The 115,343-nt window shown below is 68.7% G+C and carries 94 protein-coding genes, 1 tRNA gene, 3 rRNA genes and 4 pseudogenes (2 of these 102 running past the window's edge); 67 read left to right on the forward strand and 35 right to left on the reverse strand.

The window, feature by feature from the left end; translation table 11 throughout:
• From C3B71_RS06405 to C3B71_RS06480, 16 genes are all read left to right on the forward strand, one after another.
• On the forward strand, positions 1 to 1,124 hold the 3' portion of the coding sequence (locus C3B71_RS06405; RefSeq protein WP_073328150.1) for an NAD-dependent malic enzyme. Its footprint begins 262 nt before the window's first position; only the last 1,124 of its 1,386 coding nucleotides appear in the window; its start codon lies beyond the left edge, outside the window; its stop codon occupies positions 1,122 to 1,124.
• A 496-nt stretch (positions 1,125 to 1,620) separates the two neighbouring features.
• Positions 1,621 to 3,187: ribosomal RNA gene (locus C3B71_RS06410) — 16S ribosomal RNA — on the forward strand.
• A 375-nt stretch (positions 3,188 to 3,562) separates the two neighbouring features.
• Positions 3,563 to 6,762: ribosomal RNA gene (locus C3B71_RS06415) — 23S ribosomal RNA — on the forward strand.
• A 360-nt stretch (positions 6,763 to 7,122) separates the two neighbouring features.
• Positions 7,123 to 7,244, forward strand: a 5S ribosomal RNA gene (gene rrf / locus C3B71_RS06420).
• The 16S, 23S and 5S rRNA genes sit together here, the layout of an rRNA operon.
• Positions 7,245 to 7,862: 618 nt before the next feature.
• Positions 7,863 to 8,639: a hypothetical protein gene (locus tag C3B71_RS06425; RefSeq protein WP_234416153.1), complete on the forward strand. Its 777-nt coding sequence runs from the start codon at positions 7,863 to 7,865 to the stop codon at positions 8,637 to 8,639.
• A 1-nt stretch (position 8,640) separates the two neighbouring features.
• The gene (locus C3B71_RS06430; protein ID WP_108966867.1) at positions 8,641 to 9,726 is read left to right on the forward strand and encodes an HAD-IIA family hydrolase; all 1,086 of its coding nucleotides are present in this window, start codon (positions 8,641 to 8,643) and stop codon (positions 9,724 to 9,726) included.
• A 37-nt stretch (positions 9,727 to 9,763) separates the two neighbouring features.
• Positions 9,764 to 9,946, forward strand: a complete 183-nt coding sequence (locus C3B71_RS06435; RefSeq protein WP_073332686.1) for a hypothetical protein — start codon at positions 9,764 to 9,766, stop codon at positions 9,944 to 9,946.
• A gap of 23 nt (positions 9,947 to 9,969) precedes the next feature.
• Positions 9,970 to 10,845, forward strand: coding sequence for a TlyA family RNA methyltransferase (locus C3B71_RS06440; protein WP_108966869.1), 876 nt, complete (start codon positions 9,970 to 9,972; stop codon positions 10,843 to 10,845).
• A gap of 170 nt (positions 10,846 to 11,015) precedes the next feature.
• The gene (locus C3B71_RS06445) at positions 11,016 to 11,900 is read left to right on the forward strand and encodes an NAD kinase (RefSeq protein WP_073332762.1); all 885 of its coding nucleotides are present in this window, start codon (positions 11,016 to 11,018) and stop codon (positions 11,898 to 11,900) included.
• On the forward strand, positions 11,897 to 13,717 hold the full coding sequence (recN, locus tag C3B71_RS06450) for a DNA repair protein RecN (RefSeq protein ID WP_108966871.1): 1,821 nt from the start codon (positions 11,897 to 11,899) through the stop codon (positions 13,715 to 13,717). Before C3B71_RS06445 ends, recN begins: the two co-directional genes overlap by 4 nt.
• A 56-nt stretch (positions 13,718 to 13,773) precedes the next feature.
• On the forward strand, positions 13,774 to 15,015 hold the full coding sequence (steA, locus tag C3B71_RS06455; protein ID WP_073332678.1) for a putative cytokinetic ring protein SteA: 1,242 nt from the start codon (positions 13,774 to 13,776) through the stop codon (positions 15,013 to 15,015).
• 18 nt (positions 15,016 to 15,033) lie between these two features.
• Positions 15,034 to 15,957: a copper transporter gene (locus tag C3B71_RS06460; RefSeq protein ID WP_073332676.1), complete on the forward strand. Its 924-nt coding sequence runs from the start codon at positions 15,034 to 15,036 to the stop codon at positions 15,955 to 15,957.
• A gap of 20 nt (positions 15,958 to 15,977) precedes the next feature.
• Positions 15,978 to 16,901, forward strand: a complete 924-nt coding sequence (locus C3B71_RS06465) for a hypothetical protein (protein WP_108966873.1) — start codon at positions 15,978 to 15,980, stop codon at positions 16,899 to 16,901.
• Positions 16,898 to 18,577, forward strand: a complete 1,680-nt coding sequence (gene murJ / locus C3B71_RS06470; protein WP_234416155.1) for a murein biosynthesis integral membrane protein MurJ — start codon at positions 16,898 to 16,900, stop codon at positions 18,575 to 18,577. Before C3B71_RS06465 ends, murJ begins: the two co-directional genes overlap by 4 nt.
• Positions 18,574 to 19,740: a glycosyltransferase family 4 protein gene (locus tag C3B71_RS06475; RefSeq protein WP_108966875.1), complete on the forward strand. Its 1,167-nt coding sequence runs from the start codon at positions 18,574 to 18,576 to the stop codon at positions 19,738 to 19,740. Before murJ ends, C3B71_RS06475 begins: the two co-directional genes overlap by 4 nt.
• Before the next feature lie 26 nt (positions 19,741 to 19,766).
• A complete protein-coding gene (locus C3B71_RS06480; protein WP_073332669.1) occupies positions 19,767 to 20,435 on the forward strand; it encodes an NUDIX domain-containing protein in 669 nt (222 codons plus the stop codon).
• Positions 20,436 to 20,579: 144 nt separating this feature from the next.
• Here the strand turns inward: C3B71_RS06480 and C3B71_RS06485 are convergent, their stop codons facing one another.
• From C3B71_RS06485 to C3B71_RS06490, 3 genes are all read right to left on the reverse strand, one after another.
• Positions 20,580 to 22,661 (reverse strand): DUF6571 family protein, encoded by a 2,082-nt coding sequence (locus C3B71_RS06485; protein WP_111820353.1) that lies wholly within the window; start codon positions 22,659 to 22,661, stop codon positions 20,580 to 20,582.
• 53 nt (positions 22,662 to 22,714) lie between these two features.
• Positions 22,715 to 23,035, reverse strand: a complete 321-nt coding sequence (locus C3B71_RS15865; RefSeq protein WP_146750914.1) for a hypothetical protein — start codon at positions 23,033 to 23,035, stop codon at positions 22,715 to 22,717.
• A gap of 66 nt (positions 23,036 to 23,101) precedes the next feature.
• A complete protein-coding gene (locus C3B71_RS06490) occupies positions 23,102 to 23,977 on the reverse strand; it encodes a hypothetical protein (protein WP_234416213.1) in 876 nt (291 codons plus the stop codon).
• Positions 23,978 to 24,178: 201 nt separating this feature from the next.
• On the opposite strand from C3B71_RS06490, the gene C3B71_RS06495 reads away from it, so the two are divergent.
• Positions 24,179 to 25,750, forward strand: coding sequence for an IS1634 family transposase (locus tag C3B71_RS06495; RefSeq protein WP_108966879.1), 1,572 nt, complete (start codon positions 24,179 to 24,181; stop codon positions 25,748 to 25,750).
• Between the two features lie 11 nt (positions 25,751 to 25,761).
• Here C3B71_RS06495 and C3B71_RS06500 read toward each other — a convergent pair whose 3' ends face one another.
• The 5 genes from C3B71_RS06500 to C3B71_RS06520 all read right to left on the reverse strand — a co-directional run bounded on the left by C3B71_RS06500 (position 25,762) and on the right by C3B71_RS06520 (position 29,507).
• The gene (locus tag C3B71_RS06500; RefSeq protein ID WP_108966881.1) at positions 25,762 to 26,178 is read right to left on the reverse strand and encodes a hypothetical protein; all 417 of its coding nucleotides are present in this window, start codon (positions 26,176 to 26,178) and stop codon (positions 25,762 to 25,764) included.
• A gap of 159 nt (positions 26,179 to 26,337) precedes the next feature.
• Complete coding sequence (locus C3B71_RS06505) at positions 26,338 to 26,913, reverse strand: hypothetical protein (RefSeq protein WP_146752452.1); 576 nt, start codon at positions 26,911 to 26,913, stop codon at positions 26,338 to 26,340.
• 318 nt (positions 26,914 to 27,231) lie between these two features.
• A complete protein-coding gene (locus tag C3B71_RS16405; protein ID WP_073332665.1) occupies positions 27,232 to 28,128 on the reverse strand; it encodes a hypothetical protein in 897 nt (298 codons plus the stop codon).
• A gap of 173 nt (positions 28,129 to 28,301) precedes the next feature.
• Entirely contained in the window at positions 28,302 to 28,877 is a 576-nt protein-coding gene (locus C3B71_RS06515; RefSeq protein ID WP_146750913.1) for a hypothetical protein, read from the reverse strand.
• 324 nt (positions 28,878 to 29,201) lie between these two features.
• Positions 29,202 to 29,507, reverse strand: coding sequence for a hypothetical protein (locus tag C3B71_RS06520; RefSeq protein ID WP_073332661.1), 306 nt, complete (start codon positions 29,505 to 29,507; stop codon positions 29,202 to 29,204).
• Between the two features lie 552 nt (positions 29,508 to 30,059).
• On the opposite strand from C3B71_RS06520, the pseudogene C3B71_RS16410 reads away from it, so the two are divergent.
• From C3B71_RS16410 to C3B71_RS16420, 13 genes and pseudogenes are all read left to right on the forward strand, one after another.
• Positions 30,060 to 30,179 (forward strand): annotated as a pseudogene (locus C3B71_RS16410) (hypothetical protein); the annotation flags it as partial.
• A gap of 137 nt (positions 30,180 to 30,316) precedes the next feature.
• Positions 30,317 to 30,553, forward strand: coding sequence for a hypothetical protein (locus C3B71_RS16415; RefSeq protein WP_234416335.1), 237 nt, complete (start codon positions 30,317 to 30,319; stop codon positions 30,551 to 30,553).
• Positions 30,553 to 31,302, forward strand: a complete 750-nt coding sequence (locus tag C3B71_RS06530) for a hypothetical protein (protein ID WP_073332657.1) — start codon at positions 30,553 to 30,555, stop codon at positions 31,300 to 31,302. The genes C3B71_RS16415 and C3B71_RS06530 overlap by 1 nt, the downstream gene beginning before the upstream one ends.
• Positions 31,299 to 32,612: a CpaF family protein gene (locus C3B71_RS06535; RefSeq protein ID WP_108966887.1), complete on the forward strand. Its 1,314-nt coding sequence runs from the start codon at positions 31,299 to 31,301 to the stop codon at positions 32,610 to 32,612. The genes C3B71_RS06530 and C3B71_RS06535 overlap by 4 nt, the downstream gene beginning before the upstream one ends.
• A complete protein-coding gene (locus C3B71_RS06540) occupies positions 32,612 to 33,481 on the forward strand; it encodes a type II secretion system F family protein (RefSeq protein ID WP_108966889.1) in 870 nt (289 codons plus the stop codon). Before C3B71_RS06535 ends, C3B71_RS06540 begins: the two co-directional genes overlap by 1 nt.
• The gene (locus C3B71_RS06545; RefSeq protein ID WP_108966891.1) at positions 33,478 to 34,401 is read left to right on the forward strand and encodes a type II secretion system F family protein; all 924 of its coding nucleotides are present in this window, start codon (positions 33,478 to 33,480) and stop codon (positions 34,399 to 34,401) included. The genes C3B71_RS06540 and C3B71_RS06545 overlap by 4 nt, the downstream gene beginning before the upstream one ends.
• A 55-nt stretch (positions 34,402 to 34,456) precedes the next feature.
• On the forward strand, positions 34,457 to 34,699 hold the full coding sequence (locus tag C3B71_RS06550) for a hypothetical protein (RefSeq protein ID WP_108966893.1): 243 nt from the start codon (positions 34,457 to 34,459) through the stop codon (positions 34,697 to 34,699).
• Between the two features lie 2 nt (positions 34,700 to 34,701).
• Entirely contained in the window at positions 34,702 to 35,112 is a 411-nt protein-coding gene (locus C3B71_RS06555) for a TadE/TadG family type IV pilus assembly protein (RefSeq protein WP_073332643.1), read from the forward strand.
• The gene (locus C3B71_RS06560; RefSeq protein WP_073332640.1) at positions 35,109 to 35,558 is read left to right on the forward strand and encodes a TadE family protein; all 450 of its coding nucleotides are present in this window, start codon (positions 35,109 to 35,111) and stop codon (positions 35,556 to 35,558) included. Before C3B71_RS06555 ends, C3B71_RS06560 begins: the two co-directional genes overlap by 4 nt.
• Entirely contained in the window at positions 35,555 to 35,983 is a 429-nt protein-coding gene (locus tag C3B71_RS06565; protein WP_073332637.1) for a TadE/TadG family type IV pilus assembly protein, read from the forward strand. The genes C3B71_RS06560 and C3B71_RS06565 overlap by 4 nt, the downstream gene beginning before the upstream one ends.
• Positions 35,980 to 38,700: a hypothetical protein gene (locus C3B71_RS06570; protein WP_108966895.1), complete on the forward strand. Its 2,721-nt coding sequence runs from the start codon at positions 35,980 to 35,982 to the stop codon at positions 38,698 to 38,700. The genes C3B71_RS06565 and C3B71_RS06570 overlap by 4 nt, the downstream gene beginning before the upstream one ends.
• Before the next feature lie 11 nt (positions 38,701 to 38,711).
• Complete coding sequence (locus C3B71_RS06575; RefSeq protein WP_234416157.1) at positions 38,712 to 41,927, forward strand: FtsK/SpoIIIE domain-containing protein; 3,216 nt, start codon at positions 38,712 to 38,714, stop codon at positions 41,925 to 41,927.
• Positions 41,927 to 43,387 carry an FtsK/SpoIIIE domain-containing protein gene (locus tag C3B71_RS16420; protein ID WP_234416214.1) on the forward strand — a complete coding sequence of 487 codons (1,461 nt, stop codon included), beginning with the start codon at positions 41,927 to 41,929 and terminating at the stop codon, positions 43,385 to 43,387. The genes C3B71_RS06575 and C3B71_RS16420 overlap by 1 nt, the downstream gene beginning before the upstream one ends.
• A gap of 18 nt (positions 43,388 to 43,405) precedes the next feature.
• Here the strand turns inward: C3B71_RS16420 and C3B71_RS06580 are convergent, their stop codons facing one another.
• From C3B71_RS06580 to C3B71_RS15870, 5 genes are all read right to left on the reverse strand, one after another.
• Positions 43,406 to 44,140 carry a hypothetical protein gene (locus C3B71_RS06580; protein ID WP_146752428.1) on the reverse strand — a complete coding sequence of 245 codons (735 nt, stop codon included), beginning with the start codon at positions 44,138 to 44,140 and terminating at the stop codon, positions 43,406 to 43,408.
• Complete coding sequence (locus C3B71_RS06585) at positions 44,137 to 45,924, reverse strand: hypothetical protein (protein ID WP_108966899.1); 1,788 nt, start codon at positions 45,922 to 45,924, stop codon at positions 44,137 to 44,139. Before C3B71_RS06585 ends, C3B71_RS06580 begins: the two co-directional genes overlap by 4 nt.
• Before the next feature lie 179 nt (positions 45,925 to 46,103).
• On the reverse strand, positions 46,104 to 46,562 hold the full coding sequence (locus C3B71_RS06590; protein ID WP_159097654.1) for a hypothetical protein: 459 nt from the start codon (positions 46,560 to 46,562) through the stop codon (positions 46,104 to 46,106).
• A gap of 272 nt (positions 46,563 to 46,834) precedes the next feature.
• On the reverse strand, positions 46,835 to 48,871 hold the full coding sequence (locus C3B71_RS06595; RefSeq protein WP_108966903.1) for a hypothetical protein: 2,037 nt from the start codon (positions 48,869 to 48,871) through the stop codon (positions 46,835 to 46,837).
• Between the two features lie 61 nt (positions 48,872 to 48,932).
• On the reverse strand, positions 48,933 to 49,109 hold the full coding sequence (locus C3B71_RS15870; protein WP_159097655.1) for a hypothetical protein: 177 nt from the start codon (positions 49,107 to 49,109) through the stop codon (positions 48,933 to 48,935).
• Positions 49,110 to 49,309: 200 nt separating this feature from the next.
• Between C3B71_RS15870 and C3B71_RS06600 the strand changes: the two genes are divergently transcribed.
• Positions 49,310 to 49,996 (forward strand): hypothetical protein, encoded by a 687-nt coding sequence (locus tag C3B71_RS06600; RefSeq protein WP_146752430.1) that lies wholly within the window; start codon positions 49,310 to 49,312, stop codon positions 49,994 to 49,996.
• A 91-nt stretch (positions 49,997 to 50,087) separates the two neighbouring features.
• Here C3B71_RS06600 and C3B71_RS15875 read toward each other — a convergent pair whose 3' ends face one another.
• Positions 50,088 to 50,342 (reverse strand): hypothetical protein, encoded by a 255-nt coding sequence (locus tag C3B71_RS15875; protein ID WP_146752431.1) that lies wholly within the window; start codon positions 50,340 to 50,342, stop codon positions 50,088 to 50,090.
• Here C3B71_RS15875 and C3B71_RS06605 point away from each other — a divergent pair.
• The gene (locus tag C3B71_RS06605; RefSeq protein WP_146752432.1) at positions 50,332 to 51,015 is read left to right on the forward strand and encodes a hypothetical protein; all 684 of its coding nucleotides are present in this window, start codon (positions 50,332 to 50,334) and stop codon (positions 51,013 to 51,015) included. The two genes, C3B71_RS15875 and C3B71_RS06605, sit on opposite strands and share 11 nt — an antisense overlap.
• A gap of 43 nt (positions 51,016 to 51,058) precedes the next feature.
• Here the strand turns inward: C3B71_RS06605 and C3B71_RS06610 are convergent, their stop codons facing one another.
• Positions 51,059 to 53,602 carry a DNA gyrase/topoisomerase IV subunit A gene (locus tag C3B71_RS06610; protein ID WP_108966909.1) on the reverse strand — a complete coding sequence of 848 codons (2,544 nt, stop codon included), beginning with the start codon at positions 53,600 to 53,602 and terminating at the stop codon, positions 51,059 to 51,061.
• 81 nt (positions 53,603 to 53,683) lie between these two features.
• Between C3B71_RS06610 and C3B71_RS06615 the strand changes: the two genes are divergently transcribed.
• Both C3B71_RS06615 and C3B71_RS06620 read left to right on the forward strand, forming a co-directional pair.
• Positions 53,684 to 54,286: a DUF5998 family protein gene (locus C3B71_RS06615; protein ID WP_073332615.1), complete on the forward strand. Its 603-nt coding sequence runs from the start codon at positions 53,684 to 53,686 to the stop codon at positions 54,284 to 54,286.
• Positions 54,283 to 55,521, forward strand: coding sequence for an alkaline phosphatase family protein (locus C3B71_RS06620; RefSeq protein WP_108966911.1), 1,239 nt, complete (start codon positions 54,283 to 54,285; stop codon positions 55,519 to 55,521). Before C3B71_RS06615 ends, C3B71_RS06620 begins: the two co-directional genes overlap by 4 nt.
• A 51-nt stretch (positions 55,522 to 55,572) precedes the next feature.
• Here C3B71_RS06620 and sepH read toward each other — a convergent pair whose 3' ends face one another.
• Positions 55,573 to 56,625, reverse strand: a complete 1,053-nt coding sequence (gene sepH / locus C3B71_RS06625; RefSeq protein WP_073332610.1) for a septation protein SepH — start codon at positions 56,623 to 56,625, stop codon at positions 55,573 to 55,575.
• 101 nt (positions 56,626 to 56,726) lie between these two features.
• Between sepH and C3B71_RS15880 the strand changes: the two genes are divergently transcribed.
• Genes C3B71_RS15880 through C3B71_RS06645 form a run of 5 tightly spaced genes read left to right on the forward strand, consistent with a single transcriptional unit; the run spans position 56,727 to position 59,019 of the window.
• Positions 56,727 to 56,900 carry a hypothetical protein gene (locus C3B71_RS15880; RefSeq protein WP_159097656.1) on the forward strand — a complete coding sequence of 58 codons (174 nt, stop codon included), beginning with the start codon at positions 56,727 to 56,729 and terminating at the stop codon, positions 56,898 to 56,900.
• Between the two features lie 33 nt (positions 56,901 to 56,933).
• Positions 56,934 to 57,239 (forward strand): DUF4193 domain-containing protein, encoded by a 306-nt coding sequence (locus tag C3B71_RS06630; protein ID WP_073332607.1) that lies wholly within the window; start codon positions 56,934 to 56,936, stop codon positions 57,237 to 57,239.
• A gap of 12 nt (positions 57,240 to 57,251) precedes the next feature.
• The gene (locus C3B71_RS06635; RefSeq protein WP_073332604.1) at positions 57,252 to 57,950 is read left to right on the forward strand and encodes a DUF3710 domain-containing protein; all 699 of its coding nucleotides are present in this window, start codon (positions 57,252 to 57,254) and stop codon (positions 57,948 to 57,950) included.
• On the forward strand, positions 57,947 to 58,336 hold the full coding sequence (locus C3B71_RS06640; protein WP_210580714.1) for an OB-fold nucleic acid binding domain-containing protein: 390 nt from the start codon (positions 57,947 to 57,949) through the stop codon (positions 58,334 to 58,336). Before C3B71_RS06635 ends, C3B71_RS06640 begins: the two co-directional genes overlap by 4 nt.
• Positions 58,333 to 59,019: a DUF3159 domain-containing protein gene (locus C3B71_RS06645; protein ID WP_108966913.1), complete on the forward strand. Its 687-nt coding sequence runs from the start codon at positions 58,333 to 58,335 to the stop codon at positions 59,017 to 59,019. Before C3B71_RS06640 ends, C3B71_RS06645 begins: the two co-directional genes overlap by 4 nt.
• Here the strand turns inward: C3B71_RS06645 and C3B71_RS06650 are convergent.
• Positions 58,985 to 59,710, reverse strand: a complete 726-nt coding sequence (locus C3B71_RS06650) for a potassium channel family protein (protein ID WP_083565900.1) — start codon at positions 59,708 to 59,710, stop codon at positions 58,985 to 58,987. The two genes, C3B71_RS06645 and C3B71_RS06650, sit on opposite strands and share 35 nt — an antisense overlap.
• A gap of 2 nt (positions 59,711 to 59,712) precedes the next feature.
• Complete coding sequence (locus tag C3B71_RS06655) at positions 59,713 to 60,378, reverse strand: potassium channel family protein (RefSeq protein ID WP_073332599.1); 666 nt, start codon at positions 60,376 to 60,378, stop codon at positions 59,713 to 59,715.
• 83 nt (positions 60,379 to 60,461) lie between these two features.
• Here C3B71_RS06655 and C3B71_RS06660 point away from each other — a divergent pair, with 83 nt between their 5' ends.
• The 7 genes from C3B71_RS06660 to C3B71_RS06690 all read left to right on the forward strand — a co-directional run bounded on the left by C3B71_RS06660 (position 60,462) and on the right by C3B71_RS06690 (position 72,130).
• Positions 60,462 to 62,558 (forward strand): APC family permease, encoded by a 2,097-nt coding sequence (locus C3B71_RS06660; RefSeq protein WP_108966915.1) that lies wholly within the window; start codon positions 60,462 to 60,464, stop codon positions 62,556 to 62,558.
• The gene (locus C3B71_RS06665) at positions 62,555 to 64,009 is read left to right on the forward strand and encodes a class I SAM-dependent RNA methyltransferase (protein WP_108966917.1); all 1,455 of its coding nucleotides are present in this window, start codon (positions 62,555 to 62,557) and stop codon (positions 64,007 to 64,009) included. The genes C3B71_RS06660 and C3B71_RS06665 overlap by 4 nt, the downstream gene beginning before the upstream one ends.
• Before the next feature lie 202 nt (positions 64,010 to 64,211).
• The gene (gene acnA, locus C3B71_RS06670) at positions 64,212 to 66,908 is read left to right on the forward strand and encodes an aconitate hydratase AcnA (protein ID WP_108966919.1); all 2,697 of its coding nucleotides are present in this window, start codon (positions 64,212 to 64,214) and stop codon (positions 66,906 to 66,908) included.
• 566 nt (positions 66,909 to 67,474) lie between these two features.
• Positions 67,475 to 68,107, forward strand: a complete 633-nt coding sequence (locus C3B71_RS06675) for a 2-oxoacid:acceptor oxidoreductase family protein (RefSeq protein WP_073332590.1) — start codon at positions 67,475 to 67,477, stop codon at positions 68,105 to 68,107.
• Positions 68,097 to 69,305 (forward strand): pyruvate ferredoxin oxidoreductase, encoded by a 1,209-nt coding sequence (gene porA / locus C3B71_RS06680; protein WP_073332587.1) that lies wholly within the window; start codon positions 68,097 to 68,099, stop codon positions 69,303 to 69,305. Before C3B71_RS06675 ends, porA begins: the two co-directional genes overlap by 11 nt.
• Complete coding sequence (locus tag C3B71_RS06685) at positions 69,302 to 70,354, forward strand: thiamine pyrophosphate-dependent enzyme (protein ID WP_234416158.1); 1,053 nt, start codon at positions 69,302 to 69,304, stop codon at positions 70,352 to 70,354. The genes porA and C3B71_RS06685 overlap by 4 nt, the downstream gene beginning before the upstream one ends.
• A gap of 75 nt (positions 70,355 to 70,429) precedes the next feature.
• Entirely contained in the window at positions 70,430 to 72,130 is a 1,701-nt protein-coding gene (locus C3B71_RS06690) for an NAD(P)-binding protein (protein WP_073332584.1), read from the forward strand.
• Between the two features lie 51 nt (positions 72,131 to 72,181).
• Here C3B71_RS06690 and C3B71_RS06695 read toward each other — a convergent pair whose 3' ends face one another.
• The 3 genes and pseudogenes from C3B71_RS06695 to C3B71_RS06705 all read right to left on the reverse strand — a co-directional run bounded on the left by C3B71_RS06695 (position 72,182) and on the right by C3B71_RS06705 (position 75,368).
• Positions 72,182 to 72,979: a D-glucuronyl C5-epimerase family protein gene (locus tag C3B71_RS06695; protein ID WP_159097657.1), complete on the reverse strand. Its 798-nt coding sequence runs from the start codon at positions 72,977 to 72,979 to the stop codon at positions 72,182 to 72,184.
• Positions 72,980 to 73,108: 129 nt separating this feature from the next.
• Positions 73,109 to 74,316, reverse strand: a pseudogene (locus C3B71_RS06700) (IS110 family transposase).
• A 461-nt stretch (positions 74,317 to 74,777) separates the two neighbouring features.
• Entirely contained in the window at positions 74,778 to 75,368 is a 591-nt protein-coding gene (locus tag C3B71_RS06705) for a YbaK/EbsC family protein (RefSeq protein WP_073332579.1), read from the reverse strand.
• A 237-nt stretch (positions 75,369 to 75,605) separates the two neighbouring features.
• On the opposite strand from C3B71_RS06705, the gene C3B71_RS06710 reads away from it, so the two are divergent.
• Positions 75,606 to 77,063: a dihydrolipoyl dehydrogenase family protein gene (locus C3B71_RS06710; protein ID WP_108966923.1), complete on the forward strand. Its 1,458-nt coding sequence runs from the start codon at positions 75,606 to 75,608 to the stop codon at positions 77,061 to 77,063.
• 32 nt (positions 77,064 to 77,095) lie between these two features.
• Here C3B71_RS06710 and C3B71_RS06715 read toward each other — a convergent pair whose 3' ends face one another.
• Genes C3B71_RS06715 through C3B71_RS06725 form a run of 3 tightly spaced genes read right to left on the reverse strand, consistent with a single transcriptional unit; the run spans position 77,096 to position 80,240 of the window.
• Positions 77,096 to 77,917 (reverse strand): hypothetical protein, encoded by an 822-nt coding sequence (locus C3B71_RS06715; protein ID WP_073332574.1) that lies wholly within the window; start codon positions 77,915 to 77,917, stop codon positions 77,096 to 77,098.
• A complete protein-coding gene (locus tag C3B71_RS06720; RefSeq protein WP_108966925.1) occupies positions 77,914 to 78,864 on the reverse strand; it encodes a PfkB family carbohydrate kinase in 951 nt (316 codons plus the stop codon). Before C3B71_RS06720 ends, C3B71_RS06715 begins: the two co-directional genes overlap by 4 nt.
• The gene (locus C3B71_RS06725) at positions 78,861 to 80,240 is read right to left on the reverse strand and encodes an MFS transporter (protein ID WP_073332569.1); all 1,380 of its coding nucleotides are present in this window, start codon (positions 80,238 to 80,240) and stop codon (positions 78,861 to 78,863) included. The genes C3B71_RS06720 and C3B71_RS06725 overlap by 4 nt, the downstream gene beginning before the upstream one ends.
• A 95-nt stretch (positions 80,241 to 80,335) precedes the next feature.
• On the opposite strand from C3B71_RS06725, the gene C3B71_RS06730 reads away from it, so the two are divergent.
• Entirely contained in the window at positions 80,336 to 80,794 is a 459-nt protein-coding gene (locus tag C3B71_RS06730) for a tRNA (cytidine(34)-2'-O)-methyltransferase (protein ID WP_108966927.1), read from the forward strand.
• Positions 80,795 to 80,824: 30 nt separating this feature from the next.
• Here C3B71_RS06730 and C3B71_RS06735 read toward each other — a convergent pair whose 3' ends face one another.
• On the reverse strand, positions 80,825 to 81,400 hold the full coding sequence (locus C3B71_RS06735; RefSeq protein ID WP_108966929.1) for a YbhB/YbcL family Raf kinase inhibitor-like protein: 576 nt from the start codon (positions 81,398 to 81,400) through the stop codon (positions 80,825 to 80,827).
• A gap of 164 nt (positions 81,401 to 81,564) precedes the next feature.
• Between C3B71_RS06735 and C3B71_RS06740 the strand changes: the two genes are divergently transcribed.
• Together C3B71_RS06740 and C3B71_RS06745 are read left to right on the forward strand one after the other, a co-directional pair.
• Positions 81,565 to 82,518 (forward strand): hypothetical protein, encoded by a 954-nt coding sequence (locus C3B71_RS06740; RefSeq protein WP_108966932.1) that lies wholly within the window; start codon positions 81,565 to 81,567, stop codon positions 82,516 to 82,518.
• A complete protein-coding gene (locus C3B71_RS06745) occupies positions 82,515 to 84,248 on the forward strand; it encodes a DNA polymerase Y family protein (RefSeq protein ID WP_108966934.1) in 1,734 nt (577 codons plus the stop codon). The genes C3B71_RS06740 and C3B71_RS06745 overlap by 4 nt, the downstream gene beginning before the upstream one ends.
• Here the strand turns inward: C3B71_RS06745 and C3B71_RS06750 are convergent.
• Positions 84,239 to 84,904, reverse strand: a complete 666-nt coding sequence (locus C3B71_RS06750) for a phosphatase PAP2 family protein (RefSeq protein WP_159097658.1) — start codon at positions 84,902 to 84,904, stop codon at positions 84,239 to 84,241. The genes C3B71_RS06745 and C3B71_RS06750 overlap by 10 nt on opposite strands.
• Before the next feature lie 184 nt (positions 84,905 to 85,088).
• Here C3B71_RS06750 and C3B71_RS06755 point away from each other — a divergent pair, with 184 nt between their 5' ends.
• From C3B71_RS06755 to C3B71_RS06775, 5 genes are all read left to right on the forward strand, one after another.
• Positions 85,089 to 85,712, forward strand: a complete 624-nt coding sequence (locus C3B71_RS06755; protein WP_073332556.1) for a thymidine kinase — start codon at positions 85,089 to 85,091, stop codon at positions 85,710 to 85,712.
• 120 nt (positions 85,713 to 85,832) lie between these two features.
• Positions 85,833 to 86,543 carry a SatD family protein gene (locus C3B71_RS06760; RefSeq protein ID WP_108966939.1) on the forward strand — a complete coding sequence of 237 codons (711 nt, stop codon included), beginning with the start codon at positions 85,833 to 85,835 and terminating at the stop codon, positions 86,541 to 86,543.
• Positions 86,540 to 87,226: a hypothetical protein gene (locus C3B71_RS06765; RefSeq protein WP_108966941.1), complete on the forward strand. Its 687-nt coding sequence runs from the start codon at positions 86,540 to 86,542 to the stop codon at positions 87,224 to 87,226. Before C3B71_RS06760 ends, C3B71_RS06765 begins: the two co-directional genes overlap by 4 nt.
• A 372-nt stretch (positions 87,227 to 87,598) precedes the next feature.
• Positions 87,599 to 90,109 carry an HNH endonuclease signature motif containing protein gene (locus C3B71_RS06770; RefSeq protein WP_108966943.1) on the forward strand — a complete coding sequence of 837 codons (2,511 nt, stop codon included), beginning with the start codon at positions 87,599 to 87,601 and terminating at the stop codon, positions 90,107 to 90,109.
• Positions 90,110 to 90,341: 232 nt separating this feature from the next.
• Positions 90,342 to 93,647: an error-prone DNA polymerase gene (locus C3B71_RS06775; RefSeq protein ID WP_108969652.1), complete on the forward strand. Its 3,306-nt coding sequence runs from the start codon at positions 90,342 to 90,344 to the stop codon at positions 93,645 to 93,647.
• 34 nt (positions 93,648 to 93,681) lie between these two features.
• On the opposite strand, the gene C3B71_RS06780 is transcribed toward C3B71_RS06775, so the two are convergent.
• Positions 93,682 to 95,058, reverse strand: a complete 1,377-nt coding sequence (locus C3B71_RS06780; RefSeq protein ID WP_073332547.1) for an AI-2E family transporter — start codon at positions 95,056 to 95,058, stop codon at positions 93,682 to 93,684.
• 1 nt (position 95,059) lies between these two features.
• The gene (locus tag C3B71_RS06785; RefSeq protein ID WP_108966945.1) at positions 95,060 to 95,764 is read right to left on the reverse strand and encodes an HAD hydrolase-like protein; all 705 of its coding nucleotides are present in this window, start codon (positions 95,762 to 95,764) and stop codon (positions 95,060 to 95,062) included.
• Between the two features lie 57 nt (positions 95,765 to 95,821).
• Here C3B71_RS06785 and C3B71_RS06790 point away from each other — a divergent pair, with 57 nt between their 5' ends.
• The 5 genes from C3B71_RS06790 (at position 95,822) to C3B71_RS06810 (ending at position 100,632) form a co-directional block, all read left to right on the forward strand.
• Positions 95,822 to 96,694, forward strand: coding sequence for a D-hexose-6-phosphate mutarotase (locus C3B71_RS06790; protein ID WP_073332542.1), 873 nt, complete (start codon positions 95,822 to 95,824; stop codon positions 96,692 to 96,694).
• Between the two features lie 96 nt (positions 96,695 to 96,790).
• Positions 96,791 to 96,878, forward strand: a tRNA-Leu gene (locus C3B71_RS06795).
• Positions 96,879 to 96,951: 73 nt separating this feature from the next.
• Positions 96,952 to 98,103, forward strand: a complete 1,152-nt coding sequence (locus C3B71_RS06800) for a bifunctional GNAT family N-acetyltransferase/nucleoside triphosphate pyrophosphohydrolase family protein (RefSeq protein ID WP_073332540.1) — start codon at positions 96,952 to 96,954, stop codon at positions 98,101 to 98,103.
• Positions 98,104 to 98,166: 63 nt separating this feature from the next.
• A complete protein-coding gene (locus C3B71_RS06805; RefSeq protein ID WP_108966948.1) occupies positions 98,167 to 100,239 on the forward strand; it encodes a M3 family metallopeptidase in 2,073 nt (690 codons plus the stop codon).
• Between the two features lie 54 nt (positions 100,240 to 100,293).
• A complete protein-coding gene (locus C3B71_RS06810) occupies positions 100,294 to 100,632 on the forward strand; it encodes a DNA primase (protein WP_108966950.1) in 339 nt (112 codons plus the stop codon).
• Here C3B71_RS06810 and C3B71_RS06815 read toward each other — a convergent pair whose 3' ends face one another.
• From C3B71_RS06815 to C3B71_RS06835, 5 genes and pseudogenes are all read right to left on the reverse strand, one after another.
• Positions 100,633 to 101,610, reverse strand: a complete 978-nt coding sequence (locus tag C3B71_RS06815) for an aldo/keto reductase (RefSeq protein WP_108966952.1) — start codon at positions 101,608 to 101,610, stop codon at positions 100,633 to 100,635.
• A gap of 110 nt (positions 101,611 to 101,720) precedes the next feature.
• Positions 101,721 to 101,942 carry a sulfurtransferase TusA family protein gene (locus C3B71_RS06820; protein WP_073332517.1) on the reverse strand — a complete coding sequence of 74 codons (222 nt, stop codon included), beginning with the start codon at positions 101,940 to 101,942 and terminating at the stop codon, positions 101,721 to 101,723.
• A gap of 63 nt (positions 101,943 to 102,005) precedes the next feature.
• A pseudogene (locus C3B71_RS06825) lies at positions 102,006 to 103,213 on the reverse strand (IS110 family transposase).
• A gap of 257 nt (positions 103,214 to 103,470) precedes the next feature.
• Entirely contained in the window at positions 103,471 to 104,589 is a 1,119-nt protein-coding gene (locus C3B71_RS06830; RefSeq protein WP_108966954.1) for a YeeE/YedE family protein, read from the reverse strand.
• A 469-nt stretch (positions 104,590 to 105,058) separates the two neighbouring features.
• Complete coding sequence (locus tag C3B71_RS06835; protein ID WP_073332747.1) at positions 105,059 to 105,880, reverse strand: RecB family exonuclease; 822 nt, start codon at positions 105,878 to 105,880, stop codon at positions 105,059 to 105,061.
• Positions 105,881 to 106,157: 277 nt separating this feature from the next.
• On the opposite strand from C3B71_RS06835, the gene C3B71_RS06840 reads away from it, so the two are divergent.
• Entirely contained in the window at positions 106,158 to 107,273 is a 1,116-nt protein-coding gene (locus tag C3B71_RS06840) for a site-2 protease family protein (protein WP_108966956.1), read from the forward strand.
• A 41-nt stretch (positions 107,274 to 107,314) separates the two neighbouring features.
• On the opposite strand, the gene C3B71_RS06845 is transcribed toward C3B71_RS06840, so the two are convergent.
• On the reverse strand, positions 107,315 to 107,785 hold the full coding sequence (locus C3B71_RS06845; protein ID WP_108966959.1) for a YjdF family protein: 471 nt from the start codon (positions 107,783 to 107,785) through the stop codon (positions 107,315 to 107,317).
• Between the two features lie 326 nt (positions 107,786 to 108,111).
• Positions 108,112 to 108,498: a hypothetical protein gene (locus C3B71_RS06850; RefSeq protein WP_108966962.1), complete on the reverse strand. Its 387-nt coding sequence runs from the start codon at positions 108,496 to 108,498 to the stop codon at positions 108,112 to 108,114.
• Positions 108,499 to 108,656: 158 nt separating this feature from the next.
• Here C3B71_RS06850 and C3B71_RS06855 point away from each other — a divergent pair.
• The 6 genes and pseudogenes from C3B71_RS06855 to C3B71_RS06880 form a co-directional block, all read left to right on the forward strand.
• Positions 108,657 to 109,723: pseudogene (locus C3B71_RS06855) on the forward strand (tRNA (adenine-N1)-methyltransferase).
• A complete protein-coding gene (arc, locus tag C3B71_RS06860) occupies positions 109,716 to 111,377 on the forward strand; it encodes a proteasome ATPase (RefSeq protein ID WP_108966964.1) in 1,662 nt (553 codons plus the stop codon). The pseudogene C3B71_RS06855 and the gene arc overlap by 8 nt, the downstream one beginning before the upstream one ends.
• The gene (gene dop / locus C3B71_RS06865) at positions 111,374 to 113,110 is read left to right on the forward strand and encodes a depupylase/deamidase Dop (RefSeq protein WP_108966967.1); all 1,737 of its coding nucleotides are present in this window, start codon (positions 111,374 to 111,376) and stop codon (positions 113,108 to 113,110) included. The genes arc and dop overlap by 4 nt, the downstream gene beginning before the upstream one ends.
• Positions 113,107 to 113,289, forward strand: a complete 183-nt coding sequence (locus C3B71_RS06870) for a ubiquitin-like protein Pup (RefSeq protein WP_108966969.1) — start codon at positions 113,107 to 113,109, stop codon at positions 113,287 to 113,289. The genes dop and C3B71_RS06870 overlap by 4 nt, the downstream gene beginning before the upstream one ends.
• Positions 113,286 to 114,752, forward strand: coding sequence for a Pup--protein ligase (gene pafA, locus C3B71_RS06875; protein ID WP_234416162.1), 1,467 nt, complete (start codon positions 113,286 to 113,288; stop codon positions 114,750 to 114,752). Before C3B71_RS06870 ends, pafA begins: the two co-directional genes overlap by 4 nt.
• Positions 114,749 to 115,343 carry the 5' portion of a hypothetical protein gene (locus tag C3B71_RS06880; protein ID WP_108966974.1) on the forward strand. It continues 722 nt past the right edge of the window, so 595 of the gene's 1,317 nt are visible here — the first part of the coding sequence; its start codon is at positions 114,749 to 114,751; its stop codon lies off the right edge, out of view. Before pafA ends, C3B71_RS06880 begins: the two co-directional genes overlap by 4 nt.

Here is a 115,343-nt window from a genome sequence, read left to right on the forward strand (position 1 = left end):
TCGCCCACGTGGGAGGCAAGGTAGAGGTCACGCCGCGTACCCCCATCCACAACCGGCGCGATCTCGCCCGCGTATACACCCCCGGTGTAGCCCGTGTGTGCAAGGCCATCCACGACCACCCCGAGCGCGCCCGCCAGCTGACCATCAAGAAGAACACGGTGGCGGTCGTCACCGACGGGACCGCCGTGCTCGGCCTGGGGGACATTGGCCCGGAGGCCGCCATGCCGGTGATGGAGGGCAAGGCGGTGCTGTTCAAGCAGTTTGGCGACGTCGACGCCTGGCCGGTGGCACTGGACACTAAGGATCCCGAGGAGATCATCAAGATCGTCAAGGCGATCGCCCCCGCCTACGGCGGCATCAACCTTGAGGACATCGCCGCGCCCAAGTGTTTCGACATCGAGGCGCGCCTGCGCGAGGAACTCGACATTCCCGTCTTCCATGATGACCAGCACGGCACCGCCATCGTCACTCTGGCGGCGCTGATCAACGCACTGAAGGTCGTTGGCAAGAAGATCGAGGACGTGCGTATCGTGCTCTCCGGCGTCGGCGCGGCGGGCTCCGCCATCGCCAAGCTGCTCATGGCGCATGGTGCTACGGACATCGTCGGCTACGGCCGCTCGGGCGCACTCAACAGCGAGCACACCGAGGGCATGAACGAGCACCGCAAGTGGCTGGCGGAGAACACCAACCCGCGGCACGTCTCCGGCACCCTCAAGGAGGGCCTGAAGGGGGCCGACGTATTCATCGGTGTGTCGAGTGGAAACTTGCTCGAGCCCAAGGACCTGGCGGTCATGAACGAGAACGCGATCGTCTTCGCCATGGCCAACCCCACCCCGGAGGTCGACCCCGTGGGTGCGGCCGACTACGCCGCCGTGGTCGCCACCGGGCGCAGCGACTTCCCGAACCAGATCAACAACGTGCTGGCCTTCCCCGGCCTGTTCCGGGGTCTGCTTGACACAGGCATCACCGAGATCTCCGTGGAGCTGCTGCGCGCTGCGGCCACGGGCATCGCCGGTGTGATCGCCGATGAGGAACTGAGCCCGGTCTACATCATTCCCGGTGCCTTCGACAAGCGTGTTGCGGCAGCGGTCGCCAAGGCGGTGCGCAAGTTCGCCACCGTCTGATGCACGGGAACCCGTAACGCGGGCGCCGTGACAACTGGATCGGCGGATGACTCCGGCGGCTCGGCCGGCGACCGCAGGGAAGCGTGGGCTGTTGGCTCGACCTCGAACTCGGGGGAGCCAGCAGCCCATCTCCGCATCTGCCGTGCGCGATGGATCGGCGTCGCGCCGCGTGGTCCAGTTCATAGCGGCGGGATTTGACGTCGCCCCGCGCCGTGGCGATAAAGTACAGCCCGCTGCGTCGGACGCGGTTCCCGAACCGGGAACGGGCCGCGCGGCCACGCATCCGCGAGGAGCCGGCTGTGATCGGGGAGATGCTCCCCGGCCTTGACGCCGATCAAGTTTCCTCATAAGATTGCGGATGCTGCTCGCCGGAGTGAAGGGCCGATCGGAAGACCGCCCGGAGCTTCGACTGGGTGTGTTGTTTGGGATCTCGATAGTGTGTCGTGTTTGTTTGTTTTGTTGGTTTTTTGTTGGTTTCTTTGTTTGGTTTTTGTTTTGTTTGGAGAGTTTGATCCTGGCTCAGGACGAACGCTGGCGGCGTGCTTAACACATGCAAGTCGAACGGGCTGGCTCTGGTTTTTTGCTGGGGTTGGTTAGTGGCGAACGGGTGAGTAACACGTGAGTAACCTGCCCTCTTCTCCTGGATAACTGCTTGAAAGGGCGGCTAATACGGGGTGGTCTGGCCTGCCTGCATGGGTGGGTTGGTATAGGTTCAACTTTGGTTGTTCTGGTGGGGGATGGGCTCGCGGCTTATCAGCTTGTTGGTGGGGTGATGGCTTACCAAGGCTTTGACGGGTAGCCGGCCTGAGAGGGTGGACGGTCACACTGGGACTGAGATACGGCCCAGACTCCTGCGGGAGGCAGCAGTGGGGAATATTGCACAATGGGCGGAAGCCTGATGCAGCGACGTCGCGTGAGGGATGGAGGCCTTCGGGTTGTGAACCTCTTTTTCCGGTGGTGAAGGCTTGCCTCGTTTGTGGGTGGGTTGACGGTAGCCGGGTTAGGAAGCGCCGGCTAACTACGTGCCAGCAGCCGCGGTAATACGTAGGGCGCGAGCGTTGTCCGGAATTACTGGGCGTAAAGGGCTTGTAGGCGGCTGGTCGCGTCTGCCGTGAAATCCTCTGGCTTAACTGGGGGCTTGCGGTGGGTACGGGCTGGCTTGAGCGCAGTAGGGGAGATTGGAACTCCTGGTGTAGCGGTGGAATGCGCAGATATCAGGAGGAACACCGGTGGCGAAGGCGGGTCTCTGGGCTGTTGCTGACGCTGAGGAGCGAAAGCGTGGGGAGCGAACAGGATTAGATACCCTGGTAGTCCATGCTGTAAACGTTGGGCACTGGGTGTGGGGGCCCTTTTCCGGGGTTTCCGCGCCGTAGCTAACGCGTTAAGTGCCCCGCCTGGGGAGTACGGCCGCAAGGCTAAAACTCAAAGGAATTGACGGGGGCCCGCACAAGCGGCGGAGCATGCGGATTAATTCGATGCAACGCGAAGAACCTTACCAAGGCTTGACATGGGCTGGTTGCTGCCGGAGACGGTGGTTCTCTTGCTGCTTTTTGTGGTTTGGGCTGGTCTGCAGGTGGTGCATGGTTGTCGTCAGCTCGTGTCGTGAGATGTTGGGTTAAGTCCCGCAACGAGCGCAACCCTTGTCTCGTGTTGCCAGCGCGTTATGGCGGGGACTCGCGGGAGACTGCCGGGGTGAACTCGGAGGAAGGTGGGGATGACGTCAAATCATCATGCCCCTTATGTCTTGGGCTTCACGCATGCTACAATGGCCGGTACAGTGGGTTGCGATGCCGTGAGGTGGAGCGAATCCCTTAAAGCCGGTCTCAGTTCGGATCGGTGCCTGCAACTCGGCACCGTGAAGTTGGAGTCGCTAGTAATCGCGGATCAGCAACGCCGCGGTGAATACGTTCTCGGGCCTTGTACACACCGCCCGTCACGTCATGAAAGCCGGTGACGCCCGAAGCCCGTGGCCTTATGGGGAGCGGTCGAAGGCGGGGCTGGTGATTGGGACGAAGTCGTAACAAGGTAGCCGTACCGGAAGGTGCGGCTGGATCACCTCCTTTCTAGGGAGATTGTTTTGCTGGCAGGGCAGGCAGGCACTCTGTTCGTTTCCTTGTGGTTGCGTGTGTTGCGTGGCTGGGGGCGGGCGGGACCCTCTTCTCCTCCTTCCTTCTTTTTGTTGGTTGGTTGGTGGGGTTGGGGGTGGCATGCTGTCGGGTTCCGGGGCTGCGTGTCCTGGGTTGCCTGCTGGCTTTGCTTCTGGCCTTTGGGGTTGGGGGTGGGGTTGGTTGGGTGGGTTGGTTGTGAACTGTATAGCGGACGCGAGCATCAATGATTGTTTGTTCAGCTTGTTTGCTGGTTTGTTGTTGCTTGTGGTTGTTTTGCGTGTTTTGTTGTTGTTTTGCCTGTTTTGCTTGTTTTGTTTTGCTTGTGTTTGTTTGTGTTGTTTTTTGGGCGTTCGGTGGATGCCTTGGCACCAGGAGCCGATGAAGGACGTGGCGGCCTGCGATATGCCTCGGGGAGCTGGCTTGCGGGCTGTGATCCGAGGGTTTCCGAATGGGGGTACCCGGCGCGAGTTGTGTCGCGTCACCTGTCCCTGAATTGATAGGGGGTGGGGGGTTACGCGGGGAAGTGAAACATCTTAGTACCCGTAGGAGAGGATATTCTGTGAGTAGTGGCGAGCGAAAGCGGATTAGGTTAAACCGTGGTCGTGTGATTACTCGGCAGGGGTTGCGGCTGCGGGGTTGTGGGGCGTGCTTGTGGGTTTGCTGCCGTGGGCCCGCACTGTTTGCTGGTGGGTAGCTGGATTCTCTGGGATGGGGAGCCGTAGAGGGTGATAGCCCCGTAGGTTGAACCTGCTGGTGTGGTGTTGAGCATGTTTTTTTTCCCCTTTTGTGCGTGGGGTTCGTGGAGTCTTGCGTGTGTCTGCCAGGACCACCTGGCTGCCTAAATACTTCCTGGTGACCGATAGCGGATTAGTACCGTGAGGGAATGGTGAAAAGTACCCCGGGAGGGGAGTGAAAGAGTACCTGAAACCGGGCGCCTACAAGCCGTCAGAGCCTGCCGGGCTGGTTTTCTGGTCTGTGTGGGTGGTGGCGTGCCTTTTGAAGAATGAGCCTGCGAGTCAGGGCGTGTCGCGAGGTTAACCCGTGTGGGGTAGTCGTAGCGAAAGCGAGTCTGAAGTTTGGGCGTTTTAGTGGCGCGTTCTGGACCCGAAGCGGGGTGATCTACCCATGGCCAGGTTGAGGCACGTGTAAGAGCGTGTGGAGGACCGAACCCACCTCGGTTGAAAACGGGGGGGATGAGCTGTGGGTAGGGGTGAAAGGCCAATCAAACTCCGTGATAGCTGGTTCTCCCCGAAATGCATTTAGGTGCAGCGTTGCGTGTTGCCGTGCGGAGGTAGAGCACTGGTTGGTTGAGGGGCCTTACAGGGTTGCTGATGCCAGTCAAACTCCGAATGCCGTATTGGTTGAGCGTGGCAGTGAGACTGCGGGGGATAAGCTTCGTGGTCGAGAGGGAAACAGCCCGGATCGCCGGCTAAGGCCCCTAAGTGTGCGCTAAGTGGGAAAGGATGTGCGGTCGCGGTGACAGCCAGGAGGTTGGCTTAGAAGCAGCCATCCTTGAAAGAGTGCGTAATAGCTCACTGGTCGAGTGGTCGTGCGCCGACAATGTAGCGGGGCTCAAGCGCACCGCCGAAGCCGCGGACCCCGGCCCTGGTTGGGTTGGGGTGGTAGGGGAGCGTCCTGCGTTGGGTGAAGCCCGGGGGTGACTCTTGGGTGGACGGCGTGGGAGTGAGAATGCAGGCATGAGTAGCGAGACCGGGGTGGGATTCCCCGGCGCCGTATGACTAAGGGTTCCAGGGGCAGGTTCGTCCTCCCTGGGTGAGTCGGGGCCTAAGGCGAGGCCGACAGGCGTAGTCGATGGATGACGGGTTGATATTCCCGTACCGGTGGAGTACCGCCCATGCTGACGTGCGGGTGCTAACCCACGCCGTTGCCGCTGTTTTCCTGTGGTTGGGCTTTCGGGCCTGGCTGTGGGGTGGTGGTGTGGTCTGGGGACCGACCGTGCTGGTAGGCAAGCGTGTTTTAACTGGGGTGACGCACAGAGGTAGCCTCGCGGGGCTTATGGCTTGTCCCGTTCAAGCGTGTGGCCTGGTGCCTAGGTAAATCCGGGTGCCGTGCCCTGCCCTGTTGGGTGGGGTTGGGTGAGGCGTGATGGTGACCCTGCCGGTGTGGTGGGGGATAGTAGGGTGATCCTGTGGTGCCTAGAAAAGCCTCGACGTGAGGTGCTTTACCGCCCGTACCCTAAACCGACACAGGTGGTCGGGCAGAGTATGCCCAGGCGTGCGAGTGAATCATGGTTAAGGAACTCGGCAAAATGCCCCCGTAACTTCGGGAGAAGGGGGGCCTGAGCCTTGAAGCCCCGTTGCGGGCTAGGGGTGAGGGTCGCAGGGACCAGGGAGGAGCGACTGTTTACTAAAAACACAGGTCCGTGCGAAGCCGTAAGGCGATGTATACGGACTGACGCCTGCCCGGTGCTGGAAGGTTAAGAGGATCCGTTAGTCCCACGGTTAGTGTGGGGTGAAGCGGTGAGCCTAAGCCCCAGTAAACGGCGGTGGTAACTATAACCATCCTAAGGTAGCGAAATTCCTTGTCGGGTAAGTTCCGACCTGCACGAATGGCGTAACGACTCCTCTACTGTCTCAACCATGAGCTCGGCGAAATTGCATTACGAGTAAAGATGCTCGTTACGCGCAGAAGGACGGAAAGACCCCGGGACCTTTACTGCAGCTTGGTATTGACGTCCGCCATTGTTTGTGCAGGATAGGTGGGAGACTGTGAAGCGGTCGCGCTAGCGGTTGTGGAGTCGTTGTTGGGATACCACTCTGATGGTGGCGTGCGTCTGAACCTGGGCCCGTGATCCGGGTCAGGGACAGTGCCTGGTGGGTAGTTTAACTGGGGCGGTTGCCTCCTAAAAGGTAACGGAGGCGCTCAAAGGTTCTCTCATCCTGGTCGGTAACCAGGTGTTGAGTGCAAGCGCACAAGAGGGCTTGACTGTGAGACTGACGGGTCGAGCAGGCACGAAAGTGGGAGCTAGTGATCCGGCGATCCCGTGTGGGTGGGTCGTCGCTCAACGGATAAAAGGTACCCCGGGGATAACAGGCTGATCCTGCCCAAGAGTCCATATCGACGGCATGGTTTGGCACCTCGATGTCGGCTCGTCGCATCCTGGGGCTGGAGCAGGTCCCAAGGGTTGGGCTGTTCGCCCATTAAAGCGGTACGCGAGCTGGGTTTAGAACGTCGTGAGACAGTTCGGTCCCTATCCTCTGCGCGCGTTGGAGACTTGAGGAGTGCTGTCCCTAGTACGAGAGGACCAGGACGGACGAACCTCTGGTGTGCCAGTTGTACCGCCAGGTGCATGGCTGGTTGGCTACGTTCGGGTCGGGTAACCGCTGAAAGCATCTAAGCGGGAAACCGTCTCCAAGATAAGGTCTCCGCAACCCCTCCTTGTGGGGGGTTGGTAGGCTCCCAGTTAGACGACTGGGTTGATAGGCCAGGTGTGGAAGCAGGCAGTCCCGTGTGGGGTGAATCCTGTTGCTGAGCTGACTGGTACTAACAATGGCCGACACAACACAACACAACACTCACTGCCCGGGGGGTTCCCGGCCGGGGGCCCCTTAGGTGGTGGGTGGTGGCGAGCGAAACAATTGTTTTTATGGCATGGAATCGGCAGGCACACGCCCCCCGGCCCCTTGTGTTCGGGGTGGGTGCGCGTGGGATGGCTTGACGCGTGGGGCTTCCACAAGCAGCAGTGTTCAGCCGGCAAACAACATGAGTTGGGCAGTTCTTTCAATCAGTTGGTTTGTTTTTTGCGTCCGCTGTACGGTTCACAGGCAACCCACCCCGGGCGGGTGCTGATATGTGAACAGGGTGTGTGGTGCGTGCGCGAGCGTCCGCCTGGCCTGGTTGTTTCTGGGTGGGTGTGGGTTGGTGTGTGTGCCGGTGGTCATAGCGGGGTGGGTCATGCCCGGTCTTTCCTTTCCGAACCCGGAAGCCAAGCCCCCCAGCGCCGATGGTACTGCCCCCGGAAGGCGGGTGGGAGAGTAGGACACTGCCGGCACGCTCACGAACCCACACCCACAACCCGCACCCACCCCCCGGGGCCCTGGCCGGGGGGGGCACACAACACGACCCCACCAGACACCACCGGATGAGCTGGCGCTCATAGAAGCGCGCACCACATTTTCACGGGATCGCCATTGGAGCCGCCCACAGGTAGGGTTGGATCTCACGGCACGAAGCGCTAAGAGCGCCGGCCGACGAACGAGAAAGAAGGACCATGGCGTACGACAGGCGTGAAAACCGTTCCGGCTCCGGGAACCGCCGCGGCAGGGGTGGAGACCGGCACGGTTTCCGCCGTCGGGATGATGATCAACCGCGCGCACGCTCCGATCAGGGGCGTCGGCACGGGGCCGAGCGCCGGGGATCCGGTACGCAAGATGGTGATAGCCGCTATCGCGGCAACGGGCGTGGCCACAGGCATGACGATGGTCGCGGGCGCGGATATGGCGGCGGCGCACGTCGGCATGAAGGCGGCTCCCGTCCGCCGCAGCGTTCGCGTGTACCCGAGCCTCCGGTGCCGTCCGAGGTACTCCCACAGAATCTTGAGGCTTCGGCCCGGCGCGAGCTGCGCTCATTGGGACGCGCAAACGCGGAGAACGTGGCTCGCCATCTGGTGATGGTGCAGCGCCTGCTGGACTCCGATCCCGAACTCGCATACCAGCACGCACGCTACGCGGCATCGCATGCCGGACGCGTGGCGGTGGTGAGGGAGTCAGCGGGTATCGCCGCCTACCTCTCCGGCCACTACAACGAGGCGCTGCGTGAGATCCGTGCCGCCAGGCGGCTTTCCGGTCTGGACCTGCACCGTGCCATCGAGGCCGACTGTGAACGCGCGCTGGGTCGCTACAACCAGGCTCTAAAGGTCGCGCAAGAGGCCGACCCCAGGCAACTCGACGATCTCGAAGAGGCTGAACTCGCCATGGTGGTCTCCGGGGTACGCCATGACATGGGGCAGAGCGAGCTCGGGCTGGTTGTCATCGAAGAGGCGATCATGATGTTCCGCGGTGACCGCGAAACCCTGCGCCGCCTCCACTCCGTGCGCGCCGATCGGCTCGAGGAACTCGGCCGCGGCGACGAAGCGGCCAAGATCCGCAAGCGCATCGGCATTGGAGAAGAGCGCGAGCCAGCCGAAGAGGTCGAGGTCTACGACATCGAGGACGACTACGAAGAGGAGCAGCATGCCGCGACCACGGCCGACGCTCCGCAAGCAAGCGAGGAGCCGTCCGCCGCCCCGGAGCCGTCGGAAACCGCCGAGGTCGCCGAGTCTCGCGAGGCTTCAGACGCCGTCGGCGCCTCTGCCGGCGCTGACGACAGCACGGCACGCACGGATCCCGAGGCAGCCGAACCCGAGGCCGACGGCGCGACTACAGTCGCAGGACCGGCGGAGGACTGAAATGGCCGACGCGAAGAGCACTCTCCACGGGGACGCCTCCCAGTTCCTGCTCGGTAGCAGCCAGCCGCTGGCTACCGTCTACGACGTCGCCCTGCTCGACCTGGATGGTGTCTGCTTCGCCGGAGACGCCCGCGTACCTCACGCGGCCGAGGGTGCCAACGGCGCGCGCAACTACGGGATGCAACTGGTGTTCGTCACCAACAACGCCTCCCGTGCCCCACAGGCCGTGGTTGACAAGCTCGCGCGCAATGACATTACTGCCTTCACCGGCGAGGTCTTCTCCGCCGCCATGGATGCGGCGGCGCTGCTCCACGAGCATCTGCACGACGGCGCCCCGGTCTTCGTCATCGGCGGCGAGGGATTGCGTCAGGCGCTGACCGACGAGGGCTTTACGGTCGTCGCCTCCGCGGACGACCAGCCCGCTGCCGTCGTACAGGGGTGGGACCCCGCGGTCGATTGGGCCATGATGTCCGAAGGCCTGTACGCCATAACCAACGGCGCCATACACGTCGCCACCAATCTGGACGCCACCCTGCCGACCGAGCGCGGCTTCGCCCTCGGCAATGGCAGCCTGGTTGCGGCGGTGGCCAACGCATCCGGGCACCAACCGCTCGCCGGCGGCAAGCCCTTCCCCGGCATCTACCAACGCGCACTGCGCCGTGCGGGAGGCACCCGGCCGCTCGCCGTCGGGGACCGGCTCAACACCGATCATGTCGGCGCCCGGGCGGCGGACATCCCCGGTTTACATGTGCTCACGGGCGTCAGCACGGCCCGCGACGTACTGCTGGCTTCCCCCGAGGAACGGCCGACCTTCTTGCACACCGACCTGCGCGGCCTGCTGCAGCCCCACCCTGATCCCCTTCAGGTCAGTGTCGACGGCGAGACCTGGTGGCAGGTCGGTGACGAGCGATGGCATGTGAACGAGACGGGCATAGAAGGCCAGGCCGCAGGATTCCTTGACGCGGCGTCCGCCACCGTAACCCTCAACGCATACCGTGCGCTCGCCTGCGCGCTCTGGGAACACGCCGACGCCAACGCCGGCCGCACGGATGATGTGAACGTGCCCGAGCTCAGCGTCACCGCCTAAAGCACTGAGCCACAAACCACCTCTTAGGAACAGTCCGATGACTACCACTCCCAAACCGGCCCCGCGCCCCGGCCCCATACACGGTCGGGGACCCGCGCCGGAACTGGACTTGTCGGCTCGACTTGAGGCGGCTGCCGCCCTACCGCTGGCGGAACGTGCCGCCGAGCTCGCCGCCATCAATGAGGCACTCGCCTCCCAACTGCACCAGACCGAGAACTAACCCCAGAACCGACACCCAACCACATGGCACGACTGATCCGCATCGATTCCGAGCTGGTTCGGCGAGGGCTCGCCCGCTCACGCACCCACGCCGCCCGGCTCATCGACGACGGTCACGTCACTCTGGATGGCGTGGTGGTGACCAAACCTGCGCGACAGGTCAACCCCGCACAGGCGATCGAGATCATCGCCCCGGACACAGACGATTACGTCTCCCGGGGCGCCCACAAGTTGGCGGGGGCACTCGACGCGCTCACCGAGCGGGGTCTGGCACCGCGCATCAGGGGACGGCGCTGTCTGGATGCCGGCGCCTCCACCGGCGGTTTCACCGACGTGCTGCTGCGACGCGGCGCCGCACATGTCGTCGCCGTCGACGTCGGCTACGGACAACTCGCCTGGTCATTGCGGAACGACCCGCGTGTGAGTGTGCTTGAGCGCACAAATGTACGCACGCTGCGGCCCGAGGTGGTCGCCCCGGCTCCCGAACTCGTCCTCGGCGACCTCTCCTTCATCTCTCTGACCACCGTGCTGCCGGCGCTGGTTGCCGCGGCCGCTCCGGACGCGGATCTCCTGCTCATGGTCAAACCCCAGTTCGAGGTCGGCAAACAGCGCCTCGGCCACGGGGGAGTGGTTCGCGACCCCGCCCTGCATGTCGAATCCGTGCTGAGCGTATGCGAATGCGCCCACACTCTCGGCCTGGGCATTGATGCGGTCACCGCTTCGCCGCTGCCCGGGCCCGCCGGAAATGTCGAGTATTTTGTGAACATGCATGCCGGACAGGCCGGCTCACCGACGGACCTGCACGGTCCGGCGCTGCGAGACGAGGCGCGCCGCGCCGTGGAGGCAGGGCCAGCCGGACACACGCAGCGTCGACGCCGCACGGAAGGAGGCGGAATATGACCACCGGAATCATCCCCGAGACCGCTCCTCAAGCCACGACCGAAACTCCAACCGAACCAAGTCAGGCCGCCTACACCGGTGCCGCGACTTCACCGGTGGGAGCCGCGGCACCGCCGGCCGTGGCGGCAATCAGCCCGACGCCGCAGTCTCAGCCGCGGCTGCGGCGCGTCATGGTCCTCCAGCGCGACCTGAACGACAAACCGGTCCCGCCGCACCGCAAGGCGGCCCCCACCGCCACGGCCGTCGCCCGGGCGGAGGCGGCACTGCGCTCCCATGGCGTCGAGCCCGTCGAGCCCGGATTCGAGGGCGACGTGGACCTGGTCCTGGTGATGGGCGGTGACGGCACCATCCTGCGTGCCAGCGAGGTCGCCCGCGACCGCGACGTGCCCCTACTGGGCATCAATACCGGCCACGTCGGCTTCCTCGCCGAGGCCGATCCGGACGCCGTGGAGCAGGTCGTCGCCGACCTGGTGGCCGGCCGGTACGTGGTCGACACCCGCATGACCATTGACGTGGAGGTACAGGCCCCCGATGGCTCGGTCACCCGCGACTGGGCGCTGAACGAGGCGGCCCTGGAGAAGCGGGATCGGGCCCGCATGGTCGAGGTCGCGGTCGGCGTGGACGGGCAGGCCGTGTCCTCCTTCGGCTGTGACGGGCTGGTCATGGCCACACCCACCGGCTCCACCGCCTACGCCTACTCCGGTGGCGGCCCCGTCATCTGGCCCGAGGTGGAGGCGCTGCTACTGGTACCCCTGTCCGCACACGCCCTATTCACCCGCCCCCTGGTGGTGGGGCCCGACTCCCGCCTGGAGGTCGTCATCTACCACGCCGGCTTCGGCGGGGCCGAGGTGTGGTGCGACGGGCGCCGTTGCCTGGACGCCCCCACCGGTTCGCGCATCTGCGTCACCCGCGCGCAGCGCCCGGTGCGGCTCGCTCGGCTGAACACCGCCCCCTTCGCCACGCGCCTGGTGCGCAAGTTCGACCTGCCCGTGGAGGGCTGGCGCAGCGCCGACGCGTCCGCCGCACTGCCCGGCCGGGACGGCGACGCGCGGTGATCGAGTCTCTACACATCGAGAACCTCGGGGTGATTGAGCAGGCCGATCTGCTGCTCAGTCCCGGGCTGACCGCCCTGACCGGGGAGACGGGCGCCGGCAAGACCATGGTGCTCACCTCCCTCGGGCTGCTACTGGGACAGCGTGCCGAGGCGACCAGTGTGCGTACCGGCGCCGATCGAGCCCTGGTAGAGGGCGCCTTCGTATTGTCCCCCGCTTCCCGTGCCGCATCCCGCGCGGTCGAAGCCGGAGCCGAGCTCGACGACGACCTGCTGCTGGCCTCGCGCACCGTACCGGCCTCGGGCCGCTCCCGCGCCCACCTGGGAGGCCGCGCCGTACCCTCAGCGGTCCTGGCCGACGTCGGCGCCCGACTCGTATCCGTACACGGGCAGGCCGATCAGTTGCGTCTGCGCTCCGCCTCCGCCCAGCGCGCCGCCCTCGACGGCCTGGGCGGACCGGACCACGCCGCCCTGTGCCGTCGCTACGCCGAGGCCTATCGGGCCAGAACCGACGCCGCCACCGCCTTGGAGCAGTGGCGGGCCGGGGCCGAAGCGCGCCGGGTCGAGGCCACCGACCTGCGGCGTTGGCTCGAGCAACTGGAGGAGCTCGCCGCCCAACCGGGGGAGGACGTTGCCCTGACCGCCGAGGCCGAACGGCTGGACCATGCCGAGGACCTGCGCCGCGCCGCCACCGCCGCTCGCATCGCGCTTGCCGGCGAGGAGGACGGGGCCGCGGCCGACGTCCCGGACGTGGCGGCCCTGATTGCCTCCGCCGACCGTGCTCTGGCGCATGTAGCCGGCGTGGACCCCGCCCTGACCGCCCTGGCCGAGCGCCTGCACCAGCTCGGTATCGACGCGGCGGACCTGTCCGGCGAGCTGGCCGAATACTTGGCCAGACTGGACGCCGACCCCGCCCGCCTCGCCTGGGTGCAGGACCGCCGCGCCGAACTCGCCCGGGCCTGCCGGGAGATCGGGGGCCCTACCGTCGAACTCGACGACGTCGACGCCCTGCTTGCCTGGGGCCAGTCCGCCGCCGCTCGCCTGGATGAGCTCGAAGGTCCCCACGGCACCGCCGAGACTCTGACCGCGCAGCTTGCTGCGGCGGAAGCAGCCCTGGTGAGCCTCGCCGACGAGCTGACGACCGCCCGCCGGGACCTGGCCGAGCGGATGCAGGAGGCGGTCAACGCCGAGCTGGCCGGCTTGGAGATGAAAGGCGCTCGCTTCGTCGTCGACCTGCAGCCGCGCGACGCCCCCGGCCCCACCGGCGCCGAGAACGTCGCCCTGCTGCTGATTTCTCATCCCGGAGCGCCTGCACTGCCCCTGGGCAAGGGGGCCTCCGGGGGTGAACTGTCACGTATCATGCTGGCCTTGGAGGTCGTCCTGGCCGATGCCGCCCCCGGCGGTGCGCCACTCGATGCTGCGGACGGGGCGCCAATACACCACCAGCGCACCTTCGTCTTCGACGAGATCGATGCCGGTGTCGGCGGCCGCGCCGCTCGCGAGATCGGACGGCGCCTGGCGCGACTCGCCCGCCGCTACCAGGTGGTAGTGGTCACGCACCTCGCCCAGGTTGCCGCCTGGGCGGACACCCAGCTGGTCGTGCGCAAGGAGACCGCGCCCGCCAATGCGGGCAACACGGCTGTTTCGCAGCACGCCGGGGAAGACCAACCGACCGTGCGCACCCGCGTCGAAGCCGTAACCGGCTCGGCTCGGGTACGCGAGCTCGCTCGCATGCTCTCGGGCCACGAGGACTCCGAGGCGGCCCTCCGGCATGCCGCTGAGTTGATCGCCGAGGCCCACGTGGCACAATCCCAGTCGTGAGGTTTCCGTTTCCGTTCCGCAAGCAGGCCCCGCTGGCATCTGACCGTCCCAGCGGCATGGTGCGGGTGGACGCGCGCACCAAGAAACTCACCAAACGCCTCCAAACCGGGGACATCGCCGTTATAGACCATGTGGATCTGGACCGGGTGGCGGCGGAGGCACTGGTTGAGTGCAAGCCGATGGCGGTGCTGAATGCGGCCCCCTCCGTCTCCGGCCGCTACCCGAACCTGGGGCCCGGCATCCTGATCGACGCCGGGATTCCACTCGTCGACGACCTCGGCCCCGACGTTATGCGGCTGCACGACGGGCAGCGCGTGACCATCGACCTCGACCCCGAGTCCGAGCACGCCGGGGCCGTGCACGTGCAGGGCCGGGGCACTCACCGCCACCACCGGCTCGATCAGGCGGACGCCGGCGAAACCGAGCCCGATGCGCGTGCCGACTCCACCATCCTCGCCGAGGGCACTATCCAGACCCGCGAGAGCATTGACGCACTCATGGAGTCCGCCAAAGAGGGACTGTCGGTTCAATTGGAGGCCTTCGCCGCCAACACCATGGAGTACATGCGCGGTGAACGCGACCTGCTCCTAAACGGCGTCGGCATGCCGGACATTCGCACTTCCATGTCCGGCAGACACGTGCTGGTCGTGGTGCGCGGCTACTCCTACAAGGAGGACCTCCAGGCCCTCAAGCCCTACATCCGCGACTACAAGCCCGTCATCATCGGCGTCGACGGCGGCGCGGACGCGGTCCTGGAGGCCGGACTCAAGCCGGATATGATCGTCGGGGACATGGACTCGGTGTCCGACAAGGCGCTGACCTCCGGCGCCGAGATCATCGTCCACGCCTACCGCGATGGGCGCGCCCCCGGCCTCAAACGGGTCGAGGACCTCGGCGTGGAACACACTGTTTTCGCCGCCACCGGCACCAGCGAGGACATCGCCATGCTGATCGCCGATGAAGCGGGTGCCGAACTCATCGTCGCCCTGGGCACCCACGCCACCCTGCTGGAGTTCCTCGACAAGGGGCGCGCCGGCATGTCCTCAACCTTCCTGACTCGCCTGAAGGTCGGCGGACGGCTGATCGACGCCAAGGGCGTATCCCGCCTGTACCGCACGCGCATCTCCGGCTGGCAGCTGGGACTGCTGGCGCTGGCGGGCCTGGTCGCCCTGTTCGTCGCCCTCGCCTCCACCCCCGCGGGCCAGACCTTCCTGGGACTGTCCGGCGCCGTATGGGACGATCTGGTCAACTTCTTCCGGTCCCTGGTTGGACTCACTCCGAACACACCCTCCGTCTGAGCAAGTACAGGATCCTTCATGATCGACTTCCGCTACCACCTGGTCTCGCTCATCTCCGTCTTTCTGGCTCTCGCCGTAGGCGTCGTCCTGGGTGCCGGGCCGCTGCAAAACTCCCTCGGTACGGCACTGAACGACCAGGTCAGTTCCTTGCGGGCGGACCGCAACGACCTTCAATCCCGGCTGGAGCAGACCGAGGCGGCGGTCAATGACCGCGACGACTACATCACCTCCGCGGCCGACTCCCTGCTGCCCGGGGCGCTGGACGGGCGCAGCGTCGCCGTCGTCCTCATGCCCGAGGCCGAGGGCGACGACATCGACCAGGTCGTCACCGAAATCGAAACCGCCGGCGCCACCATCACCGGCCGGGTCACCCTGACAAGCGCCTGGGCCGAGACCGCCCGCGAGTCCTTCCGCTCCACCTACTCCGGCCAGTTCGGTCCCTACCTGGACGACGTGGCCGCGGACGGCAACGCCGTCCTCGGGCAGGGGCTGGCCACCGCGCTGACCCAAGAGGGGGAGGACGCCACGGCCCTGATGGAACTACTCACCGCCTCCGACACCCCACTGGTCACCGTCGATGCGCAGCCCTCCGCTCCGGCCGACATGATCGTAGTGATCGGCCCGCGGACCGTTGCCGCCGCGGATGGCAGCGAGCCGACCGCACAGGCCACACCGGAGCAGGACGTCGCCGCCTGGACCTCCGCACTGACCGGTGCCGCGTCGACCGCCACCACCGTGGTGGTCGGCGCCGGCGACGCCGCGGCTGACATCGTGACGGCGCTGCGCAATGCCGAGGCGCCGGTAACCACGGTGGACTCCATCGGGCAGGCCACCGCGGCCGTGTCCACCCCACTGGCGCTGGCCGCCACCGCCACGGGCACGGTGGGCAGCTACGGCTTCGACGACGGCGCGGATGCCGTCATCCCGCCCATCTCCCGCTGACGCCGATTACGCTTGCAGCCATGACGCGACCCACGCCGACGTCGGACGGCTCCTGCTGCGGCCCCGCAATCGTCGCGGCCGCCTCCGCGATCACCACCGCGGCCGTATCCGCCGCCCTGGGACGTGCAGGTTCCCGGTTGCGGCGTCGCCTCGAATGTACGAACTTCCACGGTCGCGCTGTCAGCCTGCGCGGCGGCGTGGGCGCTGCGGCCGGTGCCGCCGCGGCCGGTGCTTGCGCGGGACGCCTCCTGTACGACGCTAACGTGCCCGCCGGCGCCAACGTCGCGATCGCGGCCGTGACCGCGACCACGGCCGCTGGCGCTGCGGGGCTGGTCGATGACCTCGACGCCGGCGCGCACGACGGCGACGCCCCCGCCAAGGGCCTGCGGGGACACCTGGCGGCACTGCGCCGCGGACACGTCACCACCGGCGCCCTCAAGGTTGCGGGGATCGGCGCCGGGGCGTTGGTGGCCGGCGGCCTGATCACTCGCGGGAGAACCCAAGCCGGTGCGCTGACAGCGGTGGCGGACGCCGCCGCCAACGCCGTCGTCATCGCGTCCTGGGCCAACCTGCACAATCTGCTGGACCTGCGCCCCGGCCGCGCCCTGAAGGCGGCCGTGCTGACCGCGGTGCCGCTGCTGGTCGACCGGCGTCCGAGCGCCGCCGCCGGTCGCGCCCTGGCCGCCGGCACCCTCGGGGTAGCCGGGGCGGCCCTGCCGGAGGACCTGGGGGAGACGACCATGCTGGGGGACACCGGCGCCAACGCCGTGGGTGCCCTGGTGGGAACGGCCCTGGCCGCCCACCCCCGTGTCGGCGTGCGGGTGGCGGCAGCTCTGGCCGGGACGGGGCTGGTCCTGGCCAGCGAGCGGGTCTCCTTCACCCGGGTGATCGAGGGCAACCGCTTCCTGTCCGCCGTCGACCGCTGCGGACGCCGGACCTCGTGACCGGCAAGAAGCCGACGACAGTCGTGTCCGCGCAAGCCGCTCCCGCCGTCACCGGCCCCCGGCGGGCGGTCCTGGGGGCAGCCGGCGGCGTCGCCGGACTCACCCTGGTCTCACGTGCGCTCGGCTTCCTCCGCTGGATCGTGCAGGCGACCACGGTGGGAGCCGGCACGGTGGCCGGTGCCTACGCCACCGCCAACCAGGTACCCAACGTGCTGTACGAGGTGGTGGTCGGCGGGGCACTGGCCGCAACGGTGGTCCCGCTGCTGGCCGCCCCGATCAGTGCCGGACGCGATCATGACGTGGCCCGCACCGCCTCCGCACTGCTCACCCTGGTTCTCCTGGTACTGACCCCACTGGCCGTGATCCTGGCTGCTTGTGCGGTCCCGATCGCCGGCTGGTTCCCCGTCTCCCAGGGCGTGGATCCCGGCCTCCAGCGGGACCTGGTGGCGGCGTTCCTGCGCATGTTCGCCGCGCAGATCCCCCTATACGGCATTGGTGTGGTGCTCACCGGCGTGCTGCAGGCCCACGGCCGCTTCACCTGGCCGGCTCTGACTCCGGTCCTGTCCAGCCTGGTGGTGATCGCCACCTACGCGGTCTACGGGACTCTGGCCGACGGCGCGGAGACGGCCTCACCGGTGGCACTGCAGCTACTCGGATGGGGCACCACGCTGGGGGTGGTCGCACTGTCCCTGCCATTGCTGTGGCCCGTACACCGCCTGGGTGTGAGCCTGCGGCCCACCCTGAGCCTGGGGCGCGCCGAAGCGGCCAGGGCACTGCGTCTGGGGGGCGCCGGGGTGTGGACGCTGCTCGCCCAGCAGCTCAGCGTCCTGGCTGTGCTGGCGCTCGCCCGCGCCGGCGGAAACACCGGCACCGTCGCCGTCTACCAGTACACGCAGGCTGTGTACGTGCTGCCCTATGCGGTGCTGGTCGTCCCGGTCGCCACCGTCATCTACCCGCGGTTGGCCGCTGCCTTCACTCGCGTCGACGGCGACGCGCTCCCGCTGACCGCCCGCTCCACCGCGTTGGTTACGGGCGTGGCCGTGGCCGGGGCGGGCATGCTGCTGGCTGCCGCCGACGGCGCCGAACGCTTCTTCGCTTTGTTGGCCGACGTGGGCGGTATGGGGGACTCTCTGGCCCTGCTGGCACCGGGCCTGGTCGGTTACGCCCTCATTTACCAGGTCACTCGGGCGCTGTACGCCGCCGACCGGGCCCGTGGGGCCGCGTGTGCCGCGGCTGCCGGCTGGCTCACGGTCTCGTTGGCGTCCTGGGCGGCAGTGCGGCTGCTGGCTCCGCACGGCGGAGACGGGGTGGCCACGCTCAAGGGCCTGGCCCTGGGCACGACCATCGGCATGTGTGTGGCCGGCATCGGGCTGCTGGCTGCGCTGGCCTGCCGTATGGGGGTGCGGGTGCTGGCCCCGACGGCGCGCGTACTGGCATTGACGCTGCCCGTCGCCGCCGTGGCCGGGTTCGCCTGCAACTGGCTCAGCCGCCAGCCCGAAACCGTCGCCGGCGGTGTGGCCGTGGCGCTGGCCGGAGCCCTGTTCACCGCCGCGGCGACCGGGGCCGCCATATGCGTGGTGGACCGCGAACTGCTGGCCGCTCTGCGCCGCCCCGCGCATCCGGACACCGGCGTTCGCGGCGCAGGTGGAGCACCTGAGTCACAGGAGACGAAATGACCCTGCCTAACGACACCCCATCAACCGCCCCGGATACCTCTCCCGCGGAGTCGGGGGAGGCACGGGCCCGGCTGCGCGTTTTGGAGGTTTCCGGCAGTGCCGCCGGCGGCATGCGCGCCCACGTCGCCGAGTGCGCCAGAATTCTGGCCGGGGCGGGACACGACGTGATTGTGGAGGCACCGGCCGACGTGCTGGATGGCGCCGACTTGGGACAGGCACGGGCCGAGCTGCTGACGATCGGCGCACGTCCCGCACCCGGTGACGGCGTCGTCGTGGCCCGCCTACGTCGACTTGGCCGCCGCGCCGATGTGGTTCACGCCCACGGGCTGCGCGCCGGTGCCCTGGCGGCGCTGGCCCTGGGCGGGCCGCGACGGGGCCGGGCCCGTCTGGTAGTGACCATCCACAACCTCCCCGTCGGGGGGCGCCTAACCACCGTCGTCGGGAACCGGCTGGAGCAGCTGGTGGCCGGGCGCGCCGACCACATACTCGCGGTCAGCCCGGATCTGGCCGAGCGTCAGCGCAGCCGCGGCGCGCAGCGTGTCGAGCTCGCCGTCATCCCCGCGCCTCGGCGCAATACCGAGGGCCTGGCCCCGCGCGCCTCCTCCGTCGAGTCCGCCTGGCGGGGCGCCCCCACGCGGATCCTCACGGTGGCTCGGCTGGCCCCGCAGAAGGGTCTGGACCTGCTGCTGGACACTGCGGCCCTGCTGGCGACGCCCGCCGTATCCGACACCGCGGCAACAGACTTGGTGTGGGCGGTCGCCGGCGAGGGACCGGGACGGGCAGCCGCCGAGGCCCGTATCCACGCCGAGTCATTGCCCGTGAACCTGCTGGGCCGGCGGGAGGACATGCCCGCGCTGATGGAAGCGGCCGACGTCGTCGTGCAGACCAGCCTGTGGGAGGGACAGCCCATCGCGCTGCAAGAGGCCATGCAGGCGGGCGCTGCGATCGTCGCCACCGACGTCGGCGGGACCGCCGCCACCGCCCACGGCGGCGCGATCCTGGTACCGCCGCAGCCGCAGGCCCTGGCCGACGCGATCACCGGGTTGCTAGCCGACGCCGAAGCCCGCGCGCAGGCGCGGGAACGAGCTCGACAGGCGGCCGAACTCCTGCCCGACGAAGCCGATCTGCGGGCACAACTGCAAGCCGTCGTCGCCCACCGCTGAAACGCCGAGAATCGGAGGAGAGAACAGTGAATCGAGAAAGTCTCAGGGACACCCACGATCTGACACGCCGCGTCGTGAGCCACGAGCGCGCCTGGTCGGGGCCGATCTTCGCCGTCGACGATGACTCGGTGATACTGGGTGACGGGCTCGCCCCGGTGCGGCGGCAGACGGTCGCCCACCACGACGCCGTGAACATCGTGGCGCTGCGGGAGGGGAATGACTCGTCGCAGCCGGATGCGGCCGCCGAGATCCTCATGGTGCGCCAGTACCGCCACCCCGTGCGGGCCATGCTGTGGGAGATCCCGGCCGGGTTACTGGATGTGCCGGGGGAGCAGCCGCTGGCCGCGGCGCAGCGCGAACTCGCCGAGGAGACCGACTACGCCGCCGCCCGCTGGGACGTGCTGGTCGACTCCTACGCCTCACCCGGATTCACCACCGAGGGGGCACGGTCCTTCCTCGCGCGTGAACTCACACTACTGCCGGCGGAGGAGCGGATTCCCCGGGAGGCCGAGGAGGCCGAGTTCGAGCCCACCTGGGTGCGTTTCGACGACGCCGTGGACGCGGTCATGCACGGCCTGCTGCACAACCCCTCCACCGTCATCGGGATTCTCGCCGCCGCACGCGTGCGCGACCTCGGTTACACGGGCCTGCGGCCCGCCGACGCCGCCTGGCTGCGGAGCCCGGAGAGTCTGTGAAGGCGCGCAACCGGCGGATGGTGTCATAACGGACTACGACTTTAAGCTGGAGAATGTCCTGGTGTTGGTTCACACGGCCAAGTCGGCCCGCGGAGGGCGAAGCTCGTGTGTCGGTCCTCCGTCCTCGCCATGGGGTAATCACCATTAGTCTTTTTTGATCTCGATCGCACCGGCTTCGCCTTTCGCGCCATCCTCCCCTAAGATCCTGGCTTGCCCTCTGTTAATACCGGTATCGATAGCTGTCTCCGTATCGATGATTATGTTGTCCGGGTCATGATCATCTCGTTTGATGTCAGTGGCCCAGTTGTGGACCTGATCGTTCTGATCGTCGGTCGGGGGCACATCGAGGTTGAAACTGGTGGTGCCATCATCGTTGGTGACACACCACGTGTAGGACTCGTGAGTGTATTCATCCTGGCAGTACTCGGGGTTGAAGGCATCGGGGTCAGTTATGAGTCCTTGGTTGACGGCCTCTGCGTACGCCTGAGTTTCAAGTGTGGTACGAGTGTTGGGGAGAGGGTCGTCGAATTCGGGCAACTCGTCCGAGGCGACCAAGTCGACTAAGGGCTTGGCCACGGTGCTGCCGATTCTGTAAGACCAAGGTGGCTTGGGGCCTCCCACAATGGTGGTTGCCAATGTGAACCCTAAGCCTATTGCCTTCTCGGCGGCCTCATGTTCCGCTGTTGCTGCATCTTCCAGGTCCGTCAGGCGCACGCTGCCAATCGCGTTGAGGTACCCGTATACGGTCCCGGCATCATGATACTTGCTCTTCAGGCTGGAGGCATCTTCGACGTTGGAATGGTCTTCCAATGCGGCGTCGGTGAATGCAGTGTATATGGTGGTGGAGGCGACCTCATTGTCGATGACTCTGTAGATGAGCGTGGTGTACAGGTCGGTGTCCGTATAGTCACGATTCCCGTCGGTATGCAGGTCCAGTCCTTCTGGCGATCCACCATCGGCGATCTTGAGGCCCTGATCAGACGTGTTGGCAATCACTACAGACAAGTTCTCCTTCATAGTATCGGTGTAGTCATCAAAAGGCACGTCGTAGGCGAACTCCATAGATCTAGAGATGACCCAGGTTGCAGCGGCCGCCTTCCCGGAATCTTCACTACCGCGCATGGAGGAGGCGCTTGCCATCGTTGCGGTGAGGACGTTGAGTCCGTTGCTCTGACCCGGATAACGGGTGCTGAGCATTTCCCACCGCGTTTCTGCCTGCTTGCCTGGTTCCCACTGCCCATACTTAATCTCGCCGTCAGCGCTGAGATACATTAAGGCGGCCTCGGGGTTGTTTCCCATTGCGTACAGGACGCCAGATAACGGGTCAAAGGAGTGTCCATCCAAATACGAGCCGAGTCGCTGTCTTGCGTAAGAAGATGCCTCGGCGTCTTGGATGTCACGGGTCGCGGAGACAGATCGGACTGTATTCCAGTCAATTTCCTCAAGGTTATCGGCGAGGGCGTTGAGGAAAGTGCTATTGAACTCAAGGTCGCTTACATGGTCGTCGTCGGCGTCGTGCCCTCCAACGATGGCGTTAAGTACGGTTATGCGACCCCACTCGCCTACGCCGTCAACGGATTCGGCGATGGTTGTGGCCATCGACTCGCACATATCGTCGTCCCATCTGGTGGACGCAGAGGCCAAGAGTACGCCTAGGAGATCAGCGAGTTCGTCGGCGTTGTCTTTGCTGGAAGCAACATGGGTGTTTGAGGCAACATCGAGTGGAAGTTGAGTGAGGTTCTCTGGTCCTATGGCGTTGATCAGCGCGGCAGCGTAGGCGGGATCGTCAGATCGTCCCCGTATGGCTTCTATGATCTGGCTGTACGAACGACCGTTTGATTTGGTCATGTATGGGCCGGTGACAGTTTGCAGATCGTGCGCGTCGATGGTGGCTTGTGACCAAGCGGCCAGGTCGTCGATCGTGTTGATGGTGGTCTCGTCGGGAACCTCGCAGCTGATATCCCCGTGCGCGTTCATACTGCCGACGCCGGACTCGTTTACCGCGACGATCGCGTCTTTGGCATTCTCCAGATCATCTGCCCTGCTTCTGACGCAGTCGATCGCACCTCTGGCGTCGGTCCGAAAATCGGAAAGATCCATAGGATCATGCTCATCCGCGCACTTGTTGTCTATGCTGGTGACGGCGGCGGCGCAGGAGTTTGAGAAATCACGTAGGTCTTGAATCGCGGTTGCCAATTTGTCGGCGTTCAGAATGACTACAGCCATGAGTATGTCGCCCTCTTATTTGTTCTTGGTGTCGGTTGCTTGTTTCGTCATAGCTAGTTGGGCCATTCGGCTGCTGGGTCACTCTCGTCGATGTCCTCGGGCAAAGAGTTCTTTTGCTCGTTAATCGCGTCTAGCAGATTACTGAATATGCTATCGACCGCATCAACATCGAGTTTGGTGTCTTCAGCCGAAGTATCCGCCAATGGGCCGGCCCATGTATCAGGGGCGTTGATGGCGGAGCCGTGCTCCTGCCCCGGTGAGGATGTCCACGGCAACCATGAAGGTGCATTTGTGGAGAATCCCAACTCGGAGTTCTTTCGCGAGACGTGTCCGCTCAGACGTTCAAGCGCCTCACGCTTCGGATTGGTAACCATTATAACTGCCTCCATTTAGAACGGGCGTTGGCTCGAGCTGTTTCATTACGGTTGAGTCCAGAAGGTTCATGGTTGTTTGGTTGGTTGGGTGTTGAGGGTTTGGATTTCAGCGACGGGGATGGTGGTGGTTGTGGATGTGGTGTGGGTGTCCATGGTTCCGGTGGCGCCGTCGGTGGCGGTGTAGGTGATCGCGTAGGACACTTTGATGTCTACCGGGGTGACGCTGTCCTTGAAGTGCGCGCTGGACCGGTTGAACACGATCTTGCAGTCGGTACCCTTGGCGTCGTTCTCCTCAGTCCACGGGATGCCGAAGCCGGTGCACGTGGCGGTGCCGTCCTTGGGCTGGAGGGTCAGCATGGAGGCGGTGGCGGTGATCGTGGCGGTCGTCGACCCCGCGGTGGCGGTCACGGTCACTTCCTTCGGTGTGTCGCCGGTGGCCCAAACCCAGGTATCCATGCCCACGATCGTGGCCCCCACATCCCCGACGCTGGGGTTGTAGCCGATCGTGGCGGTCGGGATCGTCACCGCATCCCACGCCGCCCGCGCCAACGTCGCCCCATCGATCACCGGCTCCGGAGGAACCCCGCCAGCAGGAACCCACATGGCGGAGGCGGTGAGCATCCATATTTGAGTGAATGCTCTGAACTCACCGGGCTTGTCTCCCCGGTAGTACCGGTAGTCGCATGTCGGCGTATACCAGTGGCCGTCGGCGTCACCGGCATGGTCCTCATACCCGTCGTATTTGCGCCCGAGCCACTCTTTCACGAACTGCGAGTCGTAGGAGTCAATCTCCTGCGCCAGATCAGCGCCGGTCTTGTCCTGCTCGTACCAGCACACCGGATGCACCGTAGTAGTCGCCGACTGCGGAGACGCCACACCGCCACCACCGCTGGAGCCGGAACCATCCGCCGCAGCCGACGTGTACTGGGCGGTAACCGTCATAGTCACCGAACCATCCTCGCTAGCGGACACCGAGCCGGAAGACGAACCAGAACCATTGTCTGATCCCTTAAACGCCAATGCGGTAGGAGCTCCAACCTGACTCCTGACAGGTCGCTGGGGTGATTGGGGTTTTTCGTTGGTGTGGTGTGGTTGGGTTGGTGGTTGTGGGGCACTAATCCGGTGGCGGTAGAGTGATGGTGTGTGAGCCCGTATGTTCGTAAGGTGCGTACCGCGTCGGGGGCTACGGCTGTGCAGATCGTGGCTAAGGAGCACGGTGTGCGCCGGGTTGTGGAGCACCTGGGCTCGGCCCACGATGAGGCGGAGCTGGCGGCCCTGATTCAGGCTGGGCGGGAGAAGATCCGGGGAGGCCAGGGGGTGCTGGACCTGGCCGGCCTGACACCTCAGGCTGCCCGCCAGGCCGCCCCGGCGGTAGTCGTCGGGCAGCGCTCTGCCCTGCTGTGGGACGTGCTGTGTGGTGCGTATGAGGCCCTGGGGCTGGATGAAGCGGTGGGTGGGGATGAGGGGTTTATGCAGATGGTGCTGGCCCGTCTGGTCGAGCCCACCAGTAAGGAGCAGGTCCCCGCCGTGCTGGGAGAACTCGGAATTGATGCCCTAACCCCACGCTCCTTGTTCCGGTCCCTGGCCCGCTGCATTACTGGCGACTACCGCTCCCGTATTCAGGCCGCCTGCCTGCGGCACGTGAGTGCCGGCGGGGACCTGTCCCTGTGCCTATACGACGTGACCACCTTGTACTTCGAGGTCGAGAAGGAGGACTCCCTGCGGCGGGTGGGGTACTCCAAGGAGAGGCGGGTCGACCCGCAGGTCATCGTGGGGCTGCTGGTGGATAGGGCCGGCTTCCCCCTACAGATCGGCTGCTGGGAGGGCAACAAGGCCGAGACCAGCACGTTGATCCCCATGGTCGAGGAGTTCCGGAAGGCTTCCAACATTGAGCACCTGGTGGTGGTGGCCGATGCCGGCATGCTCTCCGCGGCCAACCTCGAAGCGCTCGACCAGGCCGGCTTGGGGTTCATCGTCGGGTCCCGCATGACCAAGGCGCCGGCGGACCTGGCCGCCCATTTCCGCTGGCACGGGGACGCCCTGGCCGACGGGCAGGTGATCGATACGATCACCCCACGTCGAGGCACGCGCTCGACCGAGAGGGACGACAAGACGCGTGATGAGCCCGTCTGGAGCCCAGTGGAGTTCCCGGGCTCGTGGCGGGCGATCTGGGCCTATAGCGCGCGCCGGTTCGCTCGGGACAACAAGACCCTGACCGCGCAGGAGAACCGGGCGCGGGCGGTGGTCGCCGGCCACAGGCGCCCCAAGGGCACCCGCTTCGTCACCACCCGCAAGGGCGACCAGGTGCTCGACGAGAAGGCTCTGGCTCGCGCTAAGCGGCTCGCGGGACTGAAAGGCTACGTGACCAACATCCCCGCCACCGTGATGCCCGCCAGTGAAGTGATCGCCTCCTACCACGAGCTGTGGCACGTGGAGCAGTCATTCCGCATGAGCAAGCACGACCTGCGGGCCAGGCCCGTCTTCCACCACACCCACGACGCCATCCAGGCCCACCTCACCATCGTCATGGCATCCCTGGCCGTCGCCCGCCACCTACAAGCCGCCACCGGCATCAGCATCAAACAACTCGTCCGCGAACTGAAGCCACTTCAGGAAGTCACAATCACCATCAACGGACACCAAATAACCGCCCAACCCCAGACCACCCAGACCGCACAGCAAATCCTCAACAACCTGAACGCCACAGGGCACTAAACTGTCAGGACTCAGGCCGCCCGCGCCAACGTCGCCCCATCGATCACCGGCTCCGGAGGAACCCCGCCAGCAGGAACCCACATGGCGGAGGCGGTGAGCATCCATATTTGAGTGAATGCTCTGAACTCACCGGGCTTGTCTCCCCGGTAGTACCGGTAGTCGCATGTCGGCGTATACCAGTGGCCGTCGGCGTCACCGGCATGGTCCTCATACCCGTCGTATTTGCGCCCGAGCCACTCTTTCACGAACTGCGAGTCGTAGGAGTCAATCTCCTGCGCCAGATCAGCGCCGGTCTTGTCCTGCTCGTACCAGCACACCGGATGCACCGTAGTAGTCGCCGACTGCGGAGACGCCACACCGCCACCACCGCTGGAGCCGGAACCATCCGCCGCAGCCGACGTGTACTGGGCGGTAACCGTCATAGTCACCGAACCATCCTCGCTAGCGGACACCGAGCCGGAAGACGAACCAGAACCATTGTCTGATCCCTTAAACGCCAATGCGGTAGGAGCTCCAACGACCGATAGTACAAGAGAAAGTGCGACTGCAACGAAAGCGACCGGCAATCGTGTGTGTGGCATCATGATTTAAGCCACGCATTCATTGTCGGATAGTGTAGACTCCTCCGAGTCTTTCCAAGTTCCGTCTTCGTAGATCATGGTAACCAAGATCTCGTAGCGCCCCTGGAGCGTTTCAGGATTACTGACGTCGTTGCCGTCAGAGTCGTAAGCCGCAAGATCCGACTGATCGGAGCATGTAAGAACCTGCGCTTGGATGGGGCTCAAGGCGAACACCTCCTTAACCGATATGCGCACAGTTCCTTCGATAGTCTGTCCGAGGGAAGATTCGTAGTTGTCTTTGATTACCTGGTAAAGGTCTGCGGTAACTAGGGGTTCGGCGTTTTCGACGCCGGTGCCGGTGAACCAGATGTTCCAGGTCACCTCGTCGTAGTTGACGAAGGCCTTGAGGACCTCGGTCTGCTGCTCATTCAGGCCCTCCGGGATCGACGTGATCACATGCCGCTCGGTTGACAGCGACTCCGCCGTCACCACACCCGCCGCCTCCGCAGAAGCCACAGCCGACGCGGACGCCTCAGCAGCGGCAGCGGACTCAGACGCCTCCGCCGACGCCGCCGCCTCCGGATCGTAGGTCGGGATATTCAAGGGGGTGTCGTCCGAGTCGGAGGAGCATGCGGCGAGGGGTGTGCTTGCTAGCAGCAGGGTCAGCAGGCCTGCTGTTAGGCGGTGGTGGGGCCGGTTAGCCGTGGGAACTTGAGATTGCATGCTGGGTGGTCTTTCTTGGTGGCAGGGTGGCGGTGCTGGTGGTACTTGTCGTCTGGGTTGGTTGCAGTGTCAGTTGGTGGGTGTGGGTGAGGGCAGGGGTGTGGGGTAAGACATCAGTGGTCAGGTCCTTTCAAAGTGTTCGAGCGAAGCAGGCCGGCGGAACGAGGCCCGGCCCACCAACATCAACCATCCTGGGTTTCATGGTTGTTTGGTTGGTTGGGTGTTGAGGGTTTGGATTTCAGCGACGGGGATGGTGGTGGTTGTGGATGTGGTGTGGGTGTCCATGGTTCCGGTGGCTCCGTCGGTGGCGGTGTAGGTGATCGCGTAGGACACTTTGATGTCTACCGGGGTGACGCTGTCCTTGAAGTGCGCGCTGGACCGGTTGAACACGATCTTGCAGTCGGTACCCTTGGCGTCGTTCTCCTCAGTCCAGGGGATGCCGAAGCCGGTGCAGGTGGCGGTGCCGTCCTTGGGCTGGAGGGTCAGCATGGAGGCGGTGGCGGTGATTGTGGCGGTCGTCGACCCCGCGGTGGCGGTCACGGTCACTTCCTTCGGTGTGTCGCCGGTGGCCCACACCCAGGTATCCATGCCCACGATCGTGGCCCCCACATCCCCGACGCTGGGGTTGTAGCCGATCGTGGCGGTCGGGATCGTCACCGCATCCCACGCCGCCCGCGCCAACGTCTCACCATCCACCTCCGGGGCGGGAGCAGACTCGCCTGCGGGAACATACACGGGGCCATTCGAGGTGAATTGCCCGAGAAGCTGCTGGAACTCCTGCGCATCGTCGCCGTTGTAGTACGTCCAATCGCACCACGGCAGGTACCAGTGCCCCTCAGTGTCATCGGCGTAGGAGCCGTAGTCCGGATACATGCCCTTGATGATTTTGTCATTCTCCGGCCGACCGCCATGAACTGAGGCCTGTCTGAGGGCCTCACCCGAATCGAGCCACTCGGCAACCTCCTCACCCGTCCTGTCCTGCCTATACCAGCACACCGGATGCACCGCGGCAGTCACCGACTGCGACGACACCGTCGCGCCACCCGAGCCGGATCCGTCTGCCGCAGCCGACGTGTACTGGGCGGTAACCGTCATAGTCACCGAACCATCCTCGCTAGCGGACACCGAGCCGGAAGACGAACCCGAACCGGCATGGACGTCTTGGATCTCTTTTGCCCAAGCACCCGGGACAAACCCGGCCGACACGGCGAGGAACAATAGCATGACGCAAGCTATCGGCAGCGATCGAGTTCTGAAGTTCGCCATTTTCATGCCACACATTCATTTACGGTCAGAGTTGTTTCATCCGATTCCTTCCAAGTCCCATCATCGTATGTCATGGTGATAACCGTCTCATAACGGCCTTGGAGGGTCTCGGGATTGCTGATGTCGTTCCCGTCCGCATCGTAGGCCACAAGATCCGATTGATCGCCGCAGATCGCGACCTGTGCCCCCACGTAGTCGACAGCGGTGACCACCTTAACCGAAACTCTGACCGTCCCATCGGTATGTCCATCACCGAGTTCCTCGAAGCCGTTCTTGAGCCTCTGGTATGCCTCTGTAGTCATGAGTGGTTCGGCGTTTTCTACGCCGGTGCGGGTGAACCAGATGTTCCAGGTGACCTGGTCGTAGTTGATGAAGGCCTTCAGGACTTCAGTCTGCTGCTCATCCAGATCCTCAGGGATGGAGGTAACCACGTACCGGTCGGTGGACAACGACTCCGCCGTCACCACACCCGCAGCCTCCGCCGAGGCCGCAGCCGACGCAGACGCCTCAGCGGCGGCAGCCGACTCCGACGCCTCCGCCGACGCGGCAGCCTCCGGATCATAAGTAGGGATATTCAAGGGGTTGTCGTCCGACTCAGACGAGCACGCCACCAGGGGTGTGCTTGTGAGCAGCAGGGCCAGCAGGCCTGCCGACAGACGGCGTCGGCGGGGGCGAGTGGTGGGTGATGGCGGCTGTATGTCGGTCCGGCCGATAGTGATGGGGTGGCTTGGCGTCATTGAAAGCCTCTGCAGTGTGAGGGTTGGATCGCAGGCTGTGCGTGGTGCGGACTTCGGAGGACGTGTGTGTTTTGGAATGATGGTCTTAAGAGGCAGGGGCGGTCGGCGTGCCGGATCATGCAACCCGAACGCCGACCGCCCCATGCGTGTCGCTTGCGAGGAGACTCAGCCGTCGTACGAAGCGACGTCAGCGAGATCCGCGGCGTCAGTCACGCCGTTGGCCGCAGCGATGTTGTTGTGGTTGCGCGCCACGTCCGTCGCGGCGTCGGCCAGGACGGCCTCGAAGGCGGTGAGCTTGGGCTTGAACTCGTCCCAGGCGGCGCGGAAGGACTGCGCGTTGGGGCTCTCCCAGTTCGCGTTCTGCAGTGCCGTGTCCGTGTCCGAGTGGATCGAGTGGGCGGAGTCCACATCGGTCTTGAGGGTGTTGTAGAGAGTTTCAAGGGTGTCGAGATCTGCGGTGGTAGTTGCCACTAGTAACTCCTCGAGTTCAGGTTCGGATACATCTCTGTCGCTTGTCTCTGTCGCTTGAGAGATGGGTACGTGATGATGCTCGCGTACCGGGTAACTGTTAGGGTTCCATGCCGAGGATGTCGGCGCAAGCGCTTCGGGTAGAACTACCCATGCGAGGCGTCGGAGGCTTCGAGGTGTCACTTCGAGGATGCGGCTAGTTTCTGCGGATTTGTGCCCTCCGCTGGCCGGAGGTGTTGTCATTGCCTCAAACGTGCTCGCAAAGTTGTCATGGTGTGACCGGGGGACTCGAGGTAACGTACGTCCGTCTCATCCTTTCTCCCAAGCGAGGTATCCAACATGTCTCAGCCCCAGGACGGGCGTGTCCTTCGGCGTCGTGACCGCGATGCCCGTGGTGTGTCGTCCAGCCGTGCTCGGCGTGAGCGGACCGCGTCGCGCCTGCCTGCGGCCCCCGGTGAGAGGCGCCCGTTGTTGGCCGCGCTGGCGGTGCTGCTGATCGTGGGCGGGGCGCTGCTGGCTGGATTGCTTGCTACTCGCGCCGACCATCGAGTCGAGATGCTCGCAGCGGCCCGCACGGTCGCTGCTGGCGCGGTAATCACCGAGGATGACCTCGTCTCGACGCCTGTCTCGTCCACACTCGACACGCTCATCCCCGCCAGCCAAGCTGAGCAGCTGGTCGGGCAGACGGCGCGGACAGAGATCGCCAAGGGCCAGCTGTTCGACACCTCTCAGCTGCTGAACTCGCCATTGCCCGGCGACGGCACCCAGGTGGTCGGTGTCTCGCTTGAGATCGGTAGATTCCCCGCGGGGGCTTGGCTGCGGGTGATGTGGTGGACGTGGTTGACACCGGCAGCGGCGCCGTCACGGTCCGCCATGCGCAGGTGCTCACTGCGGTCTCCACCTCCGGTTCGGACAATGACTGGACTTCCGGTTGCGTGCTGTCCCTGATTGTCGATGAGGCCGACGCCGCCGCGCTCGCCCAGGCCGGCGCGGGCGGGAGCATAGCCGTGGTCCTGACCGCCACCGACCAGCCGATCGGAGAGAGCTGATGCTGATCTCGGTCGCCTCCGCCAAGGGCTCGCCCGGCGCCACCACCGCAGCGCACGTGCTGGCCGCCATCTGGCCGCGTGACGTGCGCCTGGCCGAACTGGACCCGGCCGGCTCGGACCTGATGTACAGGCTGCGTACCCAGTCCGGCCACCCCATCGATTCCTCGCGGGGTCTCGTCTCGCTGGCTGCCGCGGCACGACGCGAGTCTCGGGCTGCTCTGGATGAGCACTTGACCGCCGTCGACGGTGGCCTGAAGGTGCTCGTCGGCCTGGCCCGTCCTGATCAGGCGGCAGCCATAGGCGCCGGCTGGTCGGCCGTCGCCCATAGCCTGCGTGGCACGACCGACGTCATCGCCGACGTCGGGCGACTCACACCGGGCGCCCCCAGCCTGGCCGTAGCGCTTGCCTCCGATCGCCTGCTGCTGGTGAGCCGCCCAGGAGTCGACCAGTACGGGCACCTGCGTGAACGCCTGCGCTGGATCACCGAGGAGACGGCGCACCGAGCCGAGCGGCCCGAACTCGGCGTACTGCTCGTCGCCCGCTGGAAAGAGCGCCACGAGGCGCAGGCCCTTGGCCAGCTGTTGCAATCCGGAGGTTTGGACGTACCGGTGGTTGGCGTTCTCGCGCATGACGATGCGGCGGCGGACGCCCTGTCGGGACGGCGACCCCGCCCGCTGCAGAACACGCTGTTGGTGCGTTCCGCCCGGGAACTCGCCGCCGTTCTGGCGGGATTGGTGGTGCGGCGATGAGTGTGGACCAGAACCTCGTACGCACCATGCGCGAGCAGGTTGCCGACCTACTCGCCAAGCAGCGGCACGACGACGCCACCTCCGGCATTCCGCCCATGACTCCGGAGGACGAGCGCCAGTTCGCCCGGGCCCTGATCGGACGCGTGCTGGAGCAGTACGCGCGCACCGAGATCGCCGCCGGACGCAGCCCCCTGGACGCCCAGGCGGAGGAAGAGGTCTCCCAGGGCATTCATGCCGCCCTGTTCGGCGTCGGGCGGCTTCAGCCTCTCTTGGAGGACCCCGACGTCGAGAATGTCGACATCAACGGCTACGACAACGTCTTCATCCAGTACGCCGATGGGCGGGAGGAACGCGGGGCGCCGGTAGCCGACTCCGACGACGAGCTCGTAGAACTGGTCCAGGTACTCGGCTCCTACTCGGGTCTCGCCTCCCGCCCCTTCGACTCCGCCAACCCACAGCTCGATCTGCGGCTACCGGACGGCTCGCGCCTGTCGGCCGTTATGGACGTGTGCTCCCGCCCCGCCGTCTCGGTACGCCGCGCCCGCCTGGACAAGGTGGGACTGGATGAGCTCGTGGGTCTGGGCACCATCAGCCCCCGGCTGGCCGCCTTCTGCTCGGCCGCGGTGCGCGCCCGCAAGAACATCATGATCGCCGGTGCCACCAACGCCGGCAAGACCACCTTCCTGCGTGCGCTGGCCAATGAGATCCCGCCGTCAGAGCGGCTCATCACCGTTGAGCGTGCGCTCGAGCTCGGCCTCGGAGAATTCTCTGACCTGCACCCCAACGTGGTCGCCTTCGAGGAGCGCCTGCCGAACTCCGAGGGCGCCGGCGCCATCACCATGGCCGACCTGGTGCGGCGCTCGCTGCGCATGAATCCCTCGCGCGTGATCGTCGGTGAGGTACTGGGAGACGAGATCGTCACCATGCTCAACGCCATGAGCCAGGGCAATGACGGCTCCCTGTCCACCATCCACGCCAACTCCTCGGCGGAGGTGTTCAACCGCATCGCCACCTACGCCATCCAGTCCGCCGAGCATCTGCCACAGGACGCCACCAACCTGCTGATCGCGGGCGCCGTCGACTTCGTCATCTTCCTCACCCGTGAGAACCGCTTCAGTGAGGGCGGCTCCATGCGCCGTTATGTGGCCTCCGTGCGTGAGGTCAATGGTGTCGACGGACGGGTGCTGTCCAGCGAGATATTCGCCGACGACGGCTCCGGTCACGCCCAGCCGGCGGCGCCCATCGAATGCATCGCCGATCTGATAGAGGCCGGCTACGACCCGGTTGCCACGTATGCGCGGGGGGCCTGATGCACAACTCGACCGCCATGGCAGCCCTGCTCGCCGGCGCCCTCGTGGGTGCCGGAGCCTTCCTGCTGATCACCTTCATCATGGGCGTCGACCCGCTTCCCGCCCATACCTCGCACACCGAAGCCGGCCGCAAGCCGCTGATCCGGCGGGACCTGCGCCGGATCCTGCTTGCCGCCGGAGTCGCCCTCGCCGTGCTGGTGCTGACCCGCTGGGTCGTGCTCGCTGCGGCGGGCGGTGTGCTCGTGCTGGTGTGGCCACTGCTGTTCGGTGGCGCCCGCCAGGAGCGGGAGGCAGCCGCGAAGGTGGAGGCGCTGGCCGCCTGGGCGGAGTCGCTGCGCGACACGATCGCCGGCGCAGTCGGCCTGGAACAGGCCATCCCCGCCACCGTCTACGCCGCGGCCCCGGCCATCCGCGAGGACCTGGCACTGCTGGCCGACCGGATGCGCGTGCGCGTGCCCATGGGTACCGCCCTGCGGCAGTTCGCCGACGATCTGGACGATCCCACGGCAGACCTGATGGTGTCCGCGCTGATCATGAACTCGCGGTTGCGTGGCCCCGGACTGCGTCAGCTGCTCGGTTCACTGGCCGACACCGCACGCGCCGAACTGGACATGCGCCAGCGAGTTTCGGCCTCCCGCGCCGGCACCCGTCGCTCTGCGCAGATCGTCGTGATCTTCTCCATCGTGGTGATGCTTGCGCTAGCGCTGTTCAACCGAAGCTTCGTGGAGCCGTACTCCAGCGTCCAGGGACAGCTGGTCCTGCTCGTGGTGGTGGGGCTGTTCGCCGTGGGTCTGATGTGGATGCGACGCCTGGCCGGCGTGGTCCTTCCGCGCCGTTTCCTGACCGTCACGAACGGGGGTGCCGCATGAGCATCTGGATTCTGGTCGGCGGTGCCGTCAGCGGGGCCGGCGTGCTGCTGCTGACGCTCATCCTAGTGCCGCCGCGGGTGCAGCCGGCTCCGGCACTGGCTGAGTTGGACACGCAGCGTGATGAGGCTCGGCTGCGCCGCGACGCCCGCCGCCTGAACCCGGCCGAGGGCGCGCTGCCGGATTGGTTGGACACGGTCGGCTTCCGCTCGGCGGCACTGCTAAGGCGCACCGGCATAGGCCTGAGCTCGCTGTCATCCGACCTGGCCATGGTGGGGCGGTCTCTGGAACGGCACCTGGTGATCTCGCTCATGTGCGGGTTGGCTGCATTTGCCGCGCCACTGACCCTGGTCGGGGTGGCTACCGCGCTCGGCAGCATCACCTCCTGGGAGACGCCCGTGCTGGCATGCCTGGTACTCGGCGCGCTCGCGGTCATCCTGCCCACCGTCAGGTTGCGTGGGCAGGCAGATGCGGCGCGCCGGGACTTCCGGCACGTGGTGGGCTCCTACTTGGACCTGGTGTCCATGTCCCTGGCCGCCGGTCGGGGCGTGCCCGAGGCCCTCGACTCCGCCGCGACACTGTCCGACGACCCGGCGATGGTGCGCATCCGGGATGCTCTGGCTGCCGCGCGCCTTCGCGGTGAGACCCCCTGGGCCGCCATGGGACAGCTCGGTGACCAGTTGCGGATTGACGAGCTGCGCGACCTTTCGGCCGCGCTCGCGCTCGTCGCCGAAGACGGCGCCAAGATCCGCGAGTCCCTGTCCGCCCGCGCCACCAGCATGCGGCGGCGTGAGTTGGCCGACGCCGAGGGCAAGGCGGGGGAGAGCTCGGAATCCATGCTGGTAGCACAGCTGATCATCGCGATGGGGTTCATCGTGTTCCTCGTCTATCCGGCCCTCGCCGGAATCATGGGAAGTACCTGACCGGGTACTCCCGCGCCACAAATCACCCAGAAAACCCTGCAGAAAGGAAATCACCATGCTCCGCCTAATGTGCACACTCCAGATCCTCGCCGGTGACCTCGCCGGTACGGTTCGGGGCCGCCTGAACGCCCACGCCGGCGAAAAGGGCGCCTCCACGGTCGAGTGGGTCATCATCACCGGCTTCCTGATTGCCCTGGCCGCCCTGGTCGGACGCGTCGTTTACGGGCTGGTCCAGGACGCGTCCTCCAACCTCGAGGTGCCGACGATCGGCAACAACGGCGGCGGCGACAACGGGTGACCATGTCTGCCTGGATTTGCAAGCGACTGCGGGCGGAGACCGGGGCCTCCTCGGTGGAGCTCCTGGTCTTCTTCCCGCTGTTGATGCTCATCATTCTCATCACCGTGCAGGTCGCGCTGTCCTGGTACGGCCATGAGGTGGCCATCTCCACCGCCCGGGAGACGGTTCGGATAGTGCGCGACGGCGGCACCGCCCCGGCTCAGGTCGCTCAGGCCGAGGCCGACGGCGCCCGCTATGCCACGCGGGTGGGCAGCGGCCGTGCACTGACCGATGTCGACGTGCACGTCGACATAGACGGCGACGAGGCTCGGGTCACCGTGACCGGTGCCTCCATGGATATTGTCGCCGGCCTCGCCCCCGGTATCGAGGCCTCCGTCACCGCGCCGATCGAGACCTTCAGGGAGGACACATGAGGATCGCCGTGCGCACCTATTCCCGACGACGTGCGCGCCGTCGCCCCCGGTGGCGTGGCGAGCGCGGCACCATGTCGGTCGAAATGGTCCTTATCGCGCCCGCTCTGCTCATGGTGGTCATGCTCGTCGTCGCTGCAGGGCGCTGGGTCTCCGCGGAGGGCATGACCCAGGCCGCCGCCCGTGATGCCGCCCGCGCCGCCTCGATGGAACGCTCTGCCGGCACGGCGGCAGCGGCGGCCGCCTCCAGCCTGGCCGTAGCCGACACCGCCGCCGCCGAGTGCAGGTCCGACACGGACGTGTCCGGCTTCTCCCGTGGCGGCTCCGTGAAGGTGACCGTCAGCTGCCAGGTGCGGCTGGCCGACCTCGGGCTGGTCTTCCTGCCCGGCACCACAACCGTCACCTCCAGTTCGATCTCCCCGGTAGACACTTGGCGGGGAACCCGATGAACGCCTGTCGCAAGGAACGCGGATCCACCTCGGTATTCGCCGTAATCGTCGTTGCGGTGCTTATGGCCCTGGCCGGACTATGCATCGACGGCGGCCGGGTGCTCAATGCCCGTGCCACCCTGGCCGACACTGCCGAACAGGCCGCCCGTGCCGGCGCCCAACAGGTCTCCGCCGGGTCACTGCGTGGCGCTGGCGGAATCGGCCTCGATTCGGCGGGGGCACGTTCAGCAGCAGCCAGCTACCTGAATGCCACCGGCATCGGTGCGGACCGCTTCTCTGTTGTCACAACCGGCCAGGACGTGGTGGTCACGCTAGAGGACGACGTTTCCACGACCATGCTCCGCTTCGTGGGCGTAAGCACCGTGCACGTGAGTGTCTCCGGTGACGCCCACGCCGCAGTCGGCATCAACCAGGAGGAAATGTGACCCCTACACTTCAGCGCACGGCACCGGGTCCGGCTCGCTTCCGCGCGCCAACCCCGGAGCGGCGCGAGCCCCTGTGGCGCTCAATCCTGTCTGTGCTGGTGCTGGGGGCCGTAATCATCGGCCTGCCCTGCCTGCTGTTGTGGCAAGCTGGGCTGCCGCCGCTGCCGCGGCACCTGGACGCCTCACTGCTGACCCGCGCCGTCACCGCTGAGACCGTGCTCGGCGTGCTCAGCTGGGTGGTATGGCTCGCCTGGTTGCAATTCACTGTCTGCACCGTCGTCGAGGTGATCTCTGCGCTGCGCGGCCGCGGCCTGCCCGCGCATGTGCCGCTGGCGGGTGGCACGCAGGCACTTGTACGGCGGCTGGTGACTTCCGCGCTGGTGCTGGGCGCCGTCGCCGCTCCCGCTGCCGTCGCAGCGCCCGTGTCCGCCCCGGAACTCCCCCCGGTCGCGACCATGCAGACGCAGGCCGCCGACACGACGCCGTCACTGAGCCAGGCCGCTGCTTCCGCCACCAGCAGCGCGGACGGGCCCACCGAGGCGAGCTCCCCGGGAGAACAGGCTCAATCCGTCCGCTACATGCTCGGCGATACCGAGCTTCCCGCCGACATCGGGGCCGAACTCGTCGGGCAGCGCGTCTACGTGGTCCAGCCACCCGCCGGCCGCTATCACGACAATATGTGGGATATCGCCGAGCGCACCCTGGGCGACGGTCGTGCCTACCAGCAGATCTACGATCTCAACGTCGGCAGGGTCCAGCCCGACGGCCGCTCGCTGGAACTCGCCCGGCTCATTCAGCCCGGCTGGTACCTGATCGTGCCCGAATCCGCGCAGGACGTGGACCGCGTCGTCGCCGTGCCCGTCGAGGAGACCGCGCAGGCGGATGCCTCTGCGCCCAGTGCTACCGCCAGCAGTGACACCGCGGCGGGTACAAGCGATACGGTGGCGGCCGCCAGCAATGCGGCCGCCGCGGTGCCGGACGTGCCACCGGCCCAGATGCCCGCCATCGGCGCCCTCATGGCCGCCACCTTCACCGCCATCCTTGCCGATCGACGGCGCCGCGCCATAGCGGCGGCCCCGGGAGACGATGCGCTCGAACTCGAACGCCTCATGCGGGTGGGCGCCGACCCGGTCCGCGCGGACCGGTTGTATCGCATCCTGCGCTCGCTCGGCGCCGTGTCGGGGCGTCCCGAGCCCTACGCCGTCGTCATCGATGATGCGGCCTGCCGGCTGCTCCTGCCGCGCCCGCTCCCGCAACCGCCGCTCCCGTGGACCACCGACGACGACGGCTCTACCTGGAGCCTCCCGTCCGGGGACGAGCCGGCGGCGCCTGCCGGTGACGCGGACGGCGGCACAGCCCTGCCTGGACTGGTAACCATCGGACGCGACGAGAATGGGGCAGACATCCTCATCAACCTGGGGGCGGCGGACGGCGACGTGGTGGTTGGGGGAGAACCCACCATGGCCGCCGAACTCATTACCGCCCTCGCCCTCGAGCTCGGTACCAACCCGTGGTCACAGGGAGCCCTCGCATACACCCTGGGGCTGCCGGCGGTCCTGCAACGCATCGTCGGCGATCGCCTGCATGCTGTCGCCAGCCTCGACGACATCTCGCCGGCCCGGGCCGTGGACCCCGACAGCGTCCTCACCGGCCAGCGGCACACCCAGCAGACCTTCGTCCTGACCTCCGGTCAGGAAGCCACGAAACCGGGACAGCACGACCTCAGCCTCGTCAGGACCGGACCTTCTCGGGGTGCACGCTGGCGCATTGAGATCGATGCCTCCGGTATGGTGCGGATCGACCCGCTGGGCGTAGCCGTGACCGCCACCCGGGCAACGGGTGAGGAACTCGATGCGCTCGCCGGCCTGTTGGGCTCCGCGGCTCCCGCGCCTCCGGGAGACGATTCCCGTCCACCTGTGCCGGATCCGCCGCAGCCCCCGCTGTCCACGGTGGCGCTACGTTCGGCCGCCATCAGGATCCTGGTGCTGGGCCCTGCCAGCGTCGACGCTCCGGGGACGGTCGACCCGGACCGCCGCGATCGGCTCACCGAGGCGGCGATCTGCCTCGCCCTGCACCCGCGGGGCATCCGCCCGGAGGCCCTCGGTGCCATGCTCTGGCCCCTCGGCGTCACCGGCGACGTGGTGGCCGCCATGGTGCGGCGCCTACGCGACTGGCTTGGCACCGACTCCCAGGGCATCCCGCATGTGCGCCAGGACGAGGAGGGACGACTGCTTCTCGGCCCGGACGTCGTCTGCGACTGGGACGTGCTGCGCTCCTTGCTGTCCGCCTCCCGACGCAGCGATATCCACCGCGAGGCAGAACTGCTGCTTGAGGCGCTGCGACTGGTGCGCGGTCCGGTGGGCGCTGGGATTCCGGCCGGCGGCTACGCCTGGCTGGCCCGTGTGCGCACCGCTCGCCAGGCCGACGCGCTCGTCACCGACGCCGCACACCGGGCCGCCCAATTACTGCACGACACCGACCCCGACGGGGCGGCGCTCGCGGTCGACACCGGACTACGGGTGGTCGACCTCGACCAGCGCCTGTGGCGGGATCGCTTGCGCCTTGCGGCCGCCCGCGGGCAGGACGAGCTACTCGACGAGGTTGCAGCCCTACTGAACGCCACCGGCGCGGACGAGGTCGCGGAAGTGGATCCGGCTACCGCGGCCCTCGTCGAGGAACTGGCCCCGGGCGCCTCTGTCCGCCGCGCCACCGCCTAAAGCAAGTAATCATGCGCGTACTGCTCAGTGTCCACCCCACCGCCGCCGACGGGCGACAGCCCCGCGACCTGATCGTCACCGCCCAACCGGAATCAACGGTCAGGGAGCTTGCCGACGCGCTCGATCACGCGCTGGTCGGCACGCCCGGCGGAGAGCTTCCGGAGCAGCCGCTCAAACTCGTGGTTGCGCGTCAGGACGATGTGCGCGAGCCACGCCGTCCGTCCCCCTCCCTGTGGACCGGCTCCACCCGATTGGACCCGGGGGCCAGGCTGGGGGAGGGGGCCGTGCACGACGGCATGGTGCTCGGCTTGGGCGGTCCCGCCAACCTGCCCGATGACGACGAGCCCGACGGCGTCGTCGAACTGCGGGTCGTCTCCGGCCCGGGCGCGGGCGCGGTGCACCGTCTTGGGCTGGGGCGCTACACGATCGGGGGTGCCGATGCCGACGTCCGCCTGGAGGAGCAGGAGGCCGGTGCCCTGGTTGACCTTGTCGTGTTCTCCGGCGGCCGCGCCGTGCTCAGCCCGCGGGACGAGGCTGTTGACCGGCTCATGGAACCCGCCCCACTGCGGAAGCACGCCTTGCCGGGGCCGCTGGTCCTGGGACTGAAACGGGAGCCTGTCCTCGAGCGCCGGCGCGGAAGCCGGAGAAGCCGGAAGAAGGACGAGACCGACGCGGAGACCGTCAATACTCTGGAGGAACAGCAGCCCGACGCCCCCCGCAGCTTCCTGGAACTGGATCGCCGTGCGCTGCAACCCGACACCGTCTGGGAGGACGGAGCGGTGCTGTCCGTCGGGCACAGCCAGCTGGTCATCGGCCCGGTGCCAACCGCGGACGCGGTAGCCACTCCAACTCCGGGCGAGCCCACCATCGACTTCAACCGGCCCCCGCGCCTGGCCCGCCCCACGCGGGAACGGGTATTCACCCTGCCGCGTGAGCCCCAGCAGCCCCGCAAACCGCCATTTCCGTTCGCGCTGCTCCTGTCGCCACTGGTGATGGGCGGCGGCCTGTACCTGATGACCCACCGGACGACGACGCTGTTGTTCGTGCTGCTGTCCCCGCTCATGATGCTGGCCAACCGCATGCAGGGCCGCTCCAGCCGCAAGCGCGTCTACCGTGACGAAGTGCGGCGCTACCGCCAGCAGAAGGCCGCGACCGAGTCCGCCGCCCACCGGGCCCTACTGGAGGAACGCGGCCTGCGCCGCCTTGACTCTCCGGACCCGGCGGAGGTCCTGCTGCGAGCCACCGGCCCCCGTTCGGGGCTGTGGGAGCGCCGCCCCAGCGACCCGGACTGGCTGGACCTGCGCCTGGGCACCGCGGACGTGCCCAGCGAGGTTGTCCTTCAGGACCCCACCCGCGCCTCATACGAGGAGCCGCTGCGCTGGACCGTCCCAGACGTCCCGGTGACGCTTGGACTCGGGCGGCTCGGCGCCGTAGGCGTTGCCGGAGAGAAGCGGCACCGGGTGGCCGCATGGCTGGTGGCCCAGGCATCCGTGCTGCACTCCCCGGCCGAGCTGGACCTGGTCATCCTGACCGACCCGGGACGGCAGGATCCGGGCCGGTCCGAGTGGGACTGGGCGCGTTGGCTGCCGCACCTGCGCACCCCGGAGGGTGTCGGGGCCAGGGCGCGCGTAGGACTCGACGAGGAGACCGTCACCCGACGCATCAACGAACTGCTTGAGACCATTGAGTCCGGCCCGGCGGAAGGGATCAGTGGACGCCCCGGCCGCATCCTGGTGGTGCTGGACGGGGCGCGGGCACTGCGCCTGGCTCCCGGCATGGTGCGCATTCTGCGCGAGGGCCCCCAGCACGGCATTCACCTGCTGTGCCTGGATACGGATCGGACAGCCCTACCGGAGGAATGCCGCGCCGTGGTCGCCACCGGGCCGGGCCCGGTGACTCTCGCAGAGACCGACCGCGATGAGATTGAGCAGGTCAACTTGGATCTCGTGCCCGCAGGGTGGTGTGAGCGGGTGGCCCGGGCCTTGGCCCCGATCCGTGATGTGTCCGCGGCCGCCGCGGAAGGCTCGATCCCCACCAGCTCCAGATTCCTGGACGTGGTCGGCATGCCCGAGCCCAACGGCCAGAGTGTGCTGGAGGCATGGCAGCGGGTGGGGCGTACCACCCGAGCCATCATCGGAGAGGATGCGGAGGGACTGTTCGCCGTGGACATCCGCGCCGACGGGCCGCACGCACTGGTGGCCGGCACCACCGGTTCGGGTAAATCCGAGCTGCTGCAAACCCTGATCGCCTCCCTGTGCGTAGGCAACTCGCCCGATGACATGACCTTCGTACTGATCGATTACAAGGGCGGTGCTGCCTTCAAGGACTGCTCCCGGCTGCCGCACACCGTGGGCATGGTCACCGACCTCGATGGGCACCTTACGGCCCGGGCACTGGAATCGCTCGGTGCCGAATTACGCCGGCGCGAACTGCAGCTGGCACGCGCCGACGCCAAGGACATAGAAGACTATGTGGCGGCCATGAAGCCCGGGGACGAGCCCATGCCACGGCTCATGATCATCATCGATGAGTTCGCCGCGCTCGTGGCGGAGCTGCCCGACTTCGTCACCGGTCTGGTGGATATCGCGCGCCGGGGACGCTCCCTGGGTGTGCACCTGGTCCTGGCCACGCAGCGGCCCGCCGGCGTGGTCTCCGCCGAGATCAAGTCCAACACCAACCTGCGCATCGCCCTGCGCGTGACCGACGAGGCCGATTCCGACGACGTCATCGAATCGGCGGCCTCCGCGCAGATCCCGCCGTCCATCCCCGGACGCGCATATGCCCGGCTGGGGCACGCCAGCCTACGGCAGTTCCAGGCCGCACGGGTAGGTGGGCGCCCCCGCGGCGCCCTGCCGCAGGCGGCGCTGCGCACCAGCGCCCTGACTTTGGCGGAGATGTCCCGTCCCGAGGCGGCCGCGCCCCAGCTGGAGGAGGACGTCTCGATCCCCACCGATCTGGCCACGCTCGTAGACGCCATGAACCGGGCCCACGAGGAAACCGGGCGGCCCACCCCGCACAGCCCGTGGCTGGCCCCTCTGCCCGAGAACGTGACCCTCGACCAGTTGGAGGAACGACAGGACGCCGAGACCTCGGGTGCGGATGCCACGCAGACGAGTGATGACGAGACGGCCACTCCAGAAGCCGAGGCCGAGCTGAGGGCGCGGGGCTTGCTGCCCCCGCTGATCCTCGGACTGGAAGACATCCCTCCGAGCAGGCTCAGCGGGTGATGAGCTGGGACTACACGCGGGCCGGGCACCTCGGCGTAGCGGGGGCGGCGCGATCCGGTCGTTCGTCGCTGCTGCGTGCACTCGCCGTAGCGGCCGCGCGCACCGCCTCGCCCGAAGACCTGCACATGTACGGCATCGACGCCGGTACCGGAGCGCTGTTGCCGCTGGTCTCCCTGCCACACACCGGCGCAGTGGTCACCCGCGACCAGCCCGAACGGTTGCGTCGGCTCACCGACCTCCTGAGTAAGGAGGTCAGCCGCCGCCAGCAGGCGCTCGCCGTCGCCGGATTTGCTTCGATCACCGAGCAACGAGCCGCGGTCACGCCCTCGGAGCGCATGCCCTACCTGTTGCTGCTACTGGATCGCTGGGACGGCTTCAAGGCGGCCTTCGAACAGGTTGACAACGGGCTGCTCCTGGATCGGATGGAGACGCTGCTGCGGGAGGGGCCCGCCGCCGGGCTGCGCGTCGTCATCTCCGGCGACCGCGGCACCTTCAGGGGGCGCATGGGCATGATGCTCGAGGATCGGATCGTGCTGCGCATGCCCGCCGCGGAGGACTTCGAACTAGTCGGCATGCGCAGCCGTGACGTGCCCCAGTCCATGCCTCCTGGACGCGCCTTCCGCAGCGGGACTAGCGTGCGGGAGGTACAACTCGCGTTGCTCGACGCCGACGCAGCCGGTACTGCTCAGGTTGCCGCGGTGCACCGGGAGGGCGAGGAGGCCAAGCAGCGCTGGGGGAAGATTCCGGCGGCCCGTCGGCCCGCGCGCGTGGACGAGTTGCCGCTGGCTATTACGACCGCCGATGCGCTGGCGCTGGGGCCGCGGCCGACTCCGGGCGAATTCGCGCTCGCGGTGGGCGGCGACACGCTGTCCATGCTTCCGCTACGCATGGACGAGGTCGGCAACGGCGTGCTGGTGACGGGGCCGCGGCGCTCGGGCAAGTCGACGGCCCTGTGCTTCGGGCTTCGAACCGCGCTGGACGGCGGCGCCCCGGTGATCCTCGTACTCGCCCGCCGGTCGCCGGTGAGCGAATTCCGAAACCACCCCCGGGTCGTTGGAGTGCTGGACAGTTCGGCCAAGGCCGACGACCTGCGGAAGCTATTGCAGGTCCACGGCACGCAGACCCTCGTCGTGGTGGATGACTACGACGTGCTGGGCAATGATCATGCCCTGGTGAAAGTGTTTGAGGAGCACGTCAAGGCATGCCGTGACCAGAGCGGTGGCGTGCTGGTGGCCAGTGGCGTGGACGAGCTGACAGGCATGTACCGGGGCCTGATGACTCTGATTAAGCGGAACCGGACCGGGCTCATCCTGGCTCCGCGCTCTTCGCAGGACGGCGAGGTCTTGTCCGCCCGCCTGCCCCGTTCCGTGGGGCAACCCGTTCCGTTGGGGCGCGGCATCCTGGTCAGATCGGGCACTTGGGCCTGGGCACAAGTGCCCAGCGGCGGCAGCGCGGGCTAGGCCCTGGGCCGCCTGATGCTAAGGGGTGTTGGTGGGGTGTGGGGTGGTGTGGGGGCCGAGGTCGGTGGTGATGGCGGTGGGGTCGAGGGTGGCGTCGGCGCGTTGGAGGGCGGCGTCCAGTAGGTCTAGGGGCGCGGGTGCGCCGGGTTGGTTGGTGTTGGATACGGTGGTCAGGACGATGATGCCGGGCTCTTGGCCGTTGTTGGTGGTGACGGCGGCGTAGATGCGCTCAATATGGTGCTGGGCGCCATCCTCACCGGTCGTGGTGATGGTGAAACCTGCCAGGGTGTCCGGCAGACCCGCAGTGGCGTGGAAGGCGCCGGTCTCGGATTCGGGTGGACCCACGGACCAGAACTGGGTCTCCTCTTTGGTGCCATCGCAAGCGGCAATGTCCTCGGCTATGCTCGCGAAGCTTCCGTTGGGCCTTATAGTGGTCAGGGCGAGGGCAAGAGTCTCATACACCGTGGCGTCGCCCACTTCATACTCGACGGTGACCGCGTGATCGGGGTCAGACAGTAGAACGAGACCGTGAACACTGGGCTCGATGCCCCCGCAGAGTACTTCCACACGTTTTCCGGGGTAGGCGGCCTGGCTGGTTGCTCCGGGGACGTCTGCGAGCGTTAGGGCGGTGGTGGGGATGGGCTCCGGCGTGGCGGTCGCCTCCTGACCGGCGCCACCGTGACCGCAACCAGCAAGGAGGAAGGACGCCAGGACCAGCGGCAAGAACGATCGAAGACTACGCGCGCGTCTCATGGGTAGCGTTCCTGGAATTGCTGATCGAAACTGTTCTTCACTTCGCCGACGGCATCACCCATGCATCCCGGGGTGTCGGCCAGCATCTCTAGTTCGGTGTTCGCTCTCTTTTTCTCCTCGTCGCTCAAATGTTCGTATTCTTGCGGTGTAATTAGTCGGTAGGTGCCGTCAGGATCTTGGACGGTGGCAGTGGAATAACTGTCGAGAGTGTGGCCTGAGTCGGGGTCTTGGTAGCCGTTGAGGCCCGCGGCGTCGGCAGCCCAGAGCATGCGGCGCATGTAGGAGGAGTAGGCTGCATTTCTGATGGCTCGCCGTTTCTCGTCGGTATTGTCGTCACCGTTCCGCCAGAGGCTGGTGTCGTCCTTCAGCAGGTCAATCAGCGTGCTTGAGTCACACACGGCTGCATTGTCAAAGGCGTCGGAGACACATTGTTGGGCGAGCTCGGCGAGCTCGGAGGCGGGCTTGTTAGCCAGATCAGTCCACGCCTGAGCGAACCGGTAGTCCGGATTTGCCGCTCCCCGGATACCTCCCGTACCGATGGCATTTGTAGTACCGCCTTCAACCTCGGCCCAATAGTCGGCAAAGATCGTCAGGTCTTCTTCGTCGCTGCCTGGCGGTAGTGAGTTGAGCTCCGCGTTGTTGACAGCGGTGCGCAGGTGGATCATAGCTCGGCCGTCGCGGCCGATAACCCCTAGAATCACGTCTAGGCTCATGCGGTTGAACCAGGGGCTGTTCGGGATCTTTTGGCCGGTTGCTGTGGTGAGGGTGTAGGTGCCGGGGTATTCCCAACCCCCGGTGGCGTAAGAGACGATCAGGGAATCCATGTAGGCCTCAAGGATGTGTTCGAGGGACTGTGCACCTTCAACACCGCGCTTGCCGTGCTTGACGCGCTTGACGCCGAAGTCCTTCCGGCGCGCCATGGCTTCGATGCCGAATGCGGCAACGTTCGCGCACGCCTGACGATCGATCGTCATGAAGTCGGTTGTGGTTGAGGCGGAGTCCAGGGCTGCGGCGATGCCGGACAGGTCGCCGTCGTAGACGTGCTCACCGACCCAGTACTCAACGCGGCCATCGTCGCCGGTGAAGAACTTGTAGGAGGCGCGGCCGTGGGCACCCAGGTCATGCATGATGATCGTGGGGATGTCGTGGGCCCAATCCTCGTCGGCCTCCTCGACCATGCCCGGAAGGAAGCGTGGTCGGCCGTTCCACGCCCAATCGTGTGGGTACCCCGCTGCTGCCGCCTGCCGTTGGATTCGGTCCATCTTGTCGGCTGCGCCGAGGATGAGCTCGTCGTTGGCTCCACTGGCGTCGTAGAGGAGATATGCCAGGGACTCGTTGCGGTTGCCGAGCTGGTAGTAGAGGGAGGCGGGGTCCGGGTACGCCGCCGCCTCGACCAGGTCGGCGCCGAACCGCCGGGCATAGCCCAGTTCCCACTTCTTCGACGCGGCTCCCAGGGATCGTTTCAACTGGCCCAATGTCTTCCGGGCCAATTCGCTCTCGGCGTCACTGGCCCGGTGGGTCAGGCCCACATGATCACCCACCGCCTCGGTCAGTGCCAGCGTCCCATCGGCACCCAGACCACTGAACATGGCAGCGAGGGCATCGGAGTCGTCGCACGAGGTTTCCAGAAAACTGCTCAGCTTGCCCAGGGTGAGCTCGTCGGCATCTTCCTGTCGGAGGACTGCGGTGGTGAAGCCATCCAGTGGAATCGCATCCACGGAGGTGGTTGGCTTGTCATGGCAGGCGGCCAGCGAAGCCGCGACCGGCAAGGCGGCGAGCGACATACGGAGAAATATGCGTCGAGAGTGGTGGCTCGGTGTGTCGGTGGAACCGGTCACGACAACCTTTCATCTATCACTGGCAGCTGTTTGGCGTCCACAACACTGGCGTGCCGTCCCGGCGGGACTGGATGCCGGCACCCGTTACCATATCGTGCCTCAATGCTCCTGCGCTGTCTTCGCCGCTAAGGGGTGTTGGTGGGTTGGGGTGTGGTGTGGGGGCCGAGGTCGGTGGTGATGGCGGTGGGGTCCAGGGTCGCATCGGCGCGTTGGAGGGCGGCGTCGAGCAGGTCCAGGGGCGCTGGTGTTGCGGGTTGGTCGGTGTTGGACACGGTGGTCAGCACGATGATGCCGGGGTGCTCGCCGTTGTTGGTGGTGACGGCGGCGTAGATGCGCTCAATATGATGCTGGGCGCCATCCTCACCGGTCGTGGTGATGGTGAAGCCCGCCAGGGTGTCCGGCAGACCCGCAGTGGCGTGAAAGACGCCCTCTCCGGACTGTATTATGTCTTCGGGCCAGTACTGGGTGGTGAGTTCAGTGCCGTCGCAAGCGGCAATATCCTTGGCAATACCGGCGAAACGCCCGTTGGGCCATATAGTGTTCAAGCCGAGGGTGAGTGTCTCATAAACCGTGGCATCGCCCACTTCGTACCCGATGGTGACTGGGTGGTCCGGCTCTAACGACAGAGCAATACTCCGAATGCCCTCTTCGATACCTCTGCAGAGCACTTCCATGCGTATTCCGTGGTAGGCGGCCTGTGTGGTTGCTCCGGGGATGTCCGCGAGTGTCAGGGCGGTGGCGGGGATTGGCTCCGGGGTGGCGGTCGCCTCCTGATCGGTGCCACCGTGACCGCATGCAGCTAACATGCCTGTCGCTAGCGCCAGAATCAAGAATGATCGAAAGCTATGTGTGTGGCTCATGAGTAGCGTTCCTGGAACTGCTGATCGAAGTGGGTCTTGACGTTGGCGCTAGCGGTTCCCATTCCATCTGCGCTCTTCGCTAGGCTTTCCAGCTGGGTGTCCGCAGTTGCCTTGTCTTCGTCGCTCAGACGTTCGTATTCTTGCGGGGTGATGAGTCTGTAGGTGCCGTCCGGCTCTTGAACGCTGGTGATGCTGTCACTGTTCAGCTCTTGGCCGGAATTGGGGTCTTGGTATCCGTTTAGGCCAGCGGTATCAGCCGCCCAAAGTAGCCTGCGCATGTAGGAGCGGTAAGCCTCGTCAGCAATGACTTCCTGCCTGTCAGTTTCTGCGTCCGCATTGCTCGCCCAAGTGTTGCTTGCCTCTTGCTGGAGGTGGTTGATCAGGGCGTCCGAGGCCCAGCCAGCACCCTTGGTGGTTCCCGGTGGGGCGAAGGTTTTGATCAGGCCTGCTAGCTCGGAGGCGGGCTTGCCTGCCAGATCGATCCAGGCCTGCGCATACTCATCGTTTGATTTCTCCGCGTCAATGGCGCCGGTACCAATGGCATTGGCTATGCCGCCCTCGGTGGCGCCCCAGTCATTTGCAATTACAGTAAGCTGGTCACGGGTGGTTCCTTGGGGCACTGATTTGAGTTCGGCGCTGTTGACGGCGGTGCGCAGGTCGATGAGGGCCTGTCCGTCGCGACCGACGACTCCGAGTACCGCATCCAATGTCTCCTCGCTGAACCAGGGACTGTCGGCGATTGTTTGGCCGGCTGCTGTGGTGAGGTCGTAGGTCAGATCGCTTCCTCCGGGTCTGCTAAGTGAGTCCGCATAAGTGTCGACCAGGGAGTCCATGTAGGTCTCAAGGATGTGCTCAAGTGACTGGGCTCCCTCGACTCCCCGTTGGCTGCGTTCGACGCCGAAGTCGTCCCGGCCCGCGAGGGCCTCAAGGCCGCGCGCGGCAATGCTGGCCGTTTCCTGCTTGTGGGCTCTCATAAGGTACGGGGAGGTCGAGGCGGAGTCCAGGGCGGCAGCGATACCGGACAGATCACCGCTGTCATAGGCGTACTGGCCCGCCCAGTAGTCGACCCGACCATCGTCGCCGGAGAAGAACTCGTAGGAAGCGTAGGGGTGGCCTCCCAGGTCGTGCATGATGATCGAGGGAATGTCCAGGGCCCAGGCCTCGTCCGCCTCGTTGATCATTGCTGGGAGGAAGCGTGACGGCGTCCCCCAGTTCCATGGGCTCGGCATGCCGCGTTCGTCGGCCTCGTGCTGTAGCTCATCCATCTTCTCCGCCGTACCCAGGATGAACTTATTGCCTGCGGTGGTGTCGTACAGGAGGTAGGTTAGGGACTCATTGCGGTTCTCAAGCCGGTAGTAAGAGGAGTCAGGATCCGGGTACGCTGCTGCCTCCACCAGGTCGGCACCGAACTGCTGGGCGTAGTCCGGCTCCCACTGCTTGGTAGCGATCTCGAGTCCCTCCTTGAGCTGCGCGAGTGTCTTCTGGGCCATCTCGCTCTCGGAGTCGCTGGCACCGTAGGCCAGGCCCACATGGTTACCCACCGCCTCGGTCAGCGCCAGCGTCCCATCGGGACCCAGACTGCTGAACAGGGCAGCATTAACGTTCTCGTTGCCGCCCCACGTGTCCAGATACTTGCTCAGGGGCTCCAGGCGCGGATCGCCCTTCTCGTAATCGGAGGTAGCGATGTCGGTGCCGAGAGACGCGATCGCCTCGCCAAGAGCGGTCTCCATCTCCTCCAGGGTGTCCGGGTCCTCGCCATCGACCTCGTAGCTCACCTCCCCGGACTCGGGCAGGTTGCCCTCACTGTCGGAGTTGATCAGCACAATCCAGTCGACCTTCGCCGACAGGAAGGTCGACTCGTCTTGCAGGCTTTCCACGTAACCAGGAACCTCCGCCAGGGACGACGTCGACAGGTACAGTCTGCGTCCCTCCGACGCGCTGGTGTCATACAAGTCCTCCACACTGTCCGCAAGACCGGACAGAGAGGTGGCCGCGGAACGCAGATCCTCAATATTGACCTTGACCAACGTCATGACCGCACATCCTCCTCAAACAGGGCCAGGAAATATCCACCATTGCGTGGCAGACGGAGCCTCACTCCCAGGCCGCTGCCACGTCTTGACACACCTTCGTACAGACATGACCGAAGCCGTTAGGCGGAGTAAGGGAGAAGGCAATCGCCGCATTGAGATCCGAGGAGTGGTCCCCGATGGCGTCCCGGTAGAGGTTCTTCTGAAGATCCCCATCGGTGCTGTCAGCGTCGCCGCACATGCATGGCCTCCCAGCAGGGTTCGAGGAACAAAGCTGCCGTTACTGTACCGTGTCGTTACGCAGGATGGGTGTGCGCCAGCTCACGCAACCGTCTTGTTTGAGGTTCTATCGGGTCTGGTAGCGCACTCCGATGGCTGCTATGGTCAAATTGTGATTTTCCCGTGCGCGATGTTCCTGGGAGGTTCCTGATGAGGTTTGGTGTGCGTAAGCGGGCCGGCGCGGTAATGGGGGCCGTGCTGCTGGCGGGGGCGTCCCTGATGGCATGCTCGTCCGGCTCCGACGAGGGCGGCCTGGACATCCCGACTTTTGATCCGGAGGCGATGGCCTCGGAGGATGCGGCTGCGTCGGCGGCGGCAGCGGAGGCATCCGCCTCGGCCGAAGCGTCTGCTTCCGCGGCCGGTGTGGTGAGCGCGGAGTCGCTGACCGATGCGGAACTGGGCTATTACGTGGTGTCGATCCCGGAGGATCTCGACGAGGCGCAGGCGCAGGTGCTGGCGGACTACGTGGCCTACGACAAGGCCACCTGGCGGGTCTGGTTCACCGGGGAGGGCATTGACGACGTCGCCCTGGTCGCCACCGGGGACTTGTTGGATCGGATCTATGAGAACTACTCGAACCTGAACGGCGAGCACTCCAACCCCCCGGTCAGCGTCGGAATCAGCGAGGTGACCGTCACCGACGACGGCACACTCGCAAACATCACCACGTGTGTAGATCGTACAGAGATGACGGATGTGGACGCTGACGGCAACGACATCACCGACCCTGCCACGCAGAATCGGGTGGAGTACTCCACACAAATGGCTCCTGGTTCAGAGGGCGAATGGCTCGCTTATGAGGAGACGGCGTTGTCCTGGGATGAGTGCACTACGGGGGAGGACCGGTGAATAAGGATACCGGACTCAGAGCCCTGCTGGTCATGTTGATGGTGTTGTCGGCCGCTCTCCCAGCTTCGGCCGCGTATGCGGTCGGTGAGCGTCACAGCGAGTCTGGTCCCGCGGTGTCGGTTGGTGGTACGCAGTCGTCCGATGGCGGGGCTTCGCTGGAGGCGTCGGTGACGGTGACGTACACGATGGCCAGCGGTGGGGCTGCGGATGCCGTAACGTCTACGGCCTCGCAGGTGACGTCGGTGGCGCCGTCGTGCGGATACAAGCCTGGCCGTACGGGAGCGGAAGCGGCCGAGTTCATTGGCGGATTCGGCGATGAGAAGGCGAACAGGGCGGTGGCCGCCATGTACCCGGGCTGGGAGGACTATGTAGACGACACCACGGGGCGCTGGTGGACGCGCTACTGCGACGAGTCGGCCTTTGCGGATCAAGACGCTTACGTTGAGGCGGCACGGGAGTTCAACGCAGAGCACCCGTGGCACGTGTGGGTGGCCGAGGGCGAGGGCCCTCCGGACTCTGAGGTAGATCCGGCCGCGTTGGCGTCTGCGGTGTGGACGAGCGTGAGCGCGGACATTCCGTCTCCTAGCATTGACCGGAATCCTACGATCGGTGAGTCCCAAGCGACTGTTGTCGGTTTTGATACCTGGGTGTGGGCTACGGCGGATACACCTACGCGGGTGGAGATTGTTGCCGCGGTGGGCTCGACCAGCGTGACGGTTATTGCTACATCGTCGGGGCTGGATCTTTCGGCGCAGGACGCCGAGGCCGATTGCACGGGCTTCGGGATTCCGTGGACTCCTGCTAACGATGCTAAGGGCACCGACTGCGTTATCGTATTCGACCGTTCCAGCGCTCATCTGGGCGGCACTACCCCGATGAATGTCGATGTCCAGTACAGCGCGTCGTGGAAGTCGACTACGGATCGTTCGGGTTACCTGGGTGCCCTGACCACTACCAGCACTGTTGAGATCCCAGTCGCTGAGATCCAGGCCCTGAACACCAACACCCGCCAGCCCTAGGTCGTGCATCGCCCCGGCACGGGGCGGGAGGTCGGGATGCCGCTCAGCCGATCCCGGCAATGGGCGCGGATAGGGGAGTGCCGGAGGCGTCCCGACGCTCGTCGGGGTCCGGCAGGTCGACCGGCTGGCCGCCACTGCCCACGGCCCGGGCCGGACCGACCCCCACCCAGGCGAGCACCAGCTGATCCTCGCCGCGCAGGAAGCGCTGCGCGCGCACGCCCCCGGTCGCCCGGCCCTTGGCCGGGTAACGGTCCAGCGGGGTCACCTTGACACTACCGGAACCGGTCCCAGGCAGCGCCCCCGCGCCGTCCGCGACTGTGACCACCACGGCCTCGGCCAGCAGGTCGACGGGCACGGATGCTCCGGCGACGACGCGGGCGCCCTCATGCAGGGCCACCCCCGCCATGCCGCCGGCACCGCGCCCCTGCGGACGCACCTTGGCGGCCTCGAAGCGCAACAGGCGGGCATCGGAAGTCACCAGCGCCAGCATGTCGGAGTCCGCGGCCACCCCGGCGAAGACCACGCGGTCGCCGTCGGCCAGGGAGATGACCTCCCAGGCATCGCCGTGCTTGGGCTCGCTCCCCGGCTTCACCCGCTTAACCACGCCGCCGGCGGTGGCCAGCACAATCGGGGTGCCAGACGTATCTCCGGGGGAGCCGATGGGCACCAGGCCCACGATCCGCTCGTCCGGCTCGACATCCGCCAGCAGCCGCGCGGGCTGCCCGCCGGCCAGAGACGGCGCCCCCTCCAGGCGCGGCACCTCCGGGGTGGACAACACCTCCATGCGCACCAGCCGACCCGTATCGGTGATCGCACCGACGTGCCCGCGCGCCGTCGTCGCCACCTGGGAGACGAGGGCGTCATGGCGCTGCCGCCCGCCCGAGCGCGGCACCGGCTCCGCCCCACCCACACGGGCCACCAGCCCGGTGGCAGACAGCAGCACCCGACACGGGTCATCCGGCACCGTCAACGGCACCTCCCCGGCCCCTGCCATCAGGCTGACCGCGGCGGCCTGTCGCATCGCCTGCGAGGCGCCGCCACCGGCACCACCGGGCGCGCCCACGCCGCCGTTCAGCGCCCCCGCGCCCGTGCCCGCAGCCTCCAGCAGCACGGTGCGCCGCGGCGTGCCGAACTCCTCCGCCACCGCCGCCAGCTCGCGGGACACGGTGTCACGCAGCAGCGACTCGTCGTTCAAAATCGCCTCCAGCTCGGCGATCTCGGCCGCCAGCTCGTCGCGCTCCTTCTCCAGCTCGATCACGGAGAACTTGGTCAGGCGCCGCAGCTGCAGCTCCAGGATGTAGTTGGCCTGCGGCTCGGACAGGTCGAACACCTGCATCAGTCGCCGGCGGGCCGTGGCCGCGTCCTCGCTGGAGCGGATCACCTGAATGACCTCGTCGATGTCGACGATCGCGATCAGCAGGCCCTCCACCAGGTGCTGGCGCTCGCGTCGCTTGCCCAGGCGGAACCGGGTGCGCCGCTCCACCACCGTCAAACGGTGGCGGACGAATACGTCCAGCAGCTCCCGCAGGCCGAGCGTGCGCGGCTGGCCGTCCACCAGGCACACGTTGTTGATGCCGAAGGAGTCCTCCAGCGGCGTGTGCCGGTACAGCTGCGCCAGCACCGCCTCGGGGTTGTAGCCGTTCTTGACCCCGATCACCAGCCGGGTGCCGTGCTTGCGGTCGGTCAGGTCCGCGACATCGGTGATGCCCTGCAGCTTCTTGGAGGACACCGTCTCCTTGATGCGGGCGATCACCTTCTCCGGCCCCACCAGGTAGGGCAGCTCGGTGATCACAATGCCCTTCTTGCGGGCGGTGATGTTCTCAATGCGGGCCGTGGCGCGGGTGGAGAACTTGCCGCGGCCGGTGCGGTAGGCCTCCCGGATCCCGTCCAGGCCCACGATCATGCCGCCGGCCGGAAGATCCGGCCCCGGCACGAAGGCCATCAGCTCCTCCAGGGTGGCGTCCGGATGCGCCAGCAGGTGCCTGGCCGCCGCCACCACCTCGGTGAGGTTGTGCGGCGGCATATTGGTGGCCATGCCCACCGCGATGCCGGAGGCGCCGTTGACCAGCAGGTTCGGGAAGGCCGCCGGCAGCACCTCCGGCTCGGTGAGGGTGTAGTCGTAGTTGGGGGCGAAATCGACCGTGTCCTCGTCGATGTCCGCCGTGAGCGACAGGGCGGGTGCGGCCAGCCGCGCCTCCGTATAGCGGGGCGCGGCGGGGCCGTCGTCCAGGGAGCCGAAGTTGCCGTGCCCGTCCACCAGCGGCAGTCGCATGGTGAAGGGCTGCGCCAGCCGCACCAGCGCCTCATAAATGGCCACGTCCCCGTGCGGGTGCAGCCGCCCCATGACGTCGCCGACCACGCGGGAGGACTTCACGTGCGGCCGGTCCGGGCGCAGTCCCATCCGGTCCATCTGGAACAGGATGCGCCGCTGTACCGGCTTGAGCCCGTCCCGGGCATCCGGCAGGGCGCGCGCGTAGATGACGGAGTAGGCGTACTCCAGGAAGGAGGTGCGCATCTCCGTGGGCAGGTCCTGCTCGACGATGAGATGGTCGGTGGGCGGGGGCGTCGGCGGGGCGGACTTCGGCATAGTCGCATTGTGGCCCGCCGCGGCTTCGCCAAGGGGGCAACGACACCCGGGTGCGGCGGCAACAATGGCATGATCTGCCCCATGACGTGGACTGCACAGGCTCGCCCCGGGGATGAGGCCCCCACCCCGATGTCGTTGGTCGACGAAGTCACCCGCGCCGGCTACTACCCAGAACTCGTGCTCGGCACCCTGAACACGGCCGTCGCGGGAGAGGAGATCCTCGCGGACCTGGTGCAGGCCGAGACCGTGTTCGACGACGCCGTCCACCGGCACCTGACCGTTCTGGCCCTGACCTCCACCCGCCTGGTTATCGTCCATGTGGACGACGCCCCCCGCGAGGACGGCCTGCCCGGGGCCCTGGCCACCAGCGAGGCCGTGCCCGTTTCCCGCATCAACTCCGTGGGCCTGACTCGCGGCGTGTCCGAGCCGGCCAACGGCGGGGGCCGGCTCACGGAAATGACCCTCGCCCTGGCCTGGGGCTCGGTGCGCCGCATCGACCTGGAGCCCGCCGCCTGCGGTGACCCCGAATGCCAGGCCGACCACGGCCTGACCGGCGTGTCCGTCCCCGACGACATCGTGGTGCGTGTGGCCGCCGGCGTCGAGGGCGACGAGGCCCTGGCCCGCGCCGAACACTTCGCCCGGGTCCTGTCCGCCGCCACCGCCCGGGCGGCGGCACACGCATGAGCACTCCACAGCTGCGCCAGGTACTGGCCGCTGCCGCCGTCGGCGCCGGGCTGACGCTGCAGGCGGGACCACCGGGGGCGATCACCGCCGCCGAGGCCCTGTCCGCCGCCACCGATTGGGGATTGGCCAATCCAGACGCCGACACCCGCGCAGGGGTCGTCGTCGTCCTCGTCGACGGACTCGGGTGGCGGCAGCTCCAGGAGCGTCGCGGACACGCCCCCACCCTGCGTGCCTGGCTGGGCGACGCCGAATCCACCCCCGGTGGGGGCGTCGCCCGCACCTGTGCCCCCTCGACCACGGCCGCCGCACTGACCACTTTGGGCACCGGCGCGCTGCCCGGGGTCACCGGCATGGTCGGCTACAGCGTGCTCAACCCGCGCGTGGGCCGCGACCTGCCCGGTGACACCACCCCGGACGCCGCCCAGAACCTGTGCCTGATCACCTGGGAGGGCACCGCCCCCGACCCGCGCCGCTGGCAGGACGTGCCCACCGTGTTCGAGCGCCTCGCCGCCGGCCCGCGCGCCGCCGGGCCCACCTCGCTCGCCGTCACCATCGGCCCGGCTCGTTTCGCCGGGTCGGGGCTGACCGAGGCGGCCCTGCGCGGCCCGGCGCACCTGGGCGCCGACCGCATGGAGGACCGGCCCGCGCTCGCCGCCGGCGCCCTGGAGCGCGGCGTGCCCCTGGTGTACCTGTACGTGGGCGAACTCGATCATGCCGGCCACCGCCACGGCTGGCGCTCACAACAGTGGCTGCGTCAGCTCGAACGACTGGACGTCACCATGGCGGAGTTGCTGCGACGCGTGCCCACGGGCACCCGCGTGCTGCTGACCGCGGATCACGGCATGGTGGACACCGACGCCGCGCACCGCCTCGACCTGACCGCGCACCCCGCCCTGGCTCGTGACGTGGTCGCGGTCGCCGGGGAGCCGCGCTTCACTCAGCTGTACGTGCCGCACTCCGACCCGGAGGCGGCCGCGGCGGTCGCCGACCGCTGGCGCAGCGTGCTGGGGGAGCGGGCCGCGTGGGTGGGTACTCGCCGGGAGGCCGCCGGCCTGCTGGGCCCGGTGGGGGAGCGCGCCGAAAGCGTCCTGGGGGACGTGCTGGTGGCCATGGCCGACAACTGGGTGGTGGTCGACCCGCGCGTCCACTCCGAGAGCGCAATCGCCATGCCGGGCGTGCACGGCTCCCTTACGGACACCGAAATGACGGTGCCGCTCCTGCTGGCTCGGGCCTGAAGTCTGGAGGCCCGGGGCGGGCACGCGCCCCTGTTGGGGGAGTGCGGACGGTTACTCCGGTTTGGCGCCGAAGACGATCTCATCCCAGGAGGGCACCGACCGGCGGGAACGCCGCTTGGGCTTGGGCGCGGGCGCCGCCGGCATCTCCGGGAGGGCGTCCTGAGTGGCGGCAGCGTCACCGGAGGCGTCACTGGACTCCGCCTGCTTCGGAGTGGGGGCCGTGGGGGCGGCGTGCAGTCGGCTGCCCGCCGGATGGTTGCCGGTGTGGGCGCGGCGCCGCTCCGACATGGAGACCACCTGCGCCTGCCCCTGGGCGGGAGTGTCCGGTGCCGGGCTCTCTGATTGCGCCGCGGTGGTGTCATCCTCCTCGGGGGCCTGCGTCTCGATTCGGCGGCCACGGTTGGAGGCCAGGTCCGCCAGCAGCGCCTCGGTGGAGTCTGCCGGCGGCTCCGGGGCCGCGGCCGGGGTACGCGCCGACGCCGGGGAGGCCGCGCCCGGTGCGGCGGAGTCCTGGTCGAAGACGGCCGGTCGGCGTCCGGTTCCGGCCTCCGTCAGCCAACGGGCCTCGTCGTCCAGGGCCGACACGGAGCGGGCCGTCAGGTCCAGCTCCCAGCGCGCCCGCTTCGCCTGCGCGCCCTGCACGAAGGTAAGGATGATCTGCCATGGCTCGCGTCCCTCGCGCAGCGCATCCCACTCCAGGCTGTCCGGTTCGACGCCGCGCGTGGCCAGCCGGTCCACGGCCAGCTCGCCCAGCACGGGGGAGTCCTTCTCCCAGCCGATGCGGCAGGCCTGCGCCTGCTGCACCGCCCACAGGCGTTCGGCGATGACCGGCCCCTCGAAGCGGCGCACGTGCTCGACGTCCAGTCCGGTGGCGGAGGCGACCTCCTCCGCACTCGCGCCGGCGCGCATGAGTGCCTGCAGCTCCCGGGGGCGGACGGTCTGGCCGGGGGAGGGCGGAGGCGGAGTGGGGGCCGTGGCCGCGGGGCGCGCGCGTCTGACCGCGGCCCGCAGTGCGTCGTCGACGACGATGCTGTAGCGCTCACCGCGTGCGTCGGTCATGACGATGGTGTCGCCGTTGGCGCCCAGCAGCTCGAGTTCGATCATTTACGTGGGCCTCCTTACAGTCCCCCGCGGCCCGAGGCGGGCGGGCCGCACAGGGCTCAGCGTGCCATCTAAGCCGCCCCGTGTCCGGGAGGCGGGGCCGCGTGGCATCCACCAGCCGCCGCCTGTTCGCCCACAGCCGCTGCTGCTGGCCCGATCAGCCGGTTCCCGCCGCCGCCGCCTGGTGCTATGGTGCGCGTGCCCTGGCTCCCTGGGGCGGCGCACGTTCATTGAGCGGGAGCCGTTCCCGGCAGCCCGACGCTGCCCGGGAGCCCTAGGCAGAGCCGTCCACAACAGAAAGTGACGAGGCTATGGCAACCGACTACGACGCCCCGCGCAAGAACGACGACGAGCCCGAAGCGGACTCCATCGAGGAGCTCACGGCTCGTCAGAAGGACCAGTCCTCGGAGGCGATTGAGGAGGACGAGAACGAAGTCGCCGAGGGCTTTGAACTTCCCGGAGCCGACCTGTCCCGGGAGGAATTGAGCGTGCATGTCGTCCCCCAGCTGGAGGACGAGTTCACCTGCTCGGAGTGCTTCCTGGTGCACCACCGCAGTTCGCTCGCCTACGTCGATGACAAGACCGGCCTGCCCGTGTGCACGGACTGCGCCGGCTGATAGGAGGTACTGATGGGCCTGTTCTCCCGCCGTCACCACGACGCCGGAGGCGAGGCAGCCGCCCAGGAGGAGTCCGTTCCGGAGGAGCCGGTGGAGGCCGGCACCGGACCTTGGGATGTCGACGCCGTTCCCGCCGACTCCGCCCCCGCCGGCCGCATCGACCTGGGCGCCCTGCGCGTGCCCGCCGTCGACGGCATGCAGATCCGGATGGAGCGCGCCGGTCGGGATGCGGACGCATCCGCCGCGGTCCTCATCCTGGGCGGCTCGACCCTGGAGCTGCGCGCCTTCGCCGCCCCCCGCACCGCCGGCATCTGGGAGGAGCTGCGCGCCGACATCACCGCCGAACTGTCCCGCGCGAAGGCCACCTATGAGGTGGTCGACGGCGAGTGGGGCACCGAGATCCTCGCCCAGGTGCCCGTGCGCACCCCCGAGGGGCGGGCCGCCACCGTCGCCGCCCGCTTCATTGGCGTGGACGGGCCGCGCTGGTTCCTGCGCGGCGTCCTCCAGGGGCCCGCAGCCACCGACGCCGACGCCGCCCGCCCCCTGCGCGAGGTATTCGCCAACACCGTCGTGGTGCGGGACGGCGCCGCCCGGCCTCCACGCGAGATCCTGCCCCTGCACGCCCCCGGCGTCACGAAGGCGCCGGAAGCCGAGGATCTACCGGGCCTGGATCCGCTGCAGCCCGGCCCGACCATTGCGGAGGTCCGGTGAGTCGACCCGCCCGCTCGCTCAGAAGCCGTCTGACCGACCGGGTGCGCTCCCTACGCGCCAGCCGCGAGGACTTGGCCGCCGCCGACGAGCAGGACTCCGCCTCCCGGCGCGGCACGACTCTCATCAGGGACCTGACGCCCCGTCGGCGTGCCTGCGTGTCCGGCGTGCTGCGCGCCGTCACCTACCGGCCCGCCTCCGCCAAGCCCGTGCTGGTGGGCCGGCTGTTCGACGGCACCGGTTCGGTGGATCTGATCTGGATCGGTCGACGCGCCATCGCCGGTATCGCTCCGGGCACCCACCTGCGCGCCGAGGGCATGGTGGTGGCCGGCCACAGCCGCCCCAGCATCTACAACCCCGTGTACGAGCTCCTCGGGCAGGACGCATGAGCGAGCGGCCCGACACCGACCCGGCCACCCGCAGCGGGCTCGGCGCCCTGGACACCGACCGCTTCGACGCCGCCGCCGCGGTCGGCGGCTGGCGCGGCATCCTGGAATCCGCCGCCCCCACCCTGGTGTTCGTCTGCGTACTCGCCGCGCGCCCCCACGCCCTCGCGCCGGCCCTGCTAGCCTCCCTGGCGGTCAGCGCCGTCGCCCTGGTGGCCCGGTTGTGCGCCCGCCAGAGGCTCACCCAGGTGCTCGGCGGTGCCGCCCTGGCCGTCGTCAGCGCCCTGTGGGCGTGGCGCTCGGGCAGCGCCACGAACTTCTACGCCACCGGACTGGTCATCAACGCCTGCTGGCTGGCGGTCACCGGCGGCTCGCTGCTGGTGCGCCGCCCCCTGGTCGGGCTGCTGCTGGACGCCTGGCACGCCGCCGCCGGCGAGTCCCGGCCCGCCGCCGCCGCCGACGCGCACCGCCGCTACGCGGTCGGCACCGGCATCCTGGCGGCCATGTTCGCCCTGCGCCTGGCGGTGGAACTGCCCCTATACCTGGCCGGTGAGGCGGCCGTGGGCGCCCTCGGCGTGGCCCGGCTCCTGCTCGGCCTGCCCCTGTTCGCCCTGACCCTGTGGTTCGTCTGGCTGATCGTCAACCCGACGCTCAGGCCAGTTCCGCAGCCCCACCCTCAGCGTTGACGTCGGGCTCGGCCACCGGCTCGTCGATGGTGGTGAAGATGGCCGGCACCTCGCTCAGCGCCGCCTCACCCGCCCGGGCGGTGAGGAACAGCAGCTCGTCGCCCCGCTCGAAGCGGTCGTCGCGTCCCGGCCGGATCGGCCGGTAATCGCGCAGGATCGCCGCCAGCACCGTGTGCGGCGGCAGCTCAACGTCGCTGACCAGCTCGCCGATGACGGGGGAGTCGTCCGGCAGCGTCAACTCGTGCATGATGGCGCCGGACTGGTGGAAGGTGAACACCGGCACCAACGAGCCGACGCTGACCGCCTCCTCCACCAGGGCCGTCATAATGCGCGGGGTGGAGACCGCCACGTCCACACCCCAGGTGTCATCGAACAGCCACTCGTTCTTCGGGTTGTTCACCCTTGCGACCGTGCGCGGCACCCCGTACTCGGTCTTGGCCAGCAGGGAGACCACCAGGTTGACCTTGTCATCCCCGGTGGCGGAGACGACGACGTCGCAATCGCCGGCGCCCGCGTCGGCCAGAGAACCCGGGTCACAGGCGTCCGCCAGCTGCCAGTCCGCCTCCGGCACGGAGGCGATGCGCATGGCGTCGGGGGCACGGTCCATCAAGGTGACGTGGTGGCCGTGGCTGATCAGTTCGCGGGCGATCGAGCGGCCCACCGAGCCGGCTCCGGCAATTAGAATCTTCACGCTCAAACCTCCTGGGCGGGCGGACGGGACAGGGCGCGCTGCATGGCCGGCAGCTGCTGGGTGGTGGCCGCCAGGTGCAGGCGATCGTGCTCCTGGATGATGGTTCCCGCCTGTGGGATGACGACCCCGGAGCCGCGGGAGATCCAGGCCACCCGCACCTCGAGCCGCTCCTCCAGGGAGCCGACCGTGGTGCCCACCCAGGCGGGGGAGATGTCGGGCTGGACCAGCCCGGCGGCGCCGGACGGGTCCATGAACTCCCGCGCCGTCCCGCCGGGAAGCACGTGTCGCATCATGTGCTCGGCCGTCTGCCGCACCGTCGCCACGGTGGGAATGCCTAGCCGCTCGTACACGTCGGCGCGAGTGGGGTCATAGATGCGGGCGACCACATGCTCGACGCCGAACAGCTCGCGGGCCACGCGGGCGGCGATGATATTGGAGTTGTCCCCATTGGATACGGCGGCGAAGGCGTAGGCCTCGTCGATGCCCGCCTGCTCCAACGCGTCCCGGTCGAAGCCGATGCCCTTGACCTTACGACCATTGAAGTCGGCCGGCAGCCGCCTGAAGGCGTCGGAGTTCCGGTCGATGATGGCCACCGAATGTCCCATGCGGTCCAGTTGCGAGGCCATGGAGGCCCCCACCCGGCCGCAGCCCATGATGACGAAGTGCACGAGGGGAACGGTACTCCGTCGACGTGGGCCCCGGTGGGCGGGAGGCTTGGCCCGGGCGGGAGGCGGACGTAGCATCGTCGTCCGTGCGTGACTTCGCCGACCGCGTCAAGCGGCTTCTCGTCGGTCGTCCGGTGCCCAGCCGGGCCCTGGGGGAGACCCTCCTCCCCAAACGGATCGCCCTACCGGTGTTCGCCTCCGACGCCCTCTCGAGCGTCGGCTACGCCCCCGACGAGATCCTCGTCACCCTGGCGGCGGCGGGCCTGGCCGCTACCGCCCTGTCGCCCTGGATCGCCCTGGCCGTGGTGGGTGTGCTCGTGGTGGTGGTCGCCTCCTACCGGCAGACCGTCCACGCCTACCCCTCCGGCGGTGGTGACTACGAGGTGGTCTCCACCAACCTCGGCCACCGGGCCGGCCTGCTGGTCGCCTCCGCCCTGCTGAGTGACTACGTGCTCACCGTCGCCGTGTCCATCTCCTCCGGCACCGGCTACCTGGTCGCCGCCGTCCCCGCGCTGGCCGCCTACAAGGTGGAGATCGCGGTGGGCATCGTCACCCTGCTGGCTCTGATCAACCTGCGCGGCAGCCGCGAGTCCGGCGGCGCCTTCGCCCTGCCCACCTACCTGTACATGGGGGCGGTCGGGGTCATGGCCGTGGTCGGCTTCATCCAGGAGCTCACCGGCACCCTCGGGCAGGCGCCGTCGGCCGGCTATGAGGTGGTTGCCCAGTCCGGCTGGGACCAGGGCCTGACGGGCCTGGCCGGCGCCTTCCTGATCCTGCGGGCCTTCTCCTCCGGCTGCGCCGCCCTGACCGGTGTTGAGGCCATCTCCAACGGCGTGCCCAGCTTCCGCCGGCCCAAGTCCAAGAACGCCGCCACCACTCTGCTGCTGCTGGGCATCATCGCCGCCGCCATGCTCATGAGCGTGGTGCATCTGGCCGGTGCCGTCGGCGTGCACATGGTGGAGAACCCCGCCACCGAGCTGCTCGACGACGGCGTGCCACTGGGCACGGGCTACCACCAGGATCCGGTGATCGGGCAGATCGCCGCGACCGTGTTCGCCCGCTTCCTGCCCATGTTCTACCTGGTCACCGTGGTCACCGGTCTGATCCTGGTGCTGGCAGCCAACACGGCCTTCAACGGCTTCCCGGTGCTGGCCAGCGTGCTCGGCCGCGACGAGTTCCTGCCCCGCCAACTGTCCCAGCGCGGCGACCGGCTGGCCTACTCCAACGGGATCATCGTCCTGTGGGCCGGCGCCATCGCCTTCATCGTCGGCTTCCAGGCCAACACCAACCGGCTGATCCAGCTGTACATCGTGGGCGTGTTCATCTCCTTCACGCTCTCCCAGATCGGCATGGTGCGCCACTGGAACCGGGAACTGGCCACCGCCACCGACCCCGGCGCCCGCCGGCGCATGCGCCGCTCCCGCATCGTCAACAGCATCGGCGTGGTCGGTACCGGCACCGTGCTGGTGATCGTCCTGCTGACCAAATTCACCCGCGGTGCCTGGATCACGCTGAGCGTCATGGCGGTCCTCTACCTGGTCATGAACGCCATCCGTCGGCACTACCGCCGCGTGGCCGAGGAGATCGCCATCTCCGACCTGCACGACGCGCGCCTGCTGCCGGCACACGTGCACGCCATCGTCCTCGCCTCCCGCCTGCACCGGCCCACCCTGCGCGCCCTGACCTACGCCCTGTCCACCCAACCGACCTCCATCGAGGCCGTCACCGTCGACACCGGTGACGGCGCCGCCGAACGGCTCCTGGGCGACTGGGAGGACGCCGAGCTGCCGGTGCCGCTGACGGTGCTCGACTCCCCGTTCCGGGACATCACCCGCCCCATCATCTCCTACGTGCGCAGCGTGCGGCGTGAATCCCCCCGCGACCTGGTGGTGGTCTTCCTGCCCGAGTATCTGGTACGGCACTGGTGGGAACAGGCCCTGCACAATCAGACGGCGCTGCGCCTGAAGACCGCCCTGCTGTTCACCCCGGGCGTCGTGGTCGCCTCAGTGCCGTGGCAGCTGGGCCTTCCCGGTGAAACTCACATCCGCCACGGCATGCGGTTCGCGACCCCGCGCGGCATCGCGGACGCCGACGAGGCCACCCGCCATGCGCACGCCAACCGGCTGACCACCCTGGAGTCCCCCACCTCGCCCGAACACTCGAAGACGCAGGAGAACGCATGAGCCCCCACCGCCGCAGTGCCCCGCCCCGGCGACCCGCCCCCGCACCCGCCACACCCGAGTACGTCACGCTCGCCGTCGGCGCCCCCGCCCACGGCGGCCACTGCGTCGCCCGTCCCGTGGACGACCCCTCCGGCCGGGTCATCTTCGTCCGCCACGCCCTGCCTGGGGAAACCGTGCGGGCGGTGATAACGGAGAAGAACTCCAAGATTTGGCGGGCCGACGCCGTGGAGGTACTGACCGCCTCCCCCGACCGGGTGCGTCCCCTGTGGCAGGACGCCGGCCCCGGGGGCGTGGGCGGCGGCGAACTGTCCCACGTGGCCCTGCCCGCTCAGCGCACCTGGAAGCGCTGGGTGCTGGCCGACTGCCTGCGCCGCATCGGCGGAGCAGAAGTCGTGGACGCCGTGACCGCCCTGCCCGGCGCCGCGGGGGGAGCCGTATCGGTTGAGCCAATGCCCGGCGACGCGGCGGCCGAAGCGGACCCGAACCCGCGGGTGCGCGAGCGCGCCGGCGCCGGCACCCGCACGCGCGTGTCGCTCGCCGTCACCGACGCCGGCGCGGCCGGCATGCACGCCTTCCGCAGCGGCACCGTCCTGCCCGTGCATTCCCTGCCGTTGGCGGTGCAGGCCATCCAGGACCTCGGACTGACCGAGCGGGCCCTGTGGCGCAAGCACTTCCGCCCCGGCATGCGCATTACCGCCGTCGCCCCCTCGGACGGCGATCCGCTGGTGCTGCTGGAGGACCCGGACGCCCCCGGGCAGGCCCCCACCGTGCTCACCGCCGCCGGCCACTCCACCGGCCGCCGCCGCGTCGGCGAGGCGGTGGACGCCACCGGCCTGGGCCTGGGACGGCTGCACTACTCGGTGCACGCCGACGGCTTCTGGCAGGCACACCGCGAGGCGCCGACCGTACTCGTCGACCGGGTGGTGCGCGCCGCCCTCGCCGAGACCCCGACGGCCGCCGGCACCCGGCCCGGCGACGAACCGCTGGACGCCGCGCGCACGGCCGGCACCCGCGTGCTCGAGCTGTACTCCGGGGCCGGCCTGTTCACCCTGCCGCTGGTAGCCCTGACCGGACAGGTCCACTCCCTGGAGGGCGATGCGCGCGCCGTCGGCGACGCCCGCCGTACCCTGCACGACTACGACGGCGCCCAGCTGTCGGTGGGGCGCGTCACCCCCGCGGCGGTGGCCCAACTGGGCCGCTTCGAGAACGCCGGCGGCGCCGACGTCGTCGTACTCGACCCGCCCCGCCGCGGCGCCGGTCGCGAGGTGATCCAGGCCGTCGCCGCCCTGAACCCGAGCCGGGTGGTGCTGGTCGCCTGCGACCCGGCCGCACTGGCCCGCGACCTGGGGACCTTCCTGCGCGCCGGCTACCGGCCGGCCGCGATAAGCGCCCTGGACATGTTCCCCCACACCCACCACTTCGAGACCATCGCGGTGCTGGAACGCGGCTGACCGGTGCGGGCCCCCGCCGCGTGCGGGCGCCGACCGCCGTTTTCGTAAGCCGCGCGTGGCGTATGCGGCGGCGCACGCACGGCGGGGCTCTCCGGGTTGACACCGAATGACGCCGTATCCGCTAACGTGGCCGGCAGACCACCAGCCGCGTGCGGTCCAGCCGCCCCTGCGCGCCCGCGCACCAGGATGAACAGGAACGAACTTGACGAGTCTTGACACCTTCCACTCCCGCGCCACCCTCGACGTGGACGGCCGCCCCTACGAGATCTTCCGGCTCGACGCCGTCGACGGCCTGGACCGCCTGCCCTACGCCCTGAAGGTCCTGGCGGAGAACCTGCTGCGCACCGAGGACGGCGCCAATGTCACCGCCGACCACGTGCGCGCGCTCGCCTCTTGGGACCCCGCGGCCGAGCCGGACACCGAGATTCAGTTCACCCCGGCGCGGGTGATCATGCAGGACTTCACCGGCGTGCCCTGCATCGTCGACCTGGCCACCATGCGCGAGGCCGTGGCCGAGCTGGGCGGCGACCCGGAGGTCATCAACCCGCTGGCCCCCGCGGAGATGGTCATCGACCACTCCGTGCAGATCGACTCCTTCGGCCTGCCCAGCTCCCTGGAGCACAACAAGGAGCGCGAGTACGAGCGCAACGCCGAGCGCTACCAGTTCCTGCGCTGGGGACAGGGCGCCCTGGCGAACTTCCGCGTGGTCCCGCCGGGCACCGGCATCGTCCACCAAGTCAACATCGAGCATTTGGCCCGCACCGTCTTCACCCGCCAGACCGCCGGGGCCGACGGCGCCCCCGTCACCCAGGCCTACCCGGACACCTGCGTGGGCACCGACTCCCACACCACCATGGTCAACGGCCTGGGCGTGCTCGGCTGGGGCGTGGGCGGCATCGAGGCGGAGGCCGCCATGCTCGGCCAGCCCGTGTCCATGCTGATCCCGCGCGTGGTCGGCTTCAAACTCTCTGGCGCCATTCCCGCCGGGGCCACCGCCACGGACGTGGTGCTCACCATCACCCAGATGCTGCGCGCACACGGCGTGGTCGGCAAGATCGTGGAGTTCTACGGCGAGGGCGTGGCCGCGGTGCCGCTGGCCAACCGCGCCACCATCGGCAACATGAGCCCCGAGTTCGGCTCCACCGCCGCCATCTTCCCCATCGACGACGTCACCCTGGACTACCTGCGCCTGACCGGCCGCTCCGAGGATAACATCCGCCTGGTGGAGGAGTACACCAAGGCGCAGGGCCTGTGGCACGACCCGTCCCGACAGGCCGTCTACTCCGAGTACTTGGAGCTGGACCTGTCCACCGTGGTGCCCTCCATCGCCGGCCCCAAGCGGCCGCAGGACCGCATCGAGCTGTCCGACTCGAAGGCCGCCTTCGAGAAGACCCTGCCGACGTATGCCGCCGAGCCCCACAAGCCCACGCCGGTCGCGCTCGCGGACGGCACGCAGGTCACCCTCGACCACGGCCACGTCGCCATCGCCTCGATCACCTCCTGCACCAACACCTCCAACCCGTCGGTGATGGTTGCGGCCGGGCTGCTGGCCCGCAACGCCGTTGCCAAGGGACTGCGCTCCAAGCCGTGGGTGAAGACCTCCACCGCCCCCGGCTCCCAGGTGGTCACCGACTACTACGAGAAGGCCGGGCTGTGGCCCGCCCTGAACGAGCTCGGCTTCAACCTGGTCGGCTACGGCTGCGCCACCTGCATCGGCAACTCCGGGCCGCTGCCCGCCGAGGTGTCGGCCGCGGTGAATGATGCCGACCTCACCGTCGTGTCGGTGCTGTCCGGCAACCGCAACTTCGAGGGGCGCATCAACCCCGACGTGAAGATGAACTACCTGGCGTCCCCGCCGCTGGTGATCGCCTACGCCCTGGCCGGCACCATGGACTTCGACTTCGCCACCGAGCCGCTGGGCCAGGACGGCGAGGGCCGGGACGTGTTCCTCGCCGACATCTGGCCCGACCCCACCGAGGTGCAGGCCGTCATCGACGCCACCATCGACCGGGAGATGTACACGCGCGACTACGCCGACGTCTTCGCCGGCGATGCGCGCTGGCAGGGCCTGGACACCCCGGAGGGGGAGACCTTCACCTGGGACGAGGACTCCACCTACGTGCGCAAGGCCCCCTTCTTCGACGGCCTGACCATGGAGCTGACCCCCGTGGAGGACGTGACCGGAGCCCGCGTGCTCGCCCTGCTGGGCGACTCGGTCACCACCGACCACATTTCCCCGGCAGGCGCCATCAAGGCCGACTCCCCGGCGGGCCGCTACCTGGCCGCCCGTGGGGTGGCGAGAGCGGACTTCAACTCCTACGGTTCGCGCCGCGGCAACCACGAGGTCATGATCCGCGGCACCTTCGCCAACATCCGCCTGCGCAACCAGCTGCTCGACGGCGTGGAGGGCGGATACACCCGCAACTTCCTCACCGGCCAGACCGAGTCGATCTTCGACGCCTCCCAGGCCTACCAGGCCGCGGGCGTGCCGCTGGTGGTGCTGGGCGGTAAGGAGTACGGCTCCGGCTCCTCGCGCGACTGGGCGGCCAAGGGCACGGCCCTGCTGGGGGTCAAGGCGGTCATCGCCGAGTCCTTCGAGCGTATTCACCGCTCCAACCTGATCGGCATGGGCGTGGCGCCGCTGCAGTTCCCCGTCGGCCAGTCGGCGGCCTCACTGGGCCTGGACGGCACCGAGACCTTCTCCATCACCGGGCTGACCGCCCTCAACGACGGCGTCACCCCCCGCACGGTCACGGTCACCGCCCGGCGGGACGACGGCGAGCAGGTCACGTTCGAGGCGACCGTACGCATCGACACTCCCGGGGAGGCGGACTACTTCCGCAACGGCGGGATTCTGCAGTACGTGCTGCGCGGGCTGGCCCGCGGCGAGCAGCGGTAGCGAGCCTTCGCGCGGAGGCCTGCGGGTGGAGGTGACCCTGGACGGCCCCGTGCGTGAGCTCGGTTCGCCGGGCGCGGGGCGCGACCTCGCACTCGGAAATTACGGAAAGGCTAAGTTGCCTTTTTGGTGCGGTCACGCGGCTTTTGCGGCGGGTCCCCCGCCCGTGGTTTGCGCGAGTCGGGGGAGCTGAACGCAGACGTTTCCGGCTGTGGCGACTCGGCCCGAATGCAGCCTCGCAGGTGCGGTCCGCCGCGTCTGTTCAGGCCGCGCACGGGCCGCCGGGCCGGACTGCATGGAGTCTCGGAACAGGCTGGAAGAATGGCGAAATTGCGCGGCCGCGGCCGTGGCCGCGGTGGGTGCGCCGCGCGCGTCGGGACCGTGGCGACGGCGTGCGCGGGCCCGGGCGAGGGGCGGCTGCGCAGCTCCGCTCAACGCTCCTAATTGTGCGGACAAATCCGCGTTCCGGTGGATCGCCGTATATGAGCGCGCTCACGAATCCGACACGGCGTCCTAAAGTCGGATCTGAGCGAACGCGGCGCCGAACAGGCACCGGGCAAGGAGGCCAAATGTTCCAGATCCGTATCCACGGTCGGGGTGGCCAAGGGGTAGTCACTGCGTCCGACCTGTTGGCGTATGCAGCCTTCAAGGAGGACCGCTACGCCCAGGCTTTCCCGTCCTTCGGCTCTGAGCGCACGGGAGCGCCGGTGGTTTCCTACTGCCGGATCGACACCCGCCCGATCCGCGCCCACGAGCCCGTCCTCACCCCGGATGCCGTCATCATCCAAGATCCCACCCTGTTGGGTGCCATCGATGTCTTCGCCGGTCTGCGCCCGGGGGGCTATGCGCTCATCAACTCCGCCAAGCCCTTTGACAGCTTTGACCTGGACCCGGCCACGGTGGCCGCCGTTCCCCCGGAGCACCGCCTGACCGTGCCGGCCACGGACCTGGCCATGGAGCACCTGGGACGGCCCCTGCCCAACGCCGTCCTGCTCGGGGCATTCACCGCCGTAACCGACGTACTCGGCATCGAGGCCGTGTGCGCCGCCATTGCAGACCGCTTCCCGGGAAAGGTCGGTGAGCGAAACATTGCCGCCGCCCGGGCCGCCCACAAGATCGTTGCGGACAAGCTCGCCGGCAACGTCTCCGAGTCCCAGACCGGGACCAACCACGATCAGGAGGAGGACGCCGGTGCTGCGTGAGATTGAGGGATCGAAGGCGGTGGCGGCAGCCGTCGCCACCTGCCGTCCGGATGTGGTGTGCGCCTACCCCATCTCGCCCCAGACGCACATCGTTGAGGAGCTATCGCGGCTGGTCAAGGTGGGTGAGTTGGACTGCGAGTACATCAACGTCGAGTCCGAGTTCGCCGCCCAGTCCGTTGCCATCGGCGCCAGCGCCGTGGGTGCCCGCGCCTACACGGCCACCGCCTCCCAGGGCCTGCTGTACATGGTGGAGGCGGTTTACAACGCCTCCGGCCTGGGGCTGCCCATCGTCATGACCGTGGCGAACCGGGCCATCGGCGGTCCCATCAACATTTGGAACGATCAGTCCGACACCATGAGTCAGCGCGAGAGCGGCTGGCTGCAGCTCTTCGCCGCGGACAACCAGGAGGCCGCCGACCTGCACGTTCAGGCCTTCCGCATTGCCGAGGAGTTGAGCCTGCCGGTCATGGTCTGCATGGACGGCTTCGTCCTCACCCACGCCGTCGAACGCGTGGACGTTCCCGAGCAGGAGCAGGTGGACGCCTTCCTGCCCCCGTTCCAGCCCGTCCAGACGCTCGACCCGGAGGATCCCGTCACCATCGGCGCCATGGTGGGGCCCGAGGCCTTCACCGAGGTCCGCTACCTGGCGCACCGCAAGCAGCAGGCGGCCGTTGAGGTGGTTGAGCGCGTGGGCCGGGAGTTCGCCGCGGCCTTCGGCAGGCAGTCCGGTGGCCTCCTGCACACCTATCGCACCGAGGGAGCCGAAACCGTGGTGGTGGCCCTGGGCTCGGTCACCGGTACGCTCAAGGACGCCGTCGACGCCCTGCGGGACGACGGCGTGCCGGTGGGCCTGGTGACACTGACCTCCTTCCGGCCCTTCCCGGAGGCCGCCATGGCGCGCGCGCTGGCCGGGGCCAAGCGGGTGGTGAGCCTGGAGCGCGCCTTCTCCCTGGGACGCGGCGGCATCGTCGAGGAGGACCTGCGCCGCGTCCTTTGGAACCGCGCCGGCGAGGTCACCCTGACCACGGTCGCCGCGGGCCTGGGAGGCCGCGACATCACCTCGGCCTCCCTGGTGGAGGTGCTGCGCCGCGCCGACCGCGGCGAGCTCGCCCCACTGGAGTTCTTGGACCTGGATGAAGCCACCGTTGCCGCCCACCTGGCGGCCGTCGGCCCCCGCACGGAAGGAGCAGCATCATGACGACGTCGACCACCGCCACCACCGCACCACAGCAGTCGGGCGGACGAACCCGTTTCTACCAGGTCGGCTCCTTCGCCGTCGGCAACCGGCTCCTGCCGGAGGTCCGTTCCCTCCAGTCCAGCCGGGAGCGGAACAACACGCTCACCTCCGGGCACCGCGCCTGCCAGGGCTGTGGGGAGGCGCTGGGAGCCCGCTACGTGCTCGACGCCGCCACGGCGGCGGCCGAGCGGGCCGGAGGCAGCCTGGTCACCGTCAACGCCACCGGCTGCCTGGAGGTCTTCTCCTCGCCCTATCCCGAGTCCGCCTGGCGCCTGCCCTGGCTGCACTCCCTGTTCGGCAACGCACCCGCCGTGGCCACCGGCGTGGCCGCGGGGCTGAGGGCCAAGGGACGCGACGACATCCGCGTGGTCGCCCAGGGCGGCGACGGCGGCACCGTCGACATCGGCTTCGGCTGCCTTTCCGGCATGTTCGAGCGCGGCGACGACGTCCTGTACATCTGCTACGACAACGAGGCCTACATGAACACCGGGGTCCAGCGCTCGGGCGCCACCCCGCCGGCTGCCCGTACCGCCACCACGCAGGCGGTGGGGGACGCCCCGGGCAACGTGTTCGGCCAGGGCAAGGACGTGCCCCGCATCGCCATGGCCCATGAAATCCCCTACGTGGCCACGGCCACCGTCGCGGACCTGCACGATCTGGAACGCAAGGTCACCTACGCGATGGGCCTGCACGGTCCGCGCTACATCCACGTGCTGGTGCCCTGCCCCCTGGGTTGGGGGCGAAGTCCTCTCACACCGTGCGCATCGCCCGACTGGCCGTGGAGTCGGGGCTCTTCCCGGTCTTCGAGGCCGAGCACGGCGAGGTCACCGGGGTCAGTCCCATCCGCCGCCAGGTGCCGGTGGAGGACTACCTGGTGCTCCAGCGCCGCTTCGCGCACCTGTTCCGCCCCACCAAGGATGAGCAGACGATCGGCCGTCTCCAGGCCCTCGCCGACCGCAACATTCGTCGCTACGGCCTGCTGGGGCATCCCGACGCGGTACCCGTCCTGAACGACGAGGCCACCGGCGCCACCTCCACCCTGGGGGCGCGCGCGGACCTCAACGACGCCCCCAAGGAGGACTGACATGACCACTATTTCTGCTCCTGAAGCCGCGCCCGCAGGGGGCGGCGCCGGGAAGGTCCGGCCCTTCGCCGTCACCCTGGCCACGGCCTCCTCCCTGGCGAACAAGACCGGCGCCTGGAGGGTGGAGCGCCCGGTCTACCGCGACTTCCTCCCGCCCTGCAACGACGCCTGCCCCGCCGGGGAGAACATTCAGAAATGGCTCTATGACGCCGAGGACGGCTCCTACGAGCGGGCCTGGCGCACACTCATGCAGGACAACCCGCTGCCCGCCGTCATGGGCCGCGTGTGTTACCACCCCTGCCAGACCGCCTGCAACCGCGGCAAGGTGGATGAGGCCGTCGGTATTAACGCCGTCGAGCGGTTCCTGGGCGACGAGGCGCTGCGTCAGGGGTGGCAGCCCGACCCGTGCGCGCCGGATACCGGTAAGCACGTGCTGGTGGTCGGGGCCGGCCCGGCCGGGCTCAGCGCCGCCTACCAGCTGCGCCGGCGCGGCCACGCCGTCACCGTCCGCGACGCCGCCCCCAAGGCGGGCGGGATGATGCGGTATGGCATCCCCGCCTACCGTCTTCCTCGCGACGTGCTCGACGCCGAGATCGCCCGCATCGAGGGCATGGGGGTCCACTTCGTCCTGAACAGCAAGGTCGACAACATCACCTCCGAACTGGACTCCGGCGAGTTCGACGCCGTGTTCTTGGCCATCGGTGCTCAGGTCGGGCGGCGCACCTACATTCCGGCCGGTGAGGCCGCCCGCATCCTCGACGCCGTCACCCTGCTCAAGGACGTGGAGGACGACCGCGAGGCCGGCGACGACGCCGCCGACCAGCTCATGCTGGGGCGGCGCGTGGTGGTTTACGGCGGCGGCAATACGGCCCTCGACGCCGCCCGCACCGCCAAGCGCCTGGGCGCCGAGGAGGCGATCATCGTCTATCGGCGCACCCGCGACCGCATGCCCGCCCACGACTCCGAAGTGGTTGAGGCCCTGGAAGAGGGCATCCAGATGCGGTGGCTGTCCACCGTCCAGCACGCCGACGCCGGCAAGCTGCGCATCGAGAAGATGGAGTTGGACGAGACCGGCTTCCCCCAGCCCACCGGTCAGTTCGAGGACCTGGAGGCCGACTCCCTGGTCCTCGCCCTGGGACAGGAATCCGACCTGGGCCTGGTCGACGGGGTGGAGGGCTTGACGATCGAGGACGGCGTGGTGCAGGTCGATGACCAGTTCATGACCGGCCACCCGGGACTGTTCGCCGGCGGTGACATGGTGCCCTCCCAGCGCACCGTCACGGTCGGCATCGGACATGGCAAGCAGGCCGCCCGCGCCATTGACGCCTACCTGCGCGGCGAGGTCTACCAGCACCCGGAGCGCCATCGGCTGGCCGACATCGGCGCCATCAACTCCTGGTACTACTCCGACGCGCCCCAGCAGGTGCGCGAGCGCCTGGAAGGGGCCCGCCGCTCCCAGACCTTTGACGAGGTGGTCCAGGGACTCAGCGCGGATGACGCCCTGTTCGAGGCGCGGCGCTGCATGAGCTGCGGCAACTGCTTCGAGTGCGACAACTGCTTCGGGGTGTGCCCGGACAACGCCGTGATCAAGCTGGAGCCCGGCAAGCGCTACGCCTTCAACTACGACTACTGCAAGGGCTGCGGTATCTGCGTGGAGGAGTGCCCCTGCGGCGCTATCGAGATGGTGCCGGAGCTGAGCTGAAGGCGGTCTGACTCGGTGGTGGAACGGCGGCGCCGCCGTTCCACCACCGAGTCACGCGGAGTAATCCGCGTCCAGTTGAAGTCCCATGGTTCTGAATTCAGCGTCGCCGGTGATGGTCGCCAGGGTTTGTAGCAGTCGGGCGACACCGCGGTGATAGCTTTCGGGCGTCCAGTCGGCGTTTTTACAGTAGTCGGAAGCGCAGTAATATGAGATGCCGCCGGGTACCCGCCAGCGTGTGAAGGTGGCTTTAAGCGTATCCGCGGCTCGGGAGAACAGGTTGATGACATCTGCGTCGTTAGTGTATTGAGCGTACTGCGCCAATCCCAGCATGGCGTAAATGTGTCCGTTTATCACGTACAGCGGATTTGCGTCTCCCGAGTATTCCTCAAGCCAGGTCAATCCCTCCGAGTCTGTGACGGTGACATGGGGGCCGTCCGTGGAAGCGAAGAATGAGTTACGGATCTGCTCGGCGCTGGTGCTCAAGTTCTGGTCCGGTGCGCGCCTGGCCAGTCGTGTGCACAGGGCCAGCGCCATACCCTGCGCCATGCCTGAGTACCAGGGCGCATGTAGAGTGATTGTGGAGTCTCCGTGCGGAGCGTAGTCGAAGGGGTACGGCAGCCAACATTGTTCACCGTCGATGTCGGCACCGTCGAGTAGTCGTTGCGCGGTGGCGACGGAACGCCTCCAGTACTCCTCGTTTCCGGTGAGGTCGTAGGCGCTCAGCGCCCGCAGCGCATACCAGCAGTACGAGGTTGGGTGGTACACGTCGTCGCCAACGTCTTCGAACGAAACCACCAGGGCGCCCTGAGCATTGACCTGCGGTCCGTCGGTGCCGTTATCTAAAGGCACATATTTGTCGATAATGCTCGGGTTGAGTCCGAAAGGATCGTATACCCCGGTCAGGTCAATTGAATAAGTCTCCCCGAGAGCCGGTGGTGTTGCGGTCGTGTGCGGGGGGGGGTGCCCCTATGTGGTTTGTCAAGCGGCGGTGGGTAGTTGTTGGGCTGGTGGGTCGTAGAGGGAGCCGTGGCGGATCATGGCGTATAGGGTGAGGATGCGGCGGTGGGCGAGGGCGAGTACGGCTTGGTTGTGGCGCTTGCCCTGGGCGCGTTTGCGTTCGTAGTAGGCCCGGGATGCGGGGTCGGATCTGAGGGATGCGAAGGCTGACAGGAACATGGCGCGTTTGAGGCGCTTGTTGCCCGCGTGGGAGACGTACTCGCCGCGTATGGAGGACCCGGACCGCCGGGTGACTGGTGTCAGGCCGGCGTATGAGGCCAGGTGGGCGCCGGTGGGGAATGTTCTGCCCGCGGTTTCGGCCAGGAACACAGCGGCGGCCGGGACCCCCACCCCGGGCATGGAGGTCAGGACCGGGTAAAGAGGGTGGGCCACCCGCCAGGGCCACTGGCCTGGGCGGCGACATCGTCGCGTTGGGCGTGCAGGGCGATGAGCTGGCGGGCCAGGTGGGGCAGCACCACCCCGGCCGCGTCGGTACCAGCGACCACGACGGTCTGCTTGCCCAGGGCGTCGGTGATGGCCTGCGCCCAGGCGGCATGGCGTCTGCACCCGTTGGATTTGAGCTTGGCGTCGATCCGGGCTCGCCCGGCCTTGCGCAGGCGGGCGGGGGTGGGCCAGGCGGCGATCACCTCCAGCACGCTGTCGTGTTCGAGCCACTTGCCCAGCACAGTCTCGAGGGCAGGGTGGATCTGGGTGTACAGGCCCCGGATACGGTTTGCGGTCTGGTTGACCTGGCGGGCCAGGTCCAGGTCAAAGCCGGTGAGCATGCTCAACGCGGCCGCGTCCTCGTCCGAAGTGCTGATGGACCTGAGCGTGTGGGGCATGGTGCGGGCGGCGTCGGCGATCACCGCGGCGTCCTTCGCGTCGGTCTTGGCACTGCCCGGGGTCAGGTCCGCGATACGGCGCATCGACAGGCCGGGCAGGTAGCCCACAGTTATGCCCATGTCCTGGGCCACCGCCACCGCCAGGGCGCCGATGGTGGCGGGCTGGTCCACCACTACCAGGAGCCGGCCGTGCTCCATCAGCTGCTCGTAGACCTCGCGCAGCCGGTCCTCGCTGTTGGGTAGGGCCTTGTCGAACAGCTTCTTCCCGTCGCCGGTCAGGGCCGTGGCCCAGTGCTCGGCCTTGCCCACGTCAATACCGATGAAGACCTCCACATCCTCGATATCCATCTTCCCGCGTGCCTCTCTCGTGCGTTGGTGGGTCAGCCTGTCAGGCAGACGGCCCCGCACCCACGTTACGAAAGGACTCTAAGGCTAAGGCGCCTTGGTCCGTTCCCCTAATCAGCGATCACCATCCGCCCGCCACCATGGGTGACAACACCCCCCGGATCATCAAACGACAGGGGCAAGACATCATGCCCACAGCGGCTGGCCCAGCCACCGGCACTCCTTCACCGGCGACCACAAACAAGGTAACGGGCGTGGATGCGCTGGAAACTGTGCTGGTCGCCCGCGGTGCCGCTGCTGAGCAGCCGGCCAATGATGCTCCCAGGCCGACGGTGGTGGTGAGCAAATAGTGGCGCCGCGACAAACGTGGGCTCGTCGAACTGGGGGTCATTTGTATACGCTCCGGCGTTCTGCTAGGTGACTGGGCTGCTGTGCGAAGGCGAGTGGGCTGGGCGCTGACACCATCAGGCGGGCGTGACGCCCAGGTTCTCGATCACCTCGGCGCCGGGCAGGGCGGCCAGCAGGGCCCCGGGCACCAGCAGCTTGGAGTGGCGCACGCCGGAGCCGATGAGCATCGTGTCGCGCGCGGCCACCTGCGCGTCGATCAGCAGCCGCCAATCGGCGGGCAGGCCGACCGGGGTGATGCCGCCGTAGGCCATGCCGCTCATCTCCACGGCCTGCTCCATGGGCAGGAAGGACGCCTTGCGCACGTCGATGAGTTGCTTGACCAGGTGATTGACGTCGGCGAAGTCGGTGGCCCGCACCACGCAGGCCGCCAGGCGCCGCTCGCCGGTGCGCTTGCCCGCCACCAGTACGCAGTTGCCGGTGGCCTCGGGGTTCAGCGAGTACTCGGCGTTCAGCGCGTCCGTGTCGGACAGGGCGGGGTCGATCTCCACCACCTGCGCCGCAGCAGCCAGGTCATGCCCCTCCGTGGTGTCTGCGAGGGCGTGTAGCGCTGCGGCGACGGGCGGGGCGAGCAGGTCCGTGCGCTCCAGGGCGGGCTGCCAGCCGAGCGTCTCGGCGAAGACATCGGCGGGTTCACGCAGTTCGGTCATACGGCACAACCTCTCAATTCTGGGCGGCGGGAGGAGTCCTTGCCGGAGGGGAGCTCCGCAGGGAGTCTACGGCGCAGTTGCCCCACGGTGGTGACCAACAGTGGGAATGAACCGTGCCATGTGCGGCGTTGCCACCTGCGACAGCAACCGATCGAGGCGCGCGCCTCACGAACACCGCCGCGGACCGGAGGCCCGAGTGGGCATGGGACCGGCCACGGGAAGACCGAGGAGAAGTACATGGGCGACACCACCGCCGTCACCGCATCCCCACAGGTCCAGGAGGTCGATCTACTCGTCGTCGGAGGGGGTAAGGCAGGTAAGTCACTGGCCATGCTGCGTGCCCGCAAGGGCGATACCGTAGTCATGGTTGAGCGCGACAAGGTCGGCGGCACCTGCATCAACGTCGCCTGCATCCCCACCAAGACCCTGATCTCCTCCGCGCGTGTTCTGCACCAGGTCCAGGGTGCGGCCGCCTACGGCGTGTCCCTGCCCGAACTGGGTGCCGACGACTCCAGCTCTCGCGACGACACCGCGCTGCTGACCCGCGCCCGCATCGACCTGGTCGCGCTGCGCCGCCGCAAGGAGAGCGTTGTCGGCGGCATGGTTGCGGCCCACGAGACCATGTTCGCCGACTCCGGGATGGACTTCGTGCGCGGCACCGCGCGCTTCGTGGCCCCTCGCACCGTGGAGATCGCCACCGCCGACGGCGCCGTGCGCCGGGTGCGCGGCAGCCGTGTCCTGATCAACACCGGCACCACCCCGGCCATCCCCAACATTCCGGGCCTGGCCGACACCCCCTACTGGACCAGCGAGGACCTGCTCACGCTGCCCGAGCTGCCCGGGCACCTGCTCATCCTCGGCGGTGGGGTCATCGGCGTGGAGATGGCCTCCCTGATGGGAATGCTGGGTGTGCCCGTCACGCTGCTCCACTCCGGGGAGCATGTGCTGAACCGGGAGGACGACGACGTCGCCGCCGAGGTCACCGCCGGCCTGGAGGCGCTCGGCGTGGAGGTCCTCACCGGCGCCCGCGTGAGCGCCGTGCGTTCCTCCGCCCGCTCCGGGCCGGTGGTGGTGCGCACCGAGGACGGCCGCGAGGCCACCGGATCCCACCTGCTCGTCGCCCTGGGACGGACCCCGGTCACGGCCGGGCTGGGCCTGGAGGCGGCCGGGGTAGAACTGACCGAGCGGGGCTTCGTGCGCGTCGACGACCACCTGCGCACCACCGCCGACGGCGTCTATGCGGCCGGAGACGTGGCCGGCACGCCCATGTTCACCCACGCCTCCTGGAACGACTTCCGGGTGCTGCGGGACCTGCTGGACGACCGCGAGGCCTCCACCGCCGGGCGGGTCATCCCCTGGACCGTGTTCGCCACCCCGGAGCTCGGGCATGTGGGCCTCACCGAGGCCCAGGCGCGGGCGGCCGGGCACAACGTGCGCGTCGCCAAGACCCCCACCGCCGCCGTTCCCCGCGCCAAGACGCTGGGCGCCACCGCCGGCTTCTACAAGGTGATCGTCGACGCCGACACCGACCGGATCCTCGGCGCCGCCATCATCGGTGAGAGCGCCGGAGAGGTCATCACCGCCGTCCAGGTGGCCATGCTCGCCGGCATGCCCTGGCAGCAGTTGCGCGACGCCCCCATCTCCCACCCGACCATGGGGGAGGGGCTCAACATCGTCCTCGACTCACTGGGCTGAGCCGCGTCTTGCGGCCTGACGCCGCGGCGGCGTCAGGACCGGAGGGCGCTTACGCCCCAGGCGGCATCAACCAGTTCGGAGTCGACGAAGTCGAAGATGAGTACGCCGCGCCCATGCGCCTGCCGCAGCAGCCGCAGCACTTGCGGATTGGTGCGCTGCGCATAGGCGATCGGCGTGCCCAGTCGTCCGTTGGTGGCACTGACATGGTTGAGCAGCAGGCAGTCGTCGTCGCCGCGGTGAGTGTAGAGCCGCTCAATCTGGGAGAGCTTCGCCGCGGGTTCGGGACCGTCCCAGTCGTCTTGCAGCAGGATGCGTCGATTGTCGTGCCAGGGCACGGCCCAGGGCCGATCCCCGACAGCCGTCAGGCAGAATTGTGCCGGTGCGCATTCGAAGGCGACCACCTTCCCGCGAATGCTCCCCAGGGCAGGCCAGACGGTGCCCCCGCCCGCTTGCTCCGGAGTCCAGAACAGGTCTCGATTCTTGGCGATGAGGGTCATCAGTGCGTTCCCATACGCCTCGAAGTCGTCTTTCGCCTCATTGGCGTTCTGTATCCGCGCGAGGAAGAAGTCCCGGGGGTGGGCGGTAAGGTGTTCACGTAGGGTCTGCAGGATGGACTCGGCGGAGATGTCACTGATCCATTCACGGTGGGCCGCAACCATGGTGCGCCGTAGCCGCAGGTCCAAGTACCGAACGCCGCAACCGATCTGCTCGGCCAGACCGAGATCCTGGGTGCGGTAGTAGGGATGCGTGCACGCACTCGTCATCGTGTCGTGCGTGCCGGGAATTGTCAGCGCGCACAGGGGAGTGTCGTCGGGCAGGTCGGAAATGAACTCGGCCGGGTCCGCGGTGGTCAACGGTTGCCTCCATCGTGGTGAGCCATGTCGGCCAGGTCGGCATAGAAACGCCTCAGATATGCCTCGATGTCGCCTCGGCCGCAGACCAGCGGGCCGGGAGTCTCCATCTTTAGGGACACCGTCGCGCATGCGGTGAGCAGGGATTGATCCACGTCGTGTCCGATGCGTTCGGTTATGTAGGCGGAGAACACCGTGTCTCCGCGTCCCGTCCGCCCTGCTAGGCTCCTTGGCCGTAGTGGGCACACGTGGAAGCCGGAGTCGTCGAGGATGAGGATCTCGCGCGCGTTGGACACCATGATCTCGTCTGCCCCCTGGTCCTTGAGAGCACGCGCGATGTCGCGCCTGTCGGTGCGGCCGGTGAGGTGCTCGCCCTCGGCGGTATCCACCTTGAGGAAACGGATATGGCTATAGAAATCCGCGCCGTGCTTGAACTCCATGAAGCGCAGCAGGTTTGAGCCCGGTACGCGCTGCCTGATGAAACCCTGCATGTCGACGGCCAGGTCCCCGCGTTGCGACAGCGTCTGGACCAGTTCGGGCGCATAGTCGCCCACCATGAGCCCCGCCAGGTGCTGAATGCGGGCGGAGCAGGCGGGCACGTCGGCCGCACCGATCGCGTCCGCGTAGGAGATGGCCGAAGATGTCCGCCGCTCCTGGTCGGCGGTGGCGTACTCGTTTCGGATCGACGCCGTGTGCGCAGACCCTACGGGAACCACCTGCCGCACGCTCGCCGGGAAGTGCGACAGCAGCCCCCGGTCCGCAGCGGCCACGGTTGCCACCGCCTGGACGCTGTGCCCCAGGGAAGCGGCCGCGGCGGCCGCGCAAATGACCGCCCCACCAACGGCACGGGTGGTCTTCCCAGTGTGATCGACATTAATGTCGACGCAGACGGGACCGATCACCTGGGTGTCGAAGTCCTCCAAGGCGGCGCTGGCGTTGGGCGCGTTCATGCAGCTGCCTTTCTTGCGTCGGCGTCTTGCCGGTTCTTAAGGCGGATCAGCACAGAGGACAGGCAGAAGGCGACCGCCGCGAGCGCCGCCAGCCCGACGAAAGCGGCCCCAAGCGTGCTGGTCGGAGTCAGCTGCTCGGTGATGATGTTGCCGGACGCGTCCGCCTCGGAGGGGACGATCAGCCCGCCGAACACAATCGGCCCGAGCAGGGCGGGAATGTAGCCGAGCGTGATGGCGAACGACATGGCGGCAGAGGACTGCTTTGCGGGCACGTTGAACTCACCGATCGGGGCGTAGTAGACGCCGCGGATCATGAAGCAGCACCCCGAGGCCAGCAGCATCAGGACGATGAGTGCGGGCATGACGCCGGAAGACACGATGTGCGCCGGCGGGTTCCCGGCGGGGAAGCTGGTCACCGACGCGGGATGGGTGAACAGAACGACGGCGATGGCGAGCAGCAGCACGCTGAGGACGGCTGACATGAACCGCATGAAGTGGGACGTGGATTTGAAGACCTTCTCAACCAGAACCGAGGAGACCAGAGGCAGCATGCGCAGGCCGATGACCACGGTGGAGAAGACCGCCGCGACCAGGGCGGAAGACCCGTAACCCGCCTGCAGGAACCGCGCGAAGTAGGTTCCGGCCGCCACAAAGGTGCCGTAGATGCAGAAAACGTTGAGGCCGGCGAGCCAGACGACGGGAAGCTTCGCAACCCTACCGATCCCCTTGATCGCCTCAATGGTGGAGGCGTTGACCTCGTCGTCGTCTCCCACGCGCGTGCCCTTGGGGGCGGCCCAGAAGACCAGGATGGCGGTGGCCAGGACGATTACCGATCCGGTCAGCATGATGCCGCGCGCGCCCACTCCGGCGGCAATGAGCGCCGTCCACAGCAGCGAGACGAGGAACGCGAGCAGACCGCGGCCGAACTCGAAGAACCCGAATGCGGCCCCTTGGTGATCCTCGGAGGTGGAGGTCCGCACCGCCTTGAAGTTGGCGGGTTTGAAGAGCACCTCGCTGAGCAGCAGCATCAGGAAGAAGCACGCCAGCAGGGTGGGGAATGACAGGTTGGGGGAGAACACGGAGATGAACAGCGAGATCGCGCCGACTCCGAGCGTGGTCAGCACCATGATGGTGCGGACGCTGAACCGGTCACCGATCCATCCCAGGAGAATCGTGCCCAGGATGATGACGAGGCCCTGCATGGAGTACAGCTGCCCGGCCTGCGCGTCGGTAACCCCCATGGCGATCGGGAAATCCTTCGGCAGGGTATTGCGGATGTCCCAGAACGCATACAGTAATTGCGCATTGAGGGTTATGAACAACAGTTGGACGAATGTCCTCGGGGCGAACCCGAAGGATTGCAGCAGCTTCTTCAATGATGGTCCTTCTTGTGAACGGTATTCCTCAGCGGGCGTGCGCGGCACCGCACTGAGCGCTAGGGCGCGGCCGTCGCTGTGGCAGGATATCCCGCGTGCTGCACGTCGTCTTCTTTGAACCGCGCATCCCGGGTAACTCCGGCGCCGCTATTCGACTAAGCGCCAACACCGGGGCGACGCTCCACCTGGTGGATCCCCTATTCGACATGGATGACGCCAAACTGCGCCGCGCCGGCCTGGACTACCACGACCTGGCCCGCACCCGCGTGCACGCCACCTGGGAGGAGTGCCTGGAGCAGGTGCCCGGACGCATCTTCGCCTTCACCGCCCGCACCGCCACCCTTTACACCGAGATCACCTGGCATGAGGACGACGCGCTGCTCTTCGGCCCCGAACCCACCGGCCTGCCCGAAGCGGTGATGAGTCATCCGCGCGTCACCGGACGGGTACGCATTCCCATGCTCCCCGGAAGCCGTTCGCTCAACCTGGCCAACTCCGCCGCCGTCGGCCTGTATGAGGCGTGGCGAAGCCTCGGTTTCCCCGGCGCCGCGTAAGCGCGCCGCGTGGGGCGTCCCCGACCGGCCTTAGCGGGCTTCCTGAAGGAACGGGGCGGCGCCGGGCTCGCCGGGCTGGGAGTAGGTGACGGTCAGCAGGGCCCGGGCGATGGCATGGAAGGAGCACTGCGCCGCCACCGTCGTCGGGGAGGCGTCGTCGTCCAGGCCGAGGGTGTCCACGTCCAGGGCGTGCACGGCGAAGATGTAGCGGTGGTCGCCGTCGCCCGCCGGCGGGTAGGGGCCGGACCAGGCGTGCGTGCCCGAGTCGTTGACGGCGTGGAAGGCGGCGCCGTCCAGTTGAAGATCGGACTCGCCCACGCCCTGCGGCAGTGAGGTGACCGACGCGTCCAGGTCCTGGATCGTCCAGTGCCACCAGCCGGCCGGAGAGGGGGCGTCGGGGTCGAAGCAGGAGACCACGAAGGAGCGGGTGGTGGCCGGGAAACCCGACCAGTGCAGCTCGGGGGAGATGTTCTCGTGCACGGCGGTGAACCGGTCGGGCATGCGCTCGCCGTCGACCAGGTCGGCGGAGGCCAGCGTGAATGCGGGAACGGCCGGAAGCAAGTCGTAGGGGAAGGGCGGACGGGGACGTGTCAGATCTGCGGGCATGGCGGACCTCCTTGAAAATCGGACGGCCGTCGGCGGGCTGGCCGGGGCCGTTTCAACCACTGTAGACGCGCCCCCGCGGCGATTCGTGTCAGAGGCCGGCGCTACCCTTGCAAGCAGACATCGAACAGGTGTTCGATAGATGTTCCTTGCTGAGAGGAGGTGCCATGAAACAGACCCGGCGTGGCGCCCGTGCACCCGGGGCGGCGGTGCGCGTGGAGCGCCTCGCCGCCGCCCGCGCCGCCCTCGCCCGTGCCGAGGATCGCGCCGGCCTGCACGGGCGGGCCGCCCGGGAGGTCGCCCAAGCGTTTGCGCAAACCGGGCGGGCGGCGGCCGTATCCGGCGCCGTCGCGCTCGCGGCCCCGGACGCCCTCCCGGAGATGGGGGCCGCAACGCCCGCGGCGCTCCTGCCGCTCGGAGCGGACGCCGTCGGCGCGGTGTCCCTGACCGGATCGGCCGGCGCCCTACTGGCCGTAGCGGCCCTCCGGCAGGGGGCGGAGGACTGGTGTGGGGTCGTCGGCTGTGAGGGGCTGGGCTGGTGCGCCGCCGCCGAGGCCGGCCTCGACCTCTCCCGCGTGCTCGCCGTCCCCGCCGCGGACCTGCCGTCCAACCTGCTCACCTCGGCCCTCGGCGCCCTAATGGACGGTGTCGCCGTCCTCCTGATCTCCGCGACGGCCGCTGCCCGCCTGCGCCCCCGCGACCGCCGCACCCTCCTGGCCCGCGCCCGGGAACGCCGCTGCCTCATCCTCACCCCTTTCCCCTGGGAGGGCTCCCGTACCCTGCATGCCTCGTCCGCCTCACCGGCGTCCGCAGCGCAGACGGGCGGTGTCCTGGTGTCGCTGCGTGGCGCGGCGGTGGTACCGGGGCAGGAACCGGCCGGGGAGCCGGAGCCGGGTGAGGCGCGAGAGCTGGCCGACGGCTACCTGCGGCGCCTTACTTGGAGCGTGCAGGACCCCCACCGCCCCGGGCGGGTCGGCCTGCTGTTCGATGCCGCCGGCGCCCGCCTCGCCCCGGCGGCCGCCGAGGCTCCTGCCGCCAATTCGCCGCGTCGGCACTCGCACCTGGCCCTCGTCACCGCGGCGCGCCGGTCACCGAAAGCGCCGGGACGGGAGGGCGCATGACCTCCTTAACTCCCGCTGCGAGCGTGTTCCCGCCCGCCCCGGAGTCTCGCGGGCTGCGGCTCGTCGCCGTCTGGACGCCGGACTGGCCCGTCGTCGCCCTCACCCTGGAGTCGCGAGAACGACCCGATGTGCCCGATCCGGCCCTGGTTCCCGTTGCCGTCGTGGGCGGCAGGGGCGTCATTGCGGCCTCGGCGCCGGCCCGTGCGGCCGGTGTCGCCCGCGGCATGCGGCTGCGTGTGGCCCGGTCGCTGTGCCCCGAGCTCGTCGTCCTGCCCCCGCAGCCCGAACGGGAGGCCCGCACCTACGAAACCGTCATGGAGGCCCTCACCGAGTTTCTCGCCGATCCGCTCGTCGCCCGCCCCGGACTGGCGCTGTCTGCCGCGCGCGGCCCGGCTCGCTGGGCGGGCGGGGAAGAGCCGCTGGCCGCCGCCCTCGTTGAGGCCGTCGCCACCGGGCCGGGGGTTGAATGCCAGATCGGCATTGCCGACTCCCTGCTCGGTGTCGTCCTCGCCGCCCGCCACGGTGTCATCGTCCCGCCCGGGAGCACGCCCGAGTTCCTCACCCCCTGGCCGCTGCCCTCCCTCCTACACGCCCTGGCCGCCGAGCGGGATCGCCGACAGGCACGAGAGCTGCTGGAGGACTTCGACCGGCTCGGCCTGCGCCGGCTCGGCGACCTCGCCGCCCTGCCCCGCCGCGACGTTGCCGCCCGCTTCGGGCCAGCGGGGGAGCGCCTGCACCGCCTCGCCTCAGGAGACTGGGAGACCCTGCCTCGGGCCGCCCGTCCCGCTGCCGACGTCGTCGCCGAGACCCCGCTGGACCCTCCCGTCGCGCGGTCCGACACCGCAGCCTGGGCCGCCCGCTCCCTCGCCGAGCAACTGTCCCAGCGTCTTGTCGCGCTGGGCCTGTCGGCCGGACGCCTCCGGGTGGAGGCAGAGTGCGAGGACGGGGCAGAGCTGGGCCGCTCCTGGCTGCTGGGCACCACGCCCGCGCCCGCCGACCTCACCGACCGCGTGCGCTGGCAATTGGAGGGCTGGCTGGCCGGTCGCTCCGGCCGACCGCCCGCCGCACCCCTGACCCGCCTGCGCCTCGTTGCCCTAGAGCTCACTCCCGCGGGCGCCGCCCAGGCCGGCCTGTGGACCCGGCCCGGGGAGCAGGTTGAACGCCGAGCCCACCGTGCGGCCGGACGCGTCGAATCCCTCCTCGGTGCCGGCGGTGTGTGCGTCCCCGTGCTGCGCCCCGGACGGGATCCGCGTTCGCGCACCGCCCTCGTCGGCTGGGGGGAGACATCCGTCGGCGGTGCGAACAACATCCGTGAAACAGGCCCCGGAAGTGCGGCCGCGGAGACGGCTCCCTGGGCCGGCGCCCTGCCCGCCCCCTCGCCCACCCTGGTGCCCCCTGCGCCGCTGCCGGCCCGCCTGCTCGACGACGGCGGGCACGACGTCGGCGTCGATGCCCAGGGGCAGCTGGTAGCCGCGCCGGCACGCGTCGACCTGGACCGCGCCCGCGGGGACGCCGCCCCAGCCGCATGGGACGGATGGGGTGAGCCGCTGGAGTACTGGCGCGGGGAGCGGCGGGTCGTGTCTTGGGCGGGACCCTGGCCGGTCGACGAGCACTGGTGGCGGCCCGGGGGCGCGTCGCGCCGTGCCTACCTGCAGGTTGTCACCGACGTCGGCCCGCCTCTGCTACTCGCTCGTGCGGGCCGCTGGTGGGTCGACGGCGTCTACTCCTGACGGGGTCCCAGCACGGTGAGGCTGACGATGCCGACCACGCACAACCACACCAGGGCGATGGCCCAGCCGGCCAATACGTCCGTCAACCAGTGGTAGGCCAGGTATACGCGCGACAGGCCCACAGCGGCGGCGGCCATGCACGCCGCTATGCCCGCCAGCGCCTTGCGGGCAGGCGACGCCGTCGAGACCAGCGCGAATCCCGCCAGCACGCCCACAAACACTCCGGTGTTGAACGAGTGTCCGGAAGGGAACGACCAGGAGGAGGCGGGGTCGCCCAGCAGCAGCGCGGTGGATGGGCGCGCGCGAGCGAAGATGAGCTTCAATATCACCGTTAGCAGCGAAGAGCCGACCATGGCCCCGGCCAGCACCAGGGCGCGGCGCCAATGCCTGCGCAACAGTAGGAACGTGCATACGGCCGCGGTGAGCAGCGTCAGCCCGAGCGTGCCGCCCAGTTGAGTGACCGGCCACGCCACCGCGGTGACCAGCCCGTGCCGTGCCCGCACCGCCCAGGCGGTAACCGCCGGATCGTAGACGGCCGGGGAGTATCCGCACTCGGTGCTCACCGCCAGCCATGCGAACACGGCGGCCGCCGCCGTCGCCATAAGAGCGAGAAGCGGACGGAGGTCCCGCTGCGGGACGGCGATGGTTTGCTGCATTAGACGCGAGCCTATAGGCCCGCCCTGGGTGCAACCTGTGACGCGCGACTGCGGCGGAGCGGGTGCGGGGGAGTGCGCGGTCGGCCGGTAGCATCTACGGCGGGTCGCCCCGGACCCGACGGGCGGGCACCGGAGGTTGCGGAGAGGGCCTTGCGCCCGCTCCGGGAGAGGAATCAGGACGCGCATGGCCAAGCTCTATTTCCGCTACGGTGCCATGAACTCGGGCAAGACCACGGGACTGTTGCAGACCGCCTACAACTACGAGGAGCGCGGGCAGCGGGTACTCCTGGTCAAGGCCGCGATCGACACCAAGGGTAATGACACCGTGGTCTCCCGCCTGGGGATGACTCGCCGCGTCGACCTGCTCGTCACCGCCGACGACGACGTGCGCGCCCTGGTACGCCGGGCCGCCCTGGGGGAGCGCGCCGCCGACCCGCAGGCCGGCCCGCGTGAGACCGTCGACTGCGTACTGGTCGACGAGGCGCAGTTCCTCACCCCGCTGCAGGTCGACCAGCTCATGGAGATCGTGCTCATCGACGACATTCCCGTGCTCGCCTACGGGATCCGCACCGACTTCCGCACCGTGAGCTTCCCCGGATCGCGGCGCCTGCTGGAGATCGCCCACTCGTTGGAGGAGCTCAAGACGATCTGCCGCTGTGGGCGTAAGGCCATCTTCAATGCCCGCAAGGTGGGGGAGGAGTTCGTTTTCGACGGCGATCAGGTCGCCATCGATGGCGTCGACGTCACCTACGAGTCCCTGTGCGGCAAGTGCTATCTGGAATTCGGGGGCGTGCTGCCGGGGGAGTGAGGGCCGGGGGAGGGCGCCGGGCCGCGACGCGCGAGCCGGCGCACACCGGGATATGCGGGCCAGAGTGCACTTCCGAGGAGGTCCTTGTATTGGGGGAAATACAAGCGATACCGTGGAGACGTGGATGTCTACTACGCCATCATCGCCGACATCGTCGGCTCCCGGCGTCTGACCGACCGGCGCGCCGCGCAGGCCACCTTCGCCGATGCGCTCACGCGGGCGGCCGCGGGGCTGTCGCTGCCGCAATCGCCCATCGCCACCGTAGGTGATGAGTTTCAGGCCATCGCCGCCTCGCTGCCCGCTGCCCTGACGCTCACTGTGCGCGTCCAACTGCTTCTTCCCGAGGGGTTGGCCCTGCGCTTCGGCATTGGTGCCGGACGGGTGGGGACGGTCTCCGCCGACGCCGACGGCGCTGGCGCCACCATTCAGGACGGCAGTGCCTGGTGGGCGGCACGCGAGGCCATCGAGCAGGCGCACGCCGTCCAAGACGCGGGCCGAGAGTTCTGCCGCAGCTGGCTGCGTGTGGCGCAGGACGCCGTCGTCCCGGGCGATGCACAGGAGGTTGAGGCGATCGTCAATGCGCTGCTCCTGCTGCGCGACCAGGCCGTCACCCGCCTGCGACCGCGACAGCGGCGCATGACCGCGGCGCTCCTGGCCGGCGCCACCCAGGTCGAGGTGGCTCGGGCGGAGAAGGTCAGCCAGCAGGCCGTCTCCGACTTCTTCCGCGGGCCGGGGGCCGCCCTCATCGAGGGCCAAACCCTGCTCGACACCCTGCTCGACACTGTCGCCGTGGCGCGCACGGGACGCGAACCGCAGGCGGTGCAGCAATGACCGCGCTCGTACTGCTACTCGCCGGGCTCGCCAGCACCTTGCCTGTGCTGGCGCGGCGACTCTTCGGCGAGGGACGTCCAAGGCGGCGAGCCGTAGCAATCGCCGCCGGGACCGGGGCGCTCGTCGTCGTCGGGATTCTTCTCGCCCGGGGACCACTGGGACTTGCGGCCGCCGGTGTCGTGGTCGCCATCGTCGTCCCGGTGGTGTGGAGCGTTTGGGAAATGCTCGCGCCCAGTGAGCGGGGCGGGGCGGTGTCGCTCATTGCGCTCGCCGTCGGCTGTGGGGCCTGTGCCGTGCTAGCCGCCCCCGTCGGCACGTCGGCGGCGCGGGCGTGCGCCGTGGCGGGCGTGGTCATTCTCCTGGGGGCGCCGGCGAATGGGCTGGTGTCGGCCGTCCTCAATCTCGCTCGGGGCTCTAACTCGTCCGCGGGCACGCTGTCGCCGCTGGTTGTGGCGATGCGTGGTGGCCGCTGGATCGGACCGCTTGAGCGCATCCTCATCCTCTTGCTCGCGGCAGCCGGAGCGCAGGCAGCGGTTGCGGCGGTCATCGCCGCCAAGGGTGTGATCCGCTTTCCTGAGATCAACAAGGATCAGGACGGCCGCAAGGCGGAGGAGTTCCTCATCGGCTCAATGACCTCCTGGATTCTGGCGGTGCTTGCCATCGCTGCGGTGTCGGTGGCTTGAGTTGGAGGGTGTGTCGTGTGGTGCCGGGGCGGGCTCACGGGGAACGATCGCGTGAAGTCATCCGATAGGGGCGTGCCACGTGGTGCCGGGGCGGGCTGAACCGATGCGGGGCCGGTTGAAGCGGCTTGCTGGGTGCTGAGAGATGCGCGAGAAATGTGATGCACATCTCACTGACGTGGGTGCGTTTAGGGCTGTGAGGGGCGAATTCGTGTCGGACCCTCGCGCTACTGTGTACATATGTTCGAAGGTAGGGGTGTTGAGAGCCAGCCCGCCCGGCGTGCCCGGGCGGGTCGGGTGACGTCGCCTGCTGCCGCGAAGCTGACGACCGGGCCCCTGGCAAGTCCTCAACCTCGCCATGCGGCAGGATCCCGGATGGATGGTGAGGTTGAGGACCTGGTCGGTCGTCTGTCGGGGGTGCCGGCGGGCGCTGACCTGGCAGATCTGATTGAGGGCCTGTTGTCGGTGCTGCTGGTGCCCGCCCACCCGGACGTCGCCACTGATGACACCGATGACACCGATGGCGCGGCGGACGCCAATGAGGTTTTGAGTATCCCTGATACCGACGCTGTGTTGGCAGCGGTTACCAGCCCGGCCGAGCGGATGCTGGCCGAGGCGGCAGGGCGGCTGGGTATGGACTGGGGACAGGGTGCAGGGGCTGATGCGCTGGCCTGCTTGGGTGGCCAGGTACTCAGCGAACTGGTGGGGGCCTGCCACCGGCTGGGTGCCTGGGCGGCCTGGGCGGAGGGCGTGGCGGCCGCCTGCCTGACCCGGACAGCAGAGATGAACCGCGGCACCCCGCCCTGGGGGCCGGGCGGCCGGCTTGAGCAGTTCATTACCGAGGATGAGCGGAGGTTCACCGCCAGCGGGGAAATCGCCGCCCGACTCGGCACTACTCGCAGCAGTGTGGACCTACTCCTGGACCGTGGCCAGGCATTGCTGCAACCCGAGTTCGCAGCCACGGAGGCCTTGCACCGGGCCGGTCTACTGGACACCTCCAAGACTGCCTTGATCGTCCGCCGGCTGCAGGACGTCAACCCCGACACGGCGGCAGCGGTGCAGGAACGGGTGCTGGCCCGTGCTCCACGCCGCACCTGCTCGCAGCTGGGGCGGGATATTGATCGGGCCCTGGCCGCCCTTGACCCCAACGGTGCTAGCAGTCGCCGTAGGCGAGATGTGGCGGGGCGGCGGGTGACCCGGCCCCGTCCGGCCGGTGAGGGGACCCACGAAATGCGTCTGCTACTGCCAAGCCTGGACGCGCTACTACTGGACGCCACCCTGGACGCGATCGCCGCCAGCGCACGAGCCGCCGGCGACAGTCGGTCCCTGTCTCAATTGCGGGCCGATGCCATCACCGGCATGACCCTGCGCACCTTGCAGGGCAGCCAGATCCTGGCCTGTCGAACCGCAAACGCCAATGACGTCAGTGCCTTCACCACCGCCGTCAGTGGGACTGGCCCTGCCCTCGCGACGGTCGGGCCGGGGGCTGCTGGTTTGCTGCCGGATGGGGTGCCGTTGCCAGGCCTGCTGGGGGCGCTAAGCAGCCTGGTGGAGCCATCTCGTCCCTGGTGGACGCCATCCGGCATCACCCCCGTGTTCCCGCCACCCGGAATCAGCGTCAACGTTGACGTCACCGTGCCGTTGAACCAGCTCCTACCCGAAGACGGCAGCGAAGGCCTGCCCGCCTGTGACGGGAGAGGTCTGCCCACCTCGTCCGGGGGAAGAACGGTGCCTACAGGCAGCAGGGCAACTACGCCCGAAACCGCCAGTGGCAGTGGGAGCAGTCTGCCTGAAACCGGCGGCGGGAGTCTGCCTGAAACCGGCGGCGGGAGTCTGGCCGTAGCCAGCGTCCGAGGGAGCAGTCTGCCCACCGACGTCGAGGTCACACGGGCGGCTGGGATCGGATCCGGCGGGGCTGCTACCGTCCCCCGGGCCGTCGAGGCAGCCGAGAAGGCTGGGGCGGCGGAGGTTGTGGTCGGCACCGGTCGCGTGGCGGTTCCTGCCGCCACAGCCAGGGCATTGGCAGCTGGCGGCACCTGGCGCAGGCTGGTCACCGATCCACTATCCGGGGTGGTGCTGGACGTGGGCCGCAGTCACTATCGGCCCCCAGCCGGCCTACGCGACCTGGTGCAAGCCCGTGACCAGGAATGCGTCTTCCCCGGCTGTGGCACCCCCGCAGCCCGCTGCGACACCGACCACATCACCCCCTGGGCTTCCGGTGGGGCCACCAGCCTGAATAACCTCACCACCCTGTGCCAAGCCCACCACCGCCTCAAGCACACTCCCGGATGGACCCTCACCCGTCAGAACACGGCCGACGGCGATGGCGTGCTGATCTGGACCACCCCCACCGGGGCTCGCTACCGGCGCACCCCCGACGGCACCATCACCCTCCTGCCCCGCCGCGTCGGGCCGCGTCAACTGGCCATGCCCGCCCAGCAGGCACCCCAATACCTAGCCGACGCGGTCGACAGCGCAGTGGTGAGTCGGCTTGAGCACGGCTTGAGTCTGGCTGCGCAAGCACAGGAACAAGCACGAGTGCAGGAAGGAGGCCCCGCCGTCGGCTCCGGTGGCACAGTGCAGGAAGTCGACTCAGCCGCCGGTTCCGGTGGCACAGTGCAGGAAGTCGACTCAGCCGCCGGTTCCGGTGGCGCAGCTCAGGAAGCCGCCCCCGCTGTCGGCTCCGGTGCCGCTATTGCCGAGGCGCCTGGCGGCGCCTCCACGCGTCCCAGCAGGCGTCCCGGTCGGCCCCCGCAACCCCCGCAAGTAGTCAGCCGTGGGCCCCGGCCCGGGCACCCCATCGGCGCATTCGAGACCGCTCCCTTTCCCCAAGCCCTCCACGACCTGGGGTTAGCTCCATTACTTGACCAAATCCCGCCCTTCTAAAACACACCCCGGAAAGGCGGCGTGAGGTTCTAGTCGTTGGTGGCGCAGGCCCCGAGCCGTTGGGGGCGTGAGGTTCTAGCCACTGGCAGCACCAGGCCCAGCAGCTCTTCCGAGGACATTCATGAGGGCCGCTTCCATGACTTCCATAACCATGAGGACCACTTCCATGAGTCTCGATACCGACATCGGCGGCCGCGGTTCCGGTGCGCTCCCGCAAATGCCCGCCGGCACCATGGCCCTCACCGGTACGGCGGGGCCGGCAGGCACTACCGGAACCCATCGCTATGCCGAACTACATGCTCACTCCGCCTACTCCTTCCTCGACGGCGCCAACGAGCCCGAGGACCTCGTCGCCGCCGCCGTCGAGCTCGGTCTGGAAGCCCTAGCTCTGACCGATCACGACGGCATGCCCGGCATCGTCCGCCACGCCCAGGCCGGCCGTGCCCACGGAATCCCCACCGTTCACGGCACCGAACTCACCCTCGAAGACGGCGCCCACCTGCCGATCCTCGCCCGTGGCCCACTCGGCTATCACCGCCTGTGCGCCGCCATCTCCCGCCACAATCTCGCCGCCGGGCACCGTACCGATCCAGCTCACCGTTTGCCGATCCTGGCCGACGAGCTGCATTCCACCTGCCTGGTCCTCACCGGCACTGTCAACGGGCCACTGCGTCGTGCCCTCGGCGACCCGCATCGCCCCGATGCCTGGGACCTCGCCGCCGCCGACACCGCCCTCGGGCACCTGGTTGACCTCTTCGGCCACGACGGCGTCGCCGTCGAGATCTGTCTTGACGGCAGCCCCACCGACGCAGCCCTGACCGCCGTCCTGACCAAGCTGGCCTCCGAGCACCACCTCCCACTCGTCGCCACCGGCGCGGTGCGCTGCGCCCGCGCGGCCGACTCCCATCTCGCAGACGTGCTCACCGCCACCCGGCTACGCACCGACCTCGAAAACGCCCGCGGATACCTGCCCGCCATCGGCCGCTGGCTACGCGGCCCACAGGACATGGCCCGGCTGCACCGTCGGGCGCCCCACGCCGTCGACGCCGCCGCCGAGATCGCCCGGGACCTCGCCTTCGACCTCGCCCTCGTAGCCCCCGGCCTGCCCGACCCGGAGGTGCCCGCGGGGCACACCCCCGCCACCTGGCTGCGGGAGCTCACCCGCCGCGGTGCCCTGGCGCGGTACGGCACGGAGGCGGAGGACCCCGAGGCCTGGAGGATCCTCGCCCACGAGCTAGACGTCATCGAATCCCTCGGCTTCCCCGGCTACTTCCTCATCGTCCGCTCCATCGTCGACTTCTGTGCCAGCGCCGGCATCCTGTGTCAGGGGCGGGGAAGCGCCGCGAACTCGGCTGTCTGCTACGCCCTGGGCATCACGGCGGTGGACGCCGTCCGCCACCGCATGCTCTTCGAACGCTTCCTCTCCCCGGGGCGGGCCGGCTACCCGGACATCGACCTCGACATCGAGGCCTGCCGCCGCGAGGAGGTCATCCAGCACGTCTACGCCCACTACGGGCGCGACTACGCCGCCCAGGTCGCCAACGTCATCTCCTACCGGCCCCGTTCCGCGATCCGCGACGCCGCTCGGGCACTTGGCCACCCCGCCGGACTGCAGGACGCCTGGGCCTCCCGGATGTCTTATCACTGGAGAAAGGTTCGCACCGAGGACGGCCCCGCAGCGGATGCTCCTCCCGAGCAGGTCCTCGACGTCGCCGAGCACCTGCTGCGCCTGCCCCGGCACCTGGGCATCCACTCCGGCGGCATGGTGCTCGCCGACCGCCCGGTCACCGAGGTCTGCCCCGTGCGCTGGTCCGCCATGGAGGGGCGCACCGTCCTGCAATGGGACAAGGATGACTGCGCCGCCGCGGGCCTGGTCAAATTCGACCTGTTGGGACTGGGGGAACTGACCGCGCTGCGACTGGCCTTCACCAGTCTTGCCGAGCGCGGCGAGACGGTGCCCGACCTCGCCACCGGGGGAGTCCTGCGCCCCGCCCAGAGGGGCCGCCCCTGGGGGCTGCACACGCTCCCGGAGGAGGACCCGGCCGTCTACCGGCTGCTCAGCGCCGCGGACACGGTCGGCGTCTTCCAGGTCGAGTCCCGCGCCCAGATGGCCACCCTGCCCCGCCTGCGCCCGCGCAAGTTCTACGACATCGTCGTCGAGGTCGCCCTCATCCGGCCCGGCCCCATCCAGGGCGACGCCGTCAACCCCTATATCCGTCGCCGCCTGGGCCGAGAGGAGGTCACCTACCTGCACGAGTCCCTCAAGCCCGCCCTGGCCAAGACCCTGGGCATTCCGCTGTTCCAGGAGCAGCTCATGCAGATCGCCGTCGACGCCGCCGGCTTCAGCCCGGCCGAGGCCGACGCGCTGCGGCAGGCGATGGGTGCCAAACGCTCCGTCGAACGCATGGAGGCCCTGCATGAGCGGCTAGTCAGCGGCATGCAGGAACGAGGCATCGACCACCAGACCGCGGAGACCATCTTTGACAAGCTCCGCGCCTTCGCCGACTTCGGCTTCCCCGAATCGCACGCCTTCTCCTTCGCCTACCTGGTCTACGCCTCCGCCTGGCTGAAGGTCCGCAAGCCCGAGGACTTCTACGCCGGTATCCTCGCCGCCCAACCCATGGGGTTCTGGTCCCCACAGACTCTGGTCGCCGATGCCCGCCGCCACGGCGTGCGGGTACTGCCCGCCGACGTCAACGCCTCACGCGAGCAGGCCTGCGTCGAACCCCAGGACGACGCTGCCGCCCCGCCCGCCGACCCCAATGCCCTCAGCCCCCTCGATGTTCACCCCGACCTGGCCGTCCGCCTGGGCCTGGCCCCCATCAAGGGGCTGGGGAACGACGTCGCCGCCGCCATCGTCACCGAGCGCACCGCCCACGGCACCTACACCGGCGTCGCCGACCTCGCCCGCCGCGTGCGGCTGAGCCGCTCCCGTCTTGAAGCACTGGCCGCTTCCGGAGCCCTGGCCTCCCTTGGTGTCGCCCGCCGCGAGGCCCTGTGGGCGGCCGGCGCCCTGTCCCAGGAGTACGGGCAGCGTCATGCCGTCGGCCGCGAGCGGACCGCCTGGTACCAGCCGCCCCTGCCCGGTACCGCCGTCGGCGCTCGCGCTCCACGCCTGGCCGACATGACCGCCCGGGAGCGGCAGGACGCCGACCTGCGCCTGACCGGGGTCTCCACGGAGGCCTCACCCATCGTCTTTCAGCGCGACCGGCTCACCGCCGCCGGCGTGCTCACCGTCGCGGAGGTCCTGCACCACGAGTCGGGGCGCCGAGTACGGGTGGCCGGGCTCGTCACCCACCGGCAGCACCCCAACACCTCAGCCGGCACGATCTTCTTGAACCTCGAGGATGAGACCGGCCTGCTCAATGTCATCTGTCCCGCCGGCATGTGGCGCCGCTATCGCGACGTCGGCCGGCGGGCCGCAGCCCTCGTTGCACGGGGCATGGTCGAGTCCGGTGACGGCGTGACCGCCCTGGTAGCCGAGCACCTGGAGGTGCTGCCGGGAGTCACCTCACCGGGCAGCCGCGACTGGTGCTGAGGCGGCCGCGCCAGCTGGGCGATCAGCGCGTCGCTCAGTCCTTGTCACCGGTGTAGGCGGGCAGCTCGCCGACGACCGGCGCGTCCTTGGTGTGCAGCTCGGAGTACATCGACCAGGCCACGCTCACCAGCGGCACCGCCACGATCGCGCCGAGCAGGCCCGCCGAATAGGTGCCCACGGCCACGGCAATGATGACCACCACCGGGTGCAGCGACACCTGCCGCCCCATGATCAGCGGCTGCAGGATGTGCCCCTCGATCTGGCCGATACCGGCCACCCCCAGGCCCACGACGACCATGGTGATGAAGCCCTTGGAGGCCAGCGCCACCACCATGGCGATGATCATCGCCGTCGGCGCACCGATGATCGGGATGAAGGCGCCGATGAACACCAGCACCGCCAGCGGCGCGGCCAGCGGCACACTGATGACCTGGAGGAAGATTCCCGCCATGATCCCGTCGGTCAGTGCCACGAGCACGGTGCCGCGGGCGTAACCCGCGAAGGTGTACCAGCCGGCTCCCGCGGCGTGGTGGACATCCTCGCGCATGCGGGCCGGCAACTCGTTGAGGAACCACCGCCACATGCGCCCGCCGGAAGCCAGGAAGAAGATCGTGGAGAAGATTGCCAGCGCCAGCACCGCGAAGATGTTCACCACCGTGCCCGCGTTGGACAGCACCTCGGTGGCCAGGGTGGGGGCATTGTTCGCCAGATAGTTCTGCCCCTGTCGCAGCAGGTCTTGCAGCCGCCCCATCAGCTCCTGCTGGGTCAGGTCCAGCGGCAGGGGGCCGTTGACGATGAAGTCCACGATCGTGTCGACGCCGTCCGAGAACTGCGATGCCAGCGTGTTCCACTGGTTGGTAACCGAGGTCACCACGTAGGTGACCATGCCCACCACCAGGGCCAGGGCTGTGAGCAGCGCCAGGAAGGTGGCCGGGTAGCGGGGCATGACCCGGGCGAACAGGTTCACCAGCGGCTGCAGGATCGAGGTGAGCACCAGCGCCATGAACACGCCCACGAACACGGGGACCACCCGGGAGGTGGCGAAGAACACCAGGCCGATGATGATGATCATCCCCAGCAGCAGCCAGGCCCCGAGCCCGCCGCGCACCAGCCAGGAGGGCAGCGAGTTGAGCGGCGAGGGGCGAGGCGCACCGGCTGCCGCCTCGCCGTCTGTGTCCGCGGCGTCGGCGGTGGAGGCGCCCTCATAGCGCAACTGCTGCTCGCGCGCGTCCAGCCGGGCGCGTTCGGCCCGGTCGATGGTGCGGCCCAGCACATCGCGTCCCTCGCGCAGCCGGGAGGTGAAGTGGTGCAGCGCCGAGTCCGATTCCGGCCGCTGCGGCTCCGTTTGGCTCGTCGGCTCCGGCGGGGGCGCGGGTTCGGCCTGCTCCGGCTTGTCTATAGCGTCCGCCATCTCAAACCTCCACTCCGAGCAGTGCGCCCACTTCGGCCGGGGCGGCGGCGAGGGCTTTGGCGCCGCGCAGGATTTCCGGGTTGCCGTATCCCCACAGGGCCCCGATGCAGTCGATGCCCTCCGTCCGGGCGCCGGCGACGTCGTGATCGAGGTCGCCGATGTGCACCGGTCGGCTGACGTCGGCTCCCGCCTCGGCCAGACGCTCAATGGCGGCGTGGATGACCTGAGCCTTCCGGCCGCCCAGGTCCCCGGCGGCCGCCCCGCTGACCGCGCTGAAGCAGTCAAGCAGGCCGGCGTGCTCCAGGATCTCGCGCGCGTAGCCCCCATGCTTTGAGGTCGCCACCGCCAGCGGCACCCCGGCGGCATGCAGGGCACGCACCAACTCGGCCACGCCGTCGTACAGGGGGGAGTCGAGCATCGTATCGCGGTAGTGGCGCCGGTAGGTGGCGACCGCCTCGGCGTTGGCCGTGCCGGTCAGTCCGGCGTTAAGTCGGAAGCCGTCCACCAGCGGCGGGCCGACGAAGCGCATCAGCTCCGCCGGCGTCTGCTTCGGCAGGCCCAACTCGTCGAAGGCCAACTCCAGTGCCGCCAGGATGGCCGGCGCAGAGTCGATCAGGGTGCCGTCCAGATCGAACAGGACGGCGGTCGGGGCGTCGGGCAGGGGGAGTTGACGGTCCTCGCGACCGGCTCCGGCGGTGACATGCATGTTTTTCTCGGCTCGCTCTCGCTCGCGGACGCGGCTCAGACTACTAGCGTGGCACCCATGAGCACGCACGCCACACGCCCCCGCCTGCCGCGGACCACCGCCCTGACCCCGGGCCGGGGAGGTCAGCCACGACTGCTGATCGACGCACCCGCCGGCAGTGCCGAGATCTACCTGCACGGAGCGCACCTGACCGCCTGGACGCCGCGCGGCGGCAGGCCGGTCATCTTCACCTCGCGCCGGGCGATCTTCGACGGCGCGGCCCCGATCCGGGGCGGCGTCCCCCTGTGTCTGCCCTGGTTCGGGGCGGGTGTGAGTGGCGATCGGCGCCCCTCCCACGGGTGGGGGCGGATCTCGCCCTGGCAGTTGTCCAGCGTGCAGTCACGGCCGGGCGGCGGTGTGCAGGCCCTGTTCGCACTCGAGCGTGACGGCATCGCCGCCCTGTACTCCGTAGACGTGGGGGAGGAGCTGGGCCTATCACTGTCCCTGCGGCGCACCGGCGGTCCCGGGGCGGACGAACCGGTGGAGGCCGCTCTGCACACCTACCTGGCGGTGGGGGACGTGACCGCTGTGGAAGTGGCGGGCCTGGAGGGAGCGACCTATCTGGACAAGGTGACCGGCCAGGCCGGCCAGGTGCAACACGGCCCGCTGCGTATCACCGGGCAGACGGACCGCGTCTACGCCTCCGGCGCCCCAGTCACACTCTCCGACCCGGCCTTGGGGCGCCGAGTGAGCGTGATCGGTGTGGGGGCAGCCAACACCGTGGTGTGGAACCCGTGGAGCGCCGGCGCCGCCGCGCTGACGGACCTGGATGACGACGAGTTCGCCTCCATGCTGTGTGTGGAGAGTGCCGTGGTGGGCGATAATGCCGTGCGCCTGGCGCCGGGGGAATCGCTGTCGCTGGGTACCCGTATCACCGTCGCGTCCCTGTGATGCACGGCACCCGGGACGGATTTGCCCGCCTTGGCCCGGAGCGTGTTAACTTTCCTCAGTCAGCAATGCGGGCCTGTGCCCTGCGGCGGTGACCACAAGTCCGAGTGGCGGAATAGGTAGACGCGCTAGCTTGAGGTGCTAGTGCCTGACTAAAAGGGCGTGGGGGTTCAAGTCCCCCTCGGACACCCGCTCGAAGGGCCGCGGCCGGTAGGTCGTGGCCCTTAGTCGTATCCACTGAACGTCGGTAGGCTCGCCGCATGCAGCCCTTCGAGATCCGCGTGCCCGCCGAGACCCGCGACGGCGCCAACCTGCCCGCGCTCCTGTTGTCTGTTCCCACCAGCGCCGACGTCGACCGGGTGGCGGAGATCTGCCAGGATCCCGACATTCAGGAGTGGACCACCGTCCCGCGCGGTTACACCCGCGCGCAGGCGCAGGACTTCATCGACCGCATCGTGCGGGCCGGCTGGGAGGCCGGCAACGACCTGACCTGGGCGGTGCGCGAGGTCGCCGCCGACGGCTCCGCCCTGTTGGTGGGCATGATGAGCATTTCCGGACAGGCCGACGGCGCCTGGGAGATTGGTTACTGGCTCGCTCCCGAGGCCCGCGGTCGCGGCACCGTCTCTCGGGCGGCACGCGCGCTCATCGACACGGCCTTTCACTCGGACGGCCCACTGCACGCCGTCGCCCTGCGCTGGCGCTGCGACATTCACGACGGCGTGCCGAACTGGGCGTCCTGGCGGGTCGCCTGGGGGTTGGGTTTCCGCCGCGAGGGGCGAGTGCGCTCCTTCCTCGCCAACGACGGCGTGCTGCACGACGGGTGGGTGGGCACGCTCCTGCCCGCCGACCCGCGCCGCCCCGCCGCCCCCTGGGACGGTCCCGTCACGGTCGGCGGGCAGGTGGCCGGCTCGTCGCACACGCACGGCGCCGCCACGCCACTGGTGGCCGCCGACCCGGTCGGTGAGCGCGAGGGCGACGACCCCGAGGCGCTGGTGCGCCGCTTCCACTCCACCTACGGGCTGCCCATCCGGACGGATGGGCCGAGTCTGGACCGCGAGAGCCTGCACATGCGCATGAGCCTGATCGCCGAGGAGTTCGGTGAGCTGATCGGCGCCGTCTACGGGCAGGCGGCCCGCGGCGAGGTCGAGGCCGCTTACCGGCGCGCCGTCGCAGCCGACGACGGCACCCGCGACACGGTGGAGGCCGCCGACGCCCTGGCCGATTTGGTCTACGTCATCTACGGCATGGCGCTGGAGACCGGCATCGACCTGGCCGCGGTGCTGGCCGAGGTGCAGCGCTCCAACATGTCCAAGCTCGGGGCGGATGGTCGGCCCATCTACCGGGAGGACGGCAAGGTCCTCAAGGGGCCCGGCTTCTTCCCGCCGGACGTTCCCGGCGTGCTCGGCCTCTAAGAGCCCCGGGACGCAGCCGCCGTCTTCCGGTGCTCCCTGGGATGGGCCGGAGCGCGTGGCAGGATGAGTCCCATGACTCAGGCCGATCCCGCTGCGGCGGACGCACTCCCCGAAACCAACCCCTTCGCCCGCCCCTGGGAGCTCGACCTGGAACTGCCCGACTTCGGCGCCGTCTCGCCTGCGGACATCGAGCCGGCGGTACGGGCCGGTATGGCGGCTCAGCGTGCCCAGTGGGAGGCGATTGCCACCAACCCCGCCGCGCCGACCGTGGAGAACACGGTCGCCGCCGTCGAACGCAGCGGCGAACTGCTTTCCCGCGCCCTGACCGTGCTGTACGCCCTGACCTCTGCTACCGACAGCCCCGAGTTGGACGCGCTGGAGGAGGCCCTCGCCCCCGACCTGGCCGCCCACGACGACGCCTACAGCCTGGATGCGCGCATCTACCGGCGTTTCAAGACCCTCGACGAACAGGTGCGTGCCGCCGCCCAGGCCACGCCCGCTCGGACCCCGGTGGACGCCGACGGTCAGGCGATCGACGCCGAGACCGCCCGCTGCATCCGCCTGGCCGTGGAGGAGTTCGAACGCGACGGCGTCGCCCTGACCGGCCCGGACGCGGACCGGCTGCGCGCCATCAACGCCCGGCTGACGGCCCTGTCCACCCGCTTCGCCACTCTCACCACCAACGCGATGCACGCCGCCGGCGTCGCCAACTTCACTGCCACTCCCGTGCTGGCCACCACCGCCACCCACGCCGAGCGCGTCGCCCTGCTGAACCGGTCGCTGGGCCGTGGACTGTCCGGTGAACATGACACTCGGGCCCTCGTGCTGGAGGAGGCCAGGCTGCGGGCCGAGCGCGCCCGGCTGCTCGGCTACCCCCACCACGCCGCGGTCGTCGCCGCCGAGTCGGCGGCCCGCACCAGCCAGGCCGTCAACGAGCTGCTCACCCGCCTGGTGCCCCCGGCCATGGCCAACGCCCGCCGCGATGCCGAAACCTACGCCGCCCGCATGGCCGCCGACCCGGCCACCCAACCCGGGGAGAGCTTCGGCCCCGCCGACTGGCCCCGCTACGAGGAGGCCGAGCGCAAGGAACGCTTCGGCGTCGACGACGCCACCCTCGCCCCCTACCTGGAGCTGAACAACGTCGTCGAACGGGGCGTCTTCTACGCTGCGACCCGCCTGTACGGCATCGGCTTCCACGAGCGTCCCGACCTGGCCGCCCACATGTACGCCCCGGATGTGCGCGTCTGGGAGGTCCGTGACGGCGAGGGCGATGCCGCGCCCCTGCTGGGACTGTTCGTCGGCGACTACTACGCCCGCGAGGGCAAGCACGGTGGCGCTTGGATGGACTCCCTGGTGGAGCAGAGCCACCTGACCGGCCGCAGGCCGGTGGTCATCAACTGCCTGAACCTGACCAAGCCCGAATCCGGGCCGACGCTGCTGAGCTGGGACAACGTCATCACCGCCTTCCACGAGTTCGGCCACGCCCTGCACGGACTGTTCGCCGATACCCGCTGGCCCAGCGCGTCGGGCACCAACGTGCCCCGCGACGTCGTCGAGTTCCCCTCCCAGGTCAACGAGAAGTGGGCACTGCACCCGCAGGTCATCGCCTCCTACGCCCGCCACGTGGACACCGGCGCACCCTTGCCGCAGTCCCTCGCCGAGCAGCTGCGCAGCCAGGGCGCCTTCGGCCAGGGCTACGCCACCACCGAGTACTTGGGGGCGGCCCTGCTCGACCAGGCCTGGCACACCCTGGAGGCACAGGACGTGCCCGACGACGTGACCGCGGTCGAGGCCTTCGAGCACGCCGCCCTGGCTGACGCCGGCATTGACGACGCCCTGGTCCCGCCCCGTTACCGCACCACCTACTTCGCCCACGTCTTCGGCGGCGGCTACGCGGCCGCCTACTACGCCTACATCTGGAGCGAGGTCATGGACGCGGACACCACCGAATGGTTCCGCACCGACGGCGAGGGCGGCCGCGGCGGCGACCTGGGCCTGAATCGCCGGGCCGGGGAGCGCTTCCGCCGTGAGTTCCTCTCCCGTGGGGACTCCCGCGACCCGCTCGTCTCCTACCGCGCCTACCGCGGCCGCGACCCCAAGATCGAACCGCTGCTGCGGCGCCGCGGGCTGAACTAGATCGTGGCCTTGGCGGTAGACGCGGCCCACGGTTGAGCCGGTATCCTTGCCCACATGACGAATGACCCGCGGTCCGCGCTCAACCGACTCATTGCCGCCTTCGAGGCGCACCTGGACGCCGCCGCGACGGGTGACGAGACGTCCCCGGCCGTTGTCGCGGCGGAGGACGCCCTCCAGGACGCCTTCTTCACCTACGACGACGCCCTGTTCACCACCTACGGCATCGAACTGCCCTTCGACGCCTTCGACTCCGATGAAGACGAGGACGACGATGAGGCGGAGGACGACGAGGACGAGGGTGCCGAGGACGACTACGACGACGAAGACGTGGACGAGGACGACTACGACGACTACGACGACCGGGAGGTCGACGACGACGACTACGAGGGCTGATCAGAAGCGCTCGGGGTAGCCGACCTCCGGCGCCGTCACCTCGTTAAGGACGTGGCGGATTTGCGTCGGCAGGTCCAGATCTTCGGCGGCCAGGGCGCCGCGCAACTGGGCGGGGGTACGCGCCCCGACCACGGTGGAGGCCATCCCGGCGGCGTCGCGCGCCCATGCCAGGGCCACTTCCACGGGCCTGCGGTCCAACCCGGTGGCGGCCGTCGCCACCGCCTCGACTACCCCGCGATGGGACTCACCCAGGTAGGGGGCCACGTAGGAGCGCAGGTGGGGGGAGGCGCCGCGGGAGTCCGGGGGAGTGGTGGCCCGGTACTTGCCGGTCAATACTCCGCGTCCCAGCGGGGCGTAGCCGATCACGCCGAAGCCAAGGCCCGCCGCCGCCGGCAGCAGTTCCCGCTCGATGCCGCGTGCCAGGAGCGAGTGCTCCACCTCCACGGCGGCCAGCCCCGGCCCGCCGGCCTCACGCAGCAGGTCCGCCAGGTGCACGCTCGCCCAGGCGGGGTGGTTAGACACCCCCACGTAGCGGGTGCGGCCGCTGGCGACGGCGATTCGTAGCGCGTCGGCGGTCTCCTCAAACGGAGTGGTCGCATCGGGGACCTGCACCAGCCATAGATCCAGGTGGTCGGTGCCCAGACGCGTCAGCGAGTCATCCAGCGTGTCAAGCAGGGTGCCGCGAGAGGCATCGGCCGCCGTCGAGCGGGCGCCGGTGCGCCAGGTGCGCACACCCGCCTTGGATACCAGCACCACGTCGCGCCGCTCCACCGTCCCGGCGAGCAGACCGCCGATCACCTCCTCCGAGGCGCCCTCGCAGTAGGAGGCAGCCGTGTCCAGCAGGGTGCCGCCGGCGTCGAGGAAGATCTCCAACTGGTCCTTGGCCTCCAACTCGTCGGTGTCCCGGCCCCAAGTCATGGTGCCGAGGCCGACCGCCGAGACGCGCAATCCGGTGCGCCCGAGCCGCCTGTGTTCCATGGCCCAACCGTATGGCGTCGTCGGCGCCATACCGGGCAGGCCGCCGACGGCGCGCCCCCGTCACTCGCCTCGATTGACATTCGGAGGCGGGTGGCGGGGCGCCCTCCGACTCACTTGCGGACGGTGATGGTCCAGGAGGCCTCGCCGGTCTTGGTGAACTCGGTGACGGTGTAACCGTTGTCCGCCGCCCAGGCGGGCAGCGACTGGGTGCCCTGGGTGCAGTCGAAGGCGATGACGAGCTCGTCGCCGATCTCCAGATCGGCCATCGCCTCCTCGGCCTCCATAACGGGGAAGGGGCAGACGAGGCCCTCGGTCTCCAACACGGTACGCATGACTGGGTCCTTTCGATGAGTGAATGAGGATGGGATGACGGGGGGGTGCCCCTATGTGGTTTGTCAAGCGGCGGTGGGTAGTTGTTGGGCTGGTGGGTCGTAGAGGGAGCCGTGGCGGATCATGGCGTATAGGGTGAGGATGCGGCGGTGGGCGAGGGCGAGTACGGCTTGGTTGTGGCGCTTGCCCTGGGCGCGTTTGCGTTCGTAGTAGGCCCGGGATGCGGGGTCGGATCTGAGGGATGCGAAGGCTGACAGGAACATGGCGCGTTTGAGGCGCTTGTTGCCCGCGTGGGAGACGTACTCGCCGCGTATGGAGGACCCGGACCGCCGGGTGACTGGTGTCAGGCCGGCGTATGAGGCCAGGTGGGCGCCGGTGGGGAATGTTCTGCCCGCGGTTTCGGCCAGGAACACAGCGGCGGCCGGGACCCCCACCCCGGGCATGGAGGTCAGGACCGGGTAAAGAGGGTGGGCCACCCGCCAGGGCCACTGGCCTGGGCGGCGACATCGTCGCGTTGGGCGTGCAGGGCGATGAGCTGGCGGGCCAGGTGGGGCAGCACCACCCCGGCCGCGTCGGTACCAGCGACCACGACGGTCTGCTTGCCCAGGGCGTCGGTGATGGCCTGCGCCCAGGCGGCATGGCGTCTGCACCCGTTGGATTTGAGCTTGGCGTCGATCCGGGCTCGCCCGGCCTTGCGCAGGCGGGCGGGGGTGGGCCAGGCGGCGATCACCTCCAGCACGCTGTCGTGTTCGAGCCACTTGCCCAGCACAGTCTCGAGGGCAGGGTGGATCTGGGTGTACAGGCCCCGGATACGGTTTGCGGTCTGGTTGACCTGGCGGGCCAGGTCCAGGTCAAAGCCGGTGAGCATGCTCAACGCGGCCGCGTCCTCGTCCGAAGTGCTGATGGACCTGAGCGTGTGGGGCATGGTGCGGGCGGCGTCGGCGATCACCGCGGCGTCCTTCGCGTCGGTCTTGGCACTGCCCGGGGTCAGGTCCGCGATACGGCGCATCGACAGGCCGGGCAGGTAGCCCACAGTTATGCCCATGTCCTGGGCCACCGCCACCGCCAGGGCGCCGATGGTGGCGGGCTGGTCCACCACTACCAGGAGCCGGCCGTGCTCCATCAGCTGCTCGTAGACCTCGCGCAGCCGGTCCTCGCTGTTGGGTAGGGCCTTGTCGAACAGCTTCTTCCCGTCGCCGGTCAGGGCCGTGGCCCAGTGCTCGGCCTTGCCCACGTCAATACCGATGAAGACCTCCACATCCTCGATATCCATCTTCCCGCGTGCCTCTCTCGTGCGTTGGTGGGTCAGCCTGTCAGGCAGACGGCCCCGCACCCACGTTACGAAAGGACTCTAAGGCTAAGGCGCCTTGGTCCGTTCCCCTAATCAGCGATCACCATCCGCCCGCCACCATGGGTGACAACACCCCCCGGATCATCAAACGACAGGGGCAAGACACCCGTGCCCACAGCGGCTGGCCCAGCCACCGGCACTCCTTCACCGGCGACCACAAACAAGGTAACGGGTCGTGGTCAGCGGCTCGCGAGTGCGCCTGCCGCCTCGGACTCACCCAGGCGCTCGGAGGAGGCGGCGGAGGCCGCTGCTGCGCGCGCGGCACGCCGCTGATTGCGCGGGCGGATAAGGGTGACGTACGCGGCGGTGCCCACGCCCAGCACCTGGAAGACGAGCGCGGTCCAGCCCTGCCAGGACAGCAGGGAGGTCTGCACCAGGGCGTTGCCAATGGAGCAGCCGCCGGCCCAGGCCGCGCCCACGCCCATGAGCAGCCCACCGGCGATCGAACGGCGAATGACGGTGGCGGAGGGTACGCGGACGCGGAACTCGCCCGAGGCGCGGGCGCTGAGATGGGAGCCGAGGAGGATGCCGAGCACCAGCAGCACGCCCCAGTCGAGCCGGTCGGCATCCCCGGTCACCAACCAGCCGACCAGGTTCGACGACGGCGTGGTGATTCCCAGCCCGTCGTGGCGGCCGCTGGCCCACGAGGTCGGCCAAGCGATGATCGCCACGAGTCCGACGAGCACGCCGGTCACCAGCGGGTTCCAAGCGCGTTCGAACAGCAGGTGGTTCAGACCCGTGCGCTGGGGAGCCAGCTGTAGTACGGCGGGCCGGTCCGCCGCAAGCCGGAGCTGCCAACGCACCAGAAGAGCGACTGCCGCCACCAGTGCGAGCACGCCGACCCAGTCGGGTAGCCCGAAGGCGGCGGGAATCGTGGTCAGCTGCGTGGTCCACAGGCCCTTGATCCAGTTGGTCACCGGGGCGAGCACGCCGGTCTTCGAAGCCGCCGCCGTGCCGGCATAGGCGATGAGCGCGAACCAGGACCCCACCAGGCCCTCTCCGGCGCGGTAGTAGGTGCCGGTGGCGCAGCCCCCGGCCAGCACAATGCCGACGCCGAACAGTAGAGAGCCGACCGCTGTCGCTACGACCGACAGCGTGGGCACCTCGGGGGTGATGGCGCCGGTAGCCGTAAGCAGGGTGACGCCGACGGCCTGGACGGCGATGGCCAGCAGGAAGGCGGTCATCCACCGCCAGGATCCGGAGACCCAAAGGTCTCGGAAGGCGCCGGTGATGCAGAAGCGGCCGCGTTGGAGGACGAGTCCGAGCACGCCGCCGACGAGTAGTCCGGTGAATATCAATGGAGGTCCTTTGTCCGACTGTCCGGGCCGCTGGGAGAGCGGCCTGCAATCTGTGGTCAAGGACGCAGGTGGGGCGACTGCTTCGGCGCGATGACGCCGTCGGCCACAGGCGTGGCCCACCCGCGACTGTGATGGGGGTTGGGCTTTGGCCTGGCCAGGGATGCCTACCGGCGCGTGCCGTTGCGCCGGTGGGCCGGGGGAAGAAGCAGGGTTACGTACTCGCTCGAGTGTGCTGTATTTGGGTGCTGCTGCCTCAGTGAGCCCTGGCCAGGTCGAGCATGCAGCAACACGCTCCGCGCCGGGCGCGAAGGTTGCGGGCTGCGATCTGGGAGCTCATGAGTGCTTTCTTCCGTGCAGGGGAGGGGTTGATGACCGTCACCGACTGAGGTCGGCAGCGGTGGCCGGAATCGTAGGCGCGGGCGGTGGCCTCATGCCAAGGGGATACCACTTTGTGAGACGCGGGGCCGGATCAGGCTCGGGCTGTAGGCGCGCGCCGGGCGGTGAGCAGCCGCGCGACGCCGTCGGCGGGCAGCTCGGGGGTGGTCCCGCCGAACAGCGGGCACTGGGCCTGGTAGGCGCACCAGTCGCACAGGCGGGAGCGGCGCGGGGCGAACTCGCCGGCGGCGGCACAGTCCTCCACCTCGTCCCAGATGTGGGCGAGCTTGGTCTCGGTCGCCTCCAGCTCCGGCAGGCGCGGATCGTGGGTGAGGGTGCGGCCGTCCTTGAGATAGACGATCTGCAAGCGCGCCGGAGCCCGCCCGCGCAGCCGCCAGAGCACCAGGGCGTAAAAGCGCATCTGGAACAGCGCATCCTCCTGGAAGCGCGGGCTGGGGGAGCGGCCGGTCTTGTAGTCGACTACCCGCATGGCGCCGCCCGGGGCCACGTCCAGGCGGTCGACGAAACCGCGCAGCAGCAGCCCGTCGCGCGTCTCGGTCTGCACGAACAGCTCCCGCTCGGCCGGCTCCAGACGCGTGGGGTTCTCCAGCTGGAAGTAGGCGCTGATCAGCGTCCTGGCCTCGTCCAGCCAGGGATCGATCGCGGCGGAGTCCGGGAACAGGGTCATGACCTCCGGATGCTTCTCCCGGTGCGTCTCCCACTGTCCGGGCAGCATGTCCAGGGCGGCCTCGCGGGTGCGCTCGCGGGCCGGCAGGTCGTACAGGCGCTCCAGAATCGCATGTACGAGCGTGCCCTTGTGGGTGGCCAGGGAGCCGGGCTCCGGGAGGCGGTCCACGGTGCGCAGGCGGAACAGCAGCGGGCACTGCATGAAGTCCTTCGCCCGCGACGGCGACAGCGCCGTACGCCCCGAACCGCGGCGGCGGCCGCTCCCGCCGGGGCCCGTGGGGCGCACGCCGACGGCGGGACCCGCGGCGGGCGTTTCGGCGGGTGCGGCAGCGGGGGTTGCGTCGGGGCGGTCTGGTTGCTCACTCACGGTGCGAACCTACCGCCGTCGGCCGACATCAATGTTGGCGAGCAGCCCGTGCATCCACAGGTCGACGTGACGCCCTGCTCCGGGCGGGTCCTGTGGACGGCGGCGGTGCTCCCATAGGCACCGCCGCTAGGGTCGGGGCATGACTGCATCTGCTGCCCGACGCCGTTCGGACTCCTGGACGCTGTTCACGCTCGGTGGTGCCCCCGTGGTGGTCGCCCCCACCTCGCTGCTGCTGGGCCTGCTCATCGCCGGGAGCTGGTATCCGCTGGTGTCCTCTGCACTGGCCGGATATAGCCCCGCCATCGTGGTCGGAACGGTGGCGGCCACGGTGCTGGGCGTGGGGGTGAGTGTGATGTGTCACGAGTTCGCCCATGGGGCGGTCGGTGCGCTGCTGGGGCGCAGGCCGGTGCGCTACGAGCTGTACCTGTGGGGCGGACGCACCAGCTTCGGCCCGTCGTCCCGGTGGCGCCCCTGGAAGGACGTGCTCACCTCCCTGGCCGGGCCGGCCGTGAACCTGGCCCTGTGGGCCGTCGGGCACGGCCTGCTGGATCGGGCCTCCTCCGCACCCGTTTACGTGGCGGCGTGGGCACTGACCTGGGTCAACCTCGCCCTGGGCGTCTTCAATGCCCTGCCGGGGCTGCCACTCGACGGCGGCCATGCGCTGGCCGCACTGGTCGAGCAGCTGAGCGGCCGGCGTCGAATGGGCCAGCGGGTGGCCGCCGTCGGCGGGCTTGCCGTCGTGGTCGGTATCGCCTGGCGCTGGGTGCTGGCGCCGCTGCTGGCCGGCGCACGGCCCGACTCCTTCAGCCTGATCCTGGCAGTTATGGTCGCCTGGCCCATCGCCACCACCTCCTGGCGGGTGCTCGGCCTGGGGCGGGGCACCCGCGCCGCCGCCCGGCTCGACCTGCGCGCCCTGGCCCGGCCGGTCGCCGTCGTCGGCGCCGAAACACCTCTGGTCGCTGCGCGTGAGCAGCTCGACGCCGGAGCGGGGCTGGTGCTCGTGGCCGACGGCGCGCGGATTCTGGGCACGCTGGACGGTCCCGCCCTGGCCGAGCTGGAGCGATCCGGCCTGCCCGACGCCACCGCCGTCACTGTCGGCCAGGTATGCACCGTGCTGCCGGCGGCCGCGGTCACCACCCAGATGACCGGGCAACCGGCCGCCGACGCCCTGGCGCGGGCGCGCACGGTCTCCCGGTGGCTGGTGCTGGTGGAGGGCGGGCGCGTCACCGGCACCGTCCCCACCGGCGCCCGCTGACTCGACGCGGTCGTGGCCCACTTGCCGGAGCAAACCGGAGGTCAGTGACCCCGGTGGCGGCGTTTAGCCCGAATCCGGCGTTGCTCATAGCGCTCCTGTTCACGGCGACGTCGTGCGGCGGTCGACGCCTGCGCTCGCGTGGCGGCCTGCTGTTCTCGGGCGCGTGCCAAGGCCTCCTGCGAGGCCGTCGAGGGCGCGTGTTGGGCCGCCTGCTTGGCCGCCTGGCGAGCGGCGCGTTTGGGATTGACGCGCTGCGGCCCGCCCCGGGAGGTGGATTGCACTCCGGGACCGGCAAGTGCGGCGTCGATCAGCTGTCCGCCGTGGGCCAGTAGCCACGCGTACAGCTCGGCGTCGCTGGGCAGGGCGCCGAGTATCTGGCGGGCGGCGTACACGCGGCCGCCGGAAGTGATGGTCAGGACCAGCACCCAGAACTGGCCGTCGAAGTAGACGCTGCTCTCCGCTGAGGTATTGGGCACTGTGGGCGGAACAGACGTCGGCGGTGTATGCGGCATGAGGACTCCTACGGGTGCGAAAAACGCACCCGGTGCAACTGGAGTCCTTGGCCCGCGGCCGGGCACGTGCCCGAATTTCCGCAGGACCGCGGTGACGAGCGCCTGATTGTGCTTTCCCCTCGGGGAGCGGCGCCATCCGGACTTCCTCCGGACCGTGCAATTCGTGCAACCGGGTCGGCGCCCGCGGTTGGGACGCCGAGAACAGCATAGATGGTGAGGCGAGGTGCGGGCACGAGGCGATCGGAAAACGTCAGAATCGGTGACAAACGCCAAAGATGCTCACCGGTGCACGGCGTAGCTCCGGGGTACGGTGGCGGCTGCGCCTGTCACAGTATGTCGATGGCAATCGCATCCATTAGGTCTTGGCCGGTTCTGACGTACCTGACATGCTCAGTGAATCCGGGCGGCAGATGCTCTCTTTGGCTCTCGTTGGTGATGCAGGTAGGGCAACCCGGGGGAAATATGACCCAGTCGGCCGCCCGCGCGGCTGCTACCAGCAGGTCGCAGGTGCGATCTCCTTCGAAATGGTTGAACATCATGGAGTCCTCGCTGAGATAGACATCCGCCCCACCATCGCGCGTTCTTATGAACAGGAAATGGAATTCGGGCTCGTCTCGCTCAATGAAGGGCTGAAGTACTGCCCGGGCGGCGGCACCTCCGCCCGAGCGCGAACCGCCCTCGTGGATTCCGACAGCGAAGACATCGTAAGACATAACGGGATTATATACTGATGTCTGCCAGGTCAACTGCCGCCGAGGGCTGACGGACTGCGGCGGTTCCGCCCGCGCGGTCCGCATACGCTGCCGACCGCGCCGACCGTGCCAGCGTCACATAACGCCGACGTACCCGGGGATCACTAGACTCGGGCCCGATGAGCGAGCAGACCACTCCCGCCGCGCAGCCGCGCGTAGCCACCCAGCAGGTACTGGGGCAGGCCGGGCGCCGCGGCCCCCTCCGCTACGGCGAACGCGTGCAGGTCACCGACTCCAAGGGCCGCAAGCACACCTTCGTGCTCGACCCCGGCGGCTACTTCCAGTCCCAGCGCGGCAGCTTCTACCACCGGGACGTGGTCGGCCGCGATGAGGGCACGGTGATCACCACCGAGTCCGGGCATGAGCTGCTGCTGCTGCGACCGCTGCTGGCGGACTACGTGCTGTCCATGCCGCGTGGCGCCCAGGTCATCTACACCAAGGACGCCGGCCAGATCATTGCCTTCGCGGACATTTTTCCCGGTGCCCGGGTGTTGGAGGCGGGGGTGGGCTCCGGTGCCCTGACCATGAGCCTGCTGTCCGCGATCGGGGAGGGCGGCCACCTGCTGTCCATTGAGCGGCGACATGACTTCGCGGCGATTGCCGCCTCCAACGTCGACGCCTGGTTCGGCCGCCACCACCCCGCCTGGGAGCTGCGCACCGGTGACTTCGCCGACGTGGTTGCCGCCCACGTCGCCGAGGCGAGTGTGGACCGGGTGGTGCTGGACATGCTCGCCCCTGGGAGAACGTCGACGCCGCCGCCCGCGCGCTGGTGCCCGGCGGCGTGTTCCTCGCCTATGTCGCCACGGTCCCGCAGCTGTCGCGCACCGTGGAGGCACTGCGCCAGTCCAGGCGCTTCACCGAGCCCGAGTCCTGGGAGTCGGCGGTACGCAATTGGCACGTCGACGGCCTGGCCGTGCGTCCCGACCACCGCATGGTCGCCCACACCGGCTTCCTGATCTCCGCTCGCCGCCTCGCCGCCGACTCCGCCCCACTGACCCGTAAACGCCCGCCCGCCCGCGGCGCCTACGACGACGCCGGCTACTGGACCATCGAGGACGTGGGGGAGCGCACCAGCACCGACCGCAAGGTCCGCCGCGTGCTGCGCGACTGCCGGGCCAAGCAGCCCGAGGACGCGACCCCGGTTCAGCCGGGCCTGCCCGAACCACAGGAGCCGGAACATGAGTGACTCCCAACCCCTGGGCATGCCGGCGCGCGACTTCACCAGCCACCAGCTGCGTGAGGCCCGCGCCGAGGCCATCAGCCTGTCCGCCAAGAACGAGCGCCTCGCAACGGCCCTGAACGCCGCCCGCGAACGCATCGCCGAGCTCGGCACCCAGCTCGACGCCGTCACCCGCCCGCCCGTCACGCTCGGCCTGCTCACGGGCCTGCCCGGCCCCGCCGAGGCCGACGTATCCCTGGGCGGACGTCACCTGCGGCTGGGACTTCACCCCGATCTGCAGGCGGCCGACCTGCGGGTGGGACAGCGCGTGGCCGTCAACGACCAGATGCTGGTGGTCGACGCCCTGCCCGCGCCCGACACCGGTGAGGCCGTCACCCTGGACGAGGTGCTGGCCGACGGCGACGACGCCGCGGCGGCCGATGAGCGCACCGCGGTGCCCGCGGCCCGCGCCCTGGTCACGACCGGTTCCGGCGCCACCCGCGTGGTGCGGCTGGCCGGGCACCTCGACGCCGACGCGCTGCGGCCCGGCGACACGCTCGCCGCCGACCTGCGCGCGGACCTGGTAACCGCCCGCATCGCCCGCACCAGCGTCCAGCAGCTGGTCGTCGCCGAAACCCCGGACGTGTCCTGGGACGACATCGGCGGCCTGGGCCCGCAGATTCAGCAGATCCGCGACTCCCTCGAACTGCCCTTCGCGCATCCCGAGCTGTACCGCGCCTACGGGCTGCAGGCCCCCAAGGGCATGCTCCTGTATGGTCCGCCCGGCTGCGGCAAGACCCTGATCGCCAAGGCGGTCGCCACCTCCCTGGCCCGCTCGACGGGTGCCGGCGTCCACGACGCCGCCTTCCTGAACATCAAGGGCCCGGAGCTGCTGAGCAAGTTCGTGGGCGAGACCGAACGGCAGATCCGCGCCATCTTCGACCAGGCCCGCAAGGTCGCCGCCGAGGACCGGCCCGTGGTGATCTTCTTCGATGAGATGGAGGCCCTGTTCCGCACCCGTGGCAGCGGTGTCTCCTCCGACGTGGAGACCATGATCGTGCCGCAGGTACTCACCGAGATCGACGGCGTCGAGTCGCTGAACAATGTGGTCATCATCGGCGCCTCCAACCGGGAGGACATGATCGATCCGGCGATCCTGCGGCCCGGCCGCTTCGACGTGAAGATCCGCATCGACCGCCCCGACGCCGTCGGGGCGCAGGAGATCCTCGGCAAGCACCTGCGGGCCGACCTGCCCCTGGATCCGGCGGAACTGGCTGCGGCCGGAGGCGACCGGGAGGCCGCCGCGGCGGCCATGCGCCGCGTCGTCGTCGCCGACCTGTACGCACGCATCCCCGAGCGGGCGGTGCTGGAGTTGACCTACGTCTCCGGGCGGCGCGAGACCCTGTACCTGGCCGACTTCGTCTCCGGCGCGATGCTCGCCGCCGTGGTCGCCCGCGCCAAGACCGCCGCCATCAAGGACGAGCTGGCCGGCGGGGACGGCGGCTTGTCCACCGAGCGGCTGCGCGCGGCGGTCGCCGTCGAGGCCCAGCAGAACGAGGAGATCACCGCCGCCACCGCCCCCGAGGCGGCGGCCCGCGTCGTCGGCCACCGCGGTGAGATGGTGCGCGCGGTGCGCCGCCTGACTGACACGACCGCCACAAACCGACAGGAGAACGCATGAGCGTGCCCGAGCCCAGCCAGTTCACCCCGGTACGGCGCCCCGTCGGCCTGGAGACCGAATTCGGGGTGCTTGAGCCGGGCAACCCCTACGCCAACGCGGTGGTCATGGCCAGCCGCATCGTGTCCGCCTATGGGGCGGCCGCCCGCCCCGATGCCGGCACGCGGCAGGCCGTCCGCTGGGACTACGAGGGGGAGGACCCGCTCGCCGACCTGCGCGGCGGCCGCCTGGAGCGGGCCGCCGCCCACCCCAGCCAACTGACCGACGACCCCGACCGCCCCGCGCCCTCCGGCGACGTCCCGCCGGCCCCATGGGGCACGCGCCCGCGTCCCAGCGCCGCCGAGGCCGCCCTGCCGCAGGCCACCACCGCGGTGCTCGCCAACGGCGCCCGCCTATACGTGGACCACGCCCACCCCGAGTACTCCTCCCCGGAGGTACTCACTCCCCACGACGCCCTGGTGTGGGACCGGGCCGGGGAGGTGATCGCCCGCCGCGCCATGACGGCGCTGGCCCGGGGTGCCGGAGACACGGGACTGTCGCAGGACACCCCCGCCGAGGTGGTTCTGTACAAGAACAACGTCGACGGCAAGGGCGCCGCGTACGGCTCCCACGAGAACTACCTGGTGCGCCGGGACCTGCCCTTCGACACGCTGGCCGCCGCCCTGATCCCCTTCCTGGTGACCCGACCCGTATTCGCCGGGGCCGGCCGGGTGGGCATCGGGCAGCGCAGCGAACGCCCCGGCTTCCAGATCAGCCAGCGCGCCGACTACGTGGGCACCGACATCGCCCTGCAAACCACCTTCAATCGTCCCATCGTCAACACCCGCGACGAGCCGCACGCCGACGCCGCCCGCTTCCGGCGCCTGCACGTGATCAACGGGGACGCCAACCGCTTCGACGTGCCCACCTATCTGAAGGTCGCCAGCACCGACCTGCTGCTGTGGTACCTGGAGCGCGCCCACGACCGCGGCCAGGGCCTGGGGGCGCTGGCCGACCTGCGCATCACCGCCGACCCGGTGGAGGAGCACTGGGCCATGTCCCACGACCCGACGCTCACCTACGCGCTCGCCACCGCCCGCGGCCGCCTGACCGCACTGGAGATCCAGCGCGCCCACCTGCAGGCCATCACCGCCGCCCTGGAGGAGGACTACGGCGGCATCGACGCCGAACACGTCGGCGCCGAAACCGCCCAGGCGCTAGCCCTATGGGACGAGACCCTGGAGGCGCTGGACGCCTACGCCGCCGCTCACGGCACCCCCGCCCAGCCACAGGCCACCGCTCGGGCCGCACAGCTGGTCGAATGGGTCGCCAAACTGCAGCTGTGCGAGCGCCTACGCGAGCGAGCCGACACCGGCTGGGACGACCCGCGTCTGGCCGCCGCCGACATTCAGTGGGCCGACCTGCGTGCCGGCCGCGGGCTGGCCGAGAAGCTCATTGCCGCCGGCCACACCCGCCGCCTGGTCACCGACGCCGAGGTGGAGGCCGCCGCCGACCGGCCGCCCGCCGGCACGCGCGCCGCCGTCCGTGGCACTGCGGTGGCCAACCACGCCGCCGTCGTCGCCGCCTCCTGGACCAGCCTGGTGCTGGACGTGCCCGGGCGCGCGCAGCTGCTGCGCCTGCCACTGCCCGACGCCGTGGCGGTATCGGAAGCCGAGTCGGCACGTATCCTGGGCGCCGTCCAAGACGCCGTCACCCCCGCGGAACCGGAAGAATCAGGAAGTCAGTCACGCGCATGAGCCTCAACGAGCAGATCCAACCCACTCCCGAGCCCGCCGCCCCCGACCCGGCGCCGGCCGCCGGCTCCGGCCAGACGCAGACCGCCGGTGTTGACGACATCCTCGACGAGATCGACGCCGTCCTGGAGACCAACGCCGCCGCCTTCGTCCAGGGCTTCGTACAGAAGGGCGGGCAGTGAGAGTGACGGCCTCCCCGGCCGCCCCCACCGCCCGGCGCGCCCCCGCCAGGCGGATCATCGGCGTCGAAACCGAGTACGGCATCACCTGCGCCTCCACGGCCGGCGGCCCGCCGCCGCTGGACGCCGACCATGCCGCCCGGGAGCTGTTCGCCCCCCTGATCGCCCGCGGCCGCTCCTCCAACGTGTTCACCCGCGGCGGCGCCCGCCTGTACCTGGACGTCGGCTCCCATCCCGAGTTCGCCACCGCCGAATGCGACAGCCTCACGGACCTGCTCGCCCAGGACCGGGCCGGTGAGCTGACCATGGCCGATCTGGCCGCGCAGGCGAACGCGCGCCTGGCCGCCCAGGACGTGCCCGGCCGCATCCACCTGCTCAAGAACAACCTCGACGCCGAGGGCGCCGGCTTCGGCTGCCATGAGAACTACCTGGTGCGCCGCCGCGGCGATTTCTGGAACGACGCCCGCACCCTGGTACCCCACCTGGTCACCCGGCAGATCCTGGTCGGTGCCGGCCACATCCTCACCGACCCGGCCGGGAAGCGCCCCGCCCGCTACGTCTTCTCCCAGCGCGCCGACCAGATGGAGGACGCCGTCTCCTCCGCCACCACCCGCTCCCGTCCGCTCATCAACACCCGCGACGAGCCGCATGCGGACGCCGAGAAGTACCGGCGCATGCACGTGATCGTGGGGGACTCCAACATCGCCCAGGGCTCCACCCTGCTCAAGGTCGGGGCCATGGACCTGCTCCTGGACCACCTGGAGGCCGGCGGCGACCTGTCCGACCTGCGCCTGGCCAACCCCATGCGGGCCATCCGCGACACCTGCCACGACCTGACCGGCACCGTGCTGCTCGAGCTGGCGGACGGACGCACCATCACCCCCGTCGAGCTGCAGTCCGAGCACTTGGAGCGCGTGCGCACCCACGTCGACGCCGAACTGGACCTGACCGACGCACATCGGTGCGTGCTGGAGCTGTGGGAGCGCGGCCTGGAGGCCGTGCGCACCGGCAACCCGGCGCTGGTGGCGACCGAACTGGACTGGGCCGCCAAGCAGCAGCTGCTGACCCGCTACGCGCAGCGCGCCGGCACCGGTCTGGACGATCCGCGCGTGGCCCGCCTGGCCCTGGCCTACCACGACGTCGACCCGACCGACGGACTGCGCCTGCGTCTGGAGACCGCCGGACTGCTCAAGCGCATCGTGGACGAGCCCGCCTGCCGTGCCGCCGTCGACACGCCGCCGGCCACCACCCGCGCGCACCTGCGGGGCACCGCCGTGGCCCGTGCCGAGGAGCTGCGCCGCGACCTGTCGGTGGACTGGGTCAACCTCAAGCTCGACGACGGACACACCCGCCCCGTCGCCCTGCGCGATCCCTTCGCCGCCGTGGACGCGCGGGTGGATGCGCTGCTGGCCGCCATGGACGAGCCCGAGCCGCCGCGCTCTGGCATACTCGTTACCAGCCCATGACTTCTCACGCCGACGACACCACGCCGCTGCCGGCCCTCGGGCCGGACGGCAAGCCCTTGACCCGCCGCCAGCTGCGCGAGCGGGAAAGGGAACGTGCCCGCGAGCGGGAAAGGGAACGTGCCCGCGAGCGTGAGGGCAATGCGCCCGCCGTGCCCGCTCCACCTCCGCCGCCGGAGCCCGAGCCGGAGCCCGAGGAGCCGCCGGCCATCACCGGTGCTCAGCGCGCCATCGGTGCCGCCCTGGGCCGCCCCCGTCCCCGTGGACACGCCGCCGTCGTGCTGGCGGCCATCGTCGTGGCCGCCATCGTGCTGGTGCCCGTCGTCGTCTCCCGCCTCGGCCACGGCGACACCCCGACAATCGTCGCCACCGGGCAGCCGACCGCCGCCGACGCACCCATCGAGGCGGTGCTGGAGGTCGCCGGCCGGGTCGGCGCCGTCCCCGTCGTCTCCCTGCTCGCCCCCCTGGCCCCCGCCACCGCCGTCACCACCGACACGCTGATCACCGGGGACGGCCGCATCCTCGCCACCGGCGACGCCGTGCTGCTGTCCGTCTCCACCTTCTCCGGGACCAGCGGTGAAAACACCACCGGCA

The organism is Actinomyces sp. Z16, assembly GCF_003111765.1.
GTDB lineage: Bacteria > Actinomycetota > Actinomycetes > Actinomycetales > Actinomycetaceae > Actinomyces > Actinomyces glycerinitolerans.

Coding starts and splice junctions, on each gene's coding strand:
- C3B71_RS06705 (WP_073332579.1), bottom strand. CDS start 75,368: ATGACCGAACTGCGTGAACCCGCCGATGTCTTCGCCGAGACGCTCGGC.
- arc (WP_108966964.1), top strand. CDS start 109,716: ATGAGTGACTCCCAACCCCTGGGCATGCCGGCGCGCGACTTCACCAGC.
- C3B71_RS16420 (WP_234416214.1), top strand. CDS start 41,927: ATGAGCTGGGACTACACGCGGGCCGGGCACCTCGGCGTAGCGGGGGCG.
- C3B71_RS06630 (WP_073332607.1), top strand. CDS start 56,934: ATGGCAACCGACTACGACGCCCCGCGCAAGAACGACGACGAGCCCGAA.
- C3B71_RS06550 (WP_108966893.1), top strand. CDS start 34,457: ATGCTCCGCCTAATGTGCACACTCCAGATCCTCGCCGGTGACCTCGCC.
- C3B71_RS06775 (WP_108969652.1), top strand. CDS start 90,342: ATGGCCCTCACCGGTACGGCGGGGCCGGCAGGCACTACCGGAACCCAT.
- C3B71_RS06770 (WP_108966943.1), top strand. CDS start 87,599: ATGGATGGTGAGGTTGAGGACCTGGTCGGTCGTCTGTCGGGGGTGCCG.
- C3B71_RS06685 (WP_234416158.1), top strand. CDS start 69,302: ATGACGACGTCGACCACCGCCACCACCGCACCACAGCAGTCGGGCGGA.
- C3B71_RS06430 (WP_108966867.1), top strand. CDS start 8,641: ATGGCCGACGCGAAGAGCACTCTCCACGGGGACGCCTCCCAGTTCCTG.
- C3B71_RS06710 (WP_108966923.1), top strand. CDS start 75,606: ATGGGCGACACCACCGCCGTCACCGCATCCCCACAGGTCCAGGAGGTC.
- C3B71_RS06690 (WP_073332584.1), top strand. CDS start 70,430: ATGACCACTATTTCTGCTCCTGAAGCCGCGCCCGCAGGGGGCGGCGCC.
- C3B71_RS06490 (WP_234416213.1), bottom strand. CDS start 23,977: ATGACGGTTACCGCCCAGTACACGTCGGCTGCGGCGGATGGTTCCGGC.
- sepH (WP_073332610.1), bottom strand. CDS start 56,625: ATGATCGAACTCGAGCTGCTGGGCGCCAACGGCGACACCATCGTCATG.
- C3B71_RS16405 (WP_073332665.1), bottom strand. CDS start 28,128: ATGACGGTTACCGCCCAGTACACGTCGGCTGCGGCAGACGGATCCGGC.
- C3B71_RS06485 (WP_111820353.1), bottom strand. CDS start 22,661: ATGGCTGTAGTCATTCTGAACGCCGACAAATTGGCAACCGCGATTCAA.
- C3B71_RS06620 (WP_108966911.1), top strand. CDS start 54,283: ATGAGCACTCCACAGCTGCGCCAGGTACTGGCCGCTGCCGCCGTCGGC.
- C3B71_RS06740 (WP_108966932.1), top strand. CDS start 81,565: ATGAAACAGACCCGGCGTGGCGCCCGTGCACCCGGGGCGGCGGTGCGC.
- C3B71_RS06850 (WP_108966962.1), bottom strand. CDS start 108,498: ATGTCTTACGATGTCTTCGCTGTCGGAATCCACGAGGGCGGTTCGCGC.
- C3B71_RS06790 (WP_073332542.1), top strand. CDS start 95,822: ATGAGCACGCACGCCACACGCCCCCGCCTGCCGCGGACCACCGCCCTG.
- C3B71_RS06435 (WP_073332686.1), top strand. CDS start 9,764: ATGACTACCACTCCCAAACCGGCCCCGCGCCCCGGCCCCATACACGGT.
- C3B71_RS06545 (WP_108966891.1), top strand. CDS start 33,478: ATGAGCATCTGGATTCTGGTCGGCGGTGCCGTCAGCGGGGCCGGCGTG.
- C3B71_RS06735 (WP_108966929.1), bottom strand. CDS start 81,400: ATGCCCGCAGATCTGACACGTCCCCGTCCGCCCTTCCCCTACGACTTG.
- C3B71_RS06785 (WP_108966945.1), bottom strand. CDS start 95,764: ATGCATGTCACCGCCGGAGCCGGTCGCGAGGACCGTCAACTCCCCCTG.
- C3B71_RS06440 (WP_108966869.1), top strand. CDS start 9,970: ATGGCACGACTGATCCGCATCGATTCCGAGCTGGTTCGGCGAGGGCTC.
- C3B71_RS06565 (WP_073332637.1), top strand. CDS start 35,555: ATGAACGCCTGTCGCAAGGAACGCGGATCCACCTCGGTATTCGCCGTA.
- C3B71_RS06870 (WP_108966969.1), top strand. CDS start 113,107: ATGAGCCTCAACGAGCAGATCCAACCCACTCCCGAGCCCGCCGCCCCC.
- C3B71_RS06615 (WP_073332615.1), top strand. CDS start 53,684: ATGACGTGGACTGCACAGGCTCGCCCCGGGGATGAGGCCCCCACCCCG.
- C3B71_RS06800 (WP_073332540.1), top strand. CDS start 96,952: ATGCAGCCCTTCGAGATCCGCGTGCCCGCCGAGACCCGCGACGGCGCC.
- C3B71_RS06810 (WP_108966950.1), top strand. CDS start 100,294: ATGACGAATGACCCGCGGTCCGCGCTCAACCGACTCATTGCCGCCTTC.
- C3B71_RS06635 (WP_073332604.1), top strand. CDS start 57,252: ATGGGCCTGTTCTCCCGCCGTCACCACGACGCCGGAGGCGAGGCAGCC.
- C3B71_RS06675 (WP_073332590.1), top strand. CDS start 67,475: ATGTTCCAGATCCGTATCCACGGTCGGGGTGGCCAAGGGGTAGTCACT.
- C3B71_RS06755 (WP_073332556.1), top strand. CDS start 85,089: ATGGCCAAGCTCTATTTCCGCTACGGTGCCATGAACTCGGGCAAGACC.
- C3B71_RS06815 (WP_108966952.1), bottom strand. CDS start 101,610: ATGGAACACAGGCGGCTCGGGCGCACCGGATTGCGCGTCTCGGCGGTC.
- C3B71_RS06665 (WP_108966917.1), top strand. CDS start 62,555: ATGAGCCCCCACCGCCGCAGTGCCCCGCCCCGGCGACCCGCCCCCGCA.
- C3B71_RS06445 (WP_073332762.1), top strand. CDS start 11,016: ATGGTCCTCCAGCGCGACCTGAACGACAAACCGGTCCCGCCGCACCGC.
- C3B71_RS15875 (WP_146752431.1), bottom strand. CDS start 50,342: ATGGCGGCCACCGCCCTGTTCGCCTTCTCATCGCCGAATCCGCCAATG.
- C3B71_RS06595 (WP_108966903.1), bottom strand. CDS start 48,871: ATGACGTTGGTCAAGGTCAATATTGAGGATCTGCGTTCCGCGGCCACC.
- C3B71_RS06580 (WP_146752428.1), bottom strand. CDS start 44,140: ATGAGACGCGCGCGTAGTCTTCGATCGTTCTTGCCGCTGGTCCTGGCG.
- C3B71_RS06610 (WP_108966909.1), bottom strand. CDS start 53,602: ATGCCGAAGTCCGCCCCGCCGACGCCCCCGCCCACCGACCATCTCATC.
- C3B71_RS15865 (WP_146750914.1), bottom strand. CDS start 23,035: ATGGTTACCAATCCGAAGCGTGAGGCGCTTGAACGTCTGAGCGGACAC.
- C3B71_RS06530 (WP_073332657.1), top strand. CDS start 30,553: ATGCTGATCTCGGTCGCCTCCGCCAAGGGCTCGCCCGGCGCCACCACC.
- C3B71_RS06585 (WP_108966899.1), bottom strand. CDS start 45,924: ATGTCGCTCGCCGCCTTGCCGGTCGCGGCTTCGCTGGCCGCCTGCCAT.
- C3B71_RS06555 (WP_073332643.1), top strand. CDS start 34,702: ATGTCTGCCTGGATTTGCAAGCGACTGCGGGCGGAGACCGGGGCCTCC.
- C3B71_RS06780 (WP_073332547.1), bottom strand. CDS start 95,058: ATGGCGGACGCTATAGACAAGCCGGAGCAGGCCGAACCCGCGCCCCCG.
- C3B71_RS06820 (WP_073332517.1), bottom strand. CDS start 101,942: ATGCGTACCGTGTTGGAGACCGAGGGCCTCGTCTGCCCCTTCCCCGTT.
- C3B71_RS06840 (WP_108966956.1), top strand. CDS start 106,158: ATGACTGCATCTGCTGCCCGACGCCGTTCGGACTCCTGGACGCTGTTC.
- dop (WP_108966967.1), top strand. CDS start 111,374: ATGAGCGTGCCCGAGCCCAGCCAGTTCACCCCGGTACGGCGCCCCGTC.
- C3B71_RS06720 (WP_108966925.1), bottom strand. CDS start 78,864: ATGAACGCGCCCAACGCCAGCGCCGCCTTGGAGGACTTCGACACCCAG.
- C3B71_RS06560 (WP_073332640.1), top strand. CDS start 35,109: ATGAGGATCGCCGTGCGCACCTATTCCCGACGACGTGCGCGCCGTCGC.
- C3B71_RS06535 (WP_108966887.1), top strand. CDS start 31,299: ATGAGTGTGGACCAGAACCTCGTACGCACCATGCGCGAGCAGGTTGCC.
- C3B71_RS06805 (WP_108966948.1), top strand. CDS start 98,167: ATGAGTCCCATGACTCAGGCCGATCCCGCTGCGGCGGACGCACTCCCC.
- C3B71_RS06745 (WP_108966934.1), top strand. CDS start 82,515: ATGACCTCCTTAACTCCCGCTGCGAGCGTGTTCCCGCCCGCCCCGGAG.
- C3B71_RS06425 (WP_234416153.1), top strand. CDS start 7,863: ATGGTGCAGCGCCTGCTGGACTCCGATCCCGAACTCGCATACCAGCAC.
- C3B71_RS06575 (WP_234416157.1), top strand. CDS start 38,712: ATGCGCGTACTGCTCAGTGTCCACCCCACCGCCGCCGACGGGCGACAG.
- C3B71_RS06645 (WP_108966913.1), top strand. CDS start 58,333: ATGAGCGAGCGGCCCGACACCGACCCGGCCACCCGCAGCGGGCTCGGC.
- C3B71_RS15870 (WP_159097655.1), bottom strand. CDS start 49,109: ATGTGCGGCGACGCTGACAGCACCGATGGGGATCTTCAGAAGAACCTC.
- C3B71_RS06465 (WP_108966873.1), top strand. CDS start 15,978: ATGACGCGACCCACGCCGACGTCGGACGGCTCCTGCTGCGGCCCCGCA.
- C3B71_RS06540 (WP_108966889.1), top strand. CDS start 32,612: ATGCACAACTCGACCGCCATGGCAGCCCTGCTCGCCGGCGCCCTCGTG.
- C3B71_RS06765 (WP_108966941.1), top strand. CDS start 86,540: ATGACCGCGCTCGTACTGCTACTCGCCGGGCTCGCCAGCACCTTGCCT.
- C3B71_RS06845 (WP_108966959.1), bottom strand. CDS start 107,785: ATGCCGCATACACCGCCGACGTCTGTTCCGCCCACAGTGCCCAATACC.
- C3B71_RS06475 (WP_108966875.1), top strand. CDS start 18,574: ATGACCCTGCCTAACGACACCCCATCAACCGCCCCGGATACCTCTCCC.
- steA (WP_073332678.1), top strand. CDS start 13,774: ATGGTGCGGGTGGACGCGCGCACCAAGAAACTCACCAAACGCCTCCAA.
- C3B71_RS06460 (WP_073332676.1), top strand. CDS start 15,034: ATGATCGACTTCCGCTACCACCTGGTCTCGCTCATCTCCGTCTTTCTG.
- C3B71_RS06750 (WP_159097658.1), bottom strand. CDS start 84,904: ATGCAGCAAACCATCGCCGTCCCGCAGCGGGACCTCCGTCCGCTTCTC.